At 42.7% G+C, this 110,945-nt stretch carries 138 protein-coding genes, 1 pseudogene and 1 riboswitch (2 of these 140 only partly in view); of the genes and pseudogenes, 27 read left to right on the forward strand and 112 right to left on the reverse strand.

The window, feature by feature from the left end; translation table 11 throughout:
* The 3 genes from JOJ89_RS13385 to JOJ89_RS13390 form a co-directional block, all read left to right on the forward strand.
* Positions 1–552, forward strand: partial view of a hydroxymethylglutaryl-CoA lyase gene (locus tag JOJ89_RS13385; RefSeq protein WP_203287782.1) — the 3' portion only. It extends 360 nt beyond the left edge of the window; the window shows 552 of its 912 coding nt (coding positions 361–912); the start codon falls outside the window, past its left edge; its stop codon occupies positions 550–552.
* Positions 553–699: 147 nt separating this feature from the next.
* A complete protein-coding gene (locus JOJ89_RS21290; protein ID WP_277987828.1) occupies positions 700–828 on the forward strand; it encodes a hypothetical protein in 129 nt (42 codons plus the stop codon).
* Between the two features lie 97 nt (positions 829–925).
* Positions 926–1,846 carry an alpha/beta hydrolase gene (locus tag JOJ89_RS13390; protein ID WP_203287784.1) on the forward strand — a complete coding sequence of 307 codons (921 nt, stop codon included), beginning with the start codon at positions 926–928 and terminating at the stop codon, positions 1,844–1,846.
* A 47-nt stretch (positions 1,847–1,893) separates the two neighbouring features.
* Here JOJ89_RS13390 and JOJ89_RS13395 read toward each other — a convergent pair whose 3' ends face one another.
* Together JOJ89_RS13395 and JOJ89_RS13400 are read right to left on the reverse strand one after the other, a co-directional pair.
* Positions 1,894–2,136, reverse strand: a complete 243-nt coding sequence (locus JOJ89_RS13395) for a DUF2552 family protein (protein ID WP_203287786.1) — start codon at positions 2,134–2,136, stop codon at positions 1,894–1,896.
* A gap of 13 nt (positions 2,137–2,149) precedes the next feature.
* A complete protein-coding gene (locus JOJ89_RS13400) occupies positions 2,150–2,473 on the reverse strand; it encodes an iron-sulfur cluster biosynthesis family protein (RefSeq protein ID WP_203287788.1) in 324 nt (107 codons plus the stop codon).
* A gap of 128 nt (positions 2,474–2,601) precedes the next feature.
* Between JOJ89_RS13400 and JOJ89_RS13405 the strand changes: the two genes are divergently transcribed.
* Positions 2,602–2,799, forward strand: coding sequence for a CDGSH iron-sulfur domain-containing protein (locus JOJ89_RS13405; protein ID WP_203287790.1), 198 nt, complete (start codon positions 2,602–2,604; stop codon positions 2,797–2,799).
* 193 nt (positions 2,800–2,992) lie between these two features.
* Here the strand turns inward: JOJ89_RS13405 and JOJ89_RS13410 are convergent, their stop codons facing one another.
* Positions 2,993–3,403: an HIT family protein gene (locus JOJ89_RS13410; protein ID WP_242524608.1), complete on the reverse strand. Its 411-nt coding sequence runs from the start codon at positions 3,401–3,403 to the stop codon at positions 2,993–2,995.
* Positions 3,404–3,458: 55 nt separating this feature from the next.
* Positions 3,459–3,884: an NUDIX hydrolase gene (locus JOJ89_RS13415; protein WP_242524609.1), complete on the reverse strand. Its 426-nt coding sequence runs from the start codon at positions 3,882–3,884 to the stop codon at positions 3,459–3,461.
* Positions 3,885–4,214: 330 nt separating this feature from the next.
* On the opposite strand from JOJ89_RS13415, the gene JOJ89_RS13420 reads away from it, so the two are divergent.
* The gene (locus JOJ89_RS13420; RefSeq protein ID WP_203287794.1) at positions 4,215–4,688 is read left to right on the forward strand and encodes a GNAT family N-acetyltransferase; all 474 of its coding nucleotides are present in this window, start codon (positions 4,215–4,217) and stop codon (positions 4,686–4,688) included.
* A 152-nt stretch (positions 4,689–4,840) separates the two neighbouring features.
* On the opposite strand, the gene JOJ89_RS13425 is transcribed toward JOJ89_RS13420, so the two are convergent.
* The 3 genes from JOJ89_RS13425 to JOJ89_RS13435 all read right to left on the reverse strand — a co-directional run bounded on the left by JOJ89_RS13425 (position 4,841) and on the right by JOJ89_RS13435 (position 6,844).
* On the reverse strand, positions 4,841–5,107 hold the full coding sequence (locus JOJ89_RS13425) for a hypothetical protein (RefSeq protein ID WP_203287796.1): 267 nt from the start codon (positions 5,105–5,107) through the stop codon (positions 4,841–4,843).
* A 127-nt stretch (positions 5,108–5,234) separates the two neighbouring features.
* Positions 5,235–5,567, reverse strand: coding sequence for a YolD-like family protein (locus JOJ89_RS13430; protein WP_203287799.1), 333 nt, complete (start codon positions 5,565–5,567; stop codon positions 5,235–5,237).
* A 14-nt stretch (positions 5,568–5,581) separates the two neighbouring features.
* Positions 5,582–6,844 carry a Y-family DNA polymerase gene (locus JOJ89_RS13435; RefSeq protein ID WP_029280029.1) on the reverse strand — a complete coding sequence of 421 codons (1,263 nt, stop codon included), beginning with the start codon at positions 6,842–6,844 and terminating at the stop codon, positions 5,582–5,584.
* 867 nt (positions 6,845–7,711) lie between these two features.
* Here JOJ89_RS13435 and JOJ89_RS13440 point away from each other — a divergent pair.
* The gene (locus JOJ89_RS13440; protein WP_203287801.1) at positions 7,712–7,906 is read left to right on the forward strand and encodes a YqzH family protein; all 195 of its coding nucleotides are present in this window, start codon (positions 7,712–7,714) and stop codon (positions 7,904–7,906) included.
* Between the two features lie 18 nt (positions 7,907–7,924).
* Here the strand turns inward: JOJ89_RS13440 and JOJ89_RS13445 are convergent, their stop codons facing one another.
* The 6 genes from JOJ89_RS13445 to JOJ89_RS13470 form a co-directional block, all read right to left on the reverse strand.
* Positions 7,925–9,019, reverse strand: coding sequence for a GerAB/ArcD/ProY family transporter (locus tag JOJ89_RS13445; RefSeq protein ID WP_203287803.1), 1,095 nt, complete (start codon positions 9,017–9,019; stop codon positions 7,925–7,927).
* Positions 9,016–9,183: a hypothetical protein gene (locus JOJ89_RS13450; protein WP_203287805.1), complete on the reverse strand. Its 168-nt coding sequence runs from the start codon at positions 9,181–9,183 to the stop codon at positions 9,016–9,018. The genes JOJ89_RS13445 and JOJ89_RS13450 overlap by 4 nt, the downstream gene beginning before the upstream one ends.
* On the reverse strand, positions 9,170–10,369 hold the full coding sequence (locus JOJ89_RS13455; RefSeq protein ID WP_203287807.1) for a Ger(x)C family spore germination protein: 1,200 nt from the start codon (positions 10,367–10,369) through the stop codon (positions 9,170–9,172). Before JOJ89_RS13455 ends, JOJ89_RS13450 begins: the two co-directional genes overlap by 14 nt.
* Entirely contained in the window at positions 10,366–11,907 is a 1,542-nt protein-coding gene (locus tag JOJ89_RS13460) for a spore germination protein (RefSeq protein WP_203287809.1), read from the reverse strand. Before JOJ89_RS13460 ends, JOJ89_RS13455 begins: the two co-directional genes overlap by 4 nt.
* 123 nt (positions 11,908–12,030) lie before the next feature.
* Positions 12,031–12,825, reverse strand: coding sequence for an SDR family NAD(P)-dependent oxidoreductase (locus JOJ89_RS13465; RefSeq protein WP_203287811.1), 795 nt, complete (start codon positions 12,823–12,825; stop codon positions 12,031–12,033).
* 10 nt (positions 12,826–12,835) lie between these two features.
* Positions 12,836–13,792: an MBL fold metallo-hydrolase gene (locus tag JOJ89_RS13470; protein WP_203287813.1), complete on the reverse strand. Its 957-nt coding sequence runs from the start codon at positions 13,790–13,792 to the stop codon at positions 12,836–12,838.
* A 498-nt stretch (positions 13,793–14,290) separates the two neighbouring features.
* Between JOJ89_RS13470 and proC the strand changes: the two genes are divergently transcribed.
* From proC to JOJ89_RS13490, 4 genes are all read left to right on the forward strand, one after another.
* Positions 14,291–15,130 carry a pyrroline-5-carboxylate reductase gene (proC, locus tag JOJ89_RS13475; protein WP_203287814.1) on the forward strand — a complete coding sequence of 280 codons (840 nt, stop codon included), beginning with the start codon at positions 14,291–14,293 and terminating at the stop codon, positions 15,128–15,130.
* A gap of 81 nt (positions 15,131–15,211) precedes the next feature.
* Entirely contained in the window at positions 15,212–15,517 is a 306-nt protein-coding gene (locus JOJ89_RS13480; RefSeq protein ID WP_029280018.1) for an antibiotic biosynthesis monooxygenase family protein, read from the forward strand.
* Positions 15,514–15,882: a globin family protein gene (locus JOJ89_RS13485; protein WP_029280016.1), complete on the forward strand. Its 369-nt coding sequence runs from the start codon at positions 15,514–15,516 to the stop codon at positions 15,880–15,882. Before JOJ89_RS13480 ends, JOJ89_RS13485 begins: the two co-directional genes overlap by 4 nt.
* 20 nt (positions 15,883–15,902) lie before the next feature.
* Positions 15,903–16,598 (forward strand): cobalamin B12-binding domain-containing protein, encoded by a 696-nt coding sequence (locus JOJ89_RS13490; RefSeq protein ID WP_081870163.1) that lies wholly within the window; start codon positions 15,903–15,905, stop codon positions 16,596–16,598.
* Between the two features lie 24 nt (positions 16,599–16,622).
* Here JOJ89_RS13490 and JOJ89_RS13495 read toward each other — a convergent pair whose 3' ends face one another.
* Genes JOJ89_RS13495 through JOJ89_RS13505 form a run of 3 tightly spaced genes read right to left on the reverse strand, consistent with a single transcriptional unit; the run spans position 16,623 to position 19,475 of the window.
* Positions 16,623–17,060: an NUDIX domain-containing protein gene (locus tag JOJ89_RS13495; protein WP_029280014.1), complete on the reverse strand. Its 438-nt coding sequence runs from the start codon at positions 17,058–17,060 to the stop codon at positions 16,623–16,625.
* 17 nt (positions 17,061–17,077) lie between these two features.
* Positions 17,078–17,842, reverse strand: coding sequence for an alpha/beta hydrolase (locus JOJ89_RS13500; protein WP_203287816.1), 765 nt, complete (start codon positions 17,840–17,842; stop codon positions 17,078–17,080).
* Positions 17,823–19,475, reverse strand: coding sequence for a M20/M25/M40 family metallo-hydrolase (locus tag JOJ89_RS13505; RefSeq protein WP_203287818.1), 1,653 nt, complete (start codon positions 19,473–19,475; stop codon positions 17,823–17,825). The genes JOJ89_RS13500 and JOJ89_RS13505 overlap by 20 nt, the downstream gene beginning before the upstream one ends.
* Before the next feature lie 560 nt (positions 19,476–20,035).
* On the opposite strand from JOJ89_RS13505, the gene namA reads away from it, so the two are divergent.
* The gene (gene namA / locus JOJ89_RS13510) at positions 20,036–21,052 is read left to right on the forward strand and encodes an NADPH dehydrogenase NamA (protein WP_203287820.1); all 1,017 of its coding nucleotides are present in this window, start codon (positions 20,036–20,038) and stop codon (positions 21,050–21,052) included.
* Between the two features lie 411 nt (positions 21,053–21,463).
* On the opposite strand, the gene JOJ89_RS13515 is transcribed toward namA, so the two are convergent.
* From JOJ89_RS13515 to JOJ89_RS13545, 7 genes are read right to left on the reverse strand one after another with little or no spacing between them, the layout of a single operon-like run.
* A complete protein-coding gene (locus tag JOJ89_RS13515) occupies positions 21,464–21,895 on the reverse strand; it encodes a GNAT family N-acetyltransferase (RefSeq protein WP_203287822.1) in 432 nt (143 codons plus the stop codon).
* Between the two features lie 34 nt (positions 21,896–21,929).
* Positions 21,930–22,457 carry a ClbS/DfsB family four-helix bundle protein gene (locus JOJ89_RS13520; RefSeq protein ID WP_203287824.1) on the reverse strand — a complete coding sequence of 176 codons (528 nt, stop codon included), beginning with the start codon at positions 22,455–22,457 and terminating at the stop codon, positions 21,930–21,932.
* A 47-nt stretch (positions 22,458–22,504) separates the two neighbouring features.
* Positions 22,505–22,984 carry a DUF5063 domain-containing protein gene (locus JOJ89_RS13525; protein ID WP_203287826.1) on the reverse strand — a complete coding sequence of 160 codons (480 nt, stop codon included), beginning with the start codon at positions 22,982–22,984 and terminating at the stop codon, positions 22,505–22,507.
* Complete coding sequence (locus JOJ89_RS13530; protein WP_242524610.1) at positions 22,985–23,374, reverse strand: DUF2750 domain-containing protein; 390 nt, start codon at positions 23,372–23,374, stop codon at positions 22,985–22,987.
* Between the two features lie 51 nt (positions 23,375–23,425).
* Positions 23,426–23,932 carry a GrpB family protein gene (locus JOJ89_RS13535; RefSeq protein ID WP_203287828.1) on the reverse strand — a complete coding sequence of 169 codons (507 nt, stop codon included), beginning with the start codon at positions 23,930–23,932 and terminating at the stop codon, positions 23,426–23,428.
* Positions 23,933–23,980: 48 nt separating this feature from the next.
* Complete coding sequence (locus JOJ89_RS13540; protein WP_203290349.1) at positions 23,981–24,793, reverse strand: pentapeptide repeat-containing protein; 813 nt, start codon at positions 24,791–24,793, stop codon at positions 23,981–23,983.
* 20 nt (positions 24,794–24,813) lie between these two features.
* Positions 24,814–25,467, reverse strand: coding sequence for a uridine kinase family protein (locus tag JOJ89_RS13545; RefSeq protein WP_203287830.1), 654 nt, complete (start codon positions 25,465–25,467; stop codon positions 24,814–24,816).
* Between the two features lie 434 nt (positions 25,468–25,901).
* Here JOJ89_RS13545 and JOJ89_RS13550 point away from each other — a divergent pair, with 434 nt between their 5' ends.
* Together JOJ89_RS13550 and JOJ89_RS13555 are read left to right on the forward strand one after the other, a co-directional pair.
* On the forward strand, positions 25,902–26,450 hold the full coding sequence (locus tag JOJ89_RS13550; RefSeq protein WP_203287832.1) for a helix-turn-helix domain-containing protein: 549 nt from the start codon (positions 25,902–25,904) through the stop codon (positions 26,448–26,450).
* Positions 26,451–26,452: 2 nt separating this feature from the next.
* Positions 26,453–27,247 carry a phosphatidylserine decarboxylase gene (locus JOJ89_RS13555; protein WP_203287834.1) on the forward strand — a complete coding sequence of 265 codons (795 nt, stop codon included), beginning with the start codon at positions 26,453–26,455 and terminating at the stop codon, positions 27,245–27,247.
* Between the two features lie 69 nt (positions 27,248–27,316).
* Here the strand turns inward: JOJ89_RS13555 and JOJ89_RS13560 are convergent, their stop codons facing one another.
* The 12 genes from JOJ89_RS13560 to rnz form a co-directional block, all read right to left on the reverse strand.
* Complete coding sequence (locus JOJ89_RS13560; protein ID WP_203290350.1) at positions 27,317–28,024, reverse strand: DNA alkylation repair protein; 708 nt, start codon at positions 28,022–28,024, stop codon at positions 27,317–27,319.
* A 35-nt stretch (positions 28,025–28,059) separates the two neighbouring features.
* Positions 28,060–28,263, reverse strand: a complete 204-nt coding sequence (locus JOJ89_RS13565; protein ID WP_481825259.1) for a DUF402 domain-containing protein — start codon at positions 28,261–28,263, stop codon at positions 28,060–28,062.
* Between the two features lie 6 nt (positions 28,264–28,269).
* A complete protein-coding gene (locus JOJ89_RS13570) occupies positions 28,270–29,061 on the reverse strand; it encodes a phosphotransferase (RefSeq protein ID WP_203287849.1) in 792 nt (263 codons plus the stop codon).
* Between the two features lie 32 nt (positions 29,062–29,093).
* On the reverse strand, positions 29,094–29,705 hold the full coding sequence (locus JOJ89_RS13575; protein ID WP_203287851.1) for a uridine kinase family protein: 612 nt from the start codon (positions 29,703–29,705) through the stop codon (positions 29,094–29,096).
* 120 nt (positions 29,706–29,825) lie between these two features.
* Entirely contained in the window at positions 29,826–30,074 is a 249-nt protein-coding gene (locus JOJ89_RS13580; RefSeq protein WP_203287853.1) for a hypothetical protein, read from the reverse strand.
* A gap of 54 nt (positions 30,075–30,128) precedes the next feature.
* Positions 30,129–30,938, reverse strand: a complete 810-nt coding sequence (locus JOJ89_RS13585) for a class I SAM-dependent methyltransferase (protein ID WP_203287855.1) — start codon at positions 30,936–30,938, stop codon at positions 30,129–30,131.
* 14 nt (positions 30,939–30,952) lie between these two features.
* The gene (locus JOJ89_RS13590) at positions 30,953–31,363 is read right to left on the reverse strand and encodes a hypothetical protein (RefSeq protein ID WP_203287857.1); all 411 of its coding nucleotides are present in this window, start codon (positions 31,361–31,363) and stop codon (positions 30,953–30,955) included.
* A gap of 152 nt (positions 31,364–31,515) precedes the next feature.
* Positions 31,516–32,337, reverse strand: a complete 822-nt coding sequence (gene nei / locus JOJ89_RS13595) for an endonuclease VIII (protein WP_203287859.1) — start codon at positions 32,335–32,337, stop codon at positions 31,516–31,518.
* A gap of 119 nt (positions 32,338–32,456) precedes the next feature.
* On the reverse strand, positions 32,457–33,005 hold the full coding sequence (locus tag JOJ89_RS13600) for a hypothetical protein (protein ID WP_203287861.1): 549 nt from the start codon (positions 33,003–33,005) through the stop codon (positions 32,457–32,459).
* Between the two features lie 158 nt (positions 33,006–33,163).
* On the reverse strand, positions 33,164–33,313 hold the full coding sequence (gene rpmG, locus JOJ89_RS13605) for a 50S ribosomal protein L33 (RefSeq protein ID WP_029279966.1): 150 nt from the start codon (positions 33,311–33,313) through the stop codon (positions 33,164–33,166).
* Between the two features lie 75 nt (positions 33,314–33,388).
* Positions 33,389–33,934 carry a histidine phosphatase family protein gene (locus tag JOJ89_RS13610; protein WP_203287863.1) on the reverse strand — a complete coding sequence of 182 codons (546 nt, stop codon included), beginning with the start codon at positions 33,932–33,934 and terminating at the stop codon, positions 33,389–33,391.
* On the reverse strand, positions 33,924–34,853 hold the full coding sequence (gene rnz, locus JOJ89_RS13615) for a ribonuclease Z (RefSeq protein ID WP_203287865.1): 930 nt from the start codon (positions 34,851–34,853) through the stop codon (positions 33,924–33,926). Before rnz ends, JOJ89_RS13610 begins: the two co-directional genes overlap by 11 nt.
* A gap of 174 nt (positions 34,854–35,027) precedes the next feature.
* Here rnz and JOJ89_RS13620 point away from each other — a divergent pair, with 174 nt between their 5' ends.
* Positions 35,028–35,417, forward strand: a complete 390-nt coding sequence (locus tag JOJ89_RS13620; protein ID WP_203287867.1) for an RDD family protein — start codon at positions 35,028–35,030, stop codon at positions 35,415–35,417.
* Positions 35,418–35,461: 44 nt separating this feature from the next.
* Here JOJ89_RS13620 and JOJ89_RS13625 read toward each other — a convergent pair whose 3' ends face one another.
* On the reverse strand, positions 35,462–35,896 hold the full coding sequence (locus JOJ89_RS13625) for a GNAT family N-acetyltransferase (RefSeq protein ID WP_035206954.1): 435 nt from the start codon (positions 35,894–35,896) through the stop codon (positions 35,462–35,464).
* Between the two features lie 141 nt (positions 35,897–36,037).
* Between JOJ89_RS13625 and JOJ89_RS13630 the strand changes: the two are divergent.
* The 3 genes and pseudogenes from JOJ89_RS13630 to JOJ89_RS13640 all read left to right on the forward strand — a co-directional run bounded on the left by JOJ89_RS13630 (position 36,038) and on the right by JOJ89_RS13640 (position 38,379).
* Positions 36,038–36,821, forward strand: a pseudogene (locus JOJ89_RS13630) (GNAT family N-acetyltransferase).
* Between the two features lie 225 nt (positions 36,822–37,046).
* Positions 37,047–37,394, forward strand: coding sequence for a PadR family transcriptional regulator (locus tag JOJ89_RS13635; RefSeq protein WP_203287869.1), 348 nt, complete (start codon positions 37,047–37,049; stop codon positions 37,392–37,394).
* Positions 37,381–38,379: a hypothetical protein gene (locus JOJ89_RS13640; protein WP_203287871.1), complete on the forward strand. Its 999-nt coding sequence runs from the start codon at positions 37,381–37,383 to the stop codon at positions 38,377–38,379. Before JOJ89_RS13635 ends, JOJ89_RS13640 begins: the two co-directional genes overlap by 14 nt.
* 95 nt (positions 38,380–38,474) lie before the next feature.
* Here the strand turns inward: JOJ89_RS13640 and JOJ89_RS13645 are convergent, their stop codons facing one another.
* The 15 genes from JOJ89_RS13645 to JOJ89_RS13715 form a co-directional block, all read right to left on the reverse strand.
* The gene (locus JOJ89_RS13645; protein ID WP_203287873.1) at positions 38,475–38,864 is read right to left on the reverse strand and encodes a VOC family protein; all 390 of its coding nucleotides are present in this window, start codon (positions 38,862–38,864) and stop codon (positions 38,475–38,477) included.
* A gap of 288 nt (positions 38,865–39,152) precedes the next feature.
* A complete protein-coding gene (locus tag JOJ89_RS13650; protein WP_035206960.1) occupies positions 39,153–39,698 on the reverse strand; it encodes a GrpB family protein in 546 nt (181 codons plus the stop codon).
* A 132-nt stretch (positions 39,699–39,830) separates the two neighbouring features.
* Entirely contained in the window at positions 39,831–40,208 is a 378-nt protein-coding gene (locus JOJ89_RS13655; protein WP_203287875.1) for a VOC family protein, read from the reverse strand.
* Positions 40,209–40,354: 146 nt separating this feature from the next.
* Positions 40,355–41,044 carry a response regulator transcription factor gene (locus JOJ89_RS13660; protein ID WP_203287877.1) on the reverse strand — a complete coding sequence of 230 codons (690 nt, stop codon included), beginning with the start codon at positions 41,042–41,044 and terminating at the stop codon, positions 40,355–40,357.
* Positions 41,022–42,131: a sensor histidine kinase gene (locus tag JOJ89_RS13665; protein WP_203287879.1), complete on the reverse strand. Its 1,110-nt coding sequence runs from the start codon at positions 42,129–42,131 to the stop codon at positions 41,022–41,024. The genes JOJ89_RS13660 and JOJ89_RS13665 overlap by 23 nt, the downstream gene beginning before the upstream one ends.
* A gap of 108 nt (positions 42,132–42,239) precedes the next feature.
* Entirely contained in the window at positions 42,240–42,743 is a 504-nt protein-coding gene (locus tag JOJ89_RS13670; RefSeq protein WP_203287880.1) for a hypothetical protein, read from the reverse strand.
* Between the two features lie 377 nt (positions 42,744–43,120).
* The gene (locus JOJ89_RS13675; protein WP_203287882.1) at positions 43,121–43,789 is read right to left on the reverse strand and encodes a DNA alkylation repair protein; all 669 of its coding nucleotides are present in this window, start codon (positions 43,787–43,789) and stop codon (positions 43,121–43,123) included.
* Positions 43,790–44,576: 787 nt separating this feature from the next.
* Positions 44,577–45,074 carry an NUDIX hydrolase gene (locus JOJ89_RS13680; RefSeq protein WP_203287884.1) on the reverse strand — a complete coding sequence of 166 codons (498 nt, stop codon included), beginning with the start codon at positions 45,072–45,074 and terminating at the stop codon, positions 44,577–44,579.
* 117 nt (positions 45,075–45,191) lie between these two features.
* Positions 45,192–45,707 carry a hypothetical protein gene (locus JOJ89_RS13685; protein WP_203287886.1) on the reverse strand — a complete coding sequence of 172 codons (516 nt, stop codon included), beginning with the start codon at positions 45,705–45,707 and terminating at the stop codon, positions 45,192–45,194.
* A 78-nt stretch (positions 45,708–45,785) separates the two neighbouring features.
* Positions 45,786–46,064, reverse strand: coding sequence for a hypothetical protein (locus tag JOJ89_RS13690; protein ID WP_203287888.1), 279 nt, complete (start codon positions 46,062–46,064; stop codon positions 45,786–45,788).
* 119 nt (positions 46,065–46,183) lie between these two features.
* Positions 46,184–46,339 carry a hypothetical protein gene (locus tag JOJ89_RS13695; RefSeq protein WP_203287890.1) on the reverse strand — a complete coding sequence of 52 codons (156 nt, stop codon included), beginning with the start codon at positions 46,337–46,339 and terminating at the stop codon, positions 46,184–46,186.
* Between the two features lie 72 nt (positions 46,340–46,411).
* Positions 46,412–46,876, reverse strand: coding sequence for a hypothetical protein (locus JOJ89_RS13700; RefSeq protein WP_242524612.1), 465 nt, complete (start codon positions 46,874–46,876; stop codon positions 46,412–46,414).
* Positions 46,877–47,135: 259 nt separating this feature from the next.
* A complete protein-coding gene (locus JOJ89_RS13705; RefSeq protein ID WP_203287892.1) occupies positions 47,136–47,444 on the reverse strand; it encodes a hypothetical protein in 309 nt (102 codons plus the stop codon).
* 424 nt (positions 47,445–47,868) lie between these two features.
* Positions 47,869–48,012, reverse strand: coding sequence for a hypothetical protein (locus JOJ89_RS13710; protein ID WP_203287894.1), 144 nt, complete (start codon positions 48,010–48,012; stop codon positions 47,869–47,871).
* A 48-nt stretch (positions 48,013–48,060) separates the two neighbouring features.
* Complete coding sequence (locus tag JOJ89_RS13715; RefSeq protein ID WP_203287896.1) at positions 48,061–48,432, reverse strand: hypothetical protein; 372 nt, start codon at positions 48,430–48,432, stop codon at positions 48,061–48,063.
* Positions 48,433–49,270: 838 nt separating this feature from the next.
* Between JOJ89_RS13715 and JOJ89_RS13720 the strand changes: the two genes are divergently transcribed.
* The gene (locus JOJ89_RS13720) at positions 49,271–49,714 is read left to right on the forward strand and encodes a hypothetical protein (RefSeq protein ID WP_203287898.1); all 444 of its coding nucleotides are present in this window, start codon (positions 49,271–49,273) and stop codon (positions 49,712–49,714) included.
* 119 nt (positions 49,715–49,833) lie between these two features.
* On the opposite strand, the gene JOJ89_RS13725 is transcribed toward JOJ89_RS13720, so the two are convergent.
* The 16 genes from JOJ89_RS13725 to JOJ89_RS13800 all read right to left on the reverse strand — a co-directional run bounded on the left by JOJ89_RS13725 (position 49,834) and on the right by JOJ89_RS13800 (position 59,885).
* Positions 49,834–50,184 carry a YxiJ family protein gene (locus JOJ89_RS13725; RefSeq protein ID WP_203287900.1) on the reverse strand — a complete coding sequence of 117 codons (351 nt, stop codon included), beginning with the start codon at positions 50,182–50,184 and terminating at the stop codon, positions 49,834–49,836.
* Positions 50,185–50,288: 104 nt separating this feature from the next.
* Positions 50,289–50,741: a DUF4279 domain-containing protein gene (locus JOJ89_RS13730; protein WP_203287902.1), complete on the reverse strand. Its 453-nt coding sequence runs from the start codon at positions 50,739–50,741 to the stop codon at positions 50,289–50,291.
* A gap of 126 nt (positions 50,742–50,867) precedes the next feature.
* Positions 50,868–51,659, reverse strand: a complete 792-nt coding sequence (locus JOJ89_RS13735) for a DUF4261 domain-containing protein (RefSeq protein WP_242524613.1) — start codon at positions 51,657–51,659, stop codon at positions 50,868–50,870.
* Positions 51,659–51,904 carry a hypothetical protein gene (locus JOJ89_RS13740; RefSeq protein WP_203287904.1) on the reverse strand — a complete coding sequence of 82 codons (246 nt, stop codon included), beginning with the start codon at positions 51,902–51,904 and terminating at the stop codon, positions 51,659–51,661. Before JOJ89_RS13740 ends, JOJ89_RS13735 begins: the two co-directional genes overlap by 1 nt.
* 25 nt (positions 51,905–51,929) lie before the next feature.
* Positions 51,930–52,361, reverse strand: coding sequence for a cytidine deaminase (locus tag JOJ89_RS13745; RefSeq protein WP_203287905.1), 432 nt, complete (start codon positions 52,359–52,361; stop codon positions 51,930–51,932).
* A 188-nt stretch (positions 52,362–52,549) separates the two neighbouring features.
* Complete coding sequence (locus tag JOJ89_RS13750; protein WP_203287907.1) at positions 52,550–52,957, reverse strand: NUDIX hydrolase; 408 nt, start codon at positions 52,955–52,957, stop codon at positions 52,550–52,552.
* Between the two features lie 32 nt (positions 52,958–52,989).
* The gene (locus JOJ89_RS13755) at positions 52,990–53,463 is read right to left on the reverse strand and encodes a GNAT family N-acetyltransferase (protein ID WP_203287909.1); all 474 of its coding nucleotides are present in this window, start codon (positions 53,461–53,463) and stop codon (positions 52,990–52,992) included.
* Between the two features lie 123 nt (positions 53,464–53,586).
* Complete coding sequence (locus JOJ89_RS13760) at positions 53,587–54,141, reverse strand: AAA family ATPase (protein ID WP_481825277.1); 555 nt, start codon at positions 54,139–54,141, stop codon at positions 53,587–53,589.
* 49 nt (positions 54,142–54,190) lie between these two features.
* Complete coding sequence (locus JOJ89_RS13765; protein WP_203287913.1) at positions 54,191–54,586, reverse strand: VOC family protein; 396 nt, start codon at positions 54,584–54,586, stop codon at positions 54,191–54,193.
* 294 nt (positions 54,587–54,880) lie between these two features.
* Complete coding sequence (locus JOJ89_RS13770) at positions 54,881–56,323, reverse strand: serine hydrolase domain-containing protein (protein WP_203287915.1); 1,443 nt, start codon at positions 56,321–56,323, stop codon at positions 54,881–54,883.
* 12 nt (positions 56,324–56,335) lie between these two features.
* Entirely contained in the window at positions 56,336–56,887 is a 552-nt protein-coding gene (locus JOJ89_RS13775; protein WP_203287917.1) for a TetR/AcrR family transcriptional regulator, read from the reverse strand.
* Positions 56,888–57,042: 155 nt separating this feature from the next.
* Entirely contained in the window at positions 57,043–57,228 is a 186-nt protein-coding gene (locus JOJ89_RS21395; RefSeq protein WP_481825260.1) for a hypothetical protein, read from the reverse strand.
* A 126-nt stretch (positions 57,229–57,354) separates the two neighbouring features.
* Positions 57,355–57,648 carry a hypothetical protein gene (locus tag JOJ89_RS13785; RefSeq protein ID WP_203287919.1) on the reverse strand — a complete coding sequence of 98 codons (294 nt, stop codon included), beginning with the start codon at positions 57,646–57,648 and terminating at the stop codon, positions 57,355–57,357.
* Between the two features lie 149 nt (positions 57,649–57,797).
* Positions 57,798–58,298, reverse strand: a complete 501-nt coding sequence (locus JOJ89_RS13790) for a DUF6584 family protein (protein WP_242524615.1) — start codon at positions 58,296–58,298, stop codon at positions 57,798–57,800.
* A gap of 66 nt (positions 58,299–58,364) precedes the next feature.
* The gene (locus JOJ89_RS13795) at positions 58,365–58,826 is read right to left on the reverse strand and encodes a GNAT family N-acetyltransferase (protein WP_203287921.1); all 462 of its coding nucleotides are present in this window, start codon (positions 58,824–58,826) and stop codon (positions 58,365–58,367) included.
* 27 nt (positions 58,827–58,853) lie between these two features.
* Complete coding sequence (locus JOJ89_RS13800; protein ID WP_203287923.1) at positions 58,854–59,885, reverse strand: serine hydrolase domain-containing protein; 1,032 nt, start codon at positions 59,883–59,885, stop codon at positions 58,854–58,856.
* A gap of 130 nt (positions 59,886–60,015) precedes the next feature.
* Between JOJ89_RS13800 and JOJ89_RS13805 the strand changes: the two genes are divergently transcribed.
* The gene (locus JOJ89_RS13805; protein WP_203287927.1) at positions 60,016–60,984 is read left to right on the forward strand and encodes a GNAT family N-acetyltransferase; all 969 of its coding nucleotides are present in this window, start codon (positions 60,016–60,018) and stop codon (positions 60,982–60,984) included.
* A 117-nt stretch (positions 60,985–61,101) separates the two neighbouring features.
* Here the strand turns inward: JOJ89_RS13805 and JOJ89_RS13810 are convergent, their stop codons facing one another.
* From JOJ89_RS13810 to JOJ89_RS13845, 8 genes are all read right to left on the reverse strand, one after another.
* The gene (locus tag JOJ89_RS13810) at positions 61,102–61,653 is read right to left on the reverse strand and encodes a GNAT family N-acetyltransferase (RefSeq protein WP_203287929.1); all 552 of its coding nucleotides are present in this window, start codon (positions 61,651–61,653) and stop codon (positions 61,102–61,104) included.
* Positions 61,654–61,706: 53 nt separating this feature from the next.
* Positions 61,707–61,862: a hypothetical protein gene (locus JOJ89_RS13815; RefSeq protein WP_203287931.1), complete on the reverse strand. Its 156-nt coding sequence runs from the start codon at positions 61,860–61,862 to the stop codon at positions 61,707–61,709.
* Positions 61,863–61,909: 47 nt separating this feature from the next.
* Positions 61,910–62,278, reverse strand: a complete 369-nt coding sequence (locus JOJ89_RS13820) for a hypothetical protein (protein WP_203287933.1) — start codon at positions 62,276–62,278, stop codon at positions 61,910–61,912.
* Positions 62,279–62,329: 51 nt separating this feature from the next.
* Positions 62,330–62,935 carry a hypothetical protein gene (locus tag JOJ89_RS13825; RefSeq protein WP_029279894.1) on the reverse strand — a complete coding sequence of 202 codons (606 nt, stop codon included), beginning with the start codon at positions 62,933–62,935 and terminating at the stop codon, positions 62,330–62,332.
* A gap of 169 nt (positions 62,936–63,104) precedes the next feature.
* The gene (locus tag JOJ89_RS13830) at positions 63,105–63,431 is read right to left on the reverse strand and encodes an ArsR/SmtB family transcription factor (protein WP_029279892.1); all 327 of its coding nucleotides are present in this window, start codon (positions 63,429–63,431) and stop codon (positions 63,105–63,107) included.
* The gene (locus JOJ89_RS13835) at positions 63,432–63,851 is read right to left on the reverse strand and encodes an SRPBCC family protein (RefSeq protein WP_203287935.1); all 420 of its coding nucleotides are present in this window, start codon (positions 63,849–63,851) and stop codon (positions 63,432–63,434) included.
* Between the two features lie 222 nt (positions 63,852–64,073).
* A complete protein-coding gene (locus tag JOJ89_RS13840; RefSeq protein ID WP_203287937.1) occupies positions 64,074–66,326 on the reverse strand; it encodes an ABC transporter permease in 2,253 nt (750 codons plus the stop codon).
* Positions 66,323–67,024 (reverse strand): ABC transporter ATP-binding protein, encoded by a 702-nt coding sequence (locus JOJ89_RS13845; protein WP_035207007.1) that lies wholly within the window; start codon positions 67,022–67,024, stop codon positions 66,323–66,325. Before JOJ89_RS13845 ends, JOJ89_RS13840 begins: the two co-directional genes overlap by 4 nt.
* Before the next feature lie 253 nt (positions 67,025–67,277).
* On the opposite strand from JOJ89_RS13845, the gene zwf reads away from it, so the two are divergent.
* A complete protein-coding gene (gene zwf / locus JOJ89_RS13850) occupies positions 67,278–68,768 on the forward strand; it encodes a glucose-6-phosphate dehydrogenase (protein ID WP_203287939.1) in 1,491 nt (496 codons plus the stop codon).
* 60 nt (positions 68,769–68,828) lie between these two features.
* On the opposite strand, the gene JOJ89_RS13855 is transcribed toward zwf, so the two are convergent.
* The 4 genes from JOJ89_RS13855 to JOJ89_RS13870 all read right to left on the reverse strand — a co-directional run bounded on the left by JOJ89_RS13855 (position 68,829) and on the right by JOJ89_RS13870 (position 70,778).
* Positions 68,829–69,383: a hypothetical protein gene (locus JOJ89_RS13855; RefSeq protein ID WP_203287941.1), complete on the reverse strand. Its 555-nt coding sequence runs from the start codon at positions 69,381–69,383 to the stop codon at positions 68,829–68,831.
* Entirely contained in the window at positions 69,380–69,592 is a 213-nt protein-coding gene (locus JOJ89_RS13860; protein WP_203287943.1) for a hypothetical protein, read from the reverse strand. Before JOJ89_RS13860 ends, JOJ89_RS13855 begins: the two co-directional genes overlap by 4 nt.
* 172 nt (positions 69,593–69,764) lie before the next feature.
* On the reverse strand, positions 69,765–70,304 hold the full coding sequence (locus tag JOJ89_RS13865; RefSeq protein ID WP_203287945.1) for a DJ-1/PfpI family protein: 540 nt from the start codon (positions 70,302–70,304) through the stop codon (positions 69,765–69,767).
* A 48-nt stretch (positions 70,305–70,352) separates the two neighbouring features.
* Entirely contained in the window at positions 70,353–70,778 is a 426-nt protein-coding gene (locus JOJ89_RS13870; RefSeq protein ID WP_203287947.1) for a hypothetical protein, read from the reverse strand.
* Positions 70,779–71,036: 258 nt separating this feature from the next.
* Between JOJ89_RS13870 and JOJ89_RS13875 the strand changes: the two genes are divergently transcribed.
* Entirely contained in the window at positions 71,037–72,068 is a 1,032-nt protein-coding gene (locus JOJ89_RS13875; RefSeq protein ID WP_242524617.1) for an SDR family oxidoreductase, read from the forward strand.
* 50 nt (positions 72,069–72,118) lie between these two features.
* On the opposite strand, the gene JOJ89_RS13880 is transcribed toward JOJ89_RS13875, so the two are convergent.
* The 6 genes from JOJ89_RS13880 to JOJ89_RS13905 form a co-directional block, all read right to left on the reverse strand.
* Entirely contained in the window at positions 72,119–72,514 is a 396-nt protein-coding gene (locus tag JOJ89_RS13880; protein ID WP_203287950.1) for a VOC family protein, read from the reverse strand.
* 309 nt (positions 72,515–72,823) lie between these two features.
* Positions 72,824–74,194 carry an MFS transporter gene (locus JOJ89_RS13885; protein WP_203287952.1) on the reverse strand — a complete coding sequence of 457 codons (1,371 nt, stop codon included), beginning with the start codon at positions 74,192–74,194 and terminating at the stop codon, positions 72,824–72,826.
* Positions 74,195–74,336: 142 nt separating this feature from the next.
* A complete protein-coding gene (locus JOJ89_RS13890; protein WP_203287953.1) occupies positions 74,337–74,765 on the reverse strand; it encodes a VOC family protein in 429 nt (142 codons plus the stop codon).
* Positions 74,766–74,931: 166 nt separating this feature from the next.
* On the reverse strand, positions 74,932–75,114 hold the full coding sequence (locus tag JOJ89_RS13895) for a YqaE/Pmp3 family membrane protein (RefSeq protein ID WP_203287955.1): 183 nt from the start codon (positions 75,112–75,114) through the stop codon (positions 74,932–74,934).
* 98 nt (positions 75,115–75,212) lie between these two features.
* Positions 75,213–76,625 carry an NADP-dependent phosphogluconate dehydrogenase gene (gndA, locus tag JOJ89_RS13900; protein ID WP_029279861.1) on the reverse strand — a complete coding sequence of 471 codons (1,413 nt, stop codon included), beginning with the start codon at positions 76,623–76,625 and terminating at the stop codon, positions 75,213–75,215.
* 104 nt (positions 76,626–76,729) lie between these two features.
* Positions 76,730–77,971 (reverse strand): DNA polymerase IV, encoded by a 1,242-nt coding sequence (locus tag JOJ89_RS13905; protein ID WP_203287957.1) that lies wholly within the window; start codon positions 77,969–77,971, stop codon positions 76,730–76,732.
* A 189-nt stretch (positions 77,972–78,160) separates the two neighbouring features.
* A riboswitch (cyclic di-AMP (ydaO/yuaA leader) is annotated at positions 78,161–78,301 on the forward strand.
* An 88-nt stretch (positions 78,302–78,389) separates the two neighbouring features.
* On the opposite strand from JOJ89_RS13905, the gene JOJ89_RS13910 reads away from it, so the two are divergent.
* Positions 78,390–79,652, forward strand: a complete 1,263-nt coding sequence (locus JOJ89_RS13910) for a glutamate/proton symporter GltT (protein ID WP_203287959.1) — start codon at positions 78,390–78,392, stop codon at positions 79,650–79,652.
* Between the two features lie 36 nt (positions 79,653–79,688).
* Here the strand turns inward: JOJ89_RS13910 and JOJ89_RS13915 are convergent, their stop codons facing one another.
* From JOJ89_RS13915 to mce, 6 genes are all read right to left on the reverse strand, one after another.
* Entirely contained in the window at positions 79,689–79,919 is a 231-nt protein-coding gene (locus JOJ89_RS13915; protein ID WP_203287961.1) for a hypothetical protein, read from the reverse strand.
* A 562-nt stretch (positions 79,920–80,481) separates the two neighbouring features.
* On the reverse strand, positions 80,482–80,658 hold the full coding sequence (locus tag JOJ89_RS13920; RefSeq protein ID WP_158001637.1) for a hypothetical protein: 177 nt from the start codon (positions 80,656–80,658) through the stop codon (positions 80,482–80,484).
* A 108-nt stretch (positions 80,659–80,766) separates the two neighbouring features.
* Positions 80,767–81,294 carry a peptide-methionine (S)-S-oxide reductase MsrA gene (msrA, locus tag JOJ89_RS13925; protein ID WP_203287963.1) on the reverse strand — a complete coding sequence of 176 codons (528 nt, stop codon included), beginning with the start codon at positions 81,292–81,294 and terminating at the stop codon, positions 80,767–80,769.
* 64 nt (positions 81,295–81,358) lie between these two features.
* Positions 81,359–82,483, reverse strand: coding sequence for a M20/M25/M40 family metallo-hydrolase (locus tag JOJ89_RS13930; RefSeq protein ID WP_203287965.1), 1,125 nt, complete (start codon positions 82,481–82,483; stop codon positions 81,359–81,361).
* Between the two features lie 18 nt (positions 82,484–82,501).
* Positions 82,502–84,049, reverse strand: coding sequence for an acyl-CoA carboxylase subunit beta (locus JOJ89_RS13935; RefSeq protein WP_203290355.1), 1,548 nt, complete (start codon positions 84,047–84,049; stop codon positions 82,502–82,504).
* Positions 84,050–84,051: 2 nt separating this feature from the next.
* Complete coding sequence (gene mce, locus JOJ89_RS13940) at positions 84,052–84,468, reverse strand: methylmalonyl-CoA epimerase (RefSeq protein ID WP_203287974.1); 417 nt, start codon at positions 84,466–84,468, stop codon at positions 84,052–84,054.
* A gap of 182 nt (positions 84,469–84,650) precedes the next feature.
* Here mce and prli42 point away from each other — a divergent pair, with 182 nt between their 5' ends.
* Complete coding sequence (gene prli42 / locus JOJ89_RS13945; RefSeq protein ID WP_087946338.1) at positions 84,651–84,743, forward strand: stressosome-associated protein Prli42; 93 nt, start codon at positions 84,651–84,653, stop codon at positions 84,741–84,743.
* A 70-nt stretch (positions 84,744–84,813) separates the two neighbouring features.
* Here the strand turns inward: prli42 and JOJ89_RS13950 are convergent, their stop codons facing one another.
* From JOJ89_RS13950 to JOJ89_RS13990, 9 genes are all read right to left on the reverse strand, one after another.
* Complete coding sequence (locus JOJ89_RS13950; RefSeq protein ID WP_029279843.1) at positions 84,814–85,329, reverse strand: L,D-transpeptidase; 516 nt, start codon at positions 85,327–85,329, stop codon at positions 84,814–84,816.
* 21 nt (positions 85,330–85,350) lie between these two features.
* Positions 85,351–86,334, reverse strand: a complete 984-nt coding sequence (locus tag JOJ89_RS13955) for an aromatic acid exporter family protein (protein WP_203287977.1) — start codon at positions 86,332–86,334, stop codon at positions 85,351–85,353.
* 128 nt (positions 86,335–86,462) lie between these two features.
* A complete protein-coding gene (locus JOJ89_RS13960; RefSeq protein ID WP_035207046.1) occupies positions 86,463–87,185 on the reverse strand; it encodes an amino acid ABC transporter ATP-binding protein in 723 nt (240 codons plus the stop codon).
* Entirely contained in the window at positions 87,178–87,837 is a 660-nt protein-coding gene (locus JOJ89_RS13965; RefSeq protein ID WP_029279838.1) for an amino acid ABC transporter permease, read from the reverse strand. Before JOJ89_RS13965 ends, JOJ89_RS13960 begins: the two co-directional genes overlap by 8 nt.
* 79 nt (positions 87,838–87,916) lie before the next feature.
* Positions 87,917–88,693, reverse strand: coding sequence for a transporter substrate-binding domain-containing protein (locus JOJ89_RS13970; protein ID WP_029279836.1), 777 nt, complete (start codon positions 88,691–88,693; stop codon positions 87,917–87,919).
* Between the two features lie 244 nt (positions 88,694–88,937).
* Positions 88,938–89,375, reverse strand: coding sequence for a BrxA/BrxB family bacilliredoxin (locus JOJ89_RS13975; protein WP_029279834.1), 438 nt, complete (start codon positions 89,373–89,375; stop codon positions 88,938–88,940).
* A gap of 86 nt (positions 89,376–89,461) precedes the next feature.
* Complete coding sequence (gene meaB, locus JOJ89_RS13980; protein ID WP_203287979.1) at positions 89,462–90,484, reverse strand: methylmalonyl Co-A mutase-associated GTPase MeaB; 1,023 nt, start codon at positions 90,482–90,484, stop codon at positions 89,462–89,464.
* Complete coding sequence (gene scpA / locus JOJ89_RS13985) at positions 90,481–92,634, reverse strand: methylmalonyl-CoA mutase (protein ID WP_203287989.1); 2,154 nt, start codon at positions 92,632–92,634, stop codon at positions 90,481–90,483. Before scpA ends, meaB begins: the two co-directional genes overlap by 4 nt.
* Positions 92,635–94,494 (reverse strand): methylmalonyl-CoA mutase family protein, encoded by a 1,860-nt coding sequence (locus JOJ89_RS13990; protein ID WP_203287991.1) that lies wholly within the window; start codon positions 94,492–94,494, stop codon positions 92,635–92,637.
* 200 nt (positions 94,495–94,694) lie between these two features.
* Between JOJ89_RS13990 and JOJ89_RS13995 the strand changes: the two genes are divergently transcribed.
* Both JOJ89_RS13995 and JOJ89_RS14000 read left to right on the forward strand, forming a co-directional pair.
* Positions 94,695–94,871 (forward strand): hypothetical protein, encoded by a 177-nt coding sequence (locus JOJ89_RS13995; protein WP_203287993.1) that lies wholly within the window; start codon positions 94,695–94,697, stop codon positions 94,869–94,871.
* Between the two features lie 28 nt (positions 94,872–94,899).
* Entirely contained in the window at positions 94,900–95,802 is a 903-nt protein-coding gene (locus tag JOJ89_RS14000) for a YegS/Rv2252/BmrU family lipid kinase (protein WP_203288003.1), read from the forward strand.
* 546 nt (positions 95,803–96,348) lie between these two features.
* Here the strand turns inward: JOJ89_RS14000 and JOJ89_RS14005 are convergent.
* From JOJ89_RS14005 to JOJ89_RS14040, 8 genes are all read right to left on the reverse strand, one after another.
* Entirely contained in the window at positions 96,349–97,656 is a 1,308-nt protein-coding gene (locus JOJ89_RS14005; RefSeq protein WP_203288005.1) for a dihydrolipoamide acetyltransferase family protein, read from the reverse strand.
* 29 nt (positions 97,657–97,685) lie between these two features.
* Entirely contained in the window at positions 97,686–98,669 is a 984-nt protein-coding gene (locus JOJ89_RS14010; protein ID WP_203288007.1) for an alpha-ketoacid dehydrogenase subunit beta, read from the reverse strand.
* Positions 98,670–98,681: 12 nt separating this feature from the next.
* Positions 98,682–99,674, reverse strand: a complete 993-nt coding sequence (locus JOJ89_RS14015) for a thiamine pyrophosphate-dependent dehydrogenase E1 component subunit alpha (protein WP_203288009.1) — start codon at positions 99,672–99,674, stop codon at positions 98,682–98,684.
* Positions 99,675–99,718: 44 nt separating this feature from the next.
* The gene (lpdA, locus tag JOJ89_RS14020; protein ID WP_203288011.1) at positions 99,719–101,140 is read right to left on the reverse strand and encodes a dihydrolipoyl dehydrogenase; all 1,422 of its coding nucleotides are present in this window, start codon (positions 101,138–101,140) and stop codon (positions 99,719–99,721) included.
* Positions 101,141–101,187: 47 nt separating this feature from the next.
* Positions 101,188–102,300 carry a butyrate kinase gene (gene buk / locus JOJ89_RS14025; RefSeq protein ID WP_029279818.1) on the reverse strand — a complete coding sequence of 371 codons (1,113 nt, stop codon included), beginning with the start codon at positions 102,298–102,300 and terminating at the stop codon, positions 101,188–101,190.
* 64 nt (positions 102,301–102,364) lie between these two features.
* The gene (gene bcd, locus JOJ89_RS14030; RefSeq protein WP_029279816.1) at positions 102,365–103,459 is read right to left on the reverse strand and encodes a branched-chain amino acid dehydrogenase; all 1,095 of its coding nucleotides are present in this window, start codon (positions 103,457–103,459) and stop codon (positions 102,365–102,367) included.
* Positions 103,460–103,501: 42 nt separating this feature from the next.
* The gene (gene yqiS, locus JOJ89_RS14035) at positions 103,502–104,392 is read right to left on the reverse strand and encodes a phosphate butyryltransferase (RefSeq protein WP_203288013.1); all 891 of its coding nucleotides are present in this window, start codon (positions 104,390–104,392) and stop codon (positions 103,502–103,504) included.
* Between the two features lie 146 nt (positions 104,393–104,538).
* Entirely contained in the window at positions 104,539–106,599 is a 2,061-nt protein-coding gene (locus JOJ89_RS14040; RefSeq protein ID WP_203288024.1) for a sigma-54 interaction domain-containing protein, read from the reverse strand.
* A gap of 195 nt (positions 106,600–106,794) precedes the next feature.
* Between JOJ89_RS14040 and JOJ89_RS14045 the strand changes: the two genes are divergently transcribed.
* On the forward strand, positions 106,795–107,025 hold the full coding sequence (locus JOJ89_RS14045) for a DUF2627 domain-containing protein (protein WP_029279810.1): 231 nt from the start codon (positions 106,795–106,797) through the stop codon (positions 107,023–107,025).
* Between the two features lie 39 nt (positions 107,026–107,064).
* Here the strand turns inward: JOJ89_RS14045 and JOJ89_RS14050 are convergent, their stop codons facing one another.
* Positions 107,065–107,799: a glycerophosphodiester phosphodiesterase gene (locus tag JOJ89_RS14050; RefSeq protein WP_203288026.1), complete on the reverse strand. Its 735-nt coding sequence runs from the start codon at positions 107,797–107,799 to the stop codon at positions 107,065–107,067.
* Between the two features lie 41 nt (positions 107,800–107,840).
* Here JOJ89_RS14050 and JOJ89_RS14055 point away from each other — a divergent pair, with 41 nt between their 5' ends.
* Entirely contained in the window at positions 107,841–107,978 is a 138-nt protein-coding gene (locus JOJ89_RS14055; RefSeq protein WP_081414161.1) for a YycC family protein, read from the forward strand.
* A gap of 67 nt (positions 107,979–108,045) precedes the next feature.
* Here JOJ89_RS14055 and spo0A read toward each other — a convergent pair whose 3' ends face one another.
* The 3 genes from spo0A to recN all read right to left on the reverse strand — a co-directional run.
* A complete protein-coding gene (gene spo0A / locus JOJ89_RS14060; protein WP_029279806.1) occupies positions 108,046–108,834 on the reverse strand; it encodes a sporulation transcription factor Spo0A in 789 nt (262 codons plus the stop codon).
* Between the two features lie 303 nt (positions 108,835–109,137).
* A complete protein-coding gene (spoIVB, locus tag JOJ89_RS14065; protein WP_203288028.1) occupies positions 109,138–110,427 on the reverse strand; it encodes a SpoIVB peptidase in 1,290 nt (429 codons plus the stop codon).
* A gap of 184 nt (positions 110,428–110,611) precedes the next feature.
* Positions 110,612–110,945: the 3' portion of a DNA repair protein RecN gene (gene recN, locus JOJ89_RS14070; RefSeq protein ID WP_029279802.1), read on the reverse strand. Its footprint extends 1,391 nt past the window's final position; 334 of the gene's 1,725 nt are visible here — the last part of the coding sequence; the start codon falls outside the window, past its right edge — the gene reads right to left on this strand; its stop codon occupies positions 110,612–110,614.

Genomic DNA, 110,945 nt, shown 5'->3' on the forward strand with positions numbered 1-110,945 from the left:
AAGCTCCTGCCGCTGATCCGCTCGCTCAAGGAAGAAGATTTTTTTGTGAGGGCGTGTATTTCGACTTCTTTTTACTGCCCGTATGAAGGAAAAATAGAAGCGGATGCCGTTGTTGAGCTTTGCAGGCAGTTTGCAGATGCGGGTGTTGATGACTTAAGTGTTGCCGACACCATCGGCATGGCGAATCCGCTTGAAGTGCATGAGCTTTTTTCACGCCTGAAAAAAGCACTGCCGGACGTGCTGATCACGGCCCATTTCCATGATACAAGAGGCATGGCGCTCGCCAACATTTACGCAGCGCTGCAGGCAGGCATCGACAGGTTTGACACGTCTGCAGGCGGACTCGGCGGATGTCCTTTCGCACCCGGTGCTACAGGAAATGCTGCAACAGAGGACGTGCTGCATATGCTGCAGGCTCTTAACATTGAAACAGGCATTAACATGAACCAGCTTCTGAAAGCAGTGGAAATCATTGAGCCACATCTTTCCGGCGCTGTTCAAAGCAAACAATATCAGCTCAGCAAACGGTCAAAAACGCTTCTTACTGATTAAAGCTGCAGCGGCACTACTGCCCTTGGCAGAATTGAATGAAGTGTTCATTATCCATCCTTTAAAATGAAAGGCCCTAGAATTGGTTCATTTCCATGTATATTTCTCCCTCTTTCTTCACATCTTAGATGACAGAAAGGAGCGGATATCATGACAAACGAAAAGGCATCAAAAAGCCAAAAAGGCAAGCCGAATGCAGATACCCCAAAGCAGACTATGGCATTTGAAGAAATGGAAAAGGCTGTACACCCGACAAAACGCCAAAACTCGGAACAATAACGCGGCAGCAAGCCCCATGTGCTTGCTGCTTTTGTTTTTCTCCTTTTCCTTCTTCGTGATAAAATGGATGTATTATACAGCGGAAGGAAGAATGCAGATGAAAAAGTGGCTGATCGGAGCTGGCATCATCCTCTCCTACATCTTCGTAGTAGGATTTTTTTTCACCAACCAGATGATGTACATGCGAAAGAAATCAGACAAAGAAATTATCGACCGCGAAACAAAAGACGGCCATTACGATGAAAGCGAATATGAAGCCTACAACAAAATTGAAGTATCCATCCCGTCCCAGTTCGGTTATGACATCAAGGGCCATCTGATTGCCCCCCACAGCACCTCCTCCTACGTCATTATCTGCCACGGGGTCACCATGAACCGGATCAACTCGGTCAAGTACATGAAGCTGTTTTTAAAAAGGGGCATCAACGTGCTGATCTATGACCACAGAAGGCATGGAGAAAGCGGCGGTAAAACAACAAGCTTCGGGCACTACGAAAAATACGACCTTCAGTCTGTCGTGCATTGGCTGAAGGACCGTGTCGGCGATGACCTGCATCTCGGCATCCACGGTGAATCCATGGGTGCTGTCACGACTCTGCTTTATGCAGGACTCGTAGAAGACGGAGCTGATTACTATATTGCCGACTGTCCGTTTTCAGATCTTCAGGAGCAGCTGCTTTACCGTCTAAAATCTGACTTCAAGCTCCCCGGCTACCTTGTGATGCCGATTGCAAGGCGGTTTCTGAAACTGCGCGACGGGTACACCATCCAGGACGTTTCCCCGATTGCGGTGATGGACAGAATTCAACATCCTGTTCTGTTTATCCACAGCAAGGACGACGATTACATACCGGCAGCGATGACCCAGCAGCTGTTCGAGAAAAAATCCGGCATGAAAAAGCTGTATTTTGCCGAAAAAGGCGCCCACGCCATGTCCTACACAGAAAACCGTGAGGAATATGAGCGGATTATTGATGAATTTTACGAAGAGATGAAAGAACAGGAAGCAACTGTATAAAACGTAAAAAAGCCCTGATTCCAGCTGAAATCAGGGCTTTCTCGCGTTTATCCAAGCACATCTGTAATATCATTCATATGTTCATCAAGCCAGGCAATCGCTTCATCAATTGTTGCAAATTCCTGTGCTTCAAATGTCATTTCATCCTGAAGCAGCCAGACATCCTTTTTTTCCTCAAATACTCCGCCAATCGACCAATGCAGCAGGGTATAAGGATGGTTGCTGTTCAAAAACGAAACCCATGTTTTATTTAATGCAATATTCTTAAGAGTTGTTAAGCGGTCCTTCATCTTTCTCTCCACCTCACTTTACAGTCAGACTCATGCGCGGATTCAAGATTTGCGAAGGACATGTCAGCATGTAGCTGTTTGCCGTCTCGTTAAAATCAATTGTCATCTTTTCATCCAGAAACACCATCTTTGATTTTTCAACCAGAACCGGATATGCGTTCGTTTCAATCTGAACATCATCTCCGTCTTTTTCATCAACAAGCCAGAGTGCGGTCACCCCGCTGACCACGCATCCGCAGCCGTCGGTATCATACTTGAGCTTCACTTGTTTATCGGAATGAGCCTGAACACTGCCTTCTATTTTTTTCATGGCACGGTCTGTCCATTTAATTTCCATACGTCATGTCTCCTCATTTCAGGTTGCTTAGGGACATTTTATCACAACTCAGTCAGATGCGCACCGCGGCTTGCCTGTCATACCCCGGGGTCCAGCTGAATACGTCTAGGTATAGAAGGAGTGATACCATGACAAAACCCGTCATCAAAGTAAATGACAACGGCTCCCTGCGCATTACCGGAGACGTCGAACTGATCGACGCAGAAGGAAACGTCTTCCAGACCAAACAGAGCTTCTCCCTCTGCCGCTGCGGCCTCTCCAAAAAAATGCCGTTTTGCGACGGTTCGCATAAGGGAGTGTTTCAGTCGGTGGTTAGGGCAAATTAGAAAAGCGGAATCGCCCGGTTAGCTCCGAAGGACAGAAAAGGATACGACGGAAAAAGCCGGGTTTGCTTTTTCTGGCGGAGCCGTTCTGGCCGAGGAGTTGGGCGATGGAGCTGGACAATGGGAAAAGCTGAATCATCCGGTTAGCTCCGGGAGCCTAGTAAGGAACTCCTAATTTTAGGAGTTCCTTTTTGCTTTACTTTTCACCGAAACATGTTTGTAACCTTGCTTTCATTTCTGCAAAATCATCCTCATTTATCGTAATCTCAGGTTCGTTCCAAGAAAAGCCGTCATCTTTAAACCTTGGTATGATATGCATATGATAATGTTCCACATCTTTAAAAACCCCGTTATTTTGCATAATGGTTATTCCATCAGTGTAGAGGAGAGTTTCCAGAGATCGTGCCACTTTTTGAGCTGTTAATATAACTTGTTTTAAACTCTCCTCATCCACTTCACTAAACTCCTGATAATGCTTTTTCGGAACAACCAAAACGTGGCCTTTGTTTATTGGGAATTTATCCAGAAAGCAGCACACCGTCTCGTTTTCGTATAGGATGAAGGCATGAGCTTTTTTTTCGATGATATCGCAAAAAATGCAAGACACCGCAAACCCTCCTTCTGTCATTTCAATATGTGACGCTGGGACACAATAGCCTTCTTCATCTTAATAAGGATTCTATTCTTGAAACGACTTCTTTTGGTCTAACATCACAGGCTAACAGTTCTTCTTTGTTCAGCCAGATTGGCAAATATGTACCTCTGTCCCTGTCTTTGTCTGTGTACTCTGCACCTTGTCCCGTACCGAAAGTTCCTCCGATTATATCCGCTTTAAAAAAGTATTGAGTGCCTTTATATGCAACTTCCGCCAGACAACTGCCAATCTTAACTTCTACTCCCAACTCCTCCAGCGCTTCTCTTTTGGCACCTTCTTCAGGAGTCTCTCCCTTTTCTATCCCGCCGCCGGGAAAAACATAGTACACCGAACCTTTTCTTGTCCTTTTAATTAGACAAACCTTACTTTTCACGATCAGGACGACTGAACCTCTATCTTTCAAACCATCACTTCCGCAGGTCATTTTTTCCATTTTATCACAAATCAAACAACAAAAAAGATGCAATTAATATGACTAACGGGTTCTCTTATGGAGTACAAAACTAGTTCAAATAGCCACTTAATATACATATGAATTAAATGGCTTATTTTTGTTGTAATGTCAATGATTATTGGGAGTTCATACTCTAATTAGCACCCCAATTAACACCCGTTTTAGCAAAATGCCTGTTGTCACTTTGATAATTATGTTACTAAAAGAAACGCTAATTGGTTGTCGAAAAAGGAAGTAAATGTGATAAAAAGGATTTGCGACTCTGTAAAATAATGTATAATTAAATAACTTATTTTAGAGGTGATGAAAATGAAGATTGAACTAAAGAAAGCCACTTTATCTGACGCAGAAGAATTATATAATATTCAAGTAAAAGCATTTATGCCTCTACTGGAAAAATATCAAGACTTTGACACAAATCCAGCAAACGAGGACATCAAAAGGGTAATAAGTCGAATCAATCATCAAAATGGAGGATTCTATAAAATCTTGTACGATGATAAGCTAATTGGTGCTATCAGAGTTCTTTGGAAAGATGGAACTACACGTTTCAGCATAAGCCCTATGTTTATCCTTCCTGCATATCAAGGAAAAGGGATTGCACAAAAGACCATTAAGTTGGTAGAAGAGATGTACCCTCACGCAACCACTTGGGAACTGCGTACGATTCTGGAGGAAGAACGAAATTGTTATTTATACGAAAAAATGGGTTATGTAAAAACAGGCGAAACTAAACCTTTGAACGAAAGAACGACTCTTGTTTCATACAATAAAGTATCGTGAAAAGAAAACAGTCAACTTTAAAAACGCTCGGGATCCCGAGCGTTTTGTGCTAATTAATATGCCATTTGTATTGCGAATTACTATGTGGATTAGCTATTTTTTTACTTTTTGCACTCCAAAAGAGAGCCCGTTACAATATAACCGCTCCCTTTTTACCGCACCTCTTCTTCAAGTTCTTTAACCTTTTCCAAAGACACTCCTGTATGAGCTGCAATTTCACTCACAGACATTCCTCGAATTTTCAGCAGGCTCAGTGCTACCTCAATCGCTTTCTCATTTTTACCGGCAATTTTTGCGCCATCCATTTGAGTTTTTTGATCAGATATATATTTTTCTCTAAGCTGATACATTCTTATTATTTCTTCGTCGGCACTTAACCTGCGCAGTTTTTCTTCAGCTTTTGCTGCTAACTGATCCAAGGTAAACACCTCTCCTCTTATTTTGCTGACAGCCTTACTCGCCTTCTTTATTATACAGCGGGATACACCATTACAAAAGGTATGCCAATATATATAACAAAGGCAGGCACCCCTGCCCGCCTTCATCTCACTCCTTCTCCCCTATATCCGTTATTTTTTCGATTGGCAGATCGACGCGCGTGTGGTCTTCGCCGATGATCCGCAGGCATCCGCGGATCGGATCTACGTAGTGTACGCGGCCTTCGAGCACGTGAAAATCGTGATGTTCGTAGTAGGTGAACGCAAGCTCGCGGTTTTCCTCCATGGCGAGGCCAATGATTTCGTTAAAATGCTCGAGCTGCTGTTCGTCTACTGCGGGCTTCGTTTTATAGCCCTGTTCAACTTCAAGTTCTCTTAAGATTTTTACGTGCTCAGGCAGCATCATGGATGTCCACTTGATATTGCCCCGATCCCGAATCATGAGTATCCCTCCTTTTACGCTTTGTGTCCGCCGACAAGCTTGGCGCGGTGCCTTGCTGTGCCTGCGTTTGTATAGGAAACGGCCCGCAGCAGGGCATTGGGTCCGTATTTCCCGCGGATGGAGTCCATGACATAGCCAAGGATCTGTTCTTTTTCGCGGTTTGGCTGGAATAAATCGAGCTGCATTTCGGAATCATCTTCAATGTTGGAGAGGGCAATCGAAATTTTCCGGACAGTTTTATGTGCGTAAAATTGTTCAAATAAGGCGAGGCATGTTTCGTAGAGCTCCATTGTGATGTTGGTCGGCCGTTCCATCGTCCGTGAGCGGTGAAATCCGCCTCCAAGCTCATCATGGCTGTAGCCGATGCCGAGACTGATCGTTCTGCCTGCTTTCCTGTGCGTGCGCGCCCTTCTTGCAACTTCTTCGCACATTTCAAGAATCACGTGTTTTACTTCTTCCGGATCTGGATAATCCCGCATGAGAATCTGGCTCTTCCCGAAGCTGATCTGCCCCTGCAGAATCGGCGCACCAATTTCAGAGAGATCAACGCCCCAGGCATGGTAATAAAGCTGGTTGCCCATAATTCCGAACTTTTTCTCAAGCACTTCAAGCGGATGAGCGGCAAGCTGCCCTACGGTGAAAATCCCCATCCGGTTCAGCGTTTTTTCAACTCTGCTGCCAATGCCCCACATTTCCCGGAGCGGCTGCACTTTCCACAGCTTTTCTTTTACATCGTCGTACGTCCATTCCGCAATGCCCTTTTTCTTCGCCTCAAGATCAAGGCAGATTTTTGAAAGCAGCATATTGGGTCCGATGCCGATTGCACACGGCAGCGAAAATTCACGGTCCATATCATCTCTGATTTTTGCAGCAACCTCCCACGCATCTCCCCAAATCCCCTCCACTCCGTCAACTTGGATGAAGCTTTCGTCGACACTGTACGTGTGGATGGCATCCTTCGGGACATACCGGTGAAACAGGCGCGTCAGTTCAGTCGAAATACGGACAAAAGAAGCCATTTTTGCGTTCACAATCCGAATGCGGGAATCTTTCGGAATTTCGAACAGACGGGATCCGGTCTTGATGCCAAAATCTTTTTTCAGACAGGGCGAAGCTGCCAGGACAATACTCCCCTGCCTTTCTGTGTCACCAACCACCGCCAAATGGCACGTAAGCGGGTCAAGACCTTCCAGAACCGCGGCACAGCTGGCATAAAAGCTCTTCATATCAATGCACAGAATCTTTCGTTTTGGAAATTGGCTGTAATCCTCAATCATCGTTCTTACTCCTCACAACAGAATATATGTTCCCATTCAGTATATGCTAATAGTAAGCGAATATACGTTCGATTTCAATGGTAGTTTTTGCTACGAAAAGCGGAGCCGACTGTTCAGGCCTGGCAGTCAGATAAGAAATCACCAGAAAAGTCCGGTTTTGACTTTTTCGGGGATTTTGTTCTGACAGAAGGACTAGGAGGCGGAGCTGGACAATGCGAAATGCGGAATCGGCCGTTTAGCTCCGATTGGCGGATAAGAAATCACACGGAAAGGCCGAACTTGCCTTTTCGGGGGATTTTGTTCCGACTGAGGAGTTGGCCGGTGCAGCTGGACAACGCGAAATGCGGAATCGCTCGTTTAGCTCCGGGAGTCAGATAAGGAATCGACGGAAAAGGCGCCTTTTGCCTTTACCGGCGATTCCGTTCTGACAGAGGAGTTGAGCGATGGAGCTAGACAACACGAAAAGCGGAGCCGACTGTTCTGACAGAAGGACTAGGAGGCGGAGCTAGACAATACGAAAAGCGGAATCGCCTTGTTTAGCTCCGAAGGACAGAAAAGGATCCGACGGAAAAAGCCGGGCTTGCTTTTTACGGCGGAGCCGTTCTGGCCGAGGAGTTAGGCGATGGAGCTGGACAACACGAAAAGCGGAATCACCTCGGTTAGCTCCGAAGGACAGAAAAGAATTCATCCGTACCGTACCCTCAAAACTTAAAAACCCAATATTGAGGGCACTAAAAAGCCCAAATCCAAAAATTGAAGGAACTAAAAAACCTGAAACTTCCCCCAACCCCTGTAAACGGGACAAAAAATCTCAGCTTGGCATTCTCCGTAAACCCTCATATAATCAGGATACAAACGAGGTGAACTATGAACGAGAAATGGATTTGGAAGATGATTCAGCAATCTTTTGAGCAGTATGAGATGGATGGCCGGCTCAGTGAGGAGGAAGCTGCTGCGCTTGTTGCAAAAGTGAGGGAACAGAGGGAAACGGAAGGATCCGAATGGTTTGAAGCTGTGGAAGATGCCGTGTACGGCTATGTCACAAATCAGGAGCTGAATTAAATGGCGCGCCGGGTCCATTTAATTCAGCGTTTTTGTATGGCGCTTAAAAAGAATTCCGACAATCATCGTGAGGGTTATCAGGAGATAAAGGGCGAACCACCAAATCGTCCAATAGGTTGAGACGAAATCCGAAAAGCTGATAATATTCTCATGGATGCCATTTGAGAGCACAAAAACGAAAACTCCGGCCGGCAATAAAAAAGGGCGGTATGTCGAGTGCCTGGAGATGGACTGAAAGCCTAGCATGGCGCATAGAAAGCAAATGGTGATTTTTACAAAAATCCCAAAGATCCAGGCGATCCCGATCAGCACTTCCACCCGTTCAAGCAAATCGATGATGTCAATATCCCGCATCAGTTCAAAGGTTGAATAGGTTTGTCTCTGAACGAGATCATAGCCTTGAATGCCAATGCTGAACAGAACGATGAGCACAAGAATGATCCCTCCTGTAAACAGGGAAAAAAGATAGGCCGCGGGAATGTTTTTTTTCTTGCTCATATAGCCGGTAAGAGAAAATAGGAGCAGCATTTCAAGAAAGGGAAAGCCGATTGTCGTATAGGCTCCGCTCCAAACAGGTTTTATTCCGCGGTAAAGAACAGGTTTAAGATTAGAGAAATCAAACTGATTGATGACCAGAATAAAGGAAACAAAGAGGAGCACCATGACAATCGGCGTGTAAAACTGATTCACCCTCGCCAGATTATTGGGTCCGTAATAGACGGAATAGAGTGAAATCAAAATAATGGCAGCCTGAAATGTGAAACTGCTTGCCTCGGGGCTGATAGAGGTAGTCATGAAGTTGCTCAGGTTCCTGACGACATAAGCTGCTAAGTGAAGGGAATAAAAAATGATGACGATGTTTATCGCCGTCCCCGCATAACGGCCTGCTGCCTGCTCCATGACAGAAAATATGGAGGCGTAATGAAACTGCTTCAGACAGATCAGAAAAATGACGTTCAGCAGCAGCCCTGCACCCAAAGCGAAAAGCATGGAAAGCCAGGCGTCATTTCTGGCATAGGCTGCCGTCAGCCCCGGTGCCATGAGGATTGAACTGCCTGTCACAAAGCTGATATTAAGCAGAAAGAGCTGCGCCTCAGTAAGTTTGTGATTCATTGCATACCTCCAAGGATGAACCGGATAACCGGGCTGAAGACGGTCCGGGTCCAGTCGGCAAACTGAAACAGGCCAAGCTTCATGATATAATCCGCTGTATAAGCCAGAGTAAAAAGCCAAAAAATCGAAAGGACAAGTACAAAACGGCGATTAGTTGTCTTCATACATGCTCTTCATCCTTAACCCGGTATTTTCAATCGTAAATGTAACATCTGTACTCAGCCTGGCCTCCTGGTACAGTTCTTCCCATCTTGGCTCCCACTTCTTAAACAGCGAAGGGTCGGCTTCAAAAATAATCCGTCTCAGGCCGAACGAGTCGGTGCTGTTGTCTTTTACCTTTTCAAATACAGCCTGAAGTTCCCCGCTGATTTTCTTTTCTGCCAGTTTCTCAATTTGTTTAATCTGCCCCGAATTGTCGAGGGACTTGCTGCAGGATGCTTCCTGGACGAAGCCCTTGATGCGGATGCGGGTCTGAAAAGACGGGACATCTGCTTTTACATATGATAGGGAGCCTTTCATATGCTGCGCAACAAGAATGATGGAACCGGATTTCGCATTCGGACAATCAATTGTGTAGACAGATGGCCCTGAAACAAGTCCCTTCATTAGTCCGAGCGAACGTGATTCATCATATGTAAGCCAGTCAACCAGCTTGTCTTTTTTAAATAATGCAAGGCCGGTAATTGTAAAGCTGTTCGGATTTCCATCGATACTGGACAAATCTTCCGTCTTGCTGGCTGCCTTTTGATTTTGCTGTTTTTCCACTCCGAAAATGAAGGGCTCCTGATGAGGATTGGCAAACCATTTTAAAATGTATTTTAATGTGATGCCTGCTCTGAAACCCATTGAGCTTTTTGTGTTTGGAATCCGCGATTCAAGCGATAATGCCGGCATCTTCTGGATGGGCGTATACATCTTCAGAATGGAGGAGGAATCAGAATCTTTGGCAATTAGAAAATTGACGTTCCTTCTCATCTGATAAAATCGTTCTGTAAATTCAAGTACCGGCAGAAGACCCTCTTCCGCTGCAAAACGCTCACTCACGACGATGGTTGATACATGAGAGAAATAGAGTTTCCGCGAAATGGTGTTTTTAGCCTTTTGAAGGATCTCGCTCGCATTTTCCCCCTCAAAAGAATAGGTATAAACTGGGCCTCCCGATCCGCCGCTTGGCGCGCCGCTCTGCGAGGCAGCCGTGCCGCTTGGATTGATGACCTGAAAGTGCATCAGCATTCCCTCCCCGCTCCTATCAATTCCGATTCCGGATACAACGATCAGATCATTCAGCTCTGTCCGGCCGCAGCCGGCAATCATTAGCATCAGGACGGAGAATACATAAATTGCTTTCATTTTGCCTTCCCGCTTTCAAGTTTCCTTTTGTACTTAGAATAGAACGCTGTCTGCGTCCACCAGAGAGGGAATCGCAGAAAGCTGTCTTTTTGTTTCTCAGCTTTAAAAGGAGCGAAAGGTTCAAAGTACGGTACACCGAACGTCTGCAGCGAACTCAGATGAATAGCAAGGGCAATCATAAACATAATCATCCCGTAAATTCCAAGTGTTGAGGCAAGAAGCATCAGAAAAAACCGTAGCAGCCTTCCTGTTCCGCTGAAAGAATAGTAAGGAGAGACAAAACTCGCAATCGCAGTCAGCGAGACGACAATAACAATTGCAGGCGAAACAAGCCCTGCAGAGACGGCGGATTCTCCAATGACAATTGCGCCGACAATGGACACGGCAGAACCGATCGGCCTTGGCATCCGAATTCCAGCTTCTCTTAAAATCTCAAAAATCAGCTCCATGAGCAGGGCTTCAAGAAAGGCGGGAAAAGGAACTCCCTCTCTCTGGGCGGCGAGACTGACCAGCAGATTCGGGGGAATCAGTTCCTGGTGAAAGGTGGTTACCGCAATATAAGACGCCGGCAGTGCAAGGGCTATGATGTATGAAATCAGCCGGATGAAGCGGATAAAGGTCGCCAGGTCAAAGTGATTATAATAGTCCTCTGCAGCCTGAAAAAAAGACCAGAAGGTGGCCGGTGCGATAATGGCAAAAGGTGTTCCCTCCATCATTATGATCACCTTGCCCTCGGCAATGGCTGCTGCTGCAACATCCGGCCTTTCCGTCGACTGAAAGGCCGGAAACGGGGTAAACCGCCTCTCCTCCAACAACTCCTCAAGCATGCCCGTATCAAAGACTTTGTCGGTTTTAACTTTGTCTATTTTCACAAGCAGTTTATTGAGAACATCACGGTCTACAAGCTTTTCCATATAACAGACAAGAAGTTTCGTTCTTGTCACATTCCCGATTGTGCGCGGAAGAAAATGCAGGGACGGCGTGGAAATTCTTCTTCTCAGGAGTGTCATGTTGATTTGAAGGGATTCAATAAAGCCCTCTCTCGGCCCTTTTACCATCGTCTGCGTCTGAGGCTCTTCAATCGACCTGTAAGGCCAGTATTCCAAAGGAATGGTATATGCTACCTTCAGCCCGTCAATAAATAGAAGAACGCTGCCGTTTAACAGTGATTCGAGCAGCTGCTTGTAATGAAAGGCTGCTGAAAGCACCGCAGCAGGAGAAATAAGATTCTCAATCAGGGTCTCTCTGTCTGCACCCCCGGCTTTCAATGATTGCTGATGGACAATGAGCGGTTCAATGACCGTTTCCTCAAGCTGATGTTTATTAATGATTCCATCGAGATAGGCGATGCCGAATGTGAAGACCTCCTGTTCATAAACCAATGTTTTCAAATCAGCGCTTTTCCCGAATATGGCAGATAAGCGCTCCATGTTTTCACAGGCATTTTCCATGATTTCCTCACCTGCAAATTGCTCGAGCTCGCCCTGTTCCTTCTGAATTTGCTGAAGCTTTTTTGATTCATTGGTTTGTTCACTCATGTCAGGCCTCCACCTCCTTATGGAAGATTATTACATGTAGTATGAGGCAAACACTGGTAAAGTATGAGCTTTCCCCTCAAAAAAACAGCCCTGCTCTCTTGAGCAGGGCTGTTTTTTTGGTTTTCATTTTCTTGAAAGTGCTTTTCCCGCGAGTTTTTCAAACACGCGCGGCATGAGCTGATAAAAGCTGCTGCCGGCATTCATCCAGCCGGGCAGGTTGATTTCGCGCTTTTCGGTCATCATGGCGCTGACGATTTTTTCAGATACTTTATCGGGATCAAGCATAAAGCGCTGAACATTTTTTACGTACGTTCCGCTTTGATCGGCGATGTTGAAAAAATTCGTCTGGATTGGTCCCGGATTGACGGATGTTACGTGAATGCCGGTGTCGACAAGCTCCATCCGAAGGCTGTTCGTGAAGCCGAGAACCGCATGCTTTGTGGCTGAGTAAAGGCTTGATTTTGGTGTTGCGAGCTTTCCGGCCTGCGAGGCGATGTTGATGATGTGGCCGTCGTTCCGTGCTCTCATCCCCGGCAGGACCATTTTGGTGCAGGCAATCAGTCCGAATACGTTCACCTCAAACATGGAGGTCATTTCATCCAGTGTAGCCTCTTCCACTGTGTTAAAGATGCCGAAGCCGGCGTTGTTGACGAGCACATCAATTTGAGGGACACTGTCCAAAATCCGGGCGAACGTCTGCGCGACAGCATCCAGGTCGCTTACGTCGAGCGGATAATACGTGCAGGTAACGCCATATTGATCAGAGATTCGTTTTGCTGCTGCGGCAAGCAGGTCAGCCCGTCTGGCAATCAGGATCGGGTGTGCGCCGCTTGCAGCTGCGAGTGCGGCCATTTTTTCGCCAATTCCGCCTGAAGCGCCTGTAATGACGACATAGCGGTCTTTCAGTTTTTGATTCAATTCGTTCACCTCAGCAAGAGTAAAGGATGTGTACCCCTTCCATTTGACCCTTAATTTCCCCCATCGCTTCCAGATAATCCAGCTGTCCCACCGTTTCTGACATCGTGAGCATCATCTGCTTCTGATAAAGACGCGGGAACAGCCTTTCGGATACTTCAAACGCTGTCATCGGTTTTTCTTTTAAAAACGACAGCACTTCATAGGCGCGTTCTTTTTGTCTTTTCAACCGATATTGTATCAGTTCGTGCGGATTTGCGACAGTTTCACCATGCCCGGAATGCACACTTGAGAGCGGTATTTTCAAAAGAGCCTCAAAGGATTCATTAAACTGCAGCTGCGGTTTCGGCCGCACCCCGCCTTCCATAGACGGTTCCAATAATGGATTTGCAGATATATGCTTCAGGATATGGTCTCCCCCAAACATCATGCCATACTCAGCCCTGTACAGCGCGATATGCGTCTGAGCATGCCCAGGTGTCTCAATGACGTGCCACCCGTTCATTCCCGGCACAGGGTCCCCTTCTCTGAGATCTGATGAGAGCTCCCGTTTGCATGAATATTTTAGATTTGATACAAATCTTGCGAGGTACGGAAGCTGCTTCTCTTCTACGCCCAACTCGGCAAACAGCTTCAGAAAAAAGGTCTTTTGCTCTTCCATAAATACCTGATCCTGGCTGATCCACGGAGCATTGTAGCGGTGACCAATCACTTCAGCCGACTCGGGCAGATAATCGAGCAGCCCGACATGATCCGGATGGTGGTGGGTCAGAATTACCTGCTCAATGTCTTCCGGACGGTATCCGGCATCCTTCATCTGGGCTGTAAGAGCGGCAAATGCCTCCGGTGTTTTCGGACCGGCATCAATCAGCGTCAGGCGGTCTCCTTTTACAAGATAAACGTTCACATCCCCCACCGGAAAAGGCGTCGGGAGGGTGATAGGGATTATGTAATCTGATTTTAATTTCATACCATCGTCCTCATTTTGTTATTTTTATATATGACTACTATATTCAATACATGTAAAATGAATGCTTATTCACCTATTATTAAGCCTATTTTACACGTTCCCTGCAAACGTGTCATTATTTTCAAATAATTCACCGGTTATTATTGAAAAAATACTCCTTGACAAACGCCTGTCCAACCTCGCATAATGATGAACAACTAATATGCTTTAACGCGCGAATGCTGCAAAATAAATAACGTAATGAGCTGTGAACAGGAATAGTAAATCCGCAATGATGAACAGAGAGTGAAACCCGCCGGCTGAAAGGTTTCATCATCCTCTTGCCGCTTGAACCTGCCCTGTGAGCTTTCAGGCAAACCTGACGCTGCCCCTCGATACGGGAGCATAAGCTGGAGTGATTCACGTCGCTCAATGAAGGTGGTACCGCGGAAACCGTTTCGTCCTTTTTTTACTGGATGAGGCGGTTTTTATTTTGAAAAAAATTTCAGGAGGAAAAAGATGAAAAACATCGCATTTACAGGTGCAGGAGCTATAGCCGAAGCCATCATCAACGGGTTAATCAGCGACGGTGTCTGCCTTCCTGGCCAACTAATTGTCACGAACCATTCAAATGATGAACGCCTTTCATTTTTAAAAGAGTCCTACGGGGTCTCAGTCACCAGAGACAAGCGCGAAGCTGTCAAACATGCCGGTATCATCATTCTTGCCATGAAGCCGAAGGATGTCAGATCAGGAATTGAAAGCATACGGGAGCATGTGAAGGACAGCCAATTAATTATTTCTGTCCTTGCGGGAATTTCCACTGAAACGATCCAGGATCTGTTCGGAAAAAAATTGTCCGTCATCAGAGCCATGCCAAATACATCTGCAGCCATCCGGAAATCGGCGACCGCCCTTGCCTGCACATCAGAAGTCAGCCAGGCGGAAATGGACGCAGCATCAGAACTGTTCCGTGCAATCGGTACGGTCGTGCACGTTTCAGAAGATCAGCTTGATGCCGTAACAGGCCTTTCAGGAAGCGGACCTGCCTACATCTATTACTTAGCAGAGGCACTGGAAGCAGCGGCGGCCGATAATGGCATTGAAGCACACACAGCAAAAGCACTCATCGCCCAAACTTTCCTCGGAGCGGCCGAAATGCTCCTGCACTCAGGAAAACAGCCGGAAGTTCTCAGAAAAGAAGTAACAAGTCCGGGGGGCACAACAGAGGCCGGCATTGCAAGGCTTGAGCACTATGCCGTTAAAAAAGCATTAAGAGAATGTGTGAAAACGGCGACCGAACGCTCTGCCGAAATGGGTGAATTGTTTGCAAAAAACGCTCAAAAAGAGCATACTTGATAAGATAAAGGTGCAGGAAAAAAAGCAGCCTTGTTGAAATAAAAAGAAAACGAAATGTCACATTTACAGACAGGTGGTAGCATGTATACAGTTTTTTCGACCTTCGATGTGCCGGATGAAAAGGCCGAAGAAGTCATTTCCATATATCAGAACCGTTCAAGAATGGTAGATGAAGCAAAAGGATTCGTTGATTTTCTGCTTCTGCAAAACGATAAGCGAGCGGGAGAATTGACGGTCCAGCTGCTTTTTGAAAGAAAAGAAGACTACATGAACTGGGTCAAAAGCGAGGAATTCAAGAAAATCCATGACCTTGAAAAGAAGTATCCTGATCAGGAGCTTGCTGCCGTCATTCCCAAGGTCAAGCAATACAAGGTGGTCGCCCGATGAGCTTTTTCCCTGCGGATCAGATTGTCTATGAAGCAACCGAGAAAATCTATCAAAATGAGCCTTTCCTTCTTGAGAGATTCGGAGAAAAAGGCAAAGAAAAATGCAGAGAAGACAACCATCATCATCTTAAGCACCTTCAAACCGCTTTTGATCTGCAGAATGCACAGGTATTTACAGACTACGCCATCTGGCTGAACGGCATTCTTGTCAAACACGGCATGAAAACGCAGCATTTGATTGATAACTTTGATTACCTGGAAGAAGTGCTCATTGAAATGGAGATTCAGGATCAGGAGAGAGTGTCTGCCTACCTGGCTTACCTTAAAGCCGGCACAGATGCACTAATGAAAGAGAAAGAGAAATAAAGAGAAATGAGGTGCTCTGTATGAAGAGTTCAGCAGCTTTTGAGTTTGCAAACCTGCTGTTAGACGGCAATGAAACAGCCGCTGTTCAGCTGGTTAAGGACCACAGTCACCTGTCACGGATCCAACTGTTTGAAGAGTTGTTTACCCCCGCCATGCAGCATGTCGGGGACTTATGGGAAAATAATGAGATTACGGTTGCAGATGAACACCTTGCAAGCGTTGTGTGCGATTTTATCCTTTCGACCCTCTATCCGCTGGAACAGCATCCGGAGTCAGAAAACAGAAAAAAAGCTATGCTGCTTTGTGTAGAAGGCGAGCAGCACTATCTCGGGCTGAAGATGGTCAACAGCCTGTTTGATCAGCAGGGGTGGGAAACTCATTACCTTGGGCCAAATCTTCCGCTTGAATACGCCATAAAAAAAGCCGAGCTCTGGAAACCCGAAGTGATTTGTCTTTCAGTATCTATCGTGTACCATCTTCCGAAAGTCAAAAAGTACATTGATGCTCTCTCTTCTCTTCCAAATCACCCGGTCATCCTGCTCGGCGGACGAATTGTCAGCCAGTATGATATCAGTCCATACAGCTCTGGAAACACAGAAATCATGTACGACCTGAAATCGGTGGACAACTGGCTGAAGAGACACAATCAAATCAAAATCAGCAGCAGCGTTTCAGCTGCTCCGGTACGTGCAGATAAAAGTCTGACCCGATCTTAAAAAAAGCGGCCGGACGACATCCTGTTAAAGGATGACGTCCGCCGCTTTTTTGCGCTCTGCAAGACGGATACTGGTTTTTAGCCAGACAGGTGCATTGGGATGAGCAAAAATTTCCTCCGCTGTCATCCAAACAGCCTCCGAAACTTCCTCTTCGCTTTTCGGATGAGCCGTCCCGCTTTTATATTCACATAAAAACACGATGTTCACGACATGAAAGCCGTCATCTGACTCAAACGATGCACTGTGAACATAACGGACTTCATCCTTAACCACAACATCTGTCTCCTCTTCCACTTCCCGCTTGACCGTATTTTCCAGAATATCCATTACAGCGCCTTCTTTTTCGGTTTTTCCGCCGGGCAGGGAAAGCAGCCCTGCGGCGTGCTCTTCCCTCATGCTGCGTTCAATGATGAGCCATTTGTCTTCTTTAAAAACAGCCCCTTCTGCGTTTACGATGAACATGCTGTTTCCCCGTCCCTTCATTCGTCTAAATGCTTACAAAGCCACTCAACTGCAAGCTTTTCCACTTCATCAAGATGCTCCATAAAACTGTGTGAAGCTCCATCAATCACCTCAAGTTTTGAACCTTGGGGCAGCAACTTCATTCCCCTTTTGGACGTCTCTAAAAGCATTCTTTCTTCTTCGTCCGCATTCCCGTGTATGATCAGAACTGGACAGGCAACGGCCGACAGCAGCTCCATCTGGTTCCCCTGTTCAAAATCATGCAGCATCTGCTGATCGATGATGATTTGTTTCCGGGGACCTGAGGAAAGATGCTCTGTGATCACTCCTGTTTCTTGCAGCTCTCTCATTTGCTCAGCTGTGAAGTGATCATTCCAGTTGTACGTATGCGGACCTGTTGACGCACCTGTCAAAATCATCGTGCTCACTTCTTTTGTATAACACATCAGGCAGATTCTGCTTCCGAGGCTGTGACCGTAAAGGACAATCGATTGAAAGCCGCATTGTTTCGCGTATTCAATGACCGACTGAAGATCATCCTTTTCTTTTGCCATCGTCAGCGTATCGTCATCACTCTCGCCGCAGCCGCTGAAATCAAAGGCAAGCACGTTCCATCCGAGCGACTGGAAGACAGCGGCAAACCGGTCGAACCGGCCACGCGATGACTTGTCAGACGTAAACCCGTGGCACATGATGACAAGTCTGCGGGAATCGGCTTCATATAAATGACCGATCAGAGCCAGTCCTCTTGAATTTTTCAGCTCAATCCTGACGCAGTTCATCACTGTCTGCTTTTTTAAAGATTTGTTTCAAAGTATAGTTCAAGAGCTCCGGACACGTTTCAAAGGAGTACGGCAGATGAAGACGCTCTGTCCACTTATGCGGGTCTTTTCCGTAAGGGCCGACGTTTAAAACAGGAATATTCAGCTCTTTTATTTCATCAAGCGGCAGCTTATAGTGATCCCCGTAGATTGGCATGTTGGCCGTCAGCTCGCGGATTGACTCCTCACTGTCACGCAACTGAAGAAAGCTCAAATCCGAAAGGCCCGCAAAGTACTCCTGATTCACAAGAGAGATTCCGAATTTGCTGCCGGCATAGCTCTGCACATCAGACAGTACATCCTGGATAAACGCGTCCTCTTTTGACGATACAGACGGATAAAACGGCGGACTGTAAAACACGACGATTAAGGGAGCAAGCTCCTTGCACAACCCCGACAGACCTGAAACGATTTTGTTTGTAAAATGGCGGTCATCAAGATCACCGCGGTTGGCTTTCAAGTAACCTATATGCCTGTTGACTTCCTCTTCGCCGACTTTTTGAACGGCGTAGGCAAGCAGTTCGTCATAGGACATGACCGTGACCCGATAGGATGCAGGGGTGTAACCGACAGACCGGCTGTAATGCTTTGCCTTCTCGTCGTAAAACTTCTCCACCCGGCGTGCAGCCGCTGAAGCTGTATTCATCAGCATCCCGTGCAGCTCAAGCATGCTGCGCTTCATCGTCAAAATGTTGAACAGCGAAACGGCCTCATGCGGAATCTGCACCGAATACTCCTCTTTCAAATCTTTCTGCATAAGGTTCATCGGCGGCGGCGTCACTTCTCCGCCTGCTATCTCTGAATATTTTTCATTCAGCTCAAGCAGCCTGTTCAGCTCGGAAATGATTAAATTCGCGTTCAGTCCAGAAAAAGGCTCGCCTACATGCGTTTCCACCCCGCTGCAGTAAAACCCGGCCAGCACTTTTCCAATCGACCCGCTGTACACATAGAAATTCTCATCATTCGGATACCTCGAAAACATCGGCTCTGAATTGACGCATGCCGTGTAGGAAAGACCGTATTTTTGTTTCAGCTTTTGAAGAACAGGCACAGCCCCGAGCATCCCTGCTGAATTTACTTCTTCATCAGGAACCGTCAGCAGGAGCAAATTTCCGTCAAACTCACCGTTCATCGCCTGCTCAAGCATGCCGAGCTGAACCGTCAGTCCCGCCTTCATATCCATCGTTCCGCGGCCAAACAGCCAGTCGCCTGTTTCAAGATCCTCTTTCACCGGCTGCGGAAGAAGATTCGCCGAGTTCGCAAGTTCCTTTGTCAGCTCGTGCGGCCGGAAAGCAAGATGCTCAAGATGACCGTAATCCTTCACATCCACCACATCGAAATGGCTCATCAGGATAACCGTATCTTCCGTTTCTTTTTTGCTTTTAACAAAAGCCGTCAAAAAATAGCGGCCGTCTTCAAGGGGATGCAGTTTCACATGATCCGGATGTTCTTTGAAATAAGGAAAATCATTCAGCACATAATAAAGATGCTGGGCAAGGGCAATCTCATCCTTTGATCCCGTGATGCTCGCAAGATTCACTAGTCCTGTTAAAAGCTCTGTCAGCTGCTGTTTCGATTGCCATTTTGCTGTCATGATGAGACCTCCTAAAATAGATGCTGCTTCTATTTTAAAGAATTTTCACAATTTTTAAAAGAGGGTCATTTTGAATATGTGGAGTGGATTTGGAGGAGTGAATTTGCAGTTTTGCTACCCTGTATTTTCGGTACTTCTGATTATAGGGATGCATTTTATCTTTTTGGTACCCTTTATTTTCGGTGCTTGCGATTATGGGATAGCATTTTCCCTTTTTACTACCCTATATTTTCGATGCTCGAGATTATGGGATAGCATTTTCCCTTTTTGATACCCTATATTTTCGGTGCTCGTGATTATAGGGCAGCATTTTCCCTTTTTGCTACGCCATATTTTCGGTGCTTGAGATTATGGGATAGCATTTTCACTTTTTGTTACCCCATATTTTCGGTGTTTGCGATTATGGTGCAGCATTTTCACTTTTTGCTACCCTGTATCTCCGGCACCCCTAATTATAAGGATGCATTCACTCAATGCTCCATCGTCAGGCAACTTACATGAAGTCTTACCGCAAAGCTGATATACTTTTTTTATGAATTTCACTCAGGGAGGCAATTAACATGAAGAATCACTTATTTACACCATACACCGTAAAAAACGTCACACTTAAAAACCGGATCGTGATGTCTCCGATGTGCATGTACTCTTCACACCGCGAAGGCGGAATGGTCGAGGATTTTCATATGACCCATTACATTAGCCGCGCCATTGGCGGTACGGGGCTGATCATGATTGAAGCGACATCTGTTACGCCTCAGGGCAGAATCTCTCCGCAGGATCTTGGCATCTGGAGCGATGACGATATCGAAGGTTTGAAAAAATTAGTTGACGGCATGAAAGAAAATGGCGCCAAAACGGCGATCCAGCTTGCACATGCCGGAAGAAAAGCCGTGCTCGAAGGCGAGATTGTCTCACCATCCGCCATTGCATTTAATGAAAAAAGCAAAACACCTGTCGAGATGACAACAGAAAAAATTAAAGAAACCATTCAAGCTTTTAAAGACGGAGCAATCCGTGCGAAAAAAGCTGGATTTGATATCATCGAGCTTCACGGCGCACACGGATACTTAATCAACCAGTTCCTCTCACCGCTTTCCAATAAGCGGACAGACGAATACGGCGGCAGCAAAGAAAACCGCTACCGCTTCCTGAAAGAAATCATCGATGCTGTTAATGAAGTCTGGGACGGACCGCTGTTCGTAAGGGTATCTGCAACAGATTACACCCCTGAAGGACTGAACGTAGAAGATTACATGGATTACTGCTCATGGATGAAAGAACAGGGAGTCGATCTGATCGATGTCAGCTCAGGTGCCCTTGTTCCTGCAGACATCAAAGTCTTCCCTGGCTACCAGGTGAAATTTGCCGAGCGCATCCGCGAAGGAGCCGGCATCGATACTGGAGCTGTCGGCCTGATCACAACCGGAACACAGGCTGAAGAAATCCTCGGAAACGGCCGCGCAGATCTTATCTTCCTTGCACGCGCCCTGCTCCGTGACCCATACTGGCCGCGAACTGCAGCAGCTGAACTTGGCGTTGAGATTGAAGCGCCTAAGCAGTATGCGCGCGGGTGGTAAGCCTTAGTGTAATGAGCTAGAAATATATAAGCACGCAATTCAGCACCGCTTTTGGCGGTGTTTTTTTGCATGCGAAAAAAATCATTTGAAATGAGTTGAAGGGGCAGATAGACAATGAGAAGCAATAAATGATAAACAATCCATTTTATTTTGATTGGACTCTTTTTTATCATCGTGTTCACACTAAATATAAATATTGTAAACCCAACAAAATTTATCAGCATATTTTCTGTAAAACCCAGATCATCAAAATTAATACTGGCCAAAAGCACTCCGATAAGCATTAGAAATAATGCAAACATTGTTTTCAACTATCTTCCCCTCTTTCTTCTGCATGGGCTTATAGATTGAACTTTTAATCTTCACAATTTTTTATTTCGTCATACAACGCCTGCAAAGTTTGTAAATTGATTAACTTACCATTGTCCGCTTTTTAAAATAAATCACTTCCGGATCCCCTTCATCCAAATTTTCCACCATGCCGCTTTCAACGAATCCATTAGAATGAAAGACTTTTTGCATACCTGTATTAGATCGATTCGTTGAAGAAAAAATTTTCTCTGTTGCAGATGAACTCACCATATAATCAATGAGCAAACTTGCAATTCCCCTGCGCCTCTTGGATGGAGACACAATAATGAGAGAGATAAACGCACACTCAAAGAAGCTGGTATAATGAATAAGAAACCCTGCAATCTCCTCTTCTTCCTTAGCAATGAGACACTGTCCATTCTCGATAGCACGTTTTATGATTTCCCGTCTGCTTGAATTATCAATTACCTCACTGTCTATTTCTACTAACCTATTTAAGTCTGCGATATCTGCAGCAAGCACTCTGTTCATGTTTTCGCTCCTTTAAAATTAGCAACTCTTAATACTACTTTACAGACTTATCCATTTCTATTTCCTGAATACAATCTGCAATAACTTCGCATTTTTTTATTGCCCAAATGTAATGACTGGACGTGTTTGCTTCGAAATAGCTGTAAAGATTACTTGTTTTTGTCCACTTATAGTATTTTTTCATCATGATTTCTTCATTTGTATGTAAGTTGATTAAGTGCATTACTCTTCCATGGCTTAACCTTACTTTTTTAACGGCTTGATTAAGAGTTACATCCTGATACCCTTCCCAGATTTTCATGTTGAGCAGTTTGATGCTGCTCCACTTATAACCGGGTGCTGGCATAAAAGGCTGATCCCCATCCATGCCTTCCCGGTACCATCTCTCAAGCATGGCATGCCATTCATAAAGATGCATCAATACATCGCGAAAATTTTTGTCCCTCTCTTGAGTATCAATAGAAATCGTTCTTTTTCTGACAGGAACAGACTCAATTTTTTCAAGCAATGAACTAAAATACGTTTCGCTGTTAAACAATAGAATCTCTTTTTCACTAGTCATACTAAGCTCCTTATTTACCCCCAATTATGTTCCCACTTCTTAACCACTTATCCTTCTGCCTTTAATGCCCCATGCAGCACACGCATAGCCTGCAATGCATGCTGACCCCAATGAGATTCAAAGGTGAATTTCCAATGCCATGTTGCTTCCGACCTTCTATAGTTTTGAAACAGCAGGATCCCTTCCTTTACATCTCGATAAATATCATGAAGATCATCATTTAAACTGCATGCGACAGGTTCTTCATACGTGTATGGATCAAACAAGGCCCAATAATTGGCCATAACTCCAAGGTTGATATCTGGTAAAGCAAAATCCAATGCAGTAATCTCCTCTTCAGCAAGGTTAGATTCTGGAAGAGTCAAAGCTGCTGCATACAATGATGAAATCGTTTTAAGAAGGTTGATTACTTTGTCTGACTCAGAGAATACTGAGAAATTTTCTATCAGATGACAGTATTCTGATGCCTTGTTTAAAAATGCTTCCGCTTCTTTTACATACATTTTCTCTAGGTAACCTGCCTTCATTTAATAGTTTTCCAGTTCCGTTTCGAGATCCTTAAGTAGATTATCTATACTTACCGCTGCCGTTTCGTTTCCTAAAGGAAAAATAGATGGGTTAATGCCAGCCTTTTTCATGCCTGTAAGCCAATTTTCAATAAAATCATCTAAGGTGATTGACCTTGCTTCATATGATGCCCACTCTTTTACAGCACTGATTTCTGCAAATTCTTTTTTAGGAAAAAACGGAATGAATAAGTTCCCATCTTCATCCCTGGAAGTTGCCCAGCCGTCGTTGAACAAACCCCAGACTTCTTCATAGTCAGTGACTTTTTTTATAAAATACTCATATCTTACATTTTCTGGAAGCTTATTAACTGCGTTAATTTCTGCATTATTTATTTTAATTTTAATCATTCCTTACCGCGAAATGTCTCCATTTTAAAAAGTAACTCAGGATGTCCCATTCTACATTTCTTCTAAAACCGCCTTAACAAATTCCGTTTTTTCTTCTGCATATTTATGTTTATCATTCGAATTTGAGCTTGCTAATGCAAGCTTCAGTTGTTCATATTCCTTTCTCTTCTGCTCGTTCCTGCTCAGGTAATCTCTGAATCTCAGCTGTTCTGCTAAGAATTTATTATCCGTTTCGTACATATGAATCTGGTGTGTTCTCGGTTCTCCTTTATTGAAGTAATGCCTTTCCGGTAAAACGTTCGTGCCTCTGTAAGCGTAACCTATTTTCTCCAGGGCGGGTGCACACTTTTCTCCGTCTGAAAAAGCATGTATTTCTATAGCAATATCAATGATTGGCTTTGCACTAAGACCTTCAATGGCTGTACTTCCAATGTGGTGAACACGATGGATGTAAGGACCAATTAAATCTTGGATGTGCTGCTTTTCTATTTCAAACTCTTTTTTCCATTCGTTCGTCCATGGTACTAAGAAAACTTCACCTCTGGGTAATCCGAGCATGTTGCGTCCTCTTTCTATTTAAATGAATTTGATATTCAACTGCTTTCATTAACACCACCAATGCCCCGGCCTATCCAAATCCACCGGAATCTTAGTTTGAGCATCACCAATAGCGGAATTAATTTGGGACTGTGTCAGAAAAAGAGCTTCCCTCAGGTCAGCACCCCTTAAATCCGCATCCCTAAGATCAGCACCAATGAAATTAGACCTTCTTAAATCACTGTTGCTTAAGTTTGCTGCTATCATCAATTTCCCGCGAAAATCTTCCCCCTGCAAGTTCAGCCCTTTTAAATTTGCACCTATGAAATCCGCAGCCTTTCTGCTCTTTTTCTTTTGACTGTTATCATTCATTCTGCTTCTGTACAATTTGCTTGTTTCTATTAACAGAGCATTCACCTTGCTTCTATGTGCTGACACATCTATTTGTAAAATAGCTTCCGGCTTTCTTAAGGTCAGCTCGACCGTTTCCTCATAACTGTTTTGAAGACTTGCTCGAATGGACTGTGTTTCTTTTAGATGCAGGGCCTGCTTAAGGTAGAACAGCATTTCGTGAAGCTGCTGCACGATTGGAAAAACTGCAAACATCTCTTCCGCATGCTCTTTATTATCCCGCCAGTCCCGGCCGTTATAGATCGTCTGAGAAACATGCTGGCCGGCGCCGAAACACTCATAGGATACACACCCGCGAAAGCCTTTTTCCCTCAATTGACTGTGAATGGCGCACAAATTAGTGGAACATAGATTCCCGCATGGATCTCCGGCGTCTTTATTAAAAGGGAAATCGGCTGATTTTCCATAAGGCAATGCGACACAGCATAATCCAAAGCAATTTTGACAGTCAGATTTTAAATGATTGAGCATATTTAGCACTTCCTGTTTATTCATTTCTCAAACGCAAAACAATTTTTCTCTATGTGTTCCCCTCGGTCTGAAGATTTAATTATTATATCAAACCGCTCGCTGTACGGATGCATAAATAACTTGTACTGTATCCGGCGCTGATTGTGGGAAAAGCGCAAATACTCTTTATCCGTTCCACGTTCAAGAACATCCCGGTTCATTCTTCTGGCCAGTTCTGTTTCGTCATCCGTATAAAAATAAATGTTCAAATCATAGAGTTCCGGGTTCGTGAAAGTAACAGCCATTCCCTCGACAATTGATATCCTTTTCTTTGAATCAATCAACATACTTTTAGAGTAAGGTGCATCGATTGTAAGAAAATCTAAACCCTGCCTGATCATCTGCACATCTCTTTCCAATGCAGGCAGATGATGAGCAGCTGGGTGGCAGGCCGTCATTTTAAAGCAATGATTTTCGTTTCCGTAGCTGTAGTCTATTTTGGCATGTCTTCGAACATCTGAACTTATTATGTAAGGATCTGTATTTAAATAATTGGCATCCTCTTTATTCAATGCGTCCAGGAGTTTAGCTGCAAAGGTGGTCTTCCCTGCAGCCCCGTGGCCTGAAATGCCAATTATGATTCTTTTCTTTTTACTGCCAGTCCACTTTATGATGTTCTCTGTTAATTGATTCATGTCTTCAACCCTTCGGTAATGTATATAAACTAATAAAAAAAGCGAATGAAAAGTACAATTCCATAAAGAGGTATGCCGACGATCAGCATTCCCGCTAAAAAGTAACAAATACTTTTGAAGATACCCTTGAGAAAATCAGAGATTGATCCAGCGAAATGGTCTATAAAATTCTTCATGACTCACACCTTCCATTTAATAAAATTGAATTCAGGTAATTCTTGAAAACCATTAACCTAACGAGAAAATGCTGATTAAATAATCCTCTTTAGGAAAGTCACCATTTAAAAAAGTTCTGACTCCACTTTAGCATAATTATCCAAATTTATAACAGTACTTCTTTTCAATGTTATCCATCAATCTAAATGATGTTTGACAATCTCCCTTCTATCAACTATTATCATTACTGATAACAATAATAATTAAGGGTGAGAACAGTGACCAAGGCCAAGATGGATTTAATCCTGCATCCTGTCCGAATGCAAATTATCCAGCAGCTCTCCAGGAATGATGCGACTGTGAGCCAGCTGAAAGAATGGATTTCCGATATTCCACAGGCAACTCTTTACCGCCATTTAAATATTCTTAAGGAAAATAAGATTATTTTTGTAAAAGAAGAACGGAAAATAAGAGGTGCCGTTGAGAGGACGTATGCGATTGAAAAGCAGAATCCTGTGGTGTCTTTGGAAGAGCTGAAAAGTATGTCCGGTGAAGAACATCTGAATATGTTTATGACCTTTTTATCTAACGTGACCGGACAGGCCAAAAGTTATTTGCTTGCGAATCCCGATCTGTCCAATGATTCATTTGGATACAGCCAAATCGATCTCTACCTCACAAAAGAGGAAGTTGAGGATTTATCTAAAAGCATGAATGAGCTCCTGAGCCGTTTTATAACCAATAAACCTTCCTCGCAGAACGAGAAGGTTACTCTGATTCAAATGCTTTTACCAGAGCCCAAGACTATCAAAGGAAGTGCTGACTAACAATGTTAACCCGTTTTTATCGTAAAGTGTTTGAATTAAACGGTCATCCGGCCGCTGCAAGATTACTTAAAAGGTTTGCGCAATCTAAAGCCAGTAAACCTTTCACAGGTTCATTTTCAAGACTGTATAAATTGAATTTGCAGGAAGCAAGCAAAAATCTTCAAGACTATCAGTCTCTTCACGATCTTTTCACCCGTGAATTAAAACCGGGCGTCCGCCCGATTGCAGGAGAACAGGATGCGTTCGTCAGCCCGAGTGACAGTGTGTTGTCGGTGGTTGATCACCTGACTCCTGAAAGCAGGTTTGTTGTGAAGGGACAGGAATATACAGTGGAAGAGCTGCTTGGGTCTAAAAGCGAGGCTGCGGTATATTCAGGCGGACAAGTGCTGATCTTTTATTTAAGCCCCACTGACTACCACCGGGTTCATGTCCCAATGGATGCAAAAGTTGAAGACGTATATACATTGGGGAAAGAAGCGGCTCCCGTTAATACAATCGGATTAAAATACGGACTCCGCCCGCTGACGAGAAATTACCGCCTGGTGACGAAATTCAACGCAGCCGGAGTACCATTTGCACAGGTAATGGTCGGTGCTCTAAATGTAAATTCCATTGAAAGAACAAATCATCAGCACGATGTGCGCCGCGGCGACCCATTTGGCTACTTTTCATTCGGCTCAACTGTTGTGATTTGTGTGCCGAAAGGACATCTTGAATTTACCGGAAAGACAGGACCTGTCAAAATGGGCGAGCAAATTGGCAGATGGAAATCTTCTGGTAAAATTCCGAATTTGTAGTGTCACGCAGTCTAATTGCACGAAAAAAGCAGCCAATGGCTGCTTTTTATCGTTCAATCGTAAAAAATCCTAACACCTCACATACTTCCGCTTAAAACCAAGCCGTCCTTTACCCAGTTCTTTTTGAATCGTTTCGAAAGCGTTCAGAGCAGTGCTTTTTTTCGTGTCCCGCCTAATTTCAACTGTTCCTATCGCCTTAGCAGTCTCAACTGCTTTTTCACTCAGCGGCACATATGAAATACCGACAGTATAAACAAATTGATTCATGGCATATTTCGCTCGTTCCGGCGAATCATGAATGGTGTTTTTAACCTCATCAAGCATCTCAGCAATCTTGCTCTCGGAAAATTCATGGTCCTTGCGGTTTCCAAGCAGCCAGCAGTAGCAGCTCCAGCCTGCAGACATTTTTAACTCTTCCCCGCTAGCAATCCACTTATCTGCCACATCCTGCGCAATATCTGATTCTGATAATGTCACTGCCACAACATAGTCCGAAATCATATAAAAATATGCTGCATCGATCCAGCGGTCAAAATCCTCTTCTGTCATGGCTTTTGGATCTGCAATAATCCCGGCAAAATACATCGCATCATAATTCCCTGTGGCATACAGCTCTTCTGCGAGTACCTGATTGATTTTAATTTGCTTGGCAATTGGTTTCATCGCTCCAGTTGCCACACCAAAAAGAGGTCCGTGAGCACCGTTTGACAGGTAGATTTTCTTGGTCCGTTCCTTGCCGAGCGCTTCAAGCTCCTGCATAACCGTTTTGGCATCCATTGTTTTTGCACGTCCTTTCATATCTTTAAACGATTCTATTTGAGTTTTTGTTCGAGCAAAAATTTATGTTCATTCACTAAATTTAATAGAGAAAATTCATTGTTTTGTATTCTCTTTGTTATTCGATGAGCTTCATACCAGGCCAGTTCATAAAGCTCCTGATCAATATCTCCCTGCTTCCGGGCTTCTTCCAGCTCTTCTGTATCCAACCGAAACCATTCTCCCGATGTAAGGAGCACAATGAATTATTCCCAATCATTCCTATGATTTGATATAAATGAAAGGTCTTTTTGATAATGTTCAAGATGGCCTTCTTCGATCATTTTCTGAAAAGCAAGATGACCTTCACCTGCTTCTCTTTCAATCGTTTTGCACAAGCCTTCGATACGCAGCAGAACGATATCCAGAACATCTTCTTCAAACGTCTTTCCGTATGAATCAAAGAACAAGTTTATTCTCCGCTTAATCCTGCTGGCATGCTCCGATGCTTGATAATAAACCTTCTCACCTGTTTCAGAAAGATAAAATCTGCTTAGCGGAACGCATGTATAAAGAGTGTACGCAATGTCCCAAATTCGCGGACCAGGTCCGGCGACATCAAAATCAATGATTCCGATTGGACGCTGGTTATTAAAAATGATGTTATATACCGCAAAATCATTATGACAGAGTACTTCATACGGCTGAGGAGTGTTATCAAGCGGTTTCCAGCTGTTGTCGAATGGAAAATCACTGACAGCATCATGATAGAGCCTGAGCATTTCAGCTGTTTCTTGCAACACCGCATCTGACCACATGTACTTTTTCAGCGGATAATGACCGGCTTCGCCTTCAATAAAGGTTAGAATCTCTCTTCCTTTTTCATCCATGCCAAGATATTTGGGAGCATACTTAAACTCTTTGTCTTCCAGATGTTTTAGTAGTGAATGAATCTTTCTGCTATTTGGCTTGCATTCCCGTCTTACTGTCTGTCCTGAGCGGTATACACTGGACACGTTGCCTCCAGTGAGCAATTCTTCGTTTGAAAGATTGGACATATTCTAAACAACTCCCTATATTTGGCGGCTGATTATTTGGCTCCATTGAACACCAGATCGGCTCTTTTATGAGGTTCTTGCACTTCCATATATTTATCTTCAGAAATCATCCAATTCTTTTCCCACATTTCACGAGCATCTTCCCCATTTCTTTCAATTCCCCGGGAAAGCCTCATTTCTTTTGGACAATCCACCCATATTCTATAATCATATTTATCAGCGAGCTCATTTCGTATTGAATAAACACCTTCAACAATCACAATACCTTGCGCAGGTACAAGAAGATAATCAGCCAATGTGTCTAATACCCAATCATACCTTTGGTACATCCCGTCTTTCCCCTGACTAATCGGTTCAAGTACTTGATGCAAAAGGCGGGTCCAGTCGAAATCAACTCCCACAGGCTTGTCTGCAGGATGGTTTTTATCTATCAGCGAGCTTGGAAAATAGAAATCATCCATATGCACAATCGTTACATCGTCCAAGCATCTCTTCATTTCATCTGCCAGTGTGCTTTTCCCTGATCCTCCGCATCCGTCGATTCCAATAAGAAAAGTTTGCTGCTTGCCAGAATTTTCACGAACTGCTTCAATAAATTCAGTAAAAGAATGATAGTGTCCCCTCACCACACTAAAGTTCTTCATTTTTTCAGCTCCAGTTTTCCTGCTGTAAAAATTCACGCCCCAAAAAAAGATTGCTTCATTTTTATGATCATGAAATCAGCTTTTTACTCTCATTAAGATCGTCCATAGAAAATCTTCCAATCAAAATTTATGATGAAAAACAGGTTCCCACTTCCAGTTTGCGTTAATAGTTTTTAAAAAATCATTTATCTCATTCGGCGATAAATCTTTTTCACCAGTCGTCTTTTTACAGTAGGACACAAGAGACCAGGTGTCACAGAACTGTTCTACTGGGGAATTCCATTTTACATTCATGACATAATCCTCTTCATTCAATCTGACTTCAAGTAATAATATATTTCCGTGGAGGACAAAATTTTTCATATTCATTGGAAGACACCTCCCTTGAATCTCTTTTTCCACCCGAATTTCCCAACAAAAAACCTACTTCCTCCTCCCAATATAAAGCAAATGCGAAGATATCCCCAAAATAGAAGGATCCGACGCTTTTTCTTTGATTAACTCGATTATTTTCTGAACTTCTTCCTCCCCTTTTTCATGCCAGTAATTCCAGTTTTCTTTTGATAAAATAGCACCCGCATTAGACCCGATTAATTCAAGCGTTTCAAACCCATGGGTCTCCATAAAGGGTTTAATGTCGGCAATCTCAAAATAATAAGCACCTGTGAACCGGCCCTTATCAGTGTGATCAAAGCAGCCGGTTTGCGAGAACTGAGTGATGCTGCCCATGTTATCGTTCGGTCTCCAGTTGTCGGGAAACAAGAGGGACGTGAGGATGTGCCTGATTCTAGGCATAAAAGCTACAAACACTAAGCCAGCCTGCTTTGTTACGCGGTATAACTCCCTTACGGCTTTGAGCCGGTCGTTTTCTTCCTGCAGATGATACATGGGGCCAAGCATTAAGGCTGAGTCAAACTGCTCATCTCCTAACATGTTCAAATCTCTAGCATCTGCCGCGTGGAAACCTTCAAACTGCCCGGCTAAATGGAGTTCTTCAGCTTTATCCTCAGCTATCTTTACCAGCCTCGGAGTTAAATCGGTCAGCGTCACGCTATATCCATCTGCAGCCAGCGCCATAGAATATTTTCCTGGTCCCGCGCCATTGTCAAGAATGTGTCCGGTACTCGGCAGGTATTTTTTTATATAATGCCAGTTCACTTGGAATTCGACCGGCTCCCGTTCAAGCCGGCCCCATTCGTCAAAGGTATTGTAATAGCTGATTATGTCACTCATATTTCACCTTTTTTCTATAAGGATGGTGGATAATCTTCTAAAAAATCACTCATATACTCTACTAACTCACTCTCAACATCTTCAACCGATTCATCAATCAACTCACCACTTATAGTACTCCCAGGAATCTTCTTTGAGGTAGAGATTCCTAAAAAAGACCGATGGCACTCCCATATTATAATTGTATGTAAATCAATAAGTTCTCCGTTTTCTTCAGAAACGCCAATCGATACAGAAGAACTGTAGTCAGGTGTAAAAGGGTCGTTTCCTTCTTTATAGAACTCGCCATGCAGATCAAGTTTCTTTTCTGCAAAAACAGGCTTATTTTTGACCAGCAACCTTTCTATCAGTCTCTTCATTGCCGTTTCAGTCGTTATGATAGTAGATAATAAAGCTTCTGAAAAATCCTTTTGGTGAACTTTCATCTCACTCACCCGCTTAGCTTTAGATTTGAGCGATGCTGCATTTCCATTTTATCACAGCTGGACAAAACACAATATAAAAACAGGATGCGAAACAAGCATCCTGTGAACCAGTTTATTATGCTACAGAAAACACCCGTTTTCTCCAGTCATTCTCATCTTTTCTGACACTCCGGGCAGTAATACAGCCGCCTGGACGAAGCGATGATTTTCAGAATTTCCGTTCCGTCTTTGCGGCAGGGCCTCCCCTCCCGGTTGAATACCCAGTGACGGTACTGGGATCTCTTTTCACCCTGTTTTTTTAGTTTTTCGGCAAGCTCCAGGTCGTTTGTGATTCCTTTGTGCCTGTAGGACTGGACTGTGATGCTGATGATGGCTTCAGCAGCTGCGCGGAGCTGTTCCTCTGTACAGTCGACGGGACGCATGTCCGGGTGGATTTCTGCCGTATACAGGATTTCGCTTCGCAGGTAGTTTCCGATTCCGGCGACAAATCCCTGATCTAAAAGAAGGGCTGACCATCTTCTCCGGAAAAAGCGCTTGTCCATGAAACGGTAAAAAAGATCCTCCGGAGTAATGTCGTCGTTCAGGACATCAGGACCTGCCTTGCAGATGAACGGATGCGCCGGCACTTCACTGTCCCTGAGAACCTCAATGTCAGAGGCACTGTACAAAAGAGCCGACTTTTTCTCGTTATGGATGGCGAGTCTGAGGATCCGGTTGGTTTTGGGATATGTATAGGCATTGCGGACGACCCATTTTCCGTACAGCTGATTGTGGGAATAGATGGTGTAGCCGTTGTTGAAGCGGATCAGCATGGCTTTGCCCTTTGTCTCGACTTTTTCTACACGTGCTCCTTCAAACTGAGGTTCATAATCTTTTAGATGGTCAAATGCAAAGGACACCTCTCCTACCGGAAGCGGAAGAAGAGCTTTTTCAATCTGGTCGGCTGCACGCCGGATTTCCGGTCCCTCTGGCATTCAGCAGCACTCCTTTCTTCTTTGTAAAATATCTTTTGTCATGAAGTGTACCCTCATGCAGCGGCCTTCAAAACCAGTCAATATGCAGGCAAAAAAAAGAAGCCTTCAGAGCTTCAGCATTAAAATCCTTTTTTATTCAGAACAATGACACTGTTTTTCAGCGTTTTCACGCCTTCAGGCATCAGATCTTTCTGCTGGTAATACCAGAGGATTTTATCCTGGAGATTATGTTTTTGCGCTACTTCCTGTTCAAGCATGACACCGATTTCAAGGGTGCGTGCCGGTGCTCCGTTTATATTAACTTCAAGTGACCCTTCGGCATCGGATATAAGGCCGTAAATCATGGAATTATCATACACATGGTAATCGATGAGTTTTTGATCAGCCTTCATTTCCTGCTGGGGGCTTGCTGATATTGCGCCAGTCTTCCACCCGTAAATACCTTGTTTCATAAATGCCGTACCGAGCTGATCGTTTTCATCAATGAAGAAATAGAGGGCTTCGTCGTTGATATTGTAGGCTGGAATGATGACTTCCATATCCTGCTTCGTCTGTTTGAGAGCTTCAAGGGGTTCGTCGTAGGAGTGAGATATTTCTGTCATGGACCAGATCACAAATGCCAGGCCAAAACAAATGAACAAGCCTAAATAAATGCGGTATTTATTCATCCTATTCCCCCTTCTCTTTCTGTCTTCTTACCTTTTTATATTCTAGGTCTTTGTGCTGTATTCCTTTTGAGTCAAGAAGAAATCATATGAGGGATTTCGCTAATTCCAGGCAAGAAAAAAGGAACTTCATCAAATTCCGATGAGTTCCCTGTGAATTCTTACTTTGTTTCGCGGTGCACCGTTACTTTTTTAAGGCGCGGAGAATATTTTTTCAGCTCCAGACGGTCAGGATTGTTGCGCTTGTTCTTAGTTGTAATGTAATTGCGGTCCCCTGACTCTGTGCATTGAAGTGTAACGTTGACTCTCATGATTGTTCCTCCTAAAAATTAAAACGTAATAGTTACGATTTGATAAGAACATTCTATCTTCTCTGCCCTAAGTTGTCAACTCCATATCCGGCAAATCTTTGTTTCTCCATCATTTAATTCAATGTGGAAAACATCCGGATTGCTCATCTTCATCATGTGGTCATATCCATAGCTTTCTTCAAAGTATCTAAGCAAAAGCGCAGAAAGATTTCCATGACTGACTAAAACGATGTGCCCCTCTTCAGCTGAAAGCAGATCGCCAAGCAGCGAGCTTACCCGCTTCATGCCTGACTCATTTGATTCACCTCCATCGAAAGAAAGGGTAAAATCAGCAAACGTTTCCTTCAATTTTCCTTTCCAGTCTGCCATATCTGTTCCGCTCATAACCCGTTCTGACAGTCTGTCGTCCCGTTCAATCTCAAGTCCTCGCGCAGTAGCTAGGGGCTCAGCGGTTTGAAGGGCACGGCGAAACGGACTGGAGAGAATCCGGTCTATTTTCTTCCCTTCGAAAAAAGAAACAAGCTTTTCAGCATGCTGAAACCCCGCTTCGGTCAGAGAGGCCGAAACCTCCTGACCGTGAGCCTGGCAGTGGCGGACCAAATAGAGGTGCTTAGCTGTCATGTCTCTCCACCTCAAAACAAGAAAAATCTTCAGCAACAGAAGTATTCGGGAAAATAGCGGATGCTTCGCTTAGAAGAGTATGCTGATCCTCATTCTGATACCGGGCGCTGATATGTGTCAGAATCAATTTTTTCACTCCTGCATTCAAAGCAGCTCTGGCGGCCTGAGTCGTTGAAGAATGAAAATACTCATACGCGAGCTGTTCATCATCCTTGCCGAAGGTGGATTCATGAACAAGGAGGTCGGCATTTACTGCGAGCTCCTCTACTTGAGGGCATGTTCTTGTATCACCAAGGATCGTAACGACTCTTCCTTTTTTAGGTGCGCCGAGAAAATCCTGTCCGTGCAGGGTTCGTCCGTCCTCAAGCGTGACCGATCCCCCCTCTTTCAGTTTCTTGTAGAGAGGTCCGGGCTGAACACCCGCTTCTTTCAGCTTATCGACCATGAGCATGCCGGGCAGATCCTTTTCCGTGATCCGGTAGCCGTAGGATGGAACGCCATGGGAAAGCCTTTTGGCCTCTACTTTAAACTGACTGTCTTCAAAAACAGTCCCGTCTTCAAATTCCACAATTTCAAGCGGATACTTCAAATGCGTATAACTCAATTTCAAAGAGACTTCCACAAAGTCTTTTATGCCGGGTGGACCATAAATGACAAGTGGTTCTTCCCCTCCCTGAAACGAGCGGCTTCCTAGCAGACCCGGAAGTCCGTATATATGATCTCCGTGCATATGGGTGATGAAAATCTTCTCTATTTTTCTCGGTTTAATGCTCGTATGTAAAATCTGATGCTGCGTGGCCTCCCCGCAGTCAAACAGCCACACCGCCTGCCGCTCCTCAAGCAGCCGCAGCGCAACCGACGTAACATTTCTCGCTTTTGCCGGCATACCGGCACCTGTCCCCAAAAACAGCAAATCCATGAAGCTTCACCTCATCCGCATTCTAGTACCTCTAGAATACATGAAAACGGGGAAAAGTTGAAGATTGGAAAGAGATTAGATGGGGAAAGACATCAGTGCTACACCATTTTTTTGAAACTTACCTGTTCTTTATTCGTATAATTACTGGCAAACAAAAACGGAGGAGGAACATCGGTGAAAGCCCTAACAAAAAAACGGACAAAAGCGATTCTGATAGACTTGGCCATCTCAAGCGCTGTGACAGCTGGAGTTGAGTATTTCCTGCGCAAAAAAGTAAAAAGCGAAGCCGTACATACGCTGATCACACCGACTATCGTCATGTGGACACTTGAGTACGCACAGCTGCGCAAAAGCGGTCAAACCGTCGGCTACAAGAAAATGGGGCTTGTCCTTGAAAATGAGGATGGTTCACAACCGGCTTCCGGGCAAATTATCAAGCGCATGGCCTACAGGGATACATTGAGTACACTTGATTACATAAAAAGCCGGAAAACGTTCGAAGCCGAAGAAGGAGCCGTCCTGCCGCATGATTGCTTTTCGGGGACAGCAGTTCGGGAAGTATAGAAAAAAACAATAAGATCGGTCCATAACCATGCGGACCGATCTTTTCACTCATGCATTCTATTATTTTTTGAAATGACAGTAAACATCCCCGTCATGTTCGGTGAATAATCTTTAAAGTCATATTTTTCATAGAACGGTCCTTTCCCCTGCGAAGCAAACAAACCCACAAACGCCTTATCCGGAGCATTCTGATTCAAGTATTCTGTCAGCATGTTCATCATTTCTTTACCAATACCGCTTTTTTGATAGTCAGGATGAACCACCAGATCTTGAATATAGAAATAGATTGCGCCATCTCCAACAATTCTGCCCATACCTATTATTCGGTCTTGATCTTTTACGGTAACCCCGAAAATAGAATTCTTTAAAGATGTTTCCGCGACTTCAAAATTCATATGCTCGGTCCAGCCCGCCGATTCGCACAGGTATTTGTATTCTTCGAGTGTCGGACAGTTTTTTTCATACGTATATTTTTTCAATATTTATCCTCCCATACATCATTAGTTCAATCAACTATGCTTCTAAATTATATTTTGCTGCTTCCGCGATAAACCCATAAAAAAGCAGTATGCTATAATTTGGTTATTCACCAACTATATTAACATACAGGGGTAACTACTATGACAAGCATACAAGATATTTTCAAACTGGATTTCGCCTATCTGGAAACCTTCACTACCCGGACAGACACCAATTGGGGAGCCATATTCTGCAACGAAAATCAGCCTTCCTATTACGATGCAAATCATGCTCATATCGATCAGGTTTGTGAGCAGCCTCAACTAGTGATAGATGAGGTCTTAGATTTCTACCAATCAAAGAAAATCATTCCGAGGTTTTATATCTACAACCTGGAAGCTCAACAGGATTTGGTCAACCTCCTGAGGATGAATCATTTTGGATTTGAAGAATTAATCAGCCCTGTTCAATTGTGGGATCAAATCATTCCGGAAAAAGAAATGGATCAGGCAGTTTCGATTGAAGTGGTCACTAAGGACAATTATTCCGAAGCATTGGACATAGAGTGCAGCATTACCGAATTTGGAGGCAAAGCAGTAAGGGAAAAGGCTTTTGAAGAAGAATATAACCATCCAAGCTTTGTACACTATATTCTCCGCTATAATGGGGAAGCCTGTGCAACAGCCTGTCTTTTCATCAGTGGTCAGCAGGCAAGGATGGAAAGCGTAGCCACTCTGAAAGAATACAGGGGCAGAGGTTTAATCGGCGAACTGATTCATTACATACAAAGAGAGGTCGCCAGACAGGGCCTGGAAAAGCTGGGTATTTCCGATTAACGAAAAAATTGAAAAAGTGTATCAGAAATATGGGTTTAAGACTGTTGCTAAACTGAAAACAGGACATGCTTTCTTGGGTGGAAGAAGTATTAAAGACATCCAAGGATAATGCATTTAGAATGCACTAGCCTCCGTATACTTTTCATCACCAAGCGCTTTCCTATAACAAGGATCAGCGCTTTTTTGCATTTCATGCAGCATCCGAAGGTTTAAGATGTTTTTTCACTTAAATCAATTACCTATTTTCCATTATTACTGTCACCACAATAGTGGATGACACATAGCATAAGACAAATAGTGTAAGTCATACAGTATGTAAAAACGAGGTGGGTGAATGAGCACTTTATTGAATTCTTTATCTACAGAGCTTAGGAGAGGAACGCTGACATTGGCCGTTTTAAGTCAATTGCGGACACCCCAGTATGGATATTCACTTGTTCAGTTATTGGAGGATTCAGGCATTACCATCGATCAAAGCACCTTATATCCATTGCTCCGCCGTTTAGAAAAACAGGAATTAGTCACGAGCAGCTGGGACACAACCGAGAGCAGGCCCCGCAAATATTACGTATTAAGCGATTACGGACTGGAAATCTTTTTGACTCTGAAACAAGAATGGCTAAAAAATACGAAAGAACTTTATCGCTTGGTAAAAGGAGAGAACGAAGATGAATGTGATTGAGGTTTATATATATGAAGTCACTCGCAGGCTGCCTGAAAAAAACCGCCAGGATATTGCCCTTGAGCTGCGGTCAACGATTGAGGATATGCTGCCTGCTGATCACACTGAAGAAGATGCCTATTCGGTTCTTGAAAAATTAGGGAATCCTGCAGCACTTGCCAGCGGATACCGGGATCAGCCAATGCACCTAATTGGACCGCGCTATTTTGATGTATATGTCTCTTTATTGAAAATGATCTTGCCTATTGCTGCTGCTATATCCCTGATTTCTGTTATCGCAGAAAATTTTATAGGGTTTCCCCGCGGAGAAACAATCATTGATGCGGTTTTAACTATAACTGGCTTTGGAATTGGGAAAATGATCGAAGTAAGTATCCACACCTTTTTCTGGCTTACTCTTGTTTTCGTGATTATTGAAAGAACAGATAAAGGAAAAGACCAGCAGCCATTATCCGCAAGTTTGAAAAAATGGACACCTGATGATCTGAGGAACATTCCTTATATCCCCAAGAAAAAAGCCATTACAAAACCCGAAATATTTGGATATTTGATGTGGACGGCGATTTGGGCAGCCCTTTACTTTCATGCCAATGAACTTCTGGGTATCTATGAAGGCGGCAATGAGGGACTCAAATTCCTAATTCCAGCCTTGAATCAAGAAGTATTGCTTCAGTATTGGCCAATCGTTCTCGTCATCATTGCCCTCGAAATAGCGTTATCTCTATACAAACTAATCATAGGACAATGGACAAAAAGAATGGCTCTCTTTACTGCTGCTCTTGAACTTATCGGAACAGTTGTATTCCTTGTCATAGTAAGTAATCCAAAGGTAATGAACCAAGAATTTATTGCGTATATGAGCCGTTTATTTAACACTACAGATTTGCAATTTCAAGCATGGCTTGTTGGAAGCGTCATAATCATCTTTCTATTTTCTGCGGCATTCAATGTGTTCAATGGATTTCGCAAGGCTAGAATTCGTTAATTAGGTGTGGGCATGATTGGCTAGAATTGTGAAGTTGTTTTATGTAAGGAACTTCCAACTTAGAAGTTCCTTTGTTTTTTAATAAAAAACTTCAACTAAATTCCTTTAGTACACATAAAAACGATACGCCAGCCATCTGGATCTTCAATCGTAACACCAGATTCTTTCCAGTAAGGATTTTCAGGTTCGACCGTTTTGTAGCCCATCGTTTTCAAATGGCTGTGTAAACGCTGAATCTCATCTTTATTAGGAATATAGAAAACAAGTAAATTATCTTTTGTTGGAGCAGGACACGGACTTCCATCTATATGCTGCGTAAATTCCAAATGGTACGATGCATCAGGAATACCAAACATCACCCCGTCATAGCCTTCATGATTTTGAAATTGCCCGATTTGTTTCAACCCTAACCCTTCTCCATAAAACCGAACGATTTCCTTTAATTTGTTTGTTGGTCTAGCTACACGAACTTGTACATAATTCATTTCAATCTCTCCTTACAATAACAATTCACCAAATGAGAAATTTCTCCTTATTTCGGCTGGTATCATAAGCTTACTTGTTTTAAGAAGGAAATGCTTCAGTTGTTTGGAGGAATGATTATACTACTTTTGATGTACTTTGGGACGTGCTCGACAAAATAAGAAGCCTATTCCATTTGGCAAAAGATTTAATTGAAAGGTGTAAACCGCTAAACATTAACGCCCAGAAACAACAAAAAAAACTCCAGATCAAAATGGAGTTCTCTCGCTTCGGAATTCCCAATAAGTTCCTTAACTAAATAACACCTTATTAACAAATTCCGTTTTAGCTTCTGTATATCTCTCACGGTCATCATTAAATTCTTGCGCTAACTGACTTTTCATTACAGCGTATTCATTTGCCAGATGTGCGTCAGTTCTTAATTTATCTCTAAATGCAAGTAGTTTTTCCCAGCGTTCTTCGCCTTTTTGCATCAACTGTAAATGTGCTACTCGTTTGTCGTTTTTCACTTTTACGAAAAACCTTCTCCACGGCTTTTTGTCTAATTTAGGAGGTACATAATGCCAATGGTGTAAAGCTAGGGTTTCCGCTATTTCTCTGATAAGTTCCAATGATGGAACAGAGGCCATTAAGTCGATAATTGGTTTGGCGGGCAAATTAGAAATTGCAGTACTGCCAATATGCTCTACTTGTTTTACATTAAAAGCTGAAAGTACATTATGAAGCTCTTCTCTTTCCCGAATACCTTTTTCCTTCCAATCAGGGTCTGGCTTAACTATCTCAATTCTTTCAAATGCCCACACTGGAATGTTGTTATGCTCATTACCATTGTCCACTAACTCTATCCCCCTCGCCTAATTTCCCACTATGAAAAGGCGATCCATTTGCTGCAGCCGCTCCCTAATTTGAAATAGTACTTACCTTGCTTCCATGCCAAAATTTGGCGTTTTCGAAGTATGCTTCTTTCATTACTTCCTTTCCTGTACGGCAAAATAATGATCTTCATCATCGGCAAAGTTGAACAGTTTTCCGGACGGTAAGTCTACAATCTCACCGACCTTCACACCTTTATTCTTTAAGTCATCATACAAACGGTCCACGTTGTCTGTAAAGAACATGAGAGAAGGAGTACCGAGATTCAATTCAGGTTCCATTTGAGCAATGAAGTCTTTATTATGTAGCACGATACTTGTTCCTCCCGCTTTAGGAGCTACTTCAATCCATCTCATGCCTTGTTTGTTATCTTCTTCTGCAATGACGGTAAAACCTATTTTTTCCACCCAAAAATTCTTCGCTTGATCTTGATCTTTAACATATACCATCACTTGACCCAGACTTTTCATCATTTTCTTCACTCCATTTAGTTAAGTTAAATGCTATTTGCCAGATAATACACTACTAATTATTAATTCGAGAAAGATGCTCATGAATCCTTCACCGATCAGAAATGAGCCGCCTCCCATTATTAAAGAAATCTCGCGATGTTTCCTTACTATTCCTTTTTAAATCTATAGCCTACGCCCCAAATGGTTTCAATCAATTTAGGCACAGATGGATCCTGCTCAATCTTCTCCCGGATTTTCCTGATGTGCACAGTGACCGTCGTAATGTCTCCAAGAGAGTCATATCCCCAGATCCTCTCGAATAGGTGTTCCTTCGTGAAGACCCTTTCAGGATGAGTCGCCATGAACACCAATAAATCGAACTCTTTTGCGGTAAATGTTTTTTCTTCATGATCGACGTATACTCTCCGGGAATCGAGATCCACCCTCAAGTTTTTAATCTCAATTTCATTTTTCAGGGAATCCCGCTTGATTAACCGGTCATATCTTGAAGTATGCGCTTTTACTCGAGCAACCAGTTCACTTGGTGTGAAGGGCTTTACAATATAATCATCTGCCCCGCGGTCGAAGCCCCTGATTTTATCAATGTCTTCTTTTCTGGCGGTCACCATGAGAATCGGAATATCCAGAAGGTCCCGAAGTTTTTTGCATAACTCGAGCCCATCCATCCCCGGCAGCATTAAATCAAGCAATATGAGATTGTACGAATGAGTCCTTGCCATACGCAGCCCTTCCTCCCCGTTCAAAGCGATATCGCTGTCAAATCCATTCACTTCTAAATAATCCCTTTCCAGTTCAGCAATATCCGTCTCGTCTTCAATTATCAATATTTTCTTCACGCTGATTCACCTTTTTCAGTGTAAAATAAATACTCGTTCCCACTCCCGGTTCACTCTCTGCCCAAATTTCCCCTCCGTGTTTTTCAATGATTTTCTTTGCTATAGACAGTCCCAGACCGGTGCCCCCAGTAGAAGAATTTCTCGATTCATCTGTCCGGTAGAAGCTGTCAAAAATATGGTCAATATCCTTTTTCCGGATACCGCTCCCATTATCTTTGATTTCGACCTGAACTTCCTTGTCCTTTCCAATCAGGATGATCTGAATGTTTTTCACAGATTTATCCATATACTTCAGACTGTTTTGACTGATATTCATGACGACCCTGTTTAATTTTTCCCTGTCCGCTTCCACGATATAAGATTGAAGAGGATCATAGATCAGAACCGCTTTCCCCTGTTCCTGTTCAAGAGTTAACGAAAGTTCCTCAATGAAATCATGAAAATAATCGTCCAGTTTAACGTTTTCAAACGCAAATGGAATTTCTTCAAGGTCCAGCTTGGAATAGAGAAACAGTTCATCAATGAGAACATCCATCTCATGAGCGTTTTTTTCAATTTTGGAAAGATAGCGGTTCAGTTTCTCTGGAGTGCCCGCCACTCCATCCTGAATACCGCTCACATAACCCTTTATCGAGGTTAAGGGAGTCTTTAGATCATGCGAAATGCTGGCTATGAGCTCCTGTCTGCTCAGCTCGTACTGTTGTTGAACCGCTGCCGCTTTCTTTAGTTTCAACCGCATGTCTTCAAAGGTATTGGACAGCTGCCCCAATTCATGCTTCCGATCTGAAGCACAGCTGTGATCAAGATCGCCTTCACTGATCTTTTTAGCCGTCTCGGATAATCTCTCAATTGGATTAAGGATACTCCTGGAAATAGAATAGGTCAGAATGCCACTGGTGATGGCCAGTATCACAATCATTGCTGCGAAACGAAAGGTTTGAAAGACTTGCATGTCCTCCCCTTCCGGCTTTCTTCCGAGCACATAAAAAAACAAATACCCGGCAGCGAGTTCGACAATGATTAAAGCAAGAATCGGGATGACAACCATACCGATATTAGATAATATCAGTCTTTTCTTTATGGACACCTCCACGTCACCTCCTCTTTCACACTCATATTTTCAGTGTAAGTATCGGTAAAGCCGGACGCTGCTCCACTTTCACAAAATTGGACTGTCCGGCACCGTTTATATGATTTAGTTATTTCCTTTTGCTGTCATAAAACGATCAAACTTAATAAATCCTACGAAAATGAACAGTGATCCAAATATATTGCACATAACCCTGAACCAATGCACAATCTTAAATTCCTTCACCGTTTGCTTTAGAAATTCTGCAGAATGAACGTCAGCACCTTCAATAAACATAATCTCATTCCGCGGCCACTCAAAAAGAATGGAAGCTGCCCCTTCTAATAGGATTGCCAGCAGGCTGAAGAGTACCCACTTTCTTGCCGGTTTCACTCTCCACACAAAAATCCCTGCCAGAACACCAGTCAGAATACTCGCAAACCCCAATGGAGGAAAATAAGTATGGGGACTAGCGACTTCCATCCAATCCATCGTTGATTCCAATGTTTCCGGTACGTTATGAAAAATATTCGGATAGACCATAAACGTATTAAGCAAGATGCCCCCCAACATGATCCACTGAATCCAAAGGTGAGATAAAACCGAGTAATAACCTGATTTTTTTGCCATGCGAAAAACTCCTTTTCAATCAATAGTTTTCGTCGCCTTATCGGCTGACTAGAACTCATTGTAAGGAACAATTCGAAATGATTTCTTATGTAGTTATTAAATAATTCTTAAATGCATAAATGATAAAATGCAATGATGGTTCACCTTCTACTACAGTTCCAAAGAAATATTTCGATTCTATTTTCACCTGCTGCTGAATTTCAGGAATACCTTGTGACCAGCCAAAAACAATCCAGGCTTTAGAGCGTCCAGCATTCGTGCTGCTCCAAGCAAAGCAAAAAGGATCTGGAAGCTTACTTTCAGATCCTGTCCATATTTAAGCTTTGAATTCCTTTGTTTTCAAATCAAAACCTTATGTATTTATCAGTTAGTTCTACCTAATTATTCATTCGTTTGTTAACTTCAATCGTAATGAACTCCGGCAAATAATTGGGAGTACATCCCTTAGATACCATTTCATCTTTGTAAAGACCCGTTTTCTCACCAAGTTTAATACAACGTGCTCGATACTTTTCATCATAAATGCCTATCCAGCCTGCGGTGAAATTCATAGCCCATTGAACTTCCGGCTCTTCCTGCGCAATAGCAGCTTCTATTGCAGATAGTAACTCTGCAGTGTTATCAGGCGGTGTCTGTCCAGTCCATCTCAATCGCGCTTGATAATACCAGAAAGCTCGCCTTTGAAGAGCAGAAGGACTATTTACCCATGACTCCATCAATGCAATGTTCTTCTTGTCTTTAGTGAGCTGATTGGCCATTAACCAATCCATTAAGTTATTTCTCTCATCAAAGGTGTGAATCTGCATATCCTTATCAAGCTTATTTAACACATCTTGCGAAAGAAGTTTTTTGTCCATAAGTAAGATTGCCAATAGTCTGGGCAAAAACTCTCCGGTTGCCCAAAGTTCCATAGCTAGTTCGTGATCTTTTTTAATGTCCTTCGCGATTTTTCGCAAGTCGCCTAGCTTAGTTTTAGTATTGATTTGAGAGAGAATGTTTTCTGCTTTTGATGAGCGTTTTAATTCTGTATCTTTTTTTTCATTCATTATATACAACTCCTTTATTAAAGCAATGTTTCATAATATGTCCTTTACGTGATCGATCAAGAACTTAAAGTCATTAAAAAACTTATTACAGGATGTAGCTCCAAAGTTTACCTTTTTTAATATAGTAGCATTTATAGGATTAACCTCTCTAATGTAGTAATAACATTTACATACTTATAATTGGATAAAAATTTTTCAATTTCTGAAAGTAACAAACAAGATTAATTAAAGTTCCATCAATTATTGTTGTAAATACATGGTACTATTAGAAATAACTATCATACATTGAAGCTGAAAAGGAGTGTTACTAGTGGAGCGGTTAGTCTTCTTTTATAAAAAGTGTATAGTCGTAGTCATTTCTGCTATGATGTATACTTTCTATGCTTATACAGAAGGTTTTACAAATGTTGAATTGAATCCATCTATTTTGTTTTCAAGTATCATTTTCTTTTCCATCTGCATAATTGGCTGTACAGCCTATGGGCTTCCAATTTCCGTCCTTGCAGAGCTTATTACTAAGAAGATATCTTATAATTTTGTACGCGCTTTTACTTCGGGAATCCTACATTTGTTAGGAGGGTTTTTGTTTTACTTTATCAGTGAAGATCTTACGTACTACTCTGTTCAGTGCTCAATCGTGTTTTTTCTAACAGACGAAGGGTTGAGAGTGCTTGAAAAAAGATATTCGCACATTTGTTTGAAGGGTTGGGATTAAGTATTCTTATTCATATTTTGGACGTTTTGCATAAAAAACGGCCAAACTGCAGAAGATACAACATACCTTATACTAACTCATTAATTTTTTTAATTCCGTCAAAACAAAATTTTCACGGTGTATCCATACGTTCTGCTCACATTGTTTTAAAATCATTTGGTTTTGTTCCATCGCATCTTCAAGCTTTACCCATTTAGGCGTATATTCTTGTTCAGACTCGTAATCATCTAACTGTTGTACAACGACCTTCTCGTCTGTTAATTCACAAAGATAATAATGTGAAGTCATTTGAAAGATAGCATCATTATCATAGTCATCTAAAAGTCTTTCAATGACAATGCCCATTTTGTCTCCAACTAAACCGTTGAGATAGCCTGTCTCTTCTGCGACCTCACGCATTAGAGCTTCTGCATGACTTTCATTCTTATCTACTCCACCACCTGGAAATTTATAGTCTCCAAGATTTGAATGAACCATAAGGATCTTATTGTTTTGAATAATTACAGCCCTGACCGCTTCTCTGTTGTTTATCCTAACTTTTTTATCATCAATCTCCTGAATTCCTAACATTTCATTAAAAATGATAATCCCTCCATCCTGTAAAAGTGAAATACGTCTCTTAGTAAGAATCCTTTTGGAGGAACCACTCTGGTTGGACCCTCCTGAACTGCCCCCGATTGTTGAAGATTAAACTCTTTCAATCCCTTCTCCGGAAACAACAAAGTGAGGGCTTTTCTCTTTTGAACTAAAAAACCTCCAATGCTCACTATCCTCATCGTCTTCTGAACTATCTGGAAATACTTCTAACTTATAACCATTTGATAAAATAACTGTAAATCCCCCGAAATCATCTACTGCAATTTCTTCTACGATTATTTGTTCATTATCATTGATAAAAGATTTTATCCGTTCATCAAAGCGATTGTTCCCTTGAATGTCCCAATCGAAATCTTCGATAAGGCCGTCCCACTTCGAGTTTGGAGAATAGAAATCGCGAGCAGCTATAACAATTTTGTTATCGAATGTAATCCGCCATGAACATTGTACATGTAATGCATATTCTGCTGTTTCTTCTATCTGACCTCTCCTCATAATTTGAACCATTTCACCAAACCCCAGCCAAAATAGGTTGGAGGCCCTTCCTGCATACTGTAATTTCAAACCTATTGTTTTTCCTAGTTCCATTTCTATTGCTGTACGCATTCATACTCTCCTTGTTCTATATATAGCACAAATATACTTTACTGTAATGAACACCTTTAGAAGAATAACATCTGTCCTTTAGTAATTTTGAGGAATAAATATCACCCTACATTTTGAACCCAAATTTTCTTTTACCTTTTCAGTAAGGTTTTGCCCGATTGCATTATGTTTATTAGCTGGTATTTTTTTATATTGATCAATCCACTCAAATAAGTCATTCTTAAGATCATCCTGCAATGAAAATTCATCAATATCAAGATTCCATCCACATGTGGTGCACCAAATTGGATCAGCCACATTGTCCGCTTCAAGTTTATATGAATTCGTCAATTTGCATTTACAAACATTTTTCAACATCAAAAGCCAGCTCCCAAAAATGAAGTGTTTTATCTATTTTTAATTTTCTCATATCCAATTCCTCAAGATGAAAGAACTAGAACATTGTTTAGCTGACAACTTCCATAGTTCTATATGATTTAACTGTTTTGCTTGATGAGTTTACACAGATAACCAACTATGTATTCTCTTCTTGTTAGTTCTTTGAGATCCTGATTCTCAGATAAATTATCTATTCCCTTTGAAATTACATTCCATAGTTCTGTATTCTCATATTCTTTATAAGGATGTTCCATAGTATCTCCTCTTTTGCAATTACTCTGTGCAGCAAATGAACAGGATTGATTAATAATGGATCGTCGGGTACGTTAAATATCGCTGCTATTCGTATCAAGTGAGTAATCACCCGATATGTAGTTTGAGATTTTTCCAGGCGAATTAAATCGATTACTTTTAGTAAATACCGTAATTCCGACCTCTTCCACATCGACAAATGTCTCAACTTTATTTATATCAACATTACTAAAGAAAACCCTGGGTTGTTTATTCCATTTTCTTGAGGGTATTAATTCCTGCTCTACTAAACTTGTGCCATGAAAAATAAAGACACTAAGTCCATTACTGACTAATTCTGATGCTAATTCACCTAAAAGTTCCACTTTATTTTGAGATTCAACTTTGATAATAGCCCCATCTGCAGAAAACTCAAAAAAAGGAATATTATTCTCAATTAAAGTCTCTTTTTCATATCCAAAAATTATTGATTCGAAAACAAAGAAAATTGGGAAACTGAACATTTTTTGTACTAGGGTTATGATAAAATCATCCGACATTTCAGTAACTCCAATTGTTACTGATACAAATGTATTTTTGGGAAAATCATAACTATTTACTATACTTTGATGTGAATATTGCACAAAATATTCTTTTTTCAGTTTAACCCCTCCTTCTTGAGTCTAACTAAAAACATCAGATACTTTAAGTGTAATGGTTTCTGTCGCTTTTGTACTCACATAATTTAAAGGAATGAAAGAAAAGGTACCTGATTTACCCTATAAACAAAAAAAATTCACCGGTGAGTTCAACAAAATGTTAGTCGCCACCAATGTGAATTTCACTTATTTCACTTTTAGAAATAACATCAATAAAAGCTTCGTATTCTGCGAGGTAAAATACAGGAATAAAAACCTTGTAATTAATCAGGTCTGATATGAGATTGGATAATCTCTCTCCTGAAAAGTTTTCATCTGTAAGGTAATAATCACTTAATTTCCTAAGTTCCAAGTAACTGCGCCAGGTTTTTTTAGAATGAAAAATCTCACTATGGAGCTCTTCTGAGACTTCAAATATAGTCTTTAGTCTACATCCGTCACGATTATATAGAACCACATCAAATCCCATACATTATCACCTTGTTTTCTTGGTTAATCCTGTTAAATCTTTGTTTTCTTCATAAAGAATTCAATAAAAGAAGCGATTATCCCTTGTTGGAAAAAATCGCTTCCGATAATAATAAATTATTTTTTCTTTCTTATTAAGTCGATCAAATAGTATGTTTGTGAGATCAAAAAAGAAATTAAAATGATTATTATAAGACCTACTGTATAGACTGCCTCTTCCGCAGAATTACGCCGGCCATAAATATTGAACCAAATATCATGTAAAGTGCAAAAACTACCATGATCGTTAAAAAGAAAATACTAATATACTTTGACATAGTACCTCTCCTGTCCTATGCAGAAGTTTTCATCGTTTAATTATAATGGGACAGCGTTTTAGGACAAACGCCTTGAATGTTGCTGCAAGTTACTGCATTCGAACCTTCTTAACCAAATATCCACTGGTATCCAATATAAATGGCAATTAATCCAAAGACTATAAATCCACCAACAGTAGGGCTGCCGTAAACCGTACGGTTCCAGCCATCAAATGTGTTAATTTTGCTTTTTTCTTTATCATCTTTTTTCATTCTAAAATCCCCCTATAAGCAATCTACCTCTTACGAGTATTGTGACGATTATTTTCTCAGAAAAATTTCTTCCTTTTCACCGTTCCATTCCACAAAAATGATTGCTGAAGTTGTTTTTATGACATTTATATTATTTAAATCGCTGCCCTTTAAATGTCCTTTTTCATCTAATTCTATTCCGCTGCCACCAAATCCTCCGGCATTAGTGTCGACCTCATAGGAGATATTACCTGCAGAATCTAGATCATTGCCCTTGAATAGGAGGTTTACATATTGATCTACAATATTGTTATCATTATGAATTATCTTTAATTCAGCTTCCCAGTTGTCTGATTCCCCAGTGAAAACAGTCGTATTTGGAGAACAGGCAGCTAATAAGAAAATCATCAGTGCAGTCATTACTTTTGTAATCACACGCAACACAAGCATACCCCCTTTAAAGATGCACCATTAATGTATATACGGTAGTTCAATCTTTAAGTTTCACTATTCAGATAATTTTTCAATTGACAATGCCTTATTGCGTTAAAAGAAAAGGTAAACCATGTTTGCTGCAAATACTTGAGCTTGTAAAATAAAATCTGCTTGTTTCTTAATCTAGATAAACAAGGATAATTTACTGGTCTAATGTCTAATGAAGAAATTTATTGAATATATATATACATTGATTGGGGGAAAACTATATGCGGCAATTAACTGGGGCAGTTTACATATCGTTTGGAATTTTATTTTACATTATAGGTGTACCAGACGACTTAAGCTGGATTACATTCTTTTTCATTCTAATAGGATTAATATATTTGTTCCTAGATTTTAGGGATTTTGTAAAAAAGAAATTGGAAGGTGGATAATTCCTAATGGGAGTTAATCCAAATGGAGGAGGTTAAAGATGAACAGTGATATAATATTTGCTCTTTTTCCGATCATAACTATTTTGTTTTATATAGCTCCCTTTGTATTTGTTATTTGGTTTCTCTTAAAATTTCTAAAAATACAACAAGAAAAAAATCAGATTTTAAGAAAGATTTCGGATAAATTGGATAACGACTGAAAGAGTAGACTGCTCTTTCTTTTTTTATTTCCCTCTAAATTATTCGTATTCAATGATTGCCCCGAATGGTTAAAAAGATTATTATTTGGGATACAAACATCAAGGGAAGAACTCAAAATCGCTTAAAGTATTAATTTAAAAAACTTTTGAAATAAACATTATTAATAATATCGTTGTCATTTTGAATAAGGTCAAGGAGTGTTGAAATTGTTTCAAAAAGTTGAAGTCCATAATTGGATTATAGAAGTGGATGTTGACGCAACTAAAAAGCAATACAATAATAATTGGATATTATGCCAATGCTTAGATTGTTTAAACTTTTATGAAGTTATGAAATCATCATCTAATTTAGAGTTGAAATTTCTAAATAGTCTAGGTATTACTCCTTCTAAGTGTGTTCACTTATCTGAGTTTGGGCCTAATGAAAAGGGTCTTCACTTATACAGCGGGTGCTACCATATCGTCGGCAGAATCATCGAGGGAATACCTGTGAACACCAACAGTTGGAATGATATCAATGTATCTAAAATAGGTCATTTCACTTTTGTTCTTTCAAACGATCTACATTTTGTTCCTAATGGATTTGCAAGTCCCACTCTTCAGATCGATTTTGATATAGAAATACCTTGGGTTCTTAAAGAATCGCAATGATTTCGTGCAGCAAACCTTTATCATTGGATTCCCCGGATCAGTCTTCTGCAACTGCTTAACACTTTTATATGAGATAACTAATCAGAAATTAATCCTGTTTAGTCATACTGCTTTAACAATTATCCTACCATTTCCAGCAATAGTAATCTTGCTTTTTCAAAACTCATAAGTTCTTTATGAAAATCTGGATATTTGCTGACCGATTCCTCTAAAAAGGAGTATTGAGGGTATAAAGAGAAGAAATCTTTATCAAGAAAACCCCTTTGAAATTCAGGAATTTTCTTATTGTCTAATACATAAGAAAAACTGCCTGCTATTACCATAATAAATTCATTAAAATCCCCAGTAAAACATTCTTCAGAAAGCTGTTCCTTGAAATCTTCTTCAATTTCTCCTATATCATCAGGGAACTCATTTCTTAGTTCCGTATCGAAAAGAATTTTTAGTTTATTGATTAGTTCTTTTCTCATTAATTAGCTCCTTGCCATTTAGCTGTGTTCTTACGTTAAACTGCTCTATTCCTAGTAAGAAAAAGCGTATTATTTTGCTGCAATTATTTAATAAAGAGTTTATTTTAAACGTCAATACTGTCTATATAAGGATTTGCATACAAATCAAAATCAAATTCAGCTTTTATACGATTTGCGAATTCAATTTGTTCAATATCAAGATATAAACCAGGTGTGTCCCCATTTTCCATAACAATTACGATAAATATTTTACATTCCAGCTTATACTTCGCTTCTAACTGGTTAATTATAGAGGTTTTATTTTTTAATGGTTCTAAAATCTGATCCATTTGTTCCTTTACATCATATGATTCTTGATAGTCCGTACCCAATTCCCAGGCTGTTTCTTTTCGAAAAATGGTTTTCATTGAAATACCTTTTTGTTTAAAAGACCTTTCAATGACATCACCCTTTTTATAGGATTCGGTTGGTACAACCCCCAATGATTCAGTCACGTAAGCTATAGGAAACTCATCTCCAAACAAGCTAAAACAAACCTTTACTTTGGTCATATCCAATTACAATTTCCCTTCTAATTAGTTCGCACTCTTCTAAATTACTTATATATTAATTTTCAACATCCTGCCCATTACTTAATAAAATGGACGATCACTATGTTGTTTCTAGGAATAGCACATTTTATCCTATTTGAATATTTTCCAAAAATTACCTTTATCTTTCTTTTCTCTTAACTCAATTAATCCAAACTTGTTATAGAATAAATCATCTTTATCATATCTCGAATCATCAGATAATTGTATTTTCGTTATTGGTGTGTTTTGTCCAATACTGAATGTTTCTCCGTTTTTAATAGTAGGTCTTTCAACCAAATTATATAAATTAAAATGATTAATAAGATTAGCTGCATCTCGAGATGCCAAATTAGAAGTAATAATTACGTCAGGAAGACCAAAAAATTGCATCCCACAAGAATAAAATAAATCATTATCTCCAACTAGATTTACAAAATGAGAATATATAAGAGAAAATTCATGATTATTTTGTAGTTCTAACCAAATCTCTTTTGAAAGAGCCACTCCTGAATTTTCGATCTTAACAGCAATTCCTCCTGCTTTGAGTAACCCAGCACCTACATCAATTACATTTATAACATCCTCAATATCCCTTACATCCGTTATTACATATAGAGTGTGGGTGTGGTTATTGATCTTGGCTAATAAATCTTTTGATAGAGATTCTCTGCTAGCATTATTAAACGCATTACAAAGGTTATGATCATACTCATAAACTTCAACCTGATATCCCGTACTTGTTTGAGAATTAAGAATCATATCCCCAGCCATTAAAAACCCATCACTTTTGGAAGCAATGGCTTGAATTATTTCAGTTCGACTCTTCCAGTTTCCAGGAATTCCAATGATAAGTTGGGTATGCTCCACCTCAATCTCCTCCAATTGTTGATCGATTCTAATCACTAATAGATAAGGTCCTCCGGATAACCTTCTATTGGGTCATTAATTATTATCCAATCCTCTTCAGCAATACCCATTTCATCAAAATACTCCTTTGCTGCTTCTAATTCTTCAAAATGAGTGTCAGCAAAGCAAGAAACATTATTTACTGTATTATACAGAAAAACTGAAATGCCCTCAGTTGATGCAAAAACCATAATCTTCTTAATTTCGGATTCCTTTTCTTTAATAAATGCATATTTCCTCATTTGAAGCCCCCGGACGTTGAAGTTCCTATTCCATTTCACTTGTATATTTTTCTGGGAGTAATTCCATTACATTGCACTTCACTAATTTATCATTATAAGAAATAATGACATCTGTGTTTTTTCCATAATCGCTTATTAATTCCCGGCACATACCACAGGGAGCAACTACCCAACATTTTTCTATATCTTCATGTGGATGAGGGTGAGCTACTGCTACAATTGTTTCAAATTCGTGGTCTCCTTCAGAGATAGACTTACCAATGGCCATCGCTTCTCCGCATACTGTTATTCTCCCCACATTCGCTTCTACGTGAACCGCAGAAAAAACATTGCCTTTTATTGTTCTGACTGCTGCACCAATATGATGTCGTCCATATCTATAATTCTTTTCTATTACTTCTTCTGCTTGTTTAATCAGTTCATAGTCTTTATCGTCTAAAGGTCTTACTTTTAACATAATGATTCTCCCCTTTGGTTAATCCGCTTTTATCTTTTTATTTAAAGTTTTATCTTACGTAACGGAATAACTTATATTTTCATTTCAACAAAATTGTCCAGTACCCGTACCTGCTTCCTTCAACAATTATTTTCAATAAAAGAAACGTCAATCCTTTCCTGAATTGACGCCCTCTATTGATGAATATTCTACTTCCAAGTGGTTGTACTTGTTTGAAGCTGCTTACTTCCAGACAGTTGTTCAATTATCCGTGATAATTCTGAATGGAATTTTACTGATTTTAAATCACTAATAAATTGAATCCCTTTAATCTTATCTACTTCATTAATAATGGGAATTCCACTAGCGGCATTTGCGAAATAAAAGTAGCCCTGCCATTTGATATCTCCAAAATAAAAGGATCCATTATAAATCTCAATGAGATCACCAACATCTATTCCAATCTCTTCTTTTACTTCTCGCCTCGCACATTCCAAAGGCGTTTCACCTGCTTCTTGTTTTCCCCCTGGGAAGTTCCAGTCATCCGCTCTGTCCTGAACAACTAATATATCATTTCTTGTATCTTTAATAATTACACGAGAAAAAGCTGGTTCCAAAATCCATTCCTCCGAGACAAAAAATTCTACAATTAAATTAACTCTTTCACAAATAGCACTCTATCTTGATTTTGTCCATCATAGTTAGTATTAATGGAAAGGCCATTAAGTGTTTTATCTCCCTTTTCAATTTGAAAACCCATCTTGGTATGATAGGCAACAGAAACCTTGTTGACAGGGGAAGTTACACAACGGACAATTGTGCGGCCATTCTTTCTGGCTTCAATAAAAAATTCATTGTATAATTTTTTTCCGATGCTATCCTTTCTATAATCAGGATGAACTCCTGCAAAGTGAATATATGCCTCATTAGAATGAGTTTGAGAAAGAAAACCTATTAGGAATCCTATAATCTCCCCTTCTCTTTCAGCAACGAAACTTGTCCTTGTGAAATGGTCAAAGAATAGTTTTGGCAGCATATCAGACATATGCCTGCCGCCCCACCATTCATCAATAAGCGGAGAAATTGCATAGTAGTCTCTGCCTTCCACTTGACGTATTTTCATCGTTATTACCCCTTTTTATTTTACGATATATTATTAATTCTCATAGGTGCTCCTCTTGATCTATAAATAAGAAGGGGAAACCCTTTGTTGCCGGACGCCTCCAATTGATAAAGATTAAGGAATTTAAAAATCAACTTCCTCTAAGAATTTTATCGTGATTTTTTCTATCTGATGCGGAGTTAAATTGTTTACATCTACCACTTTGGTATTAAATTGCTTAAACCACTCTTTTTCAAAGCTAATTATTTTCATGTTCTGCTCAAACGAGCTTCTTCCTCTTGTTTTGTCGCTCTGTTTTCGTCTGCGCAGCGTTTCTTCATTTGCATCTAAATATAAAATATAGTCAGATCGGCATCTGCGTAGTTCATGAAGTTCATGTTGAAGGTCGTTTTCTACATCCCAGTCATATCCATTTGCCAGAGGGAAATGTAATGTATAAAATTCGATATCTTCTGGACCCCTATCAAATATCACCTTTCCATCAGGCAAATGATGAAAACGCTCAATTTCTGAAGCGATAAATATCCGCTGGTTTTCAACGAAGCCTTCTCTCGCACTAATGTCGAGATTCATATTCTTTCTTTTTACAAGGTTTGGGTATGGATTTTCATATGAGAAAAATACATCACTCATGATTGTCTCTAGTTTTTTCGCTAGAGTTGTTTTTCCTCCAGCCATGCCACCCTGTATTGATAAAACCTTTTTCAACTTTTTCACCCTTCTCTGGTTAAGGCGCTACAAGCTCCACTTTTATTCGATCCGGATCCTCAAAATACACGGCATAATGTTCATTTCCACCTGCAAATGGATGTTTATCCGGATAAAGGATATGAATGCCTCTGGACTTTAATTTATTTGTCATTTCATCTACGTGCTCTCGTGAATTCGAATGAAAGGCCAGATGGTTCAGGCCAACTCGACATCGATTATAAGAGACATCCATATATCGTTCCTGTGTTTGAACGAAGACAAGATATGTATCTTCAATCTTCCAGCTCTGTCCCTGATCCCATTCTTGATACTTGCTGTAACCCAGCTCTTCAAGAAACCACCCCCAGAATTCAATGGATCTTTTTAGATCAGATACATATATCTCAATGTGGTGAATGAATCCTTTTGACAAAATACCCCGCTCCAATCATCTAATGTTACTTGAACACCTATTAGATGCAATTAATTAATTCCTTATTTACTGCCCAATAATGATGTTCGTGAATGAGCAATTGTTATATATACCTCCTTGGTACAAGGCTTGATGCAACTATTAAGACGAAATATCCAGTACCAATTATTTCAAATGACGTTAAACTTAACAATCTATTTTTCATAAAAACCTGCATTCTATCTAATAAAAAGAGCAAATCTCCTTCTTGCTGAAATGCACCCGTTGAATAAAAAGATACAACTAAATTCAAAATTATGCAGTTTTCCGTTTTTTGTTTATAATCCTAACTTTATAGTTTTGAATAAAAGGAATGAAAGAAACCACAATGCATATAGCAATCAAACAATAAGTCAACATGGCTATGTCAGATCCATATAAGTAAATTGTTCTCCACGGAGAATCAAAAACAAATACAAGTGTAGGTATAATAGATATACCAACTACAAAGTATAAGGTACCTATTATTTTGTTTCTTAAGGAAATTATCTTTTGTTTTTTCAAGTGGAACACAAACAATAATGAGAGAAATAGAACAACAAAAATGGATATTAATGTTAACCATTGCAATTTATAATCTACTGAGATGGTCTCAGGAGCTATATTTTCTTCAATGATGTTTCTAATCCCTTCTTTTATATAAGTCGTGTGCATCACTTCTGAAACATTATTCTTATTGGTTAATAAGATGAAACCATACTGTTTACTTGGATGAATAAACAGTTCTGCTCGTGAGTCCGGTGTTTCCCCGCCATGAAAAAGATACGAATCATTTTCTTCTGTAGAGATTCTCCAGCCTAACCCATAATATAAATCTGCTTTTCTATGGACTTGAGGGGAGGTGTATTCCATAAAATACTCCTGATCTATGACTTTCTGTTTACCAAGAATGAACTCTATGAATTTAATCATGTCAGAAGAAGTTGAGGCTATATAGCCATATGGTGCACCACTATCATCGAAGTTGTTATCACTTTTTACAGGTGTTCCGAACCATGCTTGGTATCCTGGTTTGTATCCTAATTTGTGTGCCCTTTTATAATCAGACACTGTATTATCCATCCCTATCTCAGTAAAAATCTCATTTTCCATATACTGCGCAAAAGAAATTTCACTTACTTCTTCAATTATCCTGCCTAATAAGATGTAGTTTGCTGCACTATACTGATGAATCTTCCCCGGTTCACTATTAAGTTTTACTCCACTCAGCATCTCTGTTGCTTTTGTTATTGAATCTTTTCCTCTTAACTTTAGGTCAGCAACTTTCAATCCATCATAAGAGGAAATGCCGCTTGTATGTGACAATAATTGTCTTACAGTTATCTCATTCTTAAAGTTCTCCTTATCGTATTTAAATGAAGATAGATATGTATAAATGGAAGCATCTAAATTTATCTTCCTTTCTTGAACAAGCTTCATAATTGCTAAACTAGTCAGGGGTTTGCTTATTGAGCCAATCGTAAAGAGCGTGTCATTCTTAATACTCTTTCCATCACTCTGTACTCCCCAATTCTCATGAAAGATAACATTACCTTCCTGAATGATTGCTAACGAAGCACCTGGAATTTGATACTCTTTTAATGACTCATCCATAAATTGCTGGATTTGTTTTCTTTGGTCGTTTTCTTGAGCTATTATTTCAGATGGAAATAATATGAACATCATAGTGAGCACTAGGAATATCCTCAACCTTTTCATCGTTTCACTTCCCTAATTATTCTTGAGATACTTAACAATAATTGTCTCCAACAACTCATACGATCGGTCTATATCAAATTCTCTGTCCATAATTTTTTGAAGGGCTAATCCGTCGAAACAAGCTAGAAGCAGACTGGCCATTTCCTCTGCTTCTTCTCCAAACATCATATTTAAAGGTTCTGATAAACTCTGTCTTCCATTTTTCAATAGCTGGGCTGCTTCTATTTGAATCTCTTTATTCTGAAGTCCAATGGAGTAAATCTCATATCGAAAGCGATACCAATCCGGGTCTTTCTCAGCTCTGCATTTTATTTCTTGTAATACATCATGAAAGTGGATGTCTTGTTTTGTTTTTTCAGCATACTGTCTATGGTACTCTTCTTGTAAGTTGTGTTGTACGGACAGGAGAAGTTCCTCTTTATTTTTAAAATAATAGTGGATTAACCCTGGCGTGATGCTTGCTTCAGATGCAATGTCTTTTATTGAAGCGTTTTCATATCCTTTCTGAGCAAATACTCGATAAGCTGCATTTATTATTAGTTTTCGTTTATCCTGCTTTACCATATAATCCTCCAATTTTTTTGGTCAACCAACCAAATTGTAATATGTTACCTATTTTAGGTCAACTTTTTTCTTCATGCTCACTTTCTTCAATATAAAAAAAGCATTTCTTCTTTTGGAGAAATGCACCCAATTCTTGGACAACAATACAAATTAGCTTAACTCAAATGGAGATCCACACCATACTTTTGAAGCCCTAATTTCTCGGCTATTGATTGTGATGAGAAAATATCCCACGCTGTACTATAAAGTGGTTTTAACTTTTCTTTCTTAACTTCAATCGCCCAAGCTATAACATTTTCTGTTCCATAGCCTTTCCCTTTATAGCCATATAAAGTTTCCACACTTGCCTCTGCTGCTATTGTACTTTTTCTTGCACAACAGCATATTGAAACAGCATTGCCGTCTTCTATAATAGCAAAGCAGGGTTGTCTCCATTCTAATTCCTCAAATATATTTGGGAACTTTTTTTAAAGTAAGTCCTTGTTTTTTATCGTTATTTTTACAGCGTTTGACTTCTTATTAAAATTTTCTGGAAAGACATATGCAGGACCCATCCAAATACTACTTATTAATTTTATTTCATTCATAATTTCAATTAATTTTCTAAGGTCAACATTATCTCCGCTATTAATTACTTCTATCACTTTATTCATTTTTAAATTCGGGAAATTTTTATGAAATCTTACGACATTTCCTTCACTAGTGTGACCAAGGAAAAATAGTGGTGCATCAATATTAAGCGGTTCATTTAGTTCTGTCATTCTCCCTGAACTGTCGTACTTAAATAATACATTTGCCTATATTTCCATCAGTTGAACATCTTTTGTCAAGTTTTATCTACTCCTTTGTGAAAATATAATACTCTAATTAAATATCTAATTGATCTTATAATACTAAACCCATTACACAGCTACATTAGCCATTCCACAAAAGAATACATTCCTAAAACAGCAAAGAGAATAGTCCCTACTAAGACTGTAAGACAGCCGACAACAAGCAGTTTATCAAACACTGAATCCTCAGGATCCTCGAGCAGCTTTTCAGTTACTTTTCTTTGTACAGGTGAGAAATTTTCACTGAATTTCAGATCATTTAATATTTCTTTATCGCCTTTAAACTTTAAAGCTCTTACAATCTGAAAAGGATTATTCCCCATCGATTTTTCGAATTCGATACAGGCATGCTCCATCTCAGGTGTCTTATTCTGTTCCAAATACCAGTATCTGCCCGCCATCGACGGGTACTTTAATGCATAGTAAATATCCCCTAATTTTCTGCGGAGCTCTATTTCATCAGGATACGTTGCAATCAATCCATGCAGTCTGTCCCTGGCTTTCCCTAAATCGTTTTTCTTAATATCCTCTTCGATTTTTAATAGCGTTTTATTTGGCACTTTTTCTATTGGAAACACCTCTATTGCTTCTAAATGTAGCTGCCGTTGGAACTAAAACAGACTTTAAACACCGAATCTTTTAAACTAGGAAGGAAAATATTCCATCGCCTCCACGCAATGTGCATACCCATTTTTCTTATAATACCCAATCGAATCATCACTTGGCCAAACAATGACAAATTCACACTTGTTTTCTTTAATCCACTGATTAATCGAGCTTAGCATCCTGCTTCCAATCCCTTTGTTTCTATATTCCGGAATGGTGTACACGTTTGTCATGAACGCAAAGGGATAGGTTATTCTTCCAGGCCGGGGTACTTTTTCAATTAGTTCTATGTATATGTGTGATACTAGTTTTTCATTTTCTTCAGCAACCCAGATCATCCACCGGTCACCCTTAATAGCGTACTCCAAAAAGATTCGGCATTCTTTTTCGAAGTCTGGAAAAGATGAGTTTGCCTTGCTCTCATCATGTTCAATCGTGACATCCCATCTCATTTTTATTAATTGGTCAATATCCTTTTCTTCAGCAAACCTTAGTTTCAAATGAAGTTCCTCTCCTGTCTTCTAAACTTAGTTTCTCACTTTTCCCAAACACCTCATCACCGTATCGCCGAATGACCTGATGTCCTGTAAGTAATCATATCCCTCAGGTGACCCAAAGCTATTAAACATGCGGACAGCAACGATGTTTTCTTCTGGGATGACCAATAATGTAACGCCTGTATAGCCCAATATCTGATAGGAACCTCTGGGAACTCTTTCTCCGATTTCTGTTTCCTTGGCCGGCAAATCTTTCACAAACCACAGGAAACCATTCTGAGGAGAGTCAAGATCTAAAGCTGCCGGGCTCTGCAGGGATGTAGCCAGTTGGATGACTTCTTTTGGAATGATTTGTTCCCCGTTTACTCTTCCTTCTTTAAGATGCAGATATTCCCATAAAGCCAGTTCTCGAGCAGAAACATACATATTCATCTTGTCGCCTTCTGTACTTTTGCTCGTTCTCCAACTGCTATCGTGTTCAGATCTCAGAATGACATCAACAAGTTTTTCATTTTTTTCGGCATACCAATCCGATTCTGAAAAACCCAGCGGCGTGAACACTTGTCCATGAACAATTTTGGAAATGGTTTGTCCAGTTGTCCGCTTGACAATTTGTGTCAGGGCGCTTACGCCGACCTGCCTGTAGGTCCATTTCTCACCAGCCTCATACTCCCGGTAGACTGCGCCCTCTTTTTCCGATAAGCCGTGGGTATGTGTCAATAAATGCTTGATGGTTGTGTCTTTCCAAACATTTTCATTAAGCTCGGGCAGATAGCTTATTGCCAAGTCATCTATGCTGTTAATGCAGCCGATATGTACAGCATATGCCACAGCAAAACCGATATAGCTTTTTCTCACGGAGGCTACATGAAATTGAGTATCCGGCTGCATATCTCTCGCATCAGGCTTGTTTGATTGTTCTCCAATATATTCTTCTAAAACAACAGAATCGTTCTGAATAACAAAAACTGCAGCTCCTGAACAGATTACTTGGTTAAATGTATGAGTAACGTGTTTTAATAATGGGTCAAAATTCGAATTTGGCTTGGTATTAAGAAGCAACGTTCATTCCTCCGGTGTACTGACTTATTTGCATCGTCTAATTTCAAAAATTCCGCTTAACTTTAAGCATATGGTATATCTTACTATTAATGGTATTCTATTACTATCAGTCTTGAAACTTAAAGGTTGAATGTTGAACAGAATTTATTTCTATTTGGTTACAAGGGAGAATAAAACAGTGATAAAAATCGAAAAAGCAGTCATCTCGGATGCCGAAAAACTAACAGAAATAATGAAAGCTGCATTTGATGAAGAAGCAAGAAGATGGCTTCCGAATCAGGAAATTCCGGATTACAATATCCAGCCTCCTGGATATTCTTCAGTTGAAATGACAAAATATATGATTGAAGAATTGATTTACTTTAAAATCATCTATGACAGTGATATTGTTGGCGCAATCATCGTGAGTATAACGGGTAAGTCTTTCGGCAGAATAGACCGGATTTTTCTGGCCCCCGATTTTCAGGGGAAAAAAATCGGTTCAAGGGTCATTGAGTTAATAGAAGAGGAATTTCCTGCAGTAAGAACATGGGACCTTGAGACTTCCAGCAGACAAGTAAATAACCACCATTTTTACGAGAAGATGGGGTACCGAACCACTTTCAAAACAACAGATGAATATTGTTATATAAAGAGAAAAGAAAGTTCAACAGCTATAGGAGGTCTTACAAAGAACCAAGATCTTGGGAATGCTCAATATGAAAACTGCAATATGAGTCACACAGAGTTCTATCAAGTAAACGCAGAAGACAGTTCCTTTAGCAACAGCAATTTAATGAACACTCACATCAGTAACTGCAACCTTAGTCACTCAAAGTTTCAGAATATTAATTTCAGACATTCATTTTTTGCGGATTTAAACCTTTCTTACAGCAAAATGAGATTAGTAACTCTTGCAGGGGTCCGCTTTATGGATACAAACCTCGGAGATGATAAAGAACCAATCTCTTTTGAAAGATGTGATTTACAAGGAACGACCATTAAGAACAGCAGCCTGAGAAACCTGCAAATCGTAGACAGTGACATCACAGGTATGACAATTGACGACATTCCAGTCGAAAAGCTGCTTGAGGTATATTACCAGGAGATAAAAAAATAACTAACGCATGACAAAAACAGCCTTTTAGAGAATAAAGGGCTGTTTATTTCTTAATTCTAGTAAAATCAATTAGTTCGTCATAATGAAACATCTTATTGCACCCAATAAAGGCAATCCTCATTCTGCCCATTCATGCTCTAAAACACTGTAAAGCAATGAATCTCTCCATCCATCTTTTAACTTAAGATGATCACGGATTTTGCCTTCTTTTTTCATTCCAGCCTTCTCCAAAACACAAAACGACCCTGTATTTGCAGGATCACAGGTAGCATATATCCGATGGAGGATGAACTCTTTAAAACCTAGTTTGATTAGTAAATTGGCCGCTTCGGTTGCAACTCCCCTGCCCCAGTAATCCGGATTCACTATGTATGAAATTTCACCCGCCCTATTTTCCCAGTCACTTATGTTTAGTTCAGCTGCGCCAATCATTTTTTTGTCATCTATGCTTACGATTGCAAAAACGTACCTTGTTCTTTTATCCTTCACGGAGTCCTCAATGACCTGTCGCACAAATGCCTTCGTCTCTTCTTCTGAATTGGGTCCCCATGGCTGAAAAGTGCAGGCCCTTTCTTGAGAAGCGTATTGGTGAACACCTGACCAATCTTCTTGTCTCATTTCCCGCAAGAATATTTGTTCACCGTTAATAGTTGAATTTCTTATCTTCATACAGGCCTCCTCATCTTATATATATAGATCCAATCGCCGCCGTACGATAAATGTTAAGTATGATCAAAAATGCTTTTCACAAGACGAAACAGCAGCCTTGGGATAAACGTGATGATCTTCCAAACCACTTCAAACAGAATTTCAAATCCAAATTCCCTGCATTGATCTCTAAACGAGTCTTTTCTTATACCTCTTCTAATTCTATTCAATATCCGGTCCTCCAAAGTAAACTTTCCTATCAATTCGCTCGTCAAACTCACTTCTCCTGCAAATAGAAGGTTTCCTCCTTCTTATCGTCCCATTTAATGGTCACCTTCTGCTTTTCCCCTTTTCCAGTTACAGAACATCCTCTGCAGTTGGAAGAGAGAGTAATTGTAGCGCCTTTAAGGTTTTCTTCTGATTTTGTTGTTCTTCCATTATTTACATTGATTTCAAGTAACTTAAATTGAGTGCTCTCATTTCCGTCTTTAAAATGAAATTCGTAGCTGCCATGCTCTTCATTTCCATCAATCGTTGCTGTGTATTTTCCGGTCCAGCTTTTGCTTTCTCCTGAAAAAGTTATGAATTGATTCGTGCATCCTGATAATACTCCTAAAAATAGGACTGCAATAAATAGGTTCCTCATCTAATTCTCCCTTATCAGCGGTTCAGCCTGCTGTAAATGGATACAAACACGCTACCTCTTGGTTGGTATAATTTCTTCAATCCTCCACTTAAGAGTCTTGTCATTAACTCCTTCAGTGTTCTTCAAGACAAATTGATAATCGTCCTTTATCATTTCTCCTGTTTGATAGGTAAGAATAATTCTTTCTCCTTCTATCCCCAACTTCTTAAGATCCTGCACAGAATTTGGCTTCCAATCAATGCCTCTTCCGTTTTCATATGAAAAACCGCAAGGACAAGTTCCCGCTCTGTCTAAAGAGGAGAAGCCTGTGGTAGCTGCAACCAACTCTTTCGCCTCACTGAATGATCCTTTCACTTTATAAGATTCGACTGTCTGAACCGCATCCAGGAAATCTTGATACTCAACTGGTGTTCTTAATTCATCAATTTCATTTTTAAGGCTGGTAAAATCATTAATCAATCGTTCATTTTCTTTCAATGTATCTTCTAATACTGAAGATTTTTTTGCACTGTCTTCTTTTAAAGCGGCAACCTGCTCAGTCAGATCTTCTCTTTCCTGCTTTAATTTCTCTGCCTCATTTCCCATGTTTAGATTATTGATAATCATCATTGCTAAAAATATGACCAAAGCGATAATTGCATAAGCACTTTTTTTCAAGCCAGGACCCCCTCATTAAACGATAAAAAGTTGAATAGTTAAATTACGTTAACAGGCTGAAAAAGTTTCATTTTTCTAATAACTCACGTTTGCTAAATGTCACAAGGTCGCAAGTCAGCAAGAAAAAACTCAGTTCATGAATGAACTGAGTAATCATTTGTATGAAACACTAGAGTGATTCATCATCATTCTCAACAATATGTTTAAGGATCGACAATTTGTTATTCCAAAACTGTTCATAATAGGACAGCCATTGTTTAACTTCTGTCAGCGGCTCTGGATGCAGCTGATAGATTTTTTCTCTGCCTACCTTTTTACCGCTGACTAAATTAGCTTCCGAAAGAATATGAAGATGTTTAGCTATGGCCGTCCGGCTAATAGGAAAATGAGAGGTAATTTCCGTAATGGCCAATTCTTTGCCCGCAAGTAATCGAAGGACTTCTCTTCTTGTTGGATCAGCTATAGCTTGAAATACATCATGCTTTAATGCTGACATTTATCCTTCAACAACCTTCAGGAGTCGTTCATTAACAATATTAATCCAGCCATACTCCATTCTCTCGCGAACAACAGAACTTTTTTCGTTTGCTTTTGGAAGAACTTCATCTGCAGATTTCCAGCCGCCATGAATCAGAGTGAATTCTGTCTTTCCGCCCAAGTCTTTCAGGAGAAAAGTAACGACCCATCCATCTGTATCCCAGGAAAAAGAAATTTTAGTTGGTTCATCCACTTCTAATACTTTACAGGGAGATGGACCAAAAGGGGATTGAATGTGGAACTCATGACCGACCCTGGCTTCGAAGTCATTGGGCATAAACCATGCTGCAATACCTTCCGAATTGCTTACTTTAGCCCATACCTTTTGAATAGAAGCTTCAAATATAATTGTTTGTTTAATATCTTGTAATGTCTCCAATAAGAACACTCCTTGTTACTTGAAAAATACAGAACCATTTGGTTTCGTTTTTAAGTATATAACACCTTTTGGTTTCATGTCCACATGAAAATTCTAGTTTATTTTTTCCTTTTGACGGAATTTATAGCTGTATTTTTTTACCTGCATGATTTTTATAAAAAAAAGACAATCACATGGAATGCAATTGTCTCTCTTAAATTTCCAGGGCAATATCAATTCTATCTACTCCTGGCGCTTCAGCACTTCCTGCAGCGGGATGCGGCTGATTTTTCGTTTTGAAAGCTGCAGGGAGGTTATATATGATGCGTAGATGATGATAAAACCAGCAGCGATCATCAGATAGTCAGGTTCGATCGGCAGTGAAAATCCGGTTGATTCTGAAACAGATGCCATCAGTCCTTTATAGCTGATAAATGCGAGGGGAACGCCGAGTACGTATCCTGCTATGACAACTGGAGTATAGACATTCAGAAGCAGAGATGAAATTTCTTTCCGGTCATAGCCCATGACTTTCAGCAGGGAAATGTTCACGGTGTGCTCATCCATCATCATGCTGGTGATCAGGTAAATGATGAGGAGGCCGATCAAGAATGCGAAAACCCCGATGACCGCCGCCGAATAGTTGGTCGGCTCAAGGAGCTGTTCCATGCCTTTTTTCATGGCATTTTTGTCTTCAATCGCAGCGATTGCTTCACCAGATTCCTTTTCTGGCTTTTCAAGCGTCCATTTTCCGATGTATGCATCCTCTTCAAGGCTCAGAAAGCGGTTCACGTCCCCGCGCTCCATATAGATGGCATGCCCTATGAAAATATCTGCCACTCCAGTGACGGTGACGGATTGCTCCTGGTCGGTCCAGGGATTTTGAATCGTGATGGAATCTCCGGTTTTAAGACCTTCGGCAGCAGCCAAAGCCTGCGTTACGACTGCCCCATCCTTTAGAGTGCCGTTCAGTTCTGTCCCGCTGCTGTCAATCAGTTTAAGCATTGACGTTGAGGGATCCATGCCAATAAGCTGCGTTTTAACGTCTTTTCTGCCGTTTTTCCCTTTTATAATAGCTTCTGCTGCAGAAAACGGACTTTCCTCTGCCGAAGCAGGCTCTGTTTTTACATCCTGATAGTAGACCGCATAGTTATAGCGATAAGCATCTTCATACGTTTTTTTCATGAGCACGTTCATTGAATTCATGGAAATGAACCCAAAGGTGACTAATAAGGAAGAAAAGAGAATTCCTGTAAACAGCACAAGGCTCTTGGATGGACTGCTGAGCAGCATCTTCAGACGGAACCTTCTCTTAAAGCTCCATTTCGATGGGAGCTTTATTGCTCCTTTTTTCGAAAAAGACGGTCTTGAGTGCAGCAGCTGGAGCGGCGGTTTGCTGACTTTTTTACTTATTGTCAGGAAACCGGCCAGACAGAGAACGGAAATCGGCACGGCAAATCCAGCGATAAGAGTGACCGGATCAAAGGCAAGCCGGTTTAAAATGGGCAGATTGTAAAAAGCGGTGTAGAGCTCTGTCAGCGGCCCCGCTGCAAGCAATCCCGCCGCTATCCCGAGTAACGTGCCTGCTATGGAAATGATCAATGGATACATCATAAAGGAGAGCGTGACTTCTTTTCTGGTGTACCCAAGCGCAAGAAGGGTTCCAATTTGATTGGACTGCACGTCTATTTGTCTTTTCAGCATTAAAACGACTATAAACAGGGCAAGCAGTCCGATAAAGACGGGAAGAACACTTCCGAATGACTGATTGGACTCAATTTCTGCGTCAATGTACGAAATCCTGACATTGTCTTTTGCATCGGTCCATTTCAGGACAGGAACCGTTTCTGAAACAGCCTTTTTCAGACTGCTTAAGGAACCGCTGTTTTCAGAAAATCGCCCGGAGTAATAAACAGGCGGCTGATTTCCCCCAGGAAAATCCTCTTTGTCCATCAGCACGACACCAAAGGTCTTCGGATCAGCCATCAGGTCATTCTCGTTTTGTACGCCGTAAATATAGTCCGGAAGATACACATGGGCTGTGATTTTATATGTTTCCCCTCCGGCGTCCCAGCTGTCTCCCACTTTCAGGCCGTGTGCATCTGCAAAAGAAGCGGTTATGGCTGCTTCATTCTTTTCATCAGGCAAACTGCCTTTTACCACATACGGTTCGTTGATTCCTTGCTGAATAGAAAGAATCCGGGCAATGACTCCCTCCTTCCATTCGATATCCAGCCATTGGCGGGCCTGCAGATTCACGCCAAATTCCTTTTTAAATGATGCAAGCTGATCCTCAGACAGCCGCTCTCCCGCAGTAAATTGAAAATCCTCCTGCTTATACTCTTCTCTAAACAGCTGATTGCTCGAATCCATCAGTGCCATTGTGCTTGAGAGCGTGACAAAAAGCATGACGGCAACCGCAAGAAGGAGAGCAGAGCCTCCAAACTGCAGCGGCTTTTGCCTGATGGTGCGCAGAGCCATGGCCTTGATTTTCATACCCATTTCACCTGCTCTGCAGGTATTGGAGCCTCATTTTTAACGGTTTCAATGATTTTACCGCTTTTCATTTTCATAACGGTATGGGCCATATCGGCAATGCCTGGATTATGGGTGATCATTAGAATCGTTGTACCGTACATGCGGTTAATTTCCTGAATAAGCGAGAGGATTTTCTTCCCTGTCTCTTCATCAAGAGCTCCTGTCGGTTCATCACAGAACAGGATACTTGGGTTTTTTGCGATTGCCCGTGCAATGGCTGTTCTTTGCTGCTCCCCTCCGCTTAATTGATGGGGAAATTTGTGCTGGTGTTCACTCATTCCGACTTTATCCAGGATCTCATCAGGAGAAAGAGGATGGTCGCTGATGTCGGCGCCGGTTTCAACGTTTTCCCTGACAGTCAGCGCAGAAATAAGGTTATAGGACTGAAAGATAAAGCCTGCATGCTTTCTTCTGAAAAGCGTGAGCTGCCTGTCGTTCATTTCATGAAGATTTTCTCCCTGGACGGTGACCTGTCCCCCGTCTGCTCTGTCAATTCCGCCGGCCACGTTAAGAAAGGTGGATTTCCCGGAGCCGGATGGTCCTAGAATGACAATGATTTCACCTTTTCCGCAGGCAATGCTGACGTCATTTAATGCAGGCACCTCTACTTCACCTGTACGGTATATTTTTCTGACATTCTCAAAACTGAAACTCATACAGACACCCCCGGTTATTTCTAGTATATTCCTCTGTATCGTACTAAAAATCTTCCTTCTTGACGATCTCTTCTTTTTCTTGTAATCATTTTCATTTCCGTTTTATGGATACAATAGAAATGGTTCATACTACTTATGTAGGAAATTGATCTTAAATGTTTGATTTACTTCATGGTTAGCATTAAAATTAAGTACTTGAACAGGTTACATATCATTATTAATAAATCCGCTGATACAAAGTGAGGTTCAATACATGAATACGGAACATAAACCAAAAGCAGTAATTGTAATTTTCGGAGCAACAGGAGATCTTGCCAAGCGCAAGCTTTTCCCCTCCATCTACCGTCTGCACCGCAGCAAAAAAATCGACAGTGACTTCGCTGTTGTAGGTGTGGGCAGAAGACCGTGGACGAATGAAGAATTCCGCTCAAATGTCAGCGACTCGATTCAGTCATCGATCAAGCAGTCATCTGAACTCGATGAATTTGCATCGCATTTTTACTATCATCCATTTGATGTGACAAATCCATCTTCCTACCTTGAGCTGAAAGGAATGCTTTCAGACCTTGACGGCAAATATGGCATACCTGGAAACAGAATGTTCTACATGGCGATGGCGCCGGAATTTTTCGGAACGATTGCCCGGAATTTAAAAAGCGAGGGGCTAACAGCGACAGAAGGCTGGAGCCGTCTTGTCATTGAAAAGCCGTTCGGACATGATCTGCCTTCAGCACAGGAGCTGAATGATGAAATCCGCGAAGCTTTCTCGGAAGATCAAATTTACCGCATTGACCACTATCTAGGAAAACAGATGGTGCAGAATATCGAAGTGATCCGCTTCTCAAACGCATTGTTTGAGTCGGTATGGAACAACCGCTATATCTCCAACATTCAAGTTACTTCAAGTGAAGTTCTTGGGGTTGAAGACCGCGGACGCTACTACGAAAATTCAGGTGCGCTTCGTGATATGGTTCAAAATCACTTAATGCAAATGGTCGCCCTGCTTGCGATGGAGCCGCCGATCAAGCTAGAAACAGACGAGATCCGTTCTGAAAAAGTAAAAGTAATGCGTGCACTCCGCCCTCTTACAGAGAAGGACGTGCCTGATTACTTCGTCCGCGGACAGTACGGCAAAGGCGAATCAGAAGACGTATCTGTTCCCGGATACCGCGAAGAAAGCAATGTAGATCCGGAGTCCAACACAGAAACATATGTGGCCGGCAAGCTGATGATCGACAACTTCAGATGGGCTGGCGTGCCTTTCTATATCCGCACAGGAAAGCGCATGACAGCAAAATCAACGAAGATTGTTGTGCAGTTCAAAGACCTGCCTATGAACCTTTACTCAAACGACGTTGACAGCAAGCATCCGAACCTGCTTGTTATTCACATTCAGCCGGATGAAGGCATCACGCTTCACCTGAATGCCAAAGAAGCAGGCGGCGGCTCTTACGTCAAGCCAATCAAGCTTGACTACTGCAGCAACTGTGTTGATCAGTTCAACACGCCTGAAGCCTATGAAAAGCTCATCTACGACGGCTTGCGCGGAGATGCCACCAACTTCACTCACTGGGATGAAGTATCCCTCTCATGGAGCTATGTGGACACCATCTCAAAAGCATGGGAAACGCACAAAGCAGAATTCCCTAACTACGCAGCCGGCACAATGGGTCCAAAAGCCGCTGACGAACTGCTTGAAAAAGACGGCTTCCACTGGTGGCCGATTACGGATATGGTTGATTAATTCTGTGTTTTAAGCACCGCTTTTAGCGGTGTTTTTTTATTGCATAAAAGCTTAAAAACGTCACAAATTCATATTCCGGTTTAAAAGCAGGTTGTATTCAGTCCAGAATTCTTCGTACAATTCTTTATCGTAGTCATCAGTAATCCTTTTTTCTTTTGAATGATCAAACAATTCTTTCGCCTGAAGGGCAAAAGAGCCAATCTGGTTTTTATACTCGATGTTGCTTATTTTCACTTTTAACCCTGGATAAAAGATACTCCCCGTATCTGGATTGGTTGTAGTAATCTTCACAAAATCCGATAGGATCACGTGATCGTCCAGGTGTTTGACGCTCCAATGGATAGAAATGGGGCAGCCCATCATCAGGATGGCCCCGCATCCGTGGAGGATCAGGCCTTCCTCATGTTCAGGGTCGCAGCAATAATCATTTTCAAGGGTTCTCAGCATTGACAGAGCGGACTCACTGATTCCCCATTCTTCGTTAACGGACGACTGTGTAATAATCGTATCATGAACACTCAAGAAAATTTCACCATGAGAACATAAGTCTTGGTCATCATTGCAAAGCCAACCTTGGTTCTCAATCTTTATTGTAAAGGGATTTGGCAGTTTCATTGTTCATTCTCCTGTTTCATAGGCTTCTCTCTTTGTTTGCTTCTTGGAGAGATTAACCAATTTATAAAAGAAATGATTATCGCTAAAGCAAAAGCTTCAATCAAGTTTTCTTTCCAAATCAAAACTCTTGTTTCCTGGTAATCAAAAAATACTTTTGTTGTACCAATTAACAGAACAAGAACAAGGAAATAAATGAGCACTCTTTTCAATTTATCAGCTCCGGACAAAGGGTAAGAATAATAAACAATCTGAAAAAAGTTGGAATACTGAGGAAAGGTGATATAAAATCAATTCCCAATCACCTCTTTATCTATATAACTCCATCATAAAAGATCGTTAAAAGACCTGTACGAGTTGAAGTTTCACAGGATTTGTTGATTGCTACCCCTGATACCACTTTTCATCAAACTCGAGATTTAAAGCCCTGCCAAAAGAAGTACCAAAATCAATAAATCCTCTTCCTCTGGCTGTAATAATGTTTCCGTCTTGAACAATCAATTCCTCCGAATAATTTTCTGCTTCGAATACGCCTGAACCCTTTCTAGCTTCAAGTGTCAAACCAACTGTATATTTCTTCCCTTTTAAAACCCCTGCCTTTGCTAATAAATATGGAGAACTTGAAATACTTGCAATCATTATTTCCTCTTTAGCGGTTTCATTGATAAAGTGAATGATTTCATCCTCATTTTTCAATGAAAAAATATTCATACATCCTGTTAACAGCAAACTGTCAATCTCATTCACATTTACGTGATCAAAGGTAGTATCTGCTATTACTGATAAACCAGACTCGCCCCGTATCGGATGCTTGCTTTCACCAACTGTAACAATTGGTTTATTCCCTTGCATCAAAATAGATAATGCTACACTGAGTTCATATTCACTGAACTGAGGGTACAGCAAAACGGCTGTCTTATTCATACTTGTTAGTCCTCCATTAATTGATTTGAAGTTTCTTCCTTGCAGACCCTATTCATACTCCATAACGATTAACCACTGGCCATCGGGACCTATTGTGATATGAGGAATCTGATTGTATTCAAATAGATAATAAAGATCCATGTTTTTTCTGTTAATCTTATGTAAGTGCTCAGTTACATCTTTTTCGGAAAAAACAATGTAATCCATTGTTGTTGACCGCAAATAAAATTCATAGATAAATTGTTTGTTAACATCCTTAACGTACCCAACCTCACCTGTATCCCAACTGAAAAAACGAGACAATGAAATGGTCTTAATGGATTTGAAATTTGCAGAGAGTGTTTTGAACAGTTCTTTTTCATAGTCTGGAATAATGGCATAGATGTACCATCCGTTCTTATAAAAAGAAGCTACTTGACTAATAAAATCCTGTTCATCTATTTCCTCATCAAGCATAACCTCTGTTTTCTTCACAAATGGATTCACCTCACGTAAATAGACTCTTTTTCCAAATTGTTACCAAGATCGATATAGCTGCTTTAGTTTCTACTATCACTTACTTCAACAACTGAGCTTTTTATCCTCTTTCAGACACAGAAATACTCGTGAAGCTTCAATCAATCCTACAAAGAATGCTTGATACCACATCATATTCATTGACAGAACCACCAACTAATATTACTATATGTTTAAACACTTAAACATATAGTTGTTGGAAGGATGATTTTTGTAATGAAGAAAACCGTACTTGTCACAGGCGGAACCGGCTATGTTGCAGCCTGGGTCGTTAAGGAACTTCTTGATGGCGGCCATGATGTAAGAATGACTGTCCGCGATGCATCGAAGACAGTAAAATACCAGCATCTCCTGGATGTGGAGAAACAATCTCCAGGAAATCTGACAGTCTATGAAGCGGATTTACTGAAAAAAGGGAGCTTTGATGAAGCTGTAAAAGGCTCTGAGTATGTTTTTCATACTGCTTCTCCTTTTTTCATCAGCGGATTTAAAGATGCTCAAAAGGAATTGATTGAACCGGCTTTGGAAGGCACGAAAAACGTTCTGGAGTCTGTCAGACGCTCACCTGAAGTGAAACGTGTTGTCCTTACGAGCAGTGCAGTGGCCATTTTTGGAGATAATGCGGATATGGAGGGCAAGTCCTCTTTTAATGAACAGGACTGGAACACAACAAGCAGTGTTTCACATCAGCCATACAGCTACTCAAAAACACTTGCTGAAAAGGCTGCCTGGGAAATGGCGGACAAGGAGCACTTTGATTTAGTCACCATTAACCCAACCTTTGTTCTTGGTCCGTCTCTTTCAAAACGCTCAGATTCAACGAGCATCAGCACGATTCTCGATCTTCTGAAGGGCGGATTTAAAAGCGGTGTGCCAAACTTAATCAACGGAACCGTTGATGTGCGCGATGTTGCAAAAGCCCATGTGCTTGCAGCCTTCACAGAATCTGCACAGGGCAGATACTTGATTTCAAATGAGGAAGCTTCCCTGCTTGATATGGCCCGAATATTTGAAGAGAACCGCCCAAATCACTATCCTCTTCCAAAACGCGAAGTGCCGAAGCCGCTCATCTGGCTGATTGCACCGAAAGTCGGCCTGACACGGAAGTATGTCAGCAAAAACGTTGGAGTTAATGCCCACTTTGATAATAGAAAAAGCATAGATGAACTTGGCATGACATACAGAAGTCTAAAGACGACACTGATTGATCAGAACGAGCAGCTTGAGGCTGACGGATTGCTTGCATAAAAAGACCAAAAAAGATGATTTCATGATGAAATCATCTTTTTTAATCATTGTTACCCTTTAAGGACGGAAGAGGAAATAGTCTTAATCTCCAACAATTCGATTGAATTACCATCTGGGTCTGAAATTCCTACTGAGGATTGACTTTCCTGTCTATTAATTCTCTGAATTTGTTTACCACCACACTGAGAAACTTTAGAAAGTACTTCTTCCAAGTTTGATACTTGTACAGTAAATTGGATATTATTTTTTTCGGATTTTATACCCAGCATTTCATTGGGGCAAAATAATATACCAATTCCCCCAATCTTCCCTTTATAAAATCTGAACTTCCCCACCTTGAAAGGACTCAAGTCAGCGTTTAAAAGTTGATTATAAAAATCAACCATCTCATTCTCTTGATTATAGGCAATTGTGATTTGCGAGATTGCAAAAGTTATTCCATTCATAACTGGCACCTCCATTTCTTACTCAGCAATACTGCACGTTTGTTGAATAAGTTGGGCATATTTTTAATCCTTTTATATATTCGATTTAACTCTCTTTTAATCCTTTTTCTCTAAAATGGGTAAGTCTTTTAATAAGTGAATTAGCATACCATATTCCAGCGTGACAATAGGCATTGTCATATAACAAAAACGTATGCGAATTGGGGTGAAAATTGAGGTAATAAAATGGCGAATATTCACCAGAATTCATGTATACCAAAGAAAAAACCGCAACTAATTGAGTTGCGGTTTTTCATGCTAATTTCTATGCTATTTGGCTTGAAGCAGCTTTGCATTTCTTTGAACATACGAAAAGAAAATCATGCCTGAAGCTCCAATCAGCAGCGTCATTCCCCAGAAAATGTTTGTATAAACAGCTGCGCCAGAAACACCATGCTGCCATTCAATCAAGAGACCTGACAGTGCGACACCAAATGCTCCGCCGAAAAATTGAATCAGCTGCATCAGGCCCATGCCCGAACCAATTTCATCCTCCGGCAGGATGCGGGATGCTTCGTTTGCAATGCTTGAGGTCAGGCTTGAAAAACCTGTGCTCATAAACATGTAGGCAACCAAAATCGCATATGGATTTTCTCCTGAAAACAAAGCCAGAATCAGCAGTGAAATCATGAGCATCACATGGCCAAAGGAAATTAACGGTATATTTCCGAATTTGTCGATAAGCCGCCCAATGAACTGTGCGGCAACCGCTGAAAGGATGGCACCCGGAAAAATAATCAGGCCGATGGCAGCCGGATCTTTTTCAAACAGCTCTGTCAGGATGATCGGCATCATAAAGAGCGCTGAAAAATGAAGAATAAATCCTGAAAACGCTGATAAAGCAAGCTTCACATACTGTCTGTTTTTAAACAGTGAAGGCTGCACAAACGGCAGGCTGACTTTGTGTATATGCCTCCATAAGAAATACAGGATGGCCAGCGAGCCAATGAGAAGAGGCACTGACATGGTGGATAAAAAGAGCAGCAGCCCCGTAACTCCGAGTCCTGTCAGCAATCCTCCGGCAGAATCGAAGTGTACCTTATGGACTTCCTCTTTAGGAAGCAGCTTTTTAAACAGGGGAAGAAGCAGGACAACAAATGCGGTGATGACAAATAAATAATTCCATCCAAGATAGGTTGTAATGGCTCCTCCAATAACGGGTCCAAGTCCAAACCCAAGCGATGCGGCAGACGAAATCAGCGACATCGCCTTTCCTCTTCTGGAAATGGGAATATATTTACCCGCCAAAACCATGGCAAGACCAGGCACAGCCCCTGCTCCCGCTGCCTGAAGAACTCTCGCGAATAAAAGCAGATAAAAGTTATGAGAAATAAAACCGATAATGGATGCTGCACCAAGCATGGCAAGCCCGACTGCAAGCAGCCTTGAGATCGGAATGAAATCTGATAAACGGCTGTACGTGAGAGTAGAGATGGCAAAAGCGATTGAGTATCCTGACACAATCCAGGATGCAGTGCCGGATGAAAGGCTCAAATCGCGAAGCACGCTCGGCAAAGCGACATTAAACATCGTCGTGTTCATCACAACGAGCCATACGGTTAAACTCCACAGCCATACAATTCTGTTTTCGTATTTTAAGCCAGGAACTGCTGGCGGTCTTTCTTCTATTATCGTTGACATTCTATCCCGCCCTCAGCTTTTATTTCGTATACCTAAAGAAATATATACTCTTACAGCCTGTATAGTCAACCGATTTGCTTCGACCTGCCCTTTAAAAAGACGAAAACCCCTTCTTAACAAGAAGAGGTCTCTTTTAAGCTTATTATTCGTTTTCTTTAACAGCAGATACTTGCCATTCAACACCATATTTGTCTTTAACCTGACCGTATGCAGGACTCCAGAATGTTTCCTGAAGAGGCATTGTGACATTTCCGCCTGCAGAGAGTTTTTCAAATACATTTTTCGCTGCGTCTGCTGAATCAATATGAATCGCAATAGAAAGCTGCGAACCGAGAGTATAAGGCATTCCGGGAAATGTATCTGACAGCATCATGAGGGTATCGCCTGTTTTAAACTGTGCATTCATCACACGGTCCTTTGCATCAGCGGGAATAGGATGATTCGGATCCTCCGGCATTTCCCCGAATGTTTGAATCGAAACAAGTTCAGCATTTAATGCATCTACATAAAACTTCACTGCCTCTTGACCATTTCCATTTGTTACAATGTAAGGATTTACTGATGTGATCATGTTACACCTCATCGTCATAAATTTAATAAGAACATTTGTTCTGTATTATCATACCATGTTCAGCTGCCTTTTGCTACACCCTTATAAAAAATACAATAAATAAAGCCCGTCCCTCTATTTCTCTAGAGGCGGGCTAATTTCCTTCAGAGTCAGCATCTTTTTTAAGTTACCTCACTCCGTACTTCTTCATACGCTTCTCATCTTTTGCATCCTTCACCACAAGCACGGCGTGAATGGCTCCCGGAAGATAAAAAATGAGCGTCAAAATCAGGTTAAGCAGCGCCTGAAACGGTCTGCCGACAAACAGCACGGCAACAGGCGGCAGTATAATCGCCAGTAAATAAAGCATCACATCACCCCGTTCTTTTCTTATCCGTTACATTTTACCCCGATTCTGCGGTTTAGAAACGGCAAAAAACACGGAGCACAAGGCTCCGTGTTCTGCTTTTACTTAGACATCCATTCTGTATGGAAAATGCCTTCTTTATCTGTACGCTGATAAGTGTGCGCTCCGAAATAGTCGCGCTGCGCCTGAATCAGGTTTGCAGGCAATGTAGCCGTGCGGTAGCTGTCGTAATAAGATAGGGCAGCTGAGAAGCTTGGTACCGGAACCCCTTGCTCTATGGCAACTGTCAGCACTTTGCGAAGAGCTCCCTGGTAGCTTTCTGCAATCTCTTTGAAGTATGGATCAAGCAGAAGATTTGCAAGCTCGCCGTCACGGTCATACGCATCTTTGATTTTTTGAAGGAAGGCTGCACGGATGATGCATCCGCCTCTGAAAATCATCGCGATGTCGCCGTACTGAAGATCCCAGTTGTATTCCTCAGAAGCTGCTCTCATTTGGGCAAAACCTTGTGCATAAGAACAAATTTTGCTCATGTAAAGCGCTTTTCGTACAACTTCGATCAGTTCTTTTTTATCGCCTTCATATGGTGTCACAGAAGGGCCTGAGAGAATGCCGCTCGCTTTTACACGCTCATCTTTCATGGCAGAGATGAAGCGGGCAAACACGGATTCCGTAATAATCGGAAGCGGAACACCTAAATCAAGGGCACTTTTGCTTGTCCATTTTCCAGTTCCTTTTTGTCCTGCTGTATCCAGAATCATATCAACAAGCGGCTTGCCTGTTTCATCATCTGTTTTTGTGAAAATGTCAGCCGTGATTTCAATCAGATAGCTGTCAAGCTCACCTTTATTCCACTCGGCAAATACTTCGTGGAGTTCCTGTGCAGATAGACCAAGAACATTTTTCAGAATGAAATACGCTTCTGAAATCAGCTGCATATCGCCGTACTCTATGCCGTTGTGAACCATTTTCACATAGTGGCCCGCACCGTCCGGACCGATGTAAGTTGTACATGGATCTCCGTCCACTTTTGCAGAAATCGCTTCGAAAATCGGCTTCACAAGTTCAAATGCTTCCTTTTGTCCTCCAGGCATGATGGAAGGTCCTTTTAGGGCTCCTTCTTCTCCGCCTGAAACGCCTGTGCCGATAAAGTGAATGCCGCTTTCGGCAAGCTCTTTGTTTCTGCGCTGTGTATCTGTGTAAAGCGTATTTCCTCCGTCGATCAGAATATCGCCTTTATCAAGATGAGGAAGAAGCTGTTCGATCGTTGCATCTGTTGCAAAACCGGCTTTTACCATAAGAAGAATTTTGCGCGGTGTTTCAAGAGACTGAACAAACTCTTCAATGCTGTATGTACCTGTCAGGTTCTTGCCGCTGTGTTCTTTCAGCATTTCTTCTGTTTTATCTGAAGAGCGGTTATAAACGGCCACCGAATAGCCGCGGCTTTCTATATTAAGAGCGAGGTTTTTGCCCATGACGGCCAAACCGATAACGCCAATTTGCTGTTTAGACATGTTTTTACTCCCTTTCTGTCCCAAATATCGTTGTGCGCATGAATATGCATTCCTTCTGTAAAATAACACAGTGTCCTTGCTTTTATCAAGGAAAGCGCCTTGTCTCATTCCCTTAAAAAATCTTTATTGAAACTTGTCCCGCTTGTTTTATCATCCTCCAGGCGGACCGCTTTCATCCCGCGTTTAATGATACTTTCGCCAAATTTTTTCTGGATGTCTTCAATCGTTTTAAAAAGCGGCTCTTTTTTTGCATCCTCCTGAAAAGAAAACAGATCCAGCTGTTTATAGGCATCTCCTTTTGGGACAAGGTCCTGGCACGTCACCCCGAGCAACCGTACCGGCTCTCCTGTCCAGTGCCTGTCAAAAATCTCTTTGGCGTGAGTGTACAGCTCTTCTTTTTCACCAAGCGGGTTATTGACTGTCCGGCTGCGGGTAAATGTGCTCCGGTCTGAGTAGCGGATCGTAATAAAGATTTTTGTTCCGAGCACCTCTTTCCGCTTCATCCGCATGCTGACTGACTGAGAGAGGCGGTTCAAAGTATCATAAAGGACGCGCACATCGCTTGAATCTTTGGAGAGAGTGGTAGAATTCCCTATGCTCTTAAAATCATTGATGCTGTCCGGATTGACTTCTCTGCTGTCTATGCCTTTTGCCCGTTTTTTCAGCCGTTCACCGTTTATGCCCAGGAGCTGTTTCAATGAAATCGGATCGGCTTCAGCCAGATCTTTGATTGTTTTGACGCCGATGGTGAGAAGTTTTTCTGCCGTTTTTTCCCCCACTCCGTGCATCTCGCCTGCTGGAAGCGGCCACAGTGTCTCATGAAGCTCCCTTTTTCTTAGGACGGTGATGCCAAGGGGCTTTTTCATATTGGAAGCCATTTTGGCAAGGAATTTATTTGGGGCAATTCCTATACTTGAAGGCAGAAGGAGCTCTTCAAGCAAGCGCTGCTGAATCGTTTTTGCCACTTGAAGGGGATTGCCTTCCTTCAGATATTCCGTCAAGTCCATATATCCCTCATCAATAGAGACAGGCTCAACAAGATCCGTAAATTCTCTTAACAGGTCAAACATCGCTCTTGATGCCTTCCGGTACCGGTCAAAATTCGGTTTCCTGACAATCAGTTCAGGACAATGGCGCTTCGCCTGCCACAACGGCATCGTTGTTTTCACGCCTCTGGCCCTGGCCTCATAGCTGCACGTCACAACAATACCCTTCCGCTCTTCCACATTGCCGGCGATGGCGAGCGGCTTTCCCCTCAGGTCAGGCTCAAACGCCATCTCAACAGATGCGTAAAAACTGTTCATATCCACATGGAGAATGACCCTTGGACCGCTCTGCTGCTTCATGCCGTTCAACTTCTTTCCAAACTGTTATAGTGCCTCAATTTTATCACAGTCAGCAGATGAACCGCTAATGATGGGGACGGAATTAGAAAAGCGCAAAAATTTGATCCTTTCTTACTTTTTATAAAACAATTGACAGACTCCCCTTATCACAAGTAAATTATATCTTGTGTGTTTTTATTGTCCGTCAAATTTCATAACAAGCTTAATCTTTTCAGAGCGGGGGAATCATGCATTTGGTAAGGCTCTTACCTTGGGGTGAATCCGTAAATGGAAGGGAACTCTCAATCCCGAATCCGACAGTTAACCTCGTATGCTTTATTGGGAGAAAGACTTTAATTGTGTATTAAAGACCTTTCTTACTTTAGATTGGTCTTTTTTTGTTTTTTCAGAATTCTTACATCTCAGAGGAGGTTCTTCTATGAAAAAAATTCGTTTGGGACTGGCTTCCCAAATTTTTATTGGTTTGACTTTAGGTATTTTAGTAGGTGTTGTCTGGTTTAATGACCCCCGAGTTGCCGCAGTTTTGCAGCCGCTTGGAGATTTGTTTTTGCGTTTGATCAAAATGATTGTCATTCCGATTGTTATCTCTAGCCTGATCGTTGGAGTTGCAGGTGCTGGGAATGGAAAACACGTTGGAAGACTCGGCGGAAAAACCATTCTTTATTTTGAAATCATTACAACTGTTGCGATTGTCCTCGGCGTATTGCTTGCAAACGTCTTTCAGCCGGGGCAAGGAGTTGACCTTGAATCTGCCCAAAAAACAGATATCCAGCAGTATGTCGATACATCTGAAGAGCAAAGTGAAAAATCGGTTGCCGAAACGTTTCTTCATATTGTTCCGACGAACTTCTTTAAATCTGTCGTAGAAGGCGATATGCTTGCCATCATCTTTTTCTCCGTCCTCTTCGGACTCGGCGTAGCAGCCATCGGAGAACGTGGAAAGCCGGTCCTTCAGTTCTTTGACGGTGTTTCTCACGCGATGTTCCACGTCGTCAACCTTGTAATGAAAGTGGCTCCTCTCGGCGTATTCGCCCTGATCGGAGTAACCGTTTCAAAATTTGGAATTGATTCATTGCTTTCTCTTGGAAAATTGGTTGTATTAGTATACGCTGCCCTGATTTTCTTCCTGATTGTAGTATTGGGAGCAGTTGCCAAATGGGCAGGCGTCAATATCTTTTCTCTGCTTCGCTACATTAAGGACGAGCTGCTGCTTGCGTTCAGTACATCAAGCTCAGAAACGGTCCTGCCCCGAATCATGGAAAAGCTTGAAAAGATGGGATGCCCTAAGGGAATTGTGTCCTTTGTCGTTCCTATCGGATACACGTTTAACCTTGACGGATCCGTACTCTATCAAGCGATTGCTGCCTTGTTCCTTGCACAGGTTTACGGCATCGAACTGACAATCGTTCAGCAATTGACACTGATTTTAGTCTTGATGGTTACGTCTAAAGGGATGGCTGCCGTTCCTGGAACATCCTTCGTTGTTCTGCTTGCCACTCTCGGAACAATCGGTATTCCGGCGGAAGGACTTGCCTTCATTGCAGGAGTGGACCGCATCATGGATATGGCCCGCACGGTCGTTAACCTTGTCGGCAATACCCTCGCTGCCATCGTGATGTCAAAATCCGAAGGCCAGTACAACCGGATTAAAGCGAATGAAGTCATGAAAGCAAGTGCATAAACAGGAAGAGCCCCCGGAAAATGGTCCGGGGGTTTTTTAGTTCTTCTTATACTTCTTGAATACGTATGTAAGCACTCCTCCAACAATCCCGATCATGGCAGCAACCGGTGCAGAAAACACAAATCCGAATGCTATTGCAAATCCGACTCCGGCACCTACGGACGGGTCCTCGTTAGGATAAAGTTCTGCAAAGAGTGCCAGCCCCAGTACAATAAGGATAAATGATCCAAACCCTGAAATTAAAAACCCCAGAAAAAAATGTTTCATGTTATGCTCCTCATGATTTTATTCATGTTCCCTACAGATTGAGTTTTTCCTTACCCTCGCATATCGTTCCTCGGTTTGCGAGGGTACGATTCGTACATTTGCTTACCCTCCCACATCGTTTCTCGGTTTGCGGGGGTACGATTCACTGCTTTGCTTACCCTCCCACATCGTTTCTCGGTTTCCGAGGGTACGATTCACAGCTTTGCTTACCCTCCACCCATTGTTTTTCGGTATCCGAGGGTACGATTCACCACTTTGCTTACCCTCCACCCATCGTTTTTCGGTATCCGAGGGTACGATTCACCACTTTGCTTACCCTCCACCCATCGTTTTTCGGTATCCGAGGGTACGATTCACAGCTTTGCTTACCCTCCACCCATTGTTTTTCGGTATCCGAGGGTACGATTCGCCGCTTTGCTTACCCTCTCACATCGTTTCTCAGTTTCCGAGGGTACGATTCACTCTTTAAATGACTCTCTAATGCTGCTAGCCGCAAGCTTCCTTCCACGAATACAAAAACACACCATCCCTTACAAGAATGATGTGCTCCGCTTGACCCTGATTACTTGCACTCTACTTTATCAAATCCAAACCGCTCCAGAAATTCATTGTAGGCTTCCATTCTGCCGAGGATTTTTCCTCTTTCGAGCTCTTCCATGTTCTCCTGGAGGAGTTTGCAGTTTTCTTCGGCTCTTGTTTTCACGTATGAGGCAATGGCACTTTCATTAAATGTATTCATTGTAATCACTCTCCTTAATATGGAAAATACCCATTGCAGGTCCAATACAAACACAGAGCCGAACATCGAAAAAGCCTTCCGTCCAAATGAACAGAGGGCTTGCTTGCTTTATTTCTTCCAGTTATTCCGGATAAATTCTTCTCTTCCGGATTCTTCGCGTTCCTGTTTGTATTTTTCAGGGTTTTTTGCGTAGAATTTCTGATGGTATTCTTCTGCCGGATAAAATGGAGCAGCAGGCAGGATCTCTGTCACGACAGGCTTTTGAAAGCGTCCGCTTGCGTCAATTTCCTGCTTCGTTTTTTCAGCCTTCAGCTTTTGCTCTTCTGTGTGATAGAAAATGGCTGTGCGGTACTGGCTGCCGCGGTCAAAGAACTGGCCCCCGTCATCTGTCGGATCAATCTGCGGCCAATAGAGCTCAAGCAGGGTGTCATAGGAAAAAACATCCGGATCAAAGGTGATTTCGACCGCTTCCCTGTGTCCTGTTTCACCTGTTTTGATTTGTTCATATGACGGATTTTCGAGTGTTCCGCCTGTGTAGCCTGAAACGACTTCAATGATGCCCGGCTGTTCGTCGAACGGCTTCACCATGCACCAAAAACAGCCGCCTGCAAATGTTGCCTTTTCTCTTCTTCCCATGATATGCACCTCTTTCTATGATGTAAAACAGCAGACACAATCCATGTGCCTGCCATCTTTTCTCTTATTCGCTTTTAGCTACTTCTTTGATTATTGATACCACAAGTTCAGCTGTTTTGACAAGTTCTTCGATCGGCATCTTCTCATTTGTCGTGTGGATGTCTTCATAACCGACAGCAAGATTGACAGTCGGAATATCAAAGCCGGCAATCACGTTGGCATCGCTTCCGCCGCCGCTTGTCTGAAGCTCGCTTGTACGGCCGATGTTTGCTGCAGCGCGCTTTGCCACTTCTACAACGTGATCTCCTTCGCCAAACTTAAAGCCAGGATACATCACTTCAATTTCAACTTCTGCACGGCCTCCCATTTCAGCTGCCGCACTTTCGAATGCTTCTTTCATTTTAGCTGTTTGGGCTTCCATTTTTTCAGGAACGAGTGATCTCGCTTCAGCCAGGATATTCACTTGGTCGCACACAATGTTTGTTTGCGTGCCTCCTTCAAATCGGCCGATGTTTGCTGTTGTTTCATGGTCGATTCTTCCTAGCGGCATTTTCGCAATGGCTTTTGAAGCAATCGTAATCGCAGAAATGCCCTTTTCAGGTGCAACACCTGCGTGAGCGGTTTTGCCGAAAATAGAAGCTCTCACTTTTGCCTGTGTCGGAGCAGCCACGATAATGGTTCCTACTTTTCCGTCACTGTCGAGGGCATATCCGAATTTAGCCGTCACTTTAGATCCGTCCAATGCTTTTGCGCCTACAAGACCGGATTCTTCTCCAACTGTGATGATGAATTCAATCTTACCGTGGGCGATGTTGTTTTCTTTCAGCACACGAACAGCCTCAAGCATAGCCGATAATCCTGTTTTGTCATCTGCCCCAAGAATCGTTGTACCGTCTGTTACAATGTATCCGTCTTTAATAGAAGGTTTAATTCCTTTTCCCGGAACGACCGTGTCCATATGAGATGTAAAATAAATCGGATCAATGCCGTCCTGTACAGCATCCAGCGTGCAGATCAGGTTGCCTGCACCGTGTCCAGTAATACTTGTTGTATCATCTTCTTCAACGCGGACGCCAAGTGCTTCAAACTTATCAGTAAGGACTTTGGCGATTTCTGTTTCGAATTTTGTTTCGGAATCAATTTGAACAAGCTCTAAAAACTCATTCACTAAACGTTCTTGATTAATCATCTTTGTTTCCTCCTAGGCTTAAAGCGGAATGTTTCCATGTTTTTTGGCAGGACGCTGCTCCTGCTTTGTGCGCAGCATCTCGAGCGCCTGAATAAGCTTTATTCTTGTATCGCGGGGGTCAATTACGTCATCGACCATCCCCTGGCTTGCTGCCACATAAGGATTGGCGAATTTTTCGCGGTACTCCTCGATTTTGGCTGCCCTCGTTTCTTCCGGGTTCTCGCTGTTTTCAATTTCTCTGGCAAAAATAATATTCGCAGCACCCTGAGGACCCATAACAGCAATCTCGGCATTCGGCCATGCAAAAACCAGATCCGCTCCGATCGACTTGCTGTTCAGCGCCACATACGCTCCGCCGTATGCTTTGCGGAGAATGACCGTAAGCTTTGGCACCGTTGCCTCTGAGTAGGCATATAAGATTTTTGCCCCGTGGCGGATAATTCCACCGTGCTCCTGTTTAATTCCCGGGAAAAAGCCGGTCACATCTTCAAATGTAATCAGCGGAATCTGGAATGAATCGCAGAAGCGGATGAATCTGGATGCTTTGTCAGATGAATCGATATCAAGCCCGCCCGCCATATATTTCGGCTGATTGCAGACAAGGCCCACAACTTCACCCTTAATGCGCGCAAACCCGACAACAATGTTTTTGGCAAAGTCTTTTTGAACCTCGTAAAAAGATCCTGCATCCGCGACTTCCTCAATGACCACTCTGACGTCATAGGGTCTAAGGGCATCAAAAGGAATGCAGTCCGTCAGGTTCGGCCTGTAGTCAGACTCTTCTTCATGCGGCAGAACCGGCGTTTTTTCCTGGTTGTTCTGCGGCAAATATGTAAGTAATTTTCGCACCTGGGAAAGCACTTCTTCCTCCGTCTGTCCGGAGAAATGGGCATTCCCGCTGATTGTATTATGTACTTTGGCCCCGCCCAGATCCTCTGAGCTGATTTTTTCTCCTGTCACGGTCTCAATAACCTTAGGTCCTGTTATGAACATCTGGCTTGTTTTTTCAACCATGAAAACAAAATCGGTGATGGCCGGAGAATATACGGCTCCGCCTGCACATGGGCCGAGTATGACAGATATCTGCGGAATGACACCTGAATAGATGGTATTCCGGTAAAAAATCTGCCCGTAGCCATCTAATGATACCACACCTTCCTGAATCCTCGCACCTCCGGAGTCATTCAGGCCGACGAACGGCGTTCCGCTTTTTGCGGCAAGGTCCATGACTGCAGCAATCTTTTTGGCGTGCATTTCGCCCAGGGCTCCGCCAAAGACCGTGAAGTCCTGCGAGAACAAATAAATCGGACGGCCGTTTACTTTTCCGTAGCCGGTCACAACCCCGTCCCCCGGCCCTTTTTTCCCGCTCAGCCCGAAATCGTTGCAGCGATGCTCAATGAAGGGATTCATTTCAACAAACGTTCCTTCATCCACCAGAAGGTCTATTCTCTCCCGTGCAGTCAGCTTGCCTTTTTCGTGCTGCTTATCAATGCGTTCATCTCCGCCGCCCATCTCAACTTCCCGTCTCTTGTCATACAGCTCGTTAATCTTCTCAAAGATATCAATGTTCATGAGACCGTTCCTCCCTTCTTTTCACATAGTTCAACCAGCACTCCATTTGCGGCCTTTGGATGCAGGAAAGCAATGGAGGCACCGCCTGCACCGTTTCTTGGAGTCTCATCTATCATTTTGATTCCGTGTTCTTTCAATTCTTGAATCCTCATTTTTATATCATCTACCGCCAAAGCCAAATGATGTATGCCTTCTCCGCGCTTTTCAATGAACCTGGCTACAGCACTTTCTTTTGAAACCGGCTCAAGCAGCTCAATTTTTGTTTCTCCTGCCTTCAGAAAAGCCACTTTGACTCCCTGTTCTTCTACCATTTCCATTCCTTCAAGCTTTAACCCCAGTGTTTCCTGATAAAAAGGAAGCACCTCTTCAATTGAATGGACGGCTACCCCAATGTGATCGACCTTTTTGACCATTTCTTCCCCTCCTCATGATGAAAACGCTTAACATCGTGAACATGACATACTTCTTTGCCAATCGACGAAATTCCTTCTTTTTCGGGCAAAAATGTCCATCTTTGTTCATATCTCCTCCCTTGTCCGTACCTCCTATCCGCGTTAGAATAGAAGGACAAACCCTCTGAAATGGAGTGAACGAAATGTCTAAACGATTTCAAAAAGCCATTATCTATCTCATGCTCTTCGTCATGCTGGCAACTACTCTTCTTGCCGGGATGAGCATGTGGTTCTAATAAGAAAAGCGGAGCCGACCGTTTAGCAATGACAGGCAGATAAAAAACACGCCAAAAAAGGTGATTCTCCTCAGGAATCACCTTTTTTAATTGCCCCTTTTTCAGCTGCAATCTCTTCAAAGGACTTGCCGTTTTTTGTGATAAACACTTTGGTCCCAACCGGAATGTGTTCAAAGAGGATTTCGACTTCTTCGTTGTACATGCGGACGCAGCCCTGGGTGACGAAGGATCCGATGGAATCCTCGTTGTTTGTGCCGTGAATGCCGTATATACGTCCATCCGTGTTTTCGGCGTCAAAGCCGATCCACCTTGTGCCGAGCGGATTTTTCGGATCTCCGCCGGGGATGTCTTTTTTCCGGTAATAGGGCTCTGCCGCCTTGACTGTGATCGTAAATTCTCCCTCAGGCGTCAGATTCTCATTTTTCCCGGTTGCGACATCAAATGTTTTAATAATCTGTCCGTTATCAATGTAAGCAAGCTCGTTCGTCTGCTTATTAATGATAACGTACGGATCGCCCACAGAAGGATTTTGCCCGAGCGGCCAAAGCGGAGACAGGAACATCATGAGCAGGAACAGCATTTTCAAAGACTATCACCCTTTTTTGAATTAGGATGCTCCTGCAGCCTTCATTTCATTCTTGCGGGACATGCCTTTAAATTGACTTTTTATCACAAGATATTGTTCCATCTCACGAACAAAATGCAAGAGCGCAGCACGCGCCTCGAATTCTTCACGGGTTTCGGGAAGCGGCATTTCTTCGAACATTTCTCTCATCTCAGCAAGCTTTACAAGAAATTTGTGAGCGGTGTTGCCGGGATGTATCGCTTCTCTAACTTCGCGGATAAAGTCCGCCACAATCTCCGCCTGATCGACCGTTACTTTGATCGAGGCAATGATCGGGAGGACCCTCTCAATGATTTCGAACTGCTTTTCCCTCATCTTAAAATAATGATAGTAGAGATTTTCATGTCTCATAAAATGGTTCTCTACATCTCTGAACGCCAGCGTTTTTGCTTCGTTGATAATTGCGGCCGTTTCTGTGATTTCCCTTCCGTCCCACGAACTGTCATGCGAGAGCAGGTATTCCTCTATTTCAATGAAGATTTTCGAGAGGCGGTCTTCCACTTCCAGCTGATATTCTTTCAGCTTTTTATCAACACTCGGCATGTAAAGGTTCATGATCAGCGCTACCCCAATACCCGTTGCAATCAGCGCGATTTCATTCAGTATCAGATCAAATGTAATGTGCGAGGCTGTGTAGAGATGTAGGATGATGACAGAACTTGTCACAATTCCTTCTTTGGCTTTTAAACGAACGGTGACTGGAATAAAAAATAAGAGCAGAAGGCCGATGACAAATGGATGATAGCCTATTCCTTCGAAAAAGACAAAGGAAAATAAGATGGCGATCAGACAGGCAAAAAAGCGGGCCCATGAGGTCTGAAGCGATTTTTTCTTCGTCACCTGGATGCATAGAATCGTCAGTATGCCGGCAGATGCAAAATTCTGCAGTCCGAAAAGCTCGGCAAGACTGATGGCGATGGCTGCACCAAGTGCTGTTTTGAGTGTGCGGTAACCAATTTTAAACATGCGTCTTCCCCTTGCGTTTCATGTGATAGGCGATTTTCCATATCCTTTTTCATACGTTGCCCAATTGCAGGCTTAAAGATAAAAACGAAAAAAGATGATCATGATGATCACCTTTTTCTAAGTAGCCATTATAGCATTTTTTCAAGGAATAGTTGAGCACGCTGTGTTTTCGGATTTGAGAAGAAGTCTTTCGGAGCAGCGTCTTCTACAAGTCTTCCTTCATCAAGGAAGAGAACCCTGTCAGCCACTTCTCTTGCAAAGCCCATCTCATGCGTAACGATGGCCATCGTCATGCCTGAGAAAGCAAGATTCTTCATGACCTCAAGAACTTCCTTGACCATTTCAGGGTCAAGTGCGGATGTCGGTTCATCGAACAGCATCACTTCCGGGTTCATCGCGAGTGCTCTTGCAATCGCAACACGCTGTTTCTGTCCACCCGACAGACGGTTTGGGTATTCATGCGCTTTTTCTGCGAGTCCGACTTTCTTAAGAAGTTCATGCCCCTGTTCCTCTGCTTCTTTTTTTGAAGTTCCTTTAACGGTAAGAGGTGCATACGTTAAATTCTCAAGAACTGTTTTATGAGGGAACAAGTGAAAGTGCTGAAACACCATTCCGACATTCTGGCGGACTTTGTTGATGTCTGTTTTCGGATTGGTAATATCCTGATCTTTAATGTAGATATGGCCGCTCGTCGGATCCTCAAGCCTGTTCATGCACCGTAAAAAGGTGGATTTTCCTGAACCGGACGGGCCGATGATGGCCACAACTTCTTTTTCTGCGATGTGTGTTGAGATGCCTTTCAGCACTTCTAATTTTCCGAATGATTTATGAAGGTTGTCCACTTTAATCACTGCGCGCCATTCTCCTTTCAACAAGTTTGCCAAGAACCGTTAAAATAATGACCATGACATAATAGATGAGGCCGGCAATTAAGATCGGCTCAAAATAGCGATACGTCTGGCCTCCGACTATGTAGGAGCTTCTCATAATATCCTGTACTCCGATAATCGTCACGATGGCTGATTCTTTTGTGAGGGTGATAAATTCGTTCATTAAAGCAGGCAGAATGTTTTTGATCGCCTGCGGGAAAATAATGTCTTTCATCATTTTTGAATAAGGAACGCCAAGAGCCATTGCCGCTTCACGCTGCCCTTTATCAATGGCCATGATGCCTGCTCTAATGACTTCAGAGATGTATGCTCCTGAGTTAAGAGCGAATGTTGCGACTGCAGCCGGATATGGATCAATTTCAAAGCCCAGTATCTGAGGCGCACCGTAGTAAATAATCAATAATTGCAGGATAAGCGGTGTTCCGCGGAAAATGGATGTGTATGCATCCGCAAACCACATCAGCGGCTTGATTCTGCTGATTTTAAAGAGAGCAAGAATGACAGCCAATGTAAAACCGAGCAGTGCAGAAAGGCCGACAATCTTAAGTGTTACCGGAATCCCCTGCAGGATAAACGGTATCGAGGGCGCTATCGCCGGAAAATCCAGATTCATTGATTTCGACACTCCTTTCTCATGTTAAACAAAAAAACGTTCAACATTCGTGTGTTGAACGTTTTCCTGAATGAACTGCTTATTCTTCTCCGCCGAACCATTTCAAGACAAGCTTTTCAAGTTCGCCGTTTTCTTTCATTTCGTTCAGCACTTTGTTGAATTCCTCAGCATATTTGCTGTCTTTCGGGAATGCGATTGCTGAACCAGCTTCTTCTGTTTCACCGTCTTCAATGACTGTGCCTTCAAGCTCTTTGTCATTTTTGAAGTAGCCTTTTGCTACTGTGTCTTCAATAATTGCTGCATCAAAGCGGCCAGCTTTCATTTCCTGAATCAGTTCAGGGATTCTGTTGCGGTTTTCTACTTTGATATTCACTGTTTCAGCGATTTCTTCTGCTTTGCCTTCTTGAATAGATGCAAGCTGAACACCGACTGTTTTGCCTTCAAGATCTTCAACGGACTTGATGCCGCTGCCCTTTTTAGTCACGATCATGTGCTTTGCAGTGTAATAAACATCTGAGAAATCAACGCTCTTTTTACGTTCTTCAGTAGGCGTCATTCCTGCAAGGACCAGGTCAGCTTTGTTGGCTTGAAGCGCTGGGATCAATCCTGTGAAATCCATGTCCTGAACTTCAATTTCATAGCCAAGCTCTTTGCCGATTGCTTTTGCAAGATCGATGTCAAAACCGATAATTTCGCTTCCTTTTGCTGTGTCAATGTACTCAAATGGCGGATAATCGGCTGATGTTGCCATTTTCAGGACTTTTTTCTCTTCTTTGCCGGATGTTTCTGAAGAACCGCAGGCAGCAAGAACTCCAATCACCAAAATCGAAATCAAAAACAGTGCAAACTTCTTCATTTTTACTTCCCCCTCGTTATTTTCTTAAAATTCTAAATTTAATAATATTATGTTCTATAGAATAATAATTTACAAGACTTTTTTCGCGAATAAATATCCGAATAAATGTATTTTAACACAGACTTATAAATATGCAATATATCTTTTAATAATTTATTTTTATGCAAGAATATTATAGTAAAAAAGAATGTTAAACTATGGAAAAATATAATTACGCAAAAAAAACTGCCGCATAAGCGGCAGTTTAGATTTCTTCGCAATATTGGTCAAATGCTTCCTGAAGCTTTGCTACAACACTCATCGGGTCATGTCCTTCAATTTCGTGGCGCTCGACCATAGTCATGAGTTTTCCATCTTTTAGCAGGGCAAAAGACGGAGATGATGGCGGATAACCCGTAAAAAAGTCTCGGGCGTATGCAGTCGCTTCTTTGTCCTGTCCGGCAAAAACCGTTACAAGTCGGTCCGGGCGTTTATCATAATGCACGGAATGCGCAGCTGCCGGTCTGGCAATTCCACCTGCACATCCGCAGACGGAGTTGATCATGACAAGCGTTGTTCCTTCTTTTTTAAACGTTTCTTCAACATCTTCAGGTGTTTTCAGCTCTGTATAGCCTGCTGCTGTAATCTCTTTTCTTGCCTGAGCAACGACATCGTTCATAAACATATTAAAATCAATATTCATTGGTTGCATCTCCTTTATACACACTATACATCTATTCTACCAGCAGATTTTGAAAAAAACTACTGTCTTGCATGACTCTCTTGGACTCACCCTTCTAAAAAGGCTGCAATCAGCTCTTTGACACTTCCAGAAACCGGGCGTTTTCCGCTGATGACCTCTTGCTCAAGGACAGGCATCGTTCCTTTAATCGATGGATGCTGAAAAAAGTGATGCTTCAGCTGTTCATGAATCATTTCATATAACCACTCTTTTTGCTGAAGCTGTCTTCTTTTTTCAAACACGCCGCTTTTCATGGTTATGTCCAGAAAAGCCGTAACAGTGTCCCAGATTTCTTCGATTCCTTTTTCCTGAATGGCAGAAACCGTGACAGCCTTTGTTTCCCATCCTCTTGTGTAGGATGTCAGAAAGTGAAGAATTTGATTATACTCATGCCTTGCTCTCTCTGCATTCTTTACGTTATCTCCATCGGCTTTGTTGACGACAACAAGGTCCGGCAGCTCCATGATTCCCTTTTTCATCGTCTGAAGCTCGTCACCTGCACCGGTAAGAACGAGGAGAAGGAAAAAATCGACCATGCCTCTGATTGCAAATTCCCCCTGGCCTACTCCCACAGTTTCGACCAGGATGACGTCATAGCCCGCCGCTTCGCAGACAATGATGGATTCTCTCGTTTTTCTGGTCACTCCGCCCAAAGTTCCGCCAGACGGAGATGGGCGGATAAAGGCATCCGGATTTCTGGACAGGCGCTCCATTCTTGTTTTATCCCCGAGAATGCTGCCTTTGGACACCTTGCTGCTGGGGTCGACAGCAAGTACAGCTACCTTGTGGCCCTTTGCGCACAAATACGTTCCGAACGCATCTATGAACGTGCTCTTCCCGGCACCGGGTACGCCTGTAATCCCGATCCGGACGGACTTGCTTGTTGTCCGCTGCTGCAGCGCTTCAATCATCTCCTGAGCCGTTTCGAAATGCTTTTCAGCATTGCTTTCGACAAGCGTAATGGCTTGTGCAACCGCTGTTTTGTAACCGCTAATCACACCGTCTGCATACTCGTTTGCACTCTTTCCCGCTTCTCCTGCCTTTTTTCTTCGTTTAGGAGCATCGGTCATTCTTCTGCTGCCTCATAGCCAAGACGTTCATATACTTTTTCGAGCATGATTTTTGCAGCATTCGGAATCACCGTTCCGGGACCGAAAATAGCAGAAGCTCCGTTGCTGAGAAGAAATTCGTAATCCTGATACGGGATCACGCCGCCGACGATGACCATGATATCTTCTCTTCCCAAAGCCTTCAGCTCCTGAACAAGCTGCGGCAGAAGAGTTTTGTGCCCGGCTGCAAGCGAGCTCATTCCGACGATGTGCACATCATTTTCAACGGCCTGCGCCGCCGTTTCTGCAGGAGTCTGAAATAAAGGGCCGATGTCAACGTCAAAGCCTAAATCTGCATAAGCGGTGGCAACTACCTTCGCTCCGCGGTCATGTCCGTCCTGACCCATTTTTGCAATCAGAATACGGGGCCTTCTTCCTTCCAGCTGTGAAAATTCATCTGTCATCCTTCTGACGCTTTCGATTTCTTCTTCATTTGAAAACTCTGAACTGTAAACACCGCTTATAGAGCGGATTACTGCCTGATGGCGTTTAGACGCTTTTTCTATTGCGTCTGAAATTTCCCCGAGAGTGGCTCTGGCCCGCGCCGCTTCCACAGAAAGCTCAAGCAGGTTCCCCTCTCCCGTCTTCACGGCTTCTGTGAGAGCCTGAAGCGCTTGATCCACCTGCTTCTGATCACGTGATGCCCTCAGCACTTGAAGTCTCTCAATCTGCTTGCGTCTCACCTCGGTATTATCAATAGAAAGAATTTCAATTGGATCCTCTTCCTCGACTTGATACTTATTCACGCCGATAATCGTTTCTGATCCGGAGTCAATTTTCGCCTGGCGTTTTGCGGCAGCTTCTTCTATTTTCATTTTAGGAAGACCGGTCTCGATCGCTTTTGCCATTCCCCCGAGATTTTCAACCTCTTCAATGTGTTCCCATGCCTTATCCATCAGCTGCTTGGTCAGTGACTCCACATAATGGGATCCTCCCCACGGGTCAATCACATCGCAGATGCCTGTTTCTGCCTGAAGATAAAGCTGGGTATTCCTTGCAATCCGCGCAGAAAAATCAGTAGGCAGGGCAATCGCTTCGTCAAGTGCATTTGTATGCAGAGACTGGGTATGGCCCATAGCAGCGGCATGTGCTTCAAGGCATGTCCGGATGACATTATTAAATGGATCCTGTGCAGTCAGGCTCCAGCCGGATGTCTGTGAGTGTGTCCGTAGTGCGAGCGATTTCGGATTTTTCGGCTCAAACTGTTTTACAATCTGCGCCCACATTAATCTCGCCGCTCTCATTTTGGCCACTTCCATAAAATAATTCATGCCGATTGCCCAGAAAAATGACAGCCTCGGCGCAAACTGATCGATTGTAAGACCCGCTTTTAAACCCGTCCGGATATATTCCAGGCCGTCAGCAAGCGTATAAGCGAGTTCAATATCCGCAGTAGCCCCCGCTTCCTGCATATGATAGCCTGAAATGCTGATGCTGTTGAACTTCGGCATATGCTTGGCGGTGTACTCAAAAATATCCCCTATGATTCTCATAGATGTATCAGGAGGGTAAATATACGTATTTCTCACCATGTACTCTTTTAAAATATCATTCTGAATCGTACCGGCAAGCTTCTCTTTAGAGACACCCTGTTCTTCCGCTGTCACGATATAAAAAGCCATAATCGGTAGAACAGCGCCGTTCATTGTCATTGACACAGACATCTGATCAAGCGGAATGTCCTGAAAGAGAATTTTCATATCCAGAATCGAGTCAATGGCAACTCCCGCTTTTCCGACATCTCCTTCCACTCTTGGATGGTCGGAGTCATAGCCTCTGTGCGTGGCCAGATCAAAGGCGACTGAAAGACCTTTTTGCCCCATTGCAAGATTCCGCCGGTAAAACGCGTTGCTGTCTTCAGCGGTTGAAAAGCCGGCATACTGCCTGATTGTCCACGGCCGGTTCACATACATCGTGGAATACGGGCCTCTTAAAAACGGAGCAATGCCCGGATAGCTGTCCAAAAACGGCATCTCTTTTCTGTCTTCCTCTGTATAGGCCGGTTTAAGCGGAATCCCTTCGTTTGACAGAAAAGCTTCTGTGGAGCCTGTCTGTCTTTCTGGACTCTTTTTTTCCGTCCATTCAACATTCGCAAAACTGATCCGGCTCATTTACTTCACCCCCAAGTGACTATGAAGATTCTTTAAAAATTCGTGCACATTCATCCCCTGGTAAAGGGAAGCAGCATATTCGGTCTTAAAACGTCCTGCAAGGAAGAGCGGATGTTTTTCAGACAGGTTTTTAAGGTCCAGCAATCCATATTCTTCGTCTGTTCCGCATAAGATGACAGGCTTGTCTGCCTCTGCCTCGTCCATCGCCGTAATTTTTGCTTCCACGCCTCCTGCCGCAAGCAGTCCTGCCGTAAAATCAAGTCTTGCTTTATAATCAATCGGTTCACCAAACACGACCACTTGGATGAAAGGAAAGCTTCCTGTTTCTTCTTTAAATCTTGACGAAGCGGCCCTGAGCTCTTCAAACGGCTCGGAAAGCCTCTTTTGCAGCAGCGGTTTCACCCCGTCCTGAAGGTCATCCCGGTACATCAGGCTGTTGAGTTCAGTTGCTTTGACGGTATAAGCGTTCTGGATCCATTTCGCAATGTCTGGTGCAGAGTGAGCCGTACTTTTGTCTGGCTTCACTTTTTCTTCTGCCTTCGCCTCGTAAGCTGATTCCTGAAGATTGGCATAAACGTTCGTTCCAATCAGCTGCACGCTCCGTTTGCTGATATCCTCCAGGCGCTTCTCAAGCAGACTGCTCAAATGGTTCTGGATATACTCGTTCTTCGCGGCCTCTGCAAAGCCTCCAAGCGTTTCAATTGCCTGGATTTCCTTCCACGATTGCTCGGCAAGTTCACTTGTCAGCTCTTCAATGTACCATGATCCCGCTGCAGGGTCTTGCACCTTTGAAAGATGGCTTTCTTCTTTCAGTACGTAGTGCGTATTTCTCGCCACCCGTTCTCCGGTTTTGCCCGGCTTGCCAAGCACTTCATCAAATGGAGTAATAGACAGGCTGCTGACTCCCCCGGCCGCAGCAGAAAACGCTTCTGTCGCTGCCCTCAGCATATTGACGTGAATATCGTGTTTCGTTTTCGTGATCAATGATGTGGCCGCATGCAGATCAATCGGGAACTTCAGAGGATCTGCACCAAATCCGCTTAAAACAGCAGCCCACAGTTTCTTAGCTGCTCTGAACTTGGCAATTTCCATAAAGAACGGCGCCGCTGCCGAAAAGGAAAATGCCGTTCTGCCGGCAATCACATCAACAGGCACACCCCGGTCTTTTAAGGCATTGAACAGTTCAATGGCATTGGCGAATGTATAGGCAAGCTCCTCTTTTGCAGAAGCTCCGGCATTCCGGTAAATGTGCCCCTCCAAAAGGATGGTTTTGACGTCCGGCAGGTTTGCTTCTTCCAGCGCCTTCATCATATCCGCTGCAGCATCCAGTTTATCTGAAAGCGGCAAACGGCTTCCCCCGCTCTCAATCCACTCCCCAAACGGATCAAAAGCAAACCGGCCGCTTCCATTCCGATTTTTCAGGAAGGCTGTGAAAATCGGAAAAAATCCGATGTTTTCTTTTATCGAAATGTGAAACGGGGTTGCACTTAAATCCGTATTTTCAAACGCAATTTGAATATCTTCATATGTATTGAGAAAAGAGACATCCTCAAGATGAATCGTATCCTGTCCGTTTTTCAGCGCCTCATGAAATTCCGCTTTCAGTTCTTCAGGCGTTTTTGAATTCTGAAGTTTTTGGCTCACTTCCCAGCCGTTTTGCTTCTCCTGATGCCCTGGAATCTGATGAGCAGCCCGGCTGTTTTGCTCTGTATAAACAGGACGCAGTGTAATGCCCTCATATGTTTTTCTAGAGAGCGTCTCAATGCTTTTTCCTTTCAGCGCTCTTTCTGCTTCTTCCACCCACATTTGTTCGGTTGCTTTTTCAAAATCATATCTTTCCCTGCTGATTCTTTGCTTCATTCTCCCGCTTCCCTGAAGGAAGCACACCCCCTTGACGCAAAAGAATGCGTTTACATTTTTGAAAATAATAAAAACTTAGTTTCTTTTATTTTAGTACACCTTGCAGAAGTCAGCAAATGTAATTCATAATTGAAACCAGAGCAAGTTTTGAAACGTATAGGAAGAAAGATGTTTCATTTAATGGAAGAGAGGATAATTTAATGAAGAAGAGACCTTTCGGATTAAAAAAGAAGCGGAAAAAGAGAAGCAGCAAATGGCTTGATTTCCTGTTCGATCTCCTTGAACTGGCCGAATTCCTGATTCTTCTTCCTTTCCGCATCATCTATTATTTGCTCCGTGCTGTTTTAAAGGCATTCGGAGACCTTTTCAACTTTTAAACGACTTTTGCTCGTAAGGGGTTTTTTTATGGCTGAATATAAAAAGGGCATTCTTATCTACAATGGCAATGCCGGTCAAAAAGATGCGGAAAAAACGCTTGGCGTTTGCGTTCCCATTATCTCGCAGCATGTGGAGCAGCTTCTTTTGCTCCAGACAAAAAAACCTCTGGACGCCCTGGAGTTCTGCCGGGAGCATGGTGAAGGAAGTGATATCGTCATCATTCTTGGGGGTGACGGAACGGTTCATGAGTGCATTAACGGTCTTGGCGGACTTGAAAACAGACCGGTCATTGCCATACTTCCGGGAGGCACCTGCAATGACTTCTCCAGAACACTGGGCATCCCGCAAAACCTGAGAAAAGCTGCAGAATGCATATTTGAGGGTGAAGTCCGCGGAGTAGATGCAGCTGAATCAACTAGCGGTTATTTCCTCAATTTCTGGGGCATCGGCCTGATCGCCGAAACATCTGAAAATATCAACGACACCGAAAAAGCACTGCTTGGCAGAGTCAGCTACTTTCTCAGCGCACTCCGAACAATCAAAAGCATGAAGCCATTTACCTTTAAACTGGAGCTGGATGACAGAGTCATAGAAGATGAAGCCATCATGGTCCTGCTTGCAAACGGACGGATGATCGGAACAAACGAGCTTCCCTACCCTGACATACAAATAGATGACGGTCTTGCGGATATCTTTATTATAAAAGAAGCAAGCTTCACGGTATTAAAAGAAATCTTCACCATGAAAGACACCATCGACTGGGACCATCTCGATTCACAGCTCCAGCATTACCGGACAAGCATCATGAAAATTGAAACGGAAGACGAAATGAACTGCGACACCGACGGAGAAGTCTACTCCTCCACTCCCGAATCCATCCGTATTCTGCACCAGCATTTTCAGATGCTGGTTCCAAAAGTGGTTATTTAAAAAGTGTTCTGCAGCTATTGCTGTTGGGGCACTTTTTTTTGTGGGGGGGTTGGAGGGTCCGAACACTTTGCTGGCTTTTTGGCATCTGCAAAGTGTTGTTAAAGCCAGATTAGAACACTTTCTGGGCTTTCTGGCCTCTGCAAAATGTTGCTAAAGCCAGGTTAGAACACTTTCTGGGCTTTCTGGCCTCTACAAAATGTTGCTAAAGCCAGGTTAGAACACTTTCCGGGCTCTCTGGTCACTGCAAAATGTTGTTAAAGCCAGATTAGAACACTTTCTGGGCTTTCTGGCCTCTACAAAATGTTGCTAAAGCCAGGTTAGAACACTTTCCGGGCTCTCTGGTCACTGCAAAATGTTGTTAAAACACATTTAGAACACTTTCAGGACTTTCTAACATCTGCAAAATGTTGTTAAAGCCAGGTTAGAACACTTTCCAGGCTTTCTAGCCACTGCAAAGTGCTGCAAAAGAACCCTGCTAGCCTCCCCCTTCTCAAAACAAAAAAAACAGGCATAGAAAACCGAAGTTTTCCTGCCTGCTTAATGTTTTTAATAGATCGATGTTGTTTCTTTTGATGTTTGTTCGATGATTTCTTTCACCCGTGCCAAGAATCTTCCGCAGATCAAGCCGTCGAGTACACGGTGATCGAGGGACATGCAGAGGTTGACCATGTCTCGTACAGCGATCATGCCGTTGTTCATGACAACCGGGCGCTTCACGATGGATTCGACCTGAAGGATGGCAGCCTGCGGGTAATTGATAATACCCATGGACTGGACAGAGCCGAATGATCCTGTGTTGTTGACCGTGAAGGTGCCGCCTTTCATATTGTCTGCAGACAGTTTGCCGGCACGGACTTTTCCTGCAAGTTCTGAGATTTCGCGGGCAATGCCTTTGATGGTTTTTTCGTCCGCATGTTTGATGACAGGGACGAAAAGGGCATCATCTGTTGCGACTGCAATCGAGATGTTGATGTCTTTTTTCTGGATGATGCTGTCGCCTGCCCACATGGAGTTGATTTGCGGGAATTCTTTCAGTGCCTGGGCAACTGCTTTGACGAAGAAGGCAAAGAACGTCAGGTTAAAGCCTTCTTTTTGTTTGAACTCGTTCTTGAGACTGTTGCGGTATTCCACGAGATTCGTTGCATCCACTTCCATCATCGTCCAGGCGTGCGGAGCTTCATGTTTGCTGCGAAGCATGTTGGCTGCAATGGCTTTGCGGATGCCGGTAACCGGTATTTCCACGTCTCCCGGCTGCGCGGTGACAGCTGCTTCCTGCGTCGTTGCCGGTTTGGCCGAAGCCGGAGCTGCAAGGGTTTCCTTCAGTGCTGAAGGTGCTTGTTTCTCCGCGGCAGCTGGAGCCTGCTTGCCTGCTTCTGCAGCTTTAGGGATATTTCCGTTTTCGATCAGCTGCTGAAGATCTTTTCTTGTGATTCTCCCGCCTGCCCCTGTACCGTTCACTTGGGTAAGATCAATGTCATTCTCCTGGGCAAGGCGAAGGACAGCTGGTGAGTATCTCTTTTTATTAGACTGATCCTGTTCTTGTACAGGCTCCTGAGCTGTTTTTTCAGCTGCAGGCGTTTCAGCTTGAGCAGGTGCTTCTGTTTCTGCACTGCCTCCGACTTCTACTTTGCAGATAATTTCTCCTACAGCAAGCGTGTCTCCCTCTTCAGCTGTCAGTTCCTTGATGACGCCTGAAAAAGAGGACGGGACCTCTGCATTTACTTTGTCTGTCATAACCTCTGCAATCGGGTCGTACTTATTAACGGTATCTCCGACGGATACGAGCCATTTGCTGATGGTGCCTTCTGTTACACTCTCCCCAAGCTGGGGCATGGTCATCTGTTCAACTGCCATGAAAGTTCCCTCCTCAACTAGAACGTTTCTTAAAACTCCGCAAGCTTCCGCATCGCTGCTTCGACTTTATCAGGGTTGATCATAAAATGTTTTTCCATTGTCGGGGCATAAGGCATCGCAGGAACATCAGGACCTGCAAGACGCATGATTGGAGCATCCATGTCGAACAGGCAGTTTTCAGCGATGATCGCTGAAACTTCACTCATGATGCTTCCTTCTTTGTTGTCTTCTGTGACAAGCAGGACTTTGCCTGTTTTTGATGCCGCTTCAATAATCGCTTCTTTATCGAGCGGATAGACTGTGCGCAAATCAAGAATATGAGCTGAAATGCCGTCCTGGGCAAGTTTTTCCGCAGCCTGAAGGGCAAAATGAACGCAAAGGCCATACGTGATGATTGTGATATCTTCGCCTTCCCGTTTTACATCCGCTTTCCCGATCGGCAGAACATAATCATCATCAGGGACTTCCCCTTTAATCAGACGGTACGCCCGCTTATGTTCAAAGAAAAGAACAGGATCTTCGTCTCTGATGGCAGCCTTCAGCAATCCTTTTACATCATAAGGAGTTGACGGCATCACAATTTTCAGACCCGGTGTATTGGCAAAAAGAGCTTCAACTGACTGGGAATGATACAGAGCGCCGTGCACTCCGCCGCCGTAAGGGGCACGAATGGTAATCGGACAGTTCCAGTCATTATTGGAACGGTATCTGATTTTCGCCGCTTCTGATACGATCTGGTTGACAGCCGGCATGATAAAATCAGCAAATTGCATTTCGGCAATCGGTCTCATGCCATACATGGCCGCTCCGATTCCTACTCCGGCAATCGCAGATTCTGCAAGCGGCGTATCAATGACGCGTTCTTCTCCAAATTTATCGTAGAGTCCTGCTGTAGCTTTAAAGACTCCGCCTTTTCTGCCGACATCTTCGCCAAGGACAAACACCTTCGGGTCGCGTTCCATTTCTTCGCGAATGGCCATTGTTACTGCATCTATATAAGAAATGACTGGCATTGTACTTCCCCCTTACTCTGCGTATACGTATTTGAGTGCTGATTCCGCTTCTGCATACGGCGCATTTTCAGCGTAATCCGTCGCTTCATTGACAACCTTCATAATCTGATCAAGAATCTCTTTTTCCTTCTCTTCTGTCAGGATGCCTGTCTCCTTCAGATAAGAGGCAAATGTTAAAATCGGATCCTTTTTCTTCGCTTCAGATACCTCGTCCTGTCCGCGGTATGAACGGTCATCATCATCACTTGAATGAGGCGTCAGACGGTATGAAACTGCTTCAACTAGAGTCGGCCCCTCACCGCGGCGTCCTCTGTCTGCAGCTTCTTTCACTGCTGCATAAACTTCAAGCGGATCGTTTCCGTCCACTGTCACGCCAGGAATGCCGTATCCAACAGCACGGTCGGAGATTTTTTCGCATGCAACTTGCTTCTCATACGGCACACTGATGGCGTACTTGTTGTTTTCGCACATGAAAATAACCGGAAGTTTATGAACACTTGCAAAGTTTGCGCCTTCATGGAAGTCACCCTGATTGGATGAACCTTCTCCGAATGTTACGAACGTCACGATGTCCTTTTTCTCCATTCTTCCTGCAAGAGCTATGCCGACAGCATGCGGCACCTGCGTGGTTACAGGAGAAGAACCTGTTACGATGCGGTTTACTTTTTGCCCAAAGTGACCGGGCATCTGGCGTCCGCCTGAGTTCGGATCTTCCGCTTTTGCAAATCCCGAGAGCATTAACTGCTTGGCTGTCATGCCAAAAGCAAGAACAACGCCCATATCTCTGTAGTAAGGAAGCGCGTAATCTTTTTTCCGGTCAAGGGCAAAAGCAGCTCCTACCTGTGCCGCTTCCTGTCCCTGACAAGAGATGACAAACGGAATTTTCCCTGAACGGTTCAACAGCCACATGCGCTCATCAATTTTACGGGCCATAACCATAGTTTCATACATTTCAAGAACATCCTGATCTGTCAGACCAAGAGTTTGATGACGATTTTCAGCCATTTTGCTGCCTCCTAAAAATCAGTATGTAAGGGAAGTCGTTCCCCTTAAGAATGTATTGCGCTGCCGTCCACTGCAAGTGCAGCTTCGCCGATTGCTTCAGAAAGCGTAGGATGCGGATGGATCGTGTGCCCGATTTCCCAAGGGGTTGCATCCAGCACCATGGCAAGACCGGCCTCTGAAATCATATCTGTCACGTGCGGACCAATCATATGAACGCCAAGAAGGTCATTTGTTTTCGCATCTGCCACCAGTTTGACAAACCCGTCCGACTCTCCGAAAACAAGCGCTTTGCCGATTGCACGAAAAGAAAACTTCCCTGTCTTCACGTCAAAACCGGCATCTTTTGCTTCTGCTTCCGTGTAGCCTACACTTGCGATTTCAGGTGTGCTGTAGACACATCTTGATACGTTTCTGTACGTAATGGCAGAAGGATTTTTCCCGGCAATGTGTTCAACGGAGGTAATACCTTCGTGTGAAGCTACATGAGCAAGCTGCATGCCGCCGATCACATCACCGATTGCATAGATATGTGACTCTTTTGTCTGCATAAATGCGTTTGTTTTGATAAATCCGTTTTCAATCTGGATGTCGGTGTTCTCAAGGCCGATGCCTTCAACATTCGCCTGACGGCCGACGGAAACAAGAATTTTTTCTGCTGAGAAGGTTTTCACTTCGCCTTTATGCTCAGCAGATATGGAGACTCCTTCTCCTTTTTCAAGTGTTTCAGAAAGCACCTTTGCACCTGTCACAACCGCGACGCCCTTTTTCTTCAGCAGGCGCTGCATTTCTTTTGAAATATCTGCATCTTCTGTAGGGAGAATTCTGTCTGCATATTCAAGAACTGTCACGTCAAGACCGAAATCTGAAAGCATGGATGCCCATTCAATTCCGATCACGCCTCCGCCGACAATGATGATGGACTTCGGCAGGGACTGAAGGTTTAATGCTTCATCTGAAGTGAGGACTGCTTCTCCATCAATTTCAAGTCCAGGAAGGCTGCGCGGTCTTGATCCTGTTGAGACAATCACATTCTTCGGTATGAGCATTTCATTTTCCTCCCCGTTGTTCATTTCAACGGAGATGGTTCCAGGCATTGGAGAAAAAATCGACGGTCCAAGGATTCTGCCTGTTCCTTCAAATACATCAATTTTTCCCTGTTTCATTAAATGCTGCACTCCTTTATGGAGCGTATCGATAATGGACTGCTTCCGTTCCTGCACTTTGGCAAAATCAAGCTCGACTCCGGAAGTGATGACACCGAATTCTTCGCTTCGTTTTGCTGTTGCAAAAACCTCCGCACTTCTAAGCAAAGCTTTGCTTGGTATGCAGCCTGCATGCAGACATGTGCCGCCAAGCTTCCCTTTTTCAACAATAGCTGTTTTTAAACCGAGCTGGCTTGCACGAATGGCTGCTACATAGCCGCCTGTGCCTCCGCCGACAATCACGAGATCATATTCAGTTGCCATGGGATCATGCTCCTTTCTTTAACCGGTAAGAAGATCTATTTTGGCGCTCAGTTTCTGCTGAGCGGTTTTGCGATGACGAGGTTGGGATATTCTTTCGGCTCTTCTTCTCCCCGAAGGACACGAAGTGCACCTTCTGTTAGAGCCTGCAGCTCATTCTCACCCGGGAATACCGTAATGTCTGCTATCCAGTCAATATAAGACGAGATTTCTTTTACAAACTTCTTCCCGTATGCGAGGCCTCCGGTAAGGATTATCGCATCTACTTTGCCTTTAAGGACTGCACTTGCAGCACCGATTTCTTTTCCGATTTGATAAGCCATCGCATCAAAAACCAGCTTTGCCCGCTCGTCACCTGCTGCAATCATGCGTTCAACCTTTTGTCCGTCATTTGTTCCAAGGTAGCCCACAAGGCCTCCGCGGCCGACAAGCATTTTCATAATTTCCTCGCGGTAGTAATCCCCTGAGAAACACAGGCTGACAAGATCTCCTGCAGGAACCGTCCCAGCTCTTTCAGGGCTGAACGGTCCATCACCATGGAGACCGTTGTTCACATCGATCACTTTTCCCTGCTTATGGACACCTACTGTAATCCCACCGCCCATGTGAGCGACAATCAGGTTCATTTCCCCATACGATTTGCCGTACTGCCTGGCCACTTTTCTTGCGACTGATTTTTGGTTCAGTGCGTGAAAAATACTTTTCCTTTCAATTGAAGCAACGCCTGATACTTTTGCAATCGGTTCCATTTCATCGACAACGACAGGATCTACGATGAATGCAGGGATATTAAGGCCTCCAGCTATCTCGTATGCAATGATTCCTCCAAGGTTAGAGGCATGCTGGCCTGCATAGCCTATCCGGAGATCATGAAGCATCTGCTCATTGACATGATATGTTCCGCCTTCAATCGGACGAAGCAATCCGCCTCTTCCGCAGACAGCGCTTAATTTTGAAATGTTGATGCCTTCTTCATCAAGCGTCTCAAGAATCGTTTGCTTTCTGAATTCGTATTGATCAATGATTTGGGTGAAAGACTGAATCTTTTCCGCATCATGTCGAATTGTTTTTTCAAAAATAGAACGTTCATTATCAAATACACCAATTTTCGTAGAAGTTGAACCAGGGTTGATGACGAGTATCCGATATTCTTTTTCTTGCAACTTTCATAACCTCCAGGTAAGAGAAGGATCTGACCAAACAGACCCTGCTCCATGTATTTCCAAATTAGCGGCGGCTTAAAATATGATGGCCGTTTTGAAGGAACTGGCTGCGGGAGTTTCTCATTCTTTCAATCCGCTCTTCTGCCAGACGGTCAGCAGCCATATAAGTAGGAATGCCGTCACGCTTTGCAATTTCAAATACACGCTCAATGTTCTGGTAGATGCCTTCTACTTTTTTCATGGCTCTTTCGCTGTTATAGCCAAGAAGTTCGTCGGCTACATTGATAACTCCGCCGGCATTAATGACGTAGTCCGGTGCATAAGCGATTCCCATTTCATGAATTGTATCGCCGTGGCGTGTTTCTTTCAGCTGATTGTTTGCAGCCCCCGCAATGACTTTTGCTTTAATTTGAGGAATAGTATCGTCGTTAATGGTTGCTCCAAGTGCACATGGTGCATAAATGTCGCAGTCAACTGAATAAATCTCATCAGGATCGACAGCTTTTGCTCCAAATGCTTCCACCGCTCTTTGAACCGCTTCTTTATGAATGTCTGTTACGATCAGCTGCGCACCTTCTTCATGAAGATGTCTGCAAAGGTTAAAGGCAACATTTCCTACACCTTGTACAGCTACCGTTTTCCCTTCAAGTGAATCTGTTCCAAAGGCTGCTTTAGCCGCTGCTTTCATTCCGCGGTATACACCGAATGCAGTGACAGGAGACGGGTTGCCTGAAGAGCCGAATGCAGGAGAAATACCTGTTACATAATCTGTTTCCTCATGAATCAGGTCCATATCTTCTACTGTAGTCCCTACATCTTCTGCTGTAATATAACGGCCGTTCAGCCCTTGAATATAGCGGCCGAATGCGCGGAACATTTCTTCATTCTTATCTTTTCTAGGGTCTCCGATGATGACCGTTTTGCCGCCTCCGAGGTTAAGTCCCGCTGCAGCATTTTTGTAAGTCATGCCACGTGCAAGACGAAGGGCATCTTCAATGGCATCTGCTTCAGAAGCATATGTCCACATGCGCGTTCCGCCAAGAGCCGGTCCAAGCGTTGTATCGTGAATAGCAATGATCGCTTTTAGTCCTGATTGTTTATCCTGGCAGAAAACCAATTGCTCATAGTCGTATTGTTCCATATATTTGAAAATTTCCATCTGTAAATCCTCCTAGTGGTATCATTTTTGCTTTTTCTGTTTTCAGCTTGTGCAAATGGCAAGTGCCAGTGAATAAAGCTTGCTTTCAGCTGAATCTGCACGGCTTGTCAGTACAATTGGCGCTTTAGCTCCTGCAATAACAGCTCCAACCTTTGCCCTTGCGAAATAAATAAGTGATTTATATAAAACATTGCCAACTTCAATGGTTGGTACCAATAAAATATCTGCCTGTCCCGCAGCTCCGCTCTTTATGCCCTTATGCTCCGCAGCTTCCATGGAAACGGCGTTATCAAGAGCCAGCGGCCCGTCTACAAGACAATGTTTGATTTGCCCGCGGGCATTCATTTGCGTTAGTGCAGCAGCATCAAGTGTGGCCTGCATGGCCGGGTTAATGACTTCAACCGCTGCAAGCGGTGCAACTTTCGGCATCTCAATGCCGATTTTCCTTGCGACCGTAACGGAGTTTTCAAGAATCTGCTTTTTTTGCTGAAGATCCGGCGCAACGTTCATGGCAGCATCTGTCACAATGGTGTACCGGTCGTAGCCTGGCACACCAAAAACGGCCACGTGTGAAAGGATGTTTCCCGTGCGAAGACCGAACTCCTTGTTCAGTACAGCTTTTAAAATCACAGCAGTCGGAACATTCCCTTTCATAAGAACATCCGCTTCATTTTGAAAAACGGCTTTTACAGCTGCTTCTGAAGCCTGTTCGGTTGATCTTGCGTGATGGATTGTGACTCTTCTGGGATCAATTTGTTTTTCAAGAAGCATCGTTTCAATGACTTCTTTGTTGCCAAACAGCATAAAATCAGCCAGTTCCCGTTCTAAAGCAAGCTTAACAGCTTCAAGAACTTCCTCGTCTTCTGCCGCTGCAACAGCAACCGTCTTATTTTCCAGCTGTGCCGCTTTTTCCAGCAGGTCGTCTAATGTCATGTAGTGTTCAACCCTTTCTTGATGTAATCACAGCACCCGATTATGTATAATGCAAGAAGCGTGCCAAATGAAAAAACGTGAAACCGCTTCATCTGCTATTTATTTTTCGTGCAAAATATTGCATATCACGCAATATTTTGCATGCATTATTTTTCAATTCCGTATTTCTCCATCTTATAATACAGGTTTCTTAATGAAACACCTAATGAAGAAGCGGTTTTTGTCCGGTTATAGCCATGTTTAATCAGTGCGTTCTGTATCAGGTTTTTTTCGACTTCTTCCACAGCTTCGGCAAGCGTAATATTCCCGGTATCTTCTATAAGGACACTCCCGGTATGTCTTTCTTTTTCAGAACTCTGAATGAGTTCAGGCAGATGGCGGGCTGTGATTCTCAGTTCATGATAGTGCATAAAGATCATCGCTCTTCCGATCACATTTTCAAGCTCTCTCACATTACCCGGCCAGCTGTATCCCATCAGTGCCGCTGCTGCTGATTCATCAATTCCTTCAATACTGCGTCCATAATCCTGATTCAGCTTTCTGATCAGATGTTCGGCAAGCATGGGAATGTCACTTTTCCTGTTCCGCAGCGGAGGAATGGATATTGGGTACCTGTTTAATCTGTAATACAGATCCTCCCTGAACGTGCCGTCAGACAAGGCTTTTTCGATATTGATGTTCGTTGCGGCAATTACCCTTACATTGATGGAAATGGATTTCGCCGACCCTACTCTGACAATTTCTTTTTCCTGAAGAACGCGCAGCAGCTTGGCCTGTACACTGGCTGACAGTTCACCAATTTCATCAAGGAAGATGCTTCCGTTATTCGCCTCTTCAAAAAACCCACGCTTGCCTCCGCGTTTCGCGCCTGAAAACGCTCCTTCTTCGTAGCCGAACAATTCACTTTCAAGCAGGGTTTCTGAAATGGCTGCACAGTTTACTTTAATAAACTTGTTGTATTTTCTGTCGCTAGCATTATGTATAGCGTGTGCAAATAACTCTTTTCCCGTCCCCGATTCTCCTCTCAGGAGTACGGTCGCAGGTGTTTTCGCCCCAAGCTTTGCCTGTTCGATCGCAAGCTTGATTTCTTCACTTTCACCGACAATGTCTTCAAAGGAATATTTCGCTTCGAGGGTTCTGATAATTTGCCTTGCCCGGTTCAATTCTGTTGTCAGCGTTTGGATCTCAGACATATCGTGAATGACGCCCACGCTTCCCTTTAGCTTGCCGTCGACAATAATCGGGGCTACATTGACGATGACGTCTTTTTTAGAAGGGCCGACTTTCATTCTCACTCCGCGGACGGGCCTTCTTGTTTCAAGCACTTTCATATGCATGCTTTCCCCCTCTGAGATGTCCGCTGTAGCAGGCATTCCGAGGACCTCGCCCTCAGTCAGGCCGGTCATGCGGGAGTAGGCAGGATTAATCATGATGCCTCTCCCTTCTTCGTCCACCACAGAAATCGCTTCATCCGATGACTGAATAATCGCCTGAAGCATGGTCTGAATTTCTTTTAGGTTCGTCATCTCTTCAGCAAGATTCACAATTTCCGTTATATCTTTAAAAAGCGAAAGCGCCCCAATAAGAATGCCCGAGTGGTCAAAAATCGGAATTCGGGTTGTAATGATTTTCAGGCCGTTCTCAAGAACCTGCTCCTGGTTCATTTCAACTTCTTTCGTCTGGAGGATTCTCGGCAGTTTGCTTGATGGCATGACTTCCCTGACAAGCCTGCCGATGACATCCTCCTTTTTTAAGCCTGTCATTTCTTCGGCCATTTTATTAAAAAGAATGAGCCTCTCCTTGTCGTCGATGACAATCATGCCGTCATTCGTTGCGTCAAAAATGGTTTCATGCTTATATGTAATTTCTTGAAGAGCTGTAATCAGATCTTCTTTCTGATTAATCAGATTTGTTATGATATGAGCCACGCTGCCCGGTATGATGACTGTGCTCCTGCTTCTTTGCTGAAGCAGTTCTTCAAACACTTCAGAACTCCCCGTTGCTTCTATGACAATGTTAATCTGATCAGACAGAAGCGGCTTCCAGTCTGAGCTGGTCAGAATTCCGATTTTTTTGGCATATTCGATACCCGGTGCATTTGAATCAATATCAACAACAGCCATAATTTCCATCGCTTTGATCTCAAGCAGCATTTTAAGGAGTGCAGTCCCGCCTTTGCCCGCACCAACAAGCAGCACTTTTTGCATGAATCTATCCCCTTGTTTTTTATAAAATCGGAAAATACTCCGTAAAAAAAGCCTTTCCCATTCCCTCATTAGTGTACTCGAACAGCTCCTTTTATGCAAAAAATTGCACGATCTCATCATCTGCTTTTGCTCACTTGACAAAAAGGCCCATTCACTTGACAATTTAGAAAGAACAGGGAAAGGACAAGGGGAAATATGAGGATAGTTGCTCTGATTATAATGGTCATACCTGGCGTTTTGGCAGGCTATGGCATCAAGCTTATGCGCGATATGCTGTTTGGCATTCTCCAGCCGCCATTTCCGGCATTATGGATGCAGTTCATAGGAGGACTGCTTTTGTTTATAGGGGGATTAAGCTTTGTCGCAGGATTCATCTTCCGCAGAGACTCAAAGAGGAAAAAGGTTCAAAAGCGATTCCAGAGGTAGTAAAGCAAAAGCGCCAAGTCAGCCCGGGCGCTTCGTCAATCAGCCATTTTTTAGTGATTTTCTAATTCGCACAGCCATTTCAGGATAATCTGTGAAAAATCCTGCACAGCCGGCTTTCATTAGGTCCTTCATCATTTGTTCGTCGTTGACCGTATAAGGCCTGACCATGACCCCGTGCGCCTGACTTTCTGCAATCATTGATTGATCAGCCGATAAAAAGTAAGGGTGCACGGAAGCAGCAGGGATGGTTTTTGCATATTCCCAAGGCTGATACAGCCTTTCATGAATCAGAGCCCCGCGCTCAATATGAGGTGAAATGTGATAACATGTTACTAAGCTGTCATGGTTAAACGAAGAGAGGATAACTCGGCTCTCTAAGGTATATTTTCCAATGATGCTGATTACTTTTTCTTCGATCTGCCCGTAATGGATTCGGTCATTTTTCAATTCAATATTCAGCTTAACATTTAGCGGTCTAATCCACTCTGCCACTTGTTCAAGAGATGGCACGGATGCTTTTCCGCTCCACTCAGGAAACAAATAGCACGCATCAAGCTGCTGAAGCTCTGCATACGTCAAATCTTTAACATAGCCGGTGCCGTTTGTGGTTCGGTCAACTGTTTCATCATGGATGACAACGGGAATGCCGTCTTTAGAAAGATGCACATCCAGTTCAATTCCGTCAGCACCAAGGTCAATTGCCGCCTGAAAAGACGGCATCGTATTTTCAGGATACGTGCCGGCTGCACCCCGGTGGCCAAATATAATCGTCATTGCTTTTTCACCCGCTTAAAAAGAATAAAGGAGGATTTCCCATGAGACCACTGCCAATTTCAGCTGATACGGCTGTAAAATTGAGCGAAGCACTGAATGTACCGGTTGAACAGCTGATGCATATGCCCCAGCACATTCTGCTTGCAAAGCTTGCTGAACTTGAGAAAAAAGAGAATTGATCTTTAACTGAAAAGAACCCCCTTTCAATCGAAAGCGGGTTCTTTTTCTATTTAATGTCTATCCCTCTCAGGAAGCCTTATGCTCAAGTCGAAGTTTATCGGCAACCATTGCGATAAATTCTGAATTTGTCGGTTTTGCTTTTGACATGCTCACCGTATAGCCGAAAAGGGATGAGATGGACTCGATGTTTCCGCGGCTCCATGCCACTTCAATCGCATGGCGGATTGCACGCTCGACACGGCTTGCTGTTGTGTTGTATTTTTTAGCGATGTCAGGATAGAGAACTTTTGTAATCGAACCAAGAAGTTCAATATCGTTATACACCATAGAAATGGCTTCCCTTAAGTACAGGTACCCTTTAATATGAGCAGGGACACCGATTTCATGAATGATGCTGGTAATGTTCGCATCGAGGTTCTTGCCTTTGTTTTCAGGCTGGGATCTGAGTGAGGAACTGGATCTTGAAAGAATAGGAGCGGATTTTCCGCTTACCTGGCGAATGTGGCTGACAAGGTTTTCCATGTCGAACGGTTTTAAGATGAAATAGGATGCACCAAGGTCGACAGCTTTTTTCGTGACATCTTCCTGTCCGAACGCTGTCAGCATAATGACATTCGGCTGTTTGGATTTTTCCATCTCCCTGACCTTTTCAAGGACAGCAAGACCGTCAAGATGCGGCATAATAATATCCAGTACCAATACATCCGGATCTTTGTCCTTCAGCATGTTCAGGCATTCCTGACCGTTATAGGCAATTCCCAGTACTTCCATGTCATCCTGGCTTGATATAAACTCATCTAAAAGGCCGACCAACTCACGATTATCATCAACGACACATACTTTTATCTTCTTCACTAAAGTTCCTCCTCAGTCTTCATTTCTCCGCCTTAACCGGTTAGCATCTCTATTGTTTATTCTAAATGAGAATTTCGACAATGCAACTTAAATTCCTCTAATTATTTTAAAAAATACCAAAAAAATGAAATATCTAAGTTTTTCTCCAGTTTCCTCACATTTTCGACGATTCCTGCAACCAATCGTTTCCAAAGTTAAACAGTTTTGTCGAATAATCTTCTTCCCTCTATTCTACCGAAAAAACGGGAATAAAGAAAGGCATAAAAAAGAGCTGTCAAGAATCACCTCTCAACAGCTGCCCTTTTAGCTTGCTTTCTTTGCACCTTGCGTATAAATATCAATTCCCGCTTCACTCAGCATCCACTCGATATGAACACCATACCCTGAAGTCGGATCGTTTACAAACACATGTGTAACGGCTCCAATCACTTTGCCATTTTGGATAATCGGGCTTCCGCTCATCCCCTGAACAATCCCGCCTGATTTCTCAAGCAATTTTGGATCTGTAATTTTTATGACCATTCCTTTTATTGCAGGGAACTTTTGAGGAGTGGAACTGACAACCTGTACATCAAATTCCTCTACTCTGTCACCGTCTACAACCGTCAGTATATGCGCAGGACCTTCCTTTACCTCGTTTGAAAGGGCGATTGGCATAGGCTGATCATAAAGACCATTTGTCATGTCTCCGTTCAGTCTGCCAAAAATACCGAATGGACTGTTGCGTGTAATGTCCCCGATAATCTGTCTGTCGCTTGAAAATCTGGCAAGCTTTTCTCCAGGATTCCCGTTGCTTCCCTTTTCAATGGATGTGACAGTCGATCTGACAACCTGTCCGTCCTGTACGACGATTGGTTTTTTTGTATCCATATCTGAAATAACGTGGCCTAAAGCGCCGTATTTCTTCGATTTAGGATCATAAAAGGTCATCGTCCCGATTCCCGCTGCTGAATCTCTGATATAGAGTCCGATCCGGTATGCGCCTTCATTTTCATCTTTTACCGGAACAAGCTTTGTCTTAAGCTCTTTGTTATCCCTTGAGATCACTAAATCAAGAGGCTTGCCGGTCTTTCCTGAACCCTGAATAAACGGCGTCACATCACTCATGCTTTCAACTGTGGTGCCGTTAATTTTCGTAATGATATCACCGACTTGCACTCCGGCTATTTCTCCGGGGGATTTTTTTCCTCCGGATGTTTTAATTTGATGATGTCCGACAACAAGGACGCCAAGTGAATTAAGTTTAACGCCTATTGACTGGCCGCCCGGAATAACCCGGAAATCTTCAAGGACTTTAACGTCCACTTTTTTTATCGGAATTCCGGCAAGGTCAAATACGATTTCTCCTACTCCGCTTTGCCTGCCTTCAATTTGAAGGGATTCACTCCCTGTTTTAATGGAAAATACCTGCTCTGAATCCGCCGCGGCTGCATCAGCCTGCAGGGATGTCTGCATTGATAATTGCTGATTTTCGAATACAGTTAAAGAATTTGGCAATAGAACGTATTCTTTAACAGGTTTTACAAATCCTAAACTCATTAAAGAAACAAGGAGAATACAACCAATTATTTTTCTTATTTTATCTGAGCCCAACTATACACACTCTCCTCGCTCCTACCACACCAATACATCGGCTACATTCATTAATTTTGCCTTTTGGAGGAGCATTTATAACTGATATAAAAAGAAAATGTTGATGTTTTGGCGTATAATGCCGCAGGACGGCACATGAGGTGTTTTTTGCAGACAAAAAAAATACTGCCGGCGAAGGCAGTATTTAGAAGCTCTTTGCAGCTTCTGCAAGAGCAAGCAATTCTTTGGCATGCTGTTTCGTCAAATCCGTTACTTCAACTCCGGCAATCATCCGGCCGACTTCTTTTATCTTTTCTTCCTCGAGAAGAGGCTTAACACTTGTTTTCGTGCGTCCTTTAACCGTTTCTTTGGAGATGAAAAGATGCGTGTCTGCCATTGCAGCTACCTGAGGCAGGTGAGTGATGCAGAGCACCTGGGACCCGACAGAGACCTTATAGATCTTCTCTGCGATGGCCTGGGCCACTCTCCCGCTCACTCCAGTATCAACCTCATCAAAGATGATCGACGTCACACCCTGA

It is taken from the genome of Metabacillus sp. cB07, assembly GCF_016839225.1.
In the GTDB taxonomy this organism is placed as follows: Bacteria; Bacillota; Bacilli; order Bacillales; family Bacillaceae; genus Bacillus_P; species Bacillus_P indicus.

What these genes read in the sequence shown, in the direction of transcription:
- JOJ89_RS21290 (WP_277987828.1), top strand. Translation starts at nt 700, where the DNA reads ATGACAAACGAAAAGGCATCAAAAAGCCAAAAAGGCAAGCCGAATGCA.
- JOJ89_RS13390 (WP_203287784.1), top strand. Translation starts at nt 926, where the DNA reads ATGAAAAAGTGGCTGATCGGAGCTGGCATCATCCTCTCCTACATCTTC.
- JOJ89_RS13395 (WP_203287786.1), bottom strand. Translation starts at nt 2,136, where the DNA reads ATGAAGGACCGCTTAACAACTCTTAAGAATATTGCATTAAATAAAACA.
- JOJ89_RS13400 (WP_203287788.1), bottom strand. Translation starts at nt 2,473, where the DNA reads ATGGAAATTAAATGGACAGACCGTGCCATGAAAAAAATAGAAGGCAGT.
- JOJ89_RS13405 (WP_203287790.1), top strand. Translation starts at nt 2,602, where the DNA reads ATGACAAAACCCGTCATCAAAGTAAATGACAACGGCTCCCTGCGCATT.
- JOJ89_RS13415 (WP_242524609.1), bottom strand. Translation starts at nt 3,884, where the DNA reads ATGGAAAAAATGACCTGCGGAAGTGATGGTTTGAAAGATAGAGGTTCA.
- JOJ89_RS13420 (WP_203287794.1), top strand. Translation starts at nt 4,215, where the DNA reads ATGAAGATTGAACTAAAGAAAGCCACTTTATCTGACGCAGAAGAATTA.
- JOJ89_RS13430 (WP_203287799.1), bottom strand. Translation starts at nt 5,567, where the DNA reads ATGATTCGGGATCGGGGCAATATCAAGTGGACATCCATGATGCTGCCT.
- JOJ89_RS13435 (WP_029280029.1), bottom strand. Translation starts at nt 6,844, where the DNA reads ATGATTGAGGATTACAGCCAATTTCCAAAACGAAAGATTCTGTGCATT.
- JOJ89_RS13440 (WP_203287801.1), top strand. Translation starts at nt 7,712, where the DNA reads ATGAACGAGAAATGGATTTGGAAGATGATTCAGCAATCTTTTGAGCAG.
- JOJ89_RS13445 (WP_203287803.1), bottom strand. Translation starts at nt 9,019, where the DNA reads ATGAATCACAAACTTACTGAGGCGCAGCTCTTTCTGCTTAATATCAGC.
- JOJ89_RS13450 (WP_203287805.1), bottom strand. Translation starts at nt 9,183, where the DNA reads ATGAAGACAACTAATCGCCGTTTTGTACTTGTCCTTTCGATTTTTTGG.
- JOJ89_RS13455 (WP_203287807.1), bottom strand. Translation starts at nt 10,369, where the DNA reads ATGAAAGCAATTTATGTATTCTCCGTCCTGATGCTAATGATTGCCGGC.
- JOJ89_RS13460 (WP_203287809.1), bottom strand. Translation starts at nt 11,907, where the DNA reads ATGAGTGAACAAACCAATGAATCAAAAAAGCTTCAGCAAATTCAGAAG.
- JOJ89_RS13470 (WP_203287813.1), bottom strand. Translation starts at nt 13,792, where the DNA reads ATGAAATTAAAATCAGATTACATAATCCCTATCACCCTCCCGACGCCT.
- proC (WP_203287814.1), top strand. Translation starts at nt 14,291, where the DNA reads ATGAAAAACATCGCATTTACAGGTGCAGGAGCTATAGCCGAAGCCATC.
- JOJ89_RS13480 (WP_029280018.1), top strand. Translation starts at nt 15,212, where the DNA reads ATGTATACAGTTTTTTCGACCTTCGATGTGCCGGATGAAAAGGCCGAA.
- JOJ89_RS13485 (WP_029280016.1), top strand. Translation starts at nt 15,514, where the DNA reads ATGAGCTTTTTCCCTGCGGATCAGATTGTCTATGAAGCAACCGAGAAA.
- JOJ89_RS13490 (WP_081870163.1), top strand. Translation starts at nt 15,903, where the DNA reads ATGAAGAGTTCAGCAGCTTTTGAGTTTGCAAACCTGCTGTTAGACGGC.
- JOJ89_RS13495 (WP_029280014.1), bottom strand. Translation starts at nt 17,060, where the DNA reads ATGTTCATCGTAAACGCAGAAGGGGCTGTTTTTAAAGAAGACAAATGG.
- JOJ89_RS13500 (WP_203287816.1), bottom strand. Translation starts at nt 17,842, where the DNA reads ATGAACTGCGTCAGGATTGAGCTGAAAAATTCAAGAGGACTGGCTCTG.
- JOJ89_RS13505 (WP_203287818.1), bottom strand. Translation starts at nt 19,475, where the DNA reads ATGACAGCAAAATGGCAATCGAAACAGCAGCTGACAGAGCTTTTAACA.
- namA (WP_203287820.1), top strand. Translation starts at nt 20,036, where the DNA reads ATGAAGAATCACTTATTTACACCATACACCGTAAAAAACGTCACACTT.
- JOJ89_RS13515 (WP_203287822.1), bottom strand. Translation starts at nt 21,895, where the DNA reads ATGAACAGAGTGCTTGCTGCAGATATCGCAGACTTAAATAGGTTAGTA.
- JOJ89_RS13520 (WP_203287824.1), bottom strand. Translation starts at nt 22,457, where the DNA reads ATGACTAGTGAAAAAGAGATTCTATTGTTTAACAGCGAAACGTATTTT.
- JOJ89_RS13525 (WP_203287826.1), bottom strand. Translation starts at nt 22,984, where the DNA reads ATGAAGGCAGGTTACCTAGAGAAAATGTATGTAAAAGAAGCGGAAGCA.
- JOJ89_RS13530 (WP_242524610.1), bottom strand. Translation starts at nt 23,374, where the DNA reads ATGATTAAAATTAAAATAAATAATGCAGAAATTAACGCAGTTAATAAG.
- JOJ89_RS13535 (WP_203287828.1), bottom strand. Translation starts at nt 23,932, where the DNA reads ATGCTCGGATTACCCAGAGGTGAAGTTTTCTTAGTACCATGGACGAAC.
- JOJ89_RS13540 (WP_203290349.1), bottom strand. Translation starts at nt 24,793, where the DNA reads ATGCTCAATCATTTAAAATCTGACTGTCAAAATTGCTTTGGATTATGC.
- JOJ89_RS13545 (WP_203287830.1), bottom strand. Translation starts at nt 25,467, where the DNA reads ATGAATCAATTAACAGAGAACATCATAAAGTGGACTGGCAGTAAAAAG.
- JOJ89_RS13555 (WP_203287834.1), top strand. Translation starts at nt 26,453, where the DNA reads ATGTTAACCCGTTTTTATCGTAAAGTGTTTGAATTAAACGGTCATCCG.
- JOJ89_RS13560 (WP_203290350.1), bottom strand. Translation starts at nt 28,024, where the DNA reads ATGGATGCCAAAACGGTTATGCAGGAGCTTGAAGCGCTCGGCAAGGAA.
- JOJ89_RS13570 (WP_203287849.1), bottom strand. Translation starts at nt 29,061, where the DNA reads ATGTCCAATCTTTCAAACGAAGAATTGCTCACTGGAGGCAACGTGTCC.
- JOJ89_RS13575 (WP_203287851.1), bottom strand. Translation starts at nt 29,705, where the DNA reads ATGAAGAACTTTAGTGTGGTGAGGGGACACTATCATTCTTTTACTGAA.
- JOJ89_RS13580 (WP_203287853.1), bottom strand. Translation starts at nt 30,074, where the DNA reads ATGAATATGAAAAATTTTGTCCTCCACGGAAATATATTATTACTTGAA.
- JOJ89_RS13585 (WP_203287855.1), bottom strand. Translation starts at nt 30,938, where the DNA reads ATGAGTGACATAATCAGCTATTACAATACCTTTGACGAATGGGGCCGG.
- JOJ89_RS13590 (WP_203287857.1), bottom strand. Translation starts at nt 31,363, where the DNA reads ATGAAAGTTCACCAAAAGGATTTTTCAGAAGCTTTATTATCTACTATC.
- nei (WP_203287859.1), bottom strand. Translation starts at nt 32,337, where the DNA reads ATGCCAGAGGGACCGGAAATCCGGCGTGCAGCCGACCAGATTGAAAAA.
- JOJ89_RS13600 (WP_203287861.1), bottom strand. Translation starts at nt 33,005, where the DNA reads ATGAATAAATACCGCATTTATTTAGGCTTGTTCATTTGTTTTGGCCTG.
- rpmG (WP_029279966.1), bottom strand. Translation starts at nt 33,313, where the DNA reads ATGAGAGTCAACGTTACACTTCAATGCACAGAGTCAGGGGACCGCAAT.
- JOJ89_RS13610 (WP_203287863.1), bottom strand. Translation starts at nt 33,934, where the DNA reads ATGACAGCTAAGCACCTCTATTTGGTCCGCCACTGCCAGGCTCACGGT.
- rnz (WP_203287865.1), bottom strand. Translation starts at nt 34,853, where the DNA reads ATGGATTTGCTGTTTTTGGGGACAGGTGCCGGTATGCCGGCAAAAGCG.
- JOJ89_RS13635 (WP_203287869.1), top strand. Translation starts at nt 37,047, where the DNA reads ATGAGCACTTTATTGAATTCTTTATCTACAGAGCTTAGGAGAGGAACG.
- JOJ89_RS13640 (WP_203287871.1), top strand. Translation starts at nt 37,381, where the DNA reads ATGAATGTGATTGAGGTTTATATATATGAAGTCACTCGCAGGCTGCCT.
- JOJ89_RS13645 (WP_203287873.1), bottom strand. Translation starts at nt 38,864, where the DNA reads ATGAATTATGTACAAGTTCGTGTAGCTAGACCAACAAACAAATTAAAG.
- JOJ89_RS13655 (WP_203287875.1), bottom strand. Translation starts at nt 40,208, where the DNA reads ATGATGAAAAGTCTGGGTCAAGTGATGGTATATGTTAAAGATCAAGAT.
- JOJ89_RS13670 (WP_203287880.1), bottom strand. Translation starts at nt 42,743, where the DNA reads ATGGCAAAAAAATCAGGTTATTACTCGGTTTTATCTCACCTTTGGATT.
- JOJ89_RS13675 (WP_203287882.1), bottom strand. Translation starts at nt 43,789, where the DNA reads ATGAATGAAAAAAAAGATACAGAATTAAAACGCTCATCAAAAGCAGAA.
- JOJ89_RS13680 (WP_203287884.1), bottom strand. Translation starts at nt 45,074, where the DNA reads ATGTTAGGAATTCAGGAGATTGATGATAAAAAAGTTAGGATAAACAAC.
- JOJ89_RS13685 (WP_203287886.1), bottom strand. Translation starts at nt 45,707, where the DNA reads ATGCGTACAGCAATAGAAATGGAACTAGGAAAAACAATAGGTTTGAAA.
- JOJ89_RS13690 (WP_203287888.1), bottom strand. Translation starts at nt 46,064, where the DNA reads ATGTTGAAAAATGTTTGTAAATGCAAATTGACGAATTCATATAAACTT.
- JOJ89_RS13695 (WP_203287890.1), bottom strand. Translation starts at nt 46,339, where the DNA reads ATGGAACATCCTTATAAAGAATATGAGAATACAGAACTATGGAATGTA.
- JOJ89_RS13700 (WP_242524612.1), bottom strand. Translation starts at nt 46,876, where the DNA reads ATGTCGGATGATTTTATCATAACCCTAGTACAAAAAATGTTCAGTTTC.
- JOJ89_RS13705 (WP_203287892.1), bottom strand. Translation starts at nt 47,444, where the DNA reads ATGGGATTTGATGTGGTTCTATATAATCGTGACGGATGTAGACTAAAG.
- JOJ89_RS13710 (WP_203287894.1), bottom strand. Translation starts at nt 48,012, where the DNA reads ATGAAAAAAGATGATAAAGAAAAAAGCAAAATTAACACATTTGATGGC.
- JOJ89_RS13725 (WP_203287900.1), bottom strand. Translation starts at nt 50,184, where the DNA reads ATGAGAAAAGAACTAATCAATAAACTAAAAATTCTTTTCGATACGGAA.
- JOJ89_RS13740 (WP_203287904.1), bottom strand. Translation starts at nt 51,904, where the DNA reads ATGAGGAAATATGCATTTATTAAAGAAAAGGAATCCGAAATTAAGAAG.
- JOJ89_RS13745 (WP_203287905.1), bottom strand. Translation starts at nt 52,361, where the DNA reads ATGTTAAAAGTAAGACCTTTAGACGATAAAGACTATGAACTGATTAAA.
- JOJ89_RS13755 (WP_203287909.1), bottom strand. Translation starts at nt 53,463, where the DNA reads ATGAAAATACGTCAAGTGGAAGGCAGAGACTACTATGCAATTTCTCCG.
- JOJ89_RS13760 (WP_481825277.1), bottom strand. Translation starts at nt 54,141, where the DNA reads ATGGCTGGAGGAAAAACAACTCTAGCGAAAAAACTAGAGACAATCATG.
- JOJ89_RS13770 (WP_203287915.1), bottom strand. Translation starts at nt 56,323, where the DNA reads ATGAAAAGGTTGAGGATATTCCTAGTGCTCACTATGATGTTCATATTA.
- JOJ89_RS13775 (WP_203287917.1), bottom strand. Translation starts at nt 56,887, where the DNA reads ATGGTAAAGCAGGATAAACGAAAACTAATAATAAATGCAGCTTATCGA.
- JOJ89_RS13785 (WP_203287919.1), bottom strand. Translation starts at nt 57,648, where the DNA reads ATGACAGAACTAAATGAACCGCTTAATATTGATGCACCACTATTTTTC.
- JOJ89_RS13805 (WP_203287927.1), top strand. Translation starts at nt 60,016, where the DNA reads ATGTTGAACAGAATTTATTTCTATTTGGTTACAAGGGAGAATAAAACA.
- JOJ89_RS13810 (WP_203287929.1), bottom strand. Translation starts at nt 61,653, where the DNA reads ATGAAGATAAGAAATTCAACTATTAACGGTGAACAAATATTCTTGCGG.
- JOJ89_RS13820 (WP_203287933.1), bottom strand. Translation starts at nt 62,278, where the DNA reads ATGAGGAACCTATTTATTGCAGTCCTATTTTTAGGAGTATTATCAGGA.
- JOJ89_RS13830 (WP_029279892.1), bottom strand. Translation starts at nt 63,431, where the DNA reads ATGTCAGCATTAAAGCATGATGTATTTCAAGCTATAGCTGATCCAACA.
- JOJ89_RS13840 (WP_203287937.1), bottom strand. Translation starts at nt 66,326, where the DNA reads ATGAAAATCAAGGCCATGGCTCTGCGCACCATCAGGCAAAAGCCGCTG.
- JOJ89_RS13845 (WP_035207007.1), bottom strand. Translation starts at nt 67,024, where the DNA reads ATGAGTTTCAGTTTTGAGAATGTCAGAAAAATATACCGTACAGGTGAA.
- zwf (WP_203287939.1), top strand. Translation starts at nt 67,278, where the DNA reads ATGAATACGGAACATAAACCAAAAGCAGTAATTGTAATTTTCGGAGCA.
- JOJ89_RS13855 (WP_203287941.1), bottom strand. Translation starts at nt 69,383, where the DNA reads ATGAAACTGCCAAATCCCTTTACAATAAAGATTGAGAACCAAGGTTGG.
- JOJ89_RS13865 (WP_203287945.1), bottom strand. Translation starts at nt 70,304, where the DNA reads ATGAATAAGACAGCCGTTTTGCTGTACCCTCAGTTCAGTGAATATGAA.
- JOJ89_RS13875 (WP_242524617.1), top strand. Translation starts at nt 71,037, where the DNA reads ATGAAGAAAACCGTACTTGTCACAGGCGGAACCGGCTATGTTGCAGCC.
- JOJ89_RS13880 (WP_203287950.1), bottom strand. Translation starts at nt 72,514, where the DNA reads ATGAATGGAATAACTTTTGCAATCTCGCAAATCACAATTGCCTATAAT.
- JOJ89_RS13885 (WP_203287952.1), bottom strand. Translation starts at nt 74,194, where the DNA reads ATGTCAACGATAATAGAAGAAAGACCGCCAGCAGTTCCTGGCTTAAAA.
- JOJ89_RS13890 (WP_203287953.1), bottom strand. Translation starts at nt 74,765, where the DNA reads ATGATCACATCAGTAAATCCTTACATTGTAACAAATGGAAATGGTCAA.
- JOJ89_RS13895 (WP_203287955.1), bottom strand. Translation starts at nt 75,114, where the DNA reads ATGCTTTATTTACTGGCGATTATACTGCCGCCTGTTGCCGTGCTGTTT.
- gndA (WP_029279861.1), bottom strand. Translation starts at nt 76,625, where the DNA reads ATGTCTAAACAGCAAATTGGCGTTATCGGTTTGGCCGTCATGGGCAAA.
- JOJ89_RS13905 (WP_203287957.1), bottom strand. Translation starts at nt 77,971, where the DNA reads ATGAAGCAGCAGAGCGGTCCAAGGGTCATTCTCCATGTGGATATGAAC.
- JOJ89_RS13910 (WP_203287959.1), top strand. Translation starts at nt 78,390, where the DNA reads ATGAAAAAAATTCGTTTGGGACTGGCTTCCCAAATTTTTATTGGTTTG.
- JOJ89_RS13915 (WP_203287961.1), bottom strand. Translation starts at nt 79,919, where the DNA reads ATGAAACATTTTTTTCTGGGGTTTTTAATTTCAGGGTTTGGATCATTT.
- JOJ89_RS13920 (WP_158001637.1), bottom strand. Translation starts at nt 80,658, where the DNA reads ATGAATACATTTAATGAAAGTGCCATTGCCTCATACGTGAAAACAAGA.
- msrA (WP_203287963.1), bottom strand. Translation starts at nt 81,294, where the DNA reads ATGGGAAGAAGAGAAAAGGCAACATTTGCAGGCGGCTGTTTTTGGTGC.
- JOJ89_RS13930 (WP_203287965.1), bottom strand. Translation starts at nt 82,483, where the DNA reads ATGATTAATCAAGAACGTTTAGTGAATGAGTTTTTAGAGCTTGTTCAA.
- mce (WP_203287974.1), bottom strand. Translation starts at nt 84,468, where the DNA reads ATGGTCAAAAAGGTCGATCACATTGGGGTAGCCGTCCATTCAATTGAA.
- prli42 (WP_087946338.1), top strand. Translation starts at nt 84,651, where the DNA reads ATGTCTAAACGATTTCAAAAAGCCATTATCTATCTCATGCTCTTCGTC.
- JOJ89_RS13955 (WP_203287977.1), bottom strand. Translation starts at nt 86,334, where the DNA reads ATGTTTAAAATTGGTTACCGCACACTCAAAACAGCACTTGGTGCAGCC.
- JOJ89_RS13965 (WP_029279838.1), bottom strand. Translation starts at nt 87,837, where the DNA reads ATGAATCTGGATTTTCCGGCGATAGCGCCCTCGATACCGTTTATCCTG.
- JOJ89_RS13970 (WP_029279836.1), bottom strand. Translation starts at nt 88,693, where the DNA reads ATGAAGAAGTTTGCACTGTTTTTGATTTCGATTTTGGTGATTGGAGTT.
- JOJ89_RS13975 (WP_029279834.1), bottom strand. Translation starts at nt 89,375, where the DNA reads ATGAATATTGATTTTAATATGTTTATGAACGATGTCGTTGCTCAGGCA.
- meaB (WP_203287979.1), bottom strand. Translation starts at nt 90,484, where the DNA reads ATGACCGATGCTCCTAAACGAAGAAAAAAGGCAGGAGAAGCGGGAAAG.
- scpA (WP_203287989.1), bottom strand. Translation starts at nt 92,634, where the DNA reads ATGAGCCGGATCAGTTTTGCGAATGTTGAATGGACGGAAAAAAAGAGT.
- JOJ89_RS13990 (WP_203287991.1), bottom strand. Translation starts at nt 94,494, where the DNA reads ATGAAGCAAAGAATCAGCAGGGAAAGATATGATTTTGAAAAAGCAACC.
- JOJ89_RS13995 (WP_203287993.1), top strand. Translation starts at nt 94,695, where the DNA reads ATGAAGAAGAGACCTTTCGGATTAAAAAAGAAGCGGAAAAAGAGAAGC.
- JOJ89_RS14000 (WP_203288003.1), top strand. Translation starts at nt 94,900, where the DNA reads ATGGCTGAATATAAAAAGGGCATTCTTATCTACAATGGCAATGCCGGT.
- JOJ89_RS14005 (WP_203288005.1), bottom strand. Translation starts at nt 97,656, where the DNA reads ATGGCAGTTGAACAGATGACCATGCCCCAGCTTGGGGAGAGTGTAACA.
- JOJ89_RS14010 (WP_203288007.1), bottom strand. Translation starts at nt 98,669, where the DNA reads ATGCCAGTCATTTCTTATATAGATGCAGTAACAATGGCCATTCGCGAA.
- JOJ89_RS14015 (WP_203288009.1), bottom strand. Translation starts at nt 99,674, where the DNA reads ATGGCTGAAAATCGTCATCAAACTCTTGGTCTGACAGATCAGGATGTT.
- lpdA (WP_203288011.1), bottom strand. Translation starts at nt 101,140, where the DNA reads ATGGCAACTGAATATGATCTCGTGATTGTCGGCGGAGGCACAGGCGGC.
- bcd (WP_029279816.1), bottom strand. Translation starts at nt 103,459, where the DNA reads ATGGAAATTTTCAAATATATGGAACAATACGACTATGAGCAATTGGTT.
- yqiS (WP_203288013.1), bottom strand. Translation starts at nt 104,392, where the DNA reads ATGACATTAGACGACCTGCTGGAAAAAGCGGCACAGCTGGAAAATAAG.
- JOJ89_RS14040 (WP_203288024.1), bottom strand. Translation starts at nt 106,599, where the DNA reads ATGCAAAAAGTGCTGCTTGTTGGTGCGGGCAAAGGCGGGACTGCACTC.
- JOJ89_RS14045 (WP_029279810.1), top strand. Translation starts at nt 106,795, where the DNA reads ATGAGGATAGTTGCTCTGATTATAATGGTCATACCTGGCGTTTTGGCA.
- JOJ89_RS14050 (WP_203288026.1), bottom strand. Translation starts at nt 107,799, where the DNA reads ATGACGATTATATTTGGCCACCGGGGTGCAGCCGGCACGTATCCTGAA.
- JOJ89_RS14055 (WP_081414161.1), top strand. Translation starts at nt 107,841, where the DNA reads ATGAGACCACTGCCAATTTCAGCTGATACGGCTGTAAAATTGAGCGAA.